The 115,343-nt window shown below is 37.6% G+C and carries 113 protein-coding genes and 2 pseudogenes (1 of these 115 only partly in view); 90 read left to right on the forward strand and 25 right to left on the reverse strand.

What is annotated here, in order from left to right:
• Positions 1 to 110: 110 nt before the first annotated feature.
• The 3 genes from Ami3637_RS17505 to Ami3637_RS10085 are packed head-to-tail and all read left to right on the forward strand — an operon-like array spanning position 111 to position 1,650.
• Positions 111 to 263, forward strand: a complete 153-nt coding sequence (locus tag Ami3637_RS17505) for a MerR family transcriptional regulator (protein ID WP_243157984.1) — start codon at positions 111 to 113, stop codon at positions 261 to 263.
• A complete protein-coding gene (locus Ami3637_RS10080) occupies positions 260 to 931 on the forward strand; it encodes a MerR family transcriptional regulator (protein ID WP_243157985.1) in 672 nt (223 codons plus the stop codon). Before Ami3637_RS17505 ends, Ami3637_RS10080 begins: the two co-directional genes overlap by 4 nt.
• A 44-nt stretch (positions 932 to 975) precedes the next feature.
• The gene (locus tag Ami3637_RS10085; protein ID WP_162362459.1) at positions 976 to 1,650 is read left to right on the forward strand and encodes a methyltransferase family protein; all 675 of its coding nucleotides are present in this window, start codon (positions 976 to 978) and stop codon (positions 1,648 to 1,650) included.
• A gap of 23 nt (positions 1,651 to 1,673) precedes the next feature.
• Here the strand turns inward: Ami3637_RS10085 and Ami3637_RS10090 are convergent, their stop codons facing one another.
• From Ami3637_RS10090 to Ami3637_RS10100, 3 genes are all read right to left on the reverse strand, one after another.
• The gene (locus Ami3637_RS10090; protein WP_162362460.1) at positions 1,674 to 2,450 is read right to left on the reverse strand and encodes a hypothetical protein; all 777 of its coding nucleotides are present in this window, start codon (positions 2,448 to 2,450) and stop codon (positions 1,674 to 1,676) included.
• A gap of 31 nt (positions 2,451 to 2,481) precedes the next feature.
• Positions 2,482 to 2,874: a hypothetical protein gene (locus tag Ami3637_RS10095; protein WP_162362461.1), complete on the reverse strand. Its 393-nt coding sequence runs from the start codon at positions 2,872 to 2,874 to the stop codon at positions 2,482 to 2,484.
• Positions 2,875 to 2,940: 66 nt separating this feature from the next.
• Positions 2,941 to 4,011, reverse strand: coding sequence for an FG-GAP repeat domain-containing protein (locus tag Ami3637_RS10100; RefSeq protein ID WP_162362462.1), 1,071 nt, complete (start codon positions 4,009 to 4,011; stop codon positions 2,941 to 2,943).
• Positions 4,012 to 4,335: 324 nt separating this feature from the next.
• Here Ami3637_RS10100 and Ami3637_RS10105 point away from each other — a divergent pair, with 324 nt between their 5' ends.
• From Ami3637_RS10105 to Ami3637_RS17910, 17 genes are all read left to right on the forward strand, one after another.
• On the forward strand, positions 4,336 to 4,509 hold the full coding sequence (locus Ami3637_RS10105) for a zinc-ribbon domain-containing protein (RefSeq protein WP_162362463.1): 174 nt from the start codon (positions 4,336 to 4,338) through the stop codon (positions 4,507 to 4,509).
• 195 nt (positions 4,510 to 4,704) lie between these two features.
• Positions 4,705 to 6,195 carry a trimethylamine methyltransferase family protein gene (locus Ami3637_RS10110; protein WP_162362464.1) on the forward strand — a complete coding sequence of 497 codons (1,491 nt, stop codon included), beginning with the start codon at positions 4,705 to 4,707 and terminating at the stop codon, positions 6,193 to 6,195.
• 58 nt (positions 6,196 to 6,253) lie between these two features.
• The gene (locus tag Ami3637_RS10115) at positions 6,254 to 7,714 is read left to right on the forward strand and encodes an amino acid permease (RefSeq protein ID WP_162362465.1); all 1,461 of its coding nucleotides are present in this window, start codon (positions 6,254 to 6,256) and stop codon (positions 7,712 to 7,714) included.
• 536 nt (positions 7,715 to 8,250) lie between these two features.
• Positions 8,251 to 9,138: a LysR family transcriptional regulator gene (locus tag Ami3637_RS10120; protein WP_162362466.1), complete on the forward strand. Its 888-nt coding sequence runs from the start codon at positions 8,251 to 8,253 to the stop codon at positions 9,136 to 9,138.
• Positions 9,139 to 9,223: 85 nt separating this feature from the next.
• Positions 9,224 to 9,919 (forward strand): 5'-methylthioadenosine/adenosylhomocysteine nucleosidase, encoded by a 696-nt coding sequence (locus Ami3637_RS10125; RefSeq protein ID WP_162362467.1) that lies wholly within the window; start codon positions 9,224 to 9,226, stop codon positions 9,917 to 9,919.
• A gap of 109 nt (positions 9,920 to 10,028) precedes the next feature.
• The gene (locus Ami3637_RS10130) at positions 10,029 to 11,288 is read left to right on the forward strand and encodes a GNAT family N-acetyltransferase (protein ID WP_162362468.1); all 1,260 of its coding nucleotides are present in this window, start codon (positions 10,029 to 10,031) and stop codon (positions 11,286 to 11,288) included.
• A gap of 150 nt (positions 11,289 to 11,438) precedes the next feature.
• Positions 11,439 to 11,591, forward strand: coding sequence for a CPC_1213 family protein (locus tag Ami3637_RS17100; RefSeq protein ID WP_202931040.1), 153 nt, complete (start codon positions 11,439 to 11,441; stop codon positions 11,589 to 11,591).
• Positions 11,592 to 11,717: 126 nt separating this feature from the next.
• Positions 11,718 to 12,788 (forward strand): diaminopropionate ammonia-lyase, encoded by a 1,071-nt coding sequence (locus Ami3637_RS10135; protein ID WP_162362469.1) that lies wholly within the window; start codon positions 11,718 to 11,720, stop codon positions 12,786 to 12,788.
• Between the two features lie 146 nt (positions 12,789 to 12,934).
• Positions 12,935 to 13,927, forward strand: a complete 993-nt coding sequence (locus Ami3637_RS10140) for a copper amine oxidase N-terminal domain-containing protein (RefSeq protein WP_162362470.1) — start codon at positions 12,935 to 12,937, stop codon at positions 13,925 to 13,927.
• 6 nt (positions 13,928 to 13,933) lie between these two features.
• Positions 13,934 to 14,812 (forward strand): patatin-like phospholipase family protein, encoded by an 879-nt coding sequence (locus Ami3637_RS10145; protein ID WP_162362471.1) that lies wholly within the window; start codon positions 13,934 to 13,936, stop codon positions 14,810 to 14,812.
• A 65-nt stretch (positions 14,813 to 14,877) separates the two neighbouring features.
• Positions 14,878 to 15,291 (forward strand): DUF3788 domain-containing protein, encoded by a 414-nt coding sequence (locus Ami3637_RS10150; RefSeq protein WP_162362472.1) that lies wholly within the window; start codon positions 14,878 to 14,880, stop codon positions 15,289 to 15,291.
• A gap of 68 nt (positions 15,292 to 15,359) precedes the next feature.
• On the forward strand, positions 15,360 to 15,980 hold the full coding sequence (locus Ami3637_RS10155; protein WP_202931041.1) for a class I SAM-dependent methyltransferase: 621 nt from the start codon (positions 15,360 to 15,362) through the stop codon (positions 15,978 to 15,980).
• A gap of 144 nt (positions 15,981 to 16,124) precedes the next feature.
• Positions 16,125 to 17,129: a C45 family autoproteolytic acyltransferase/hydolase gene (locus Ami3637_RS10160; RefSeq protein ID WP_162362473.1), complete on the forward strand. Its 1,005-nt coding sequence runs from the start codon at positions 16,125 to 16,127 to the stop codon at positions 17,127 to 17,129.
• An 81-nt stretch (positions 17,130 to 17,210) separates the two neighbouring features.
• Positions 17,211 to 18,083: an AraC family transcriptional regulator gene (locus Ami3637_RS10165; protein WP_162362474.1), complete on the forward strand. Its 873-nt coding sequence runs from the start codon at positions 17,211 to 17,213 to the stop codon at positions 18,081 to 18,083.
• Positions 18,084 to 18,257: 174 nt separating this feature from the next.
• On the forward strand, positions 18,258 to 19,160 hold the full coding sequence (locus tag Ami3637_RS10170; protein ID WP_162362475.1) for a hypothetical protein: 903 nt from the start codon (positions 18,258 to 18,260) through the stop codon (positions 19,158 to 19,160).
• A 365-nt stretch (positions 19,161 to 19,525) separates the two neighbouring features.
• Positions 19,526 to 19,729: a hypothetical protein gene (locus tag Ami3637_RS10175; protein ID WP_162362476.1), complete on the forward strand. Its 204-nt coding sequence runs from the start codon at positions 19,526 to 19,528 to the stop codon at positions 19,727 to 19,729.
• Entirely contained in the window at positions 19,729 to 19,857 is a 129-nt protein-coding gene (locus Ami3637_RS17910; protein WP_279286662.1) for a hypothetical protein, read from the forward strand. Before Ami3637_RS10175 ends, Ami3637_RS17910 begins: the two co-directional genes overlap by 1 nt.
• Positions 19,858 to 20,001: 144 nt before the next feature.
• Here Ami3637_RS17910 and Ami3637_RS10180 read toward each other — a convergent pair whose 3' ends face one another.
• Both Ami3637_RS10180 and Ami3637_RS10185 read right to left on the reverse strand, forming a co-directional pair.
• On the reverse strand, positions 20,002 to 20,283 hold the full coding sequence (locus Ami3637_RS10180) for a DUF2087 domain-containing protein (RefSeq protein ID WP_162362477.1): 282 nt from the start codon (positions 20,281 to 20,283) through the stop codon (positions 20,002 to 20,004).
• 10 nt (positions 20,284 to 20,293) lie between these two features.
• Positions 20,294 to 20,638, reverse strand: a complete 345-nt coding sequence (locus tag Ami3637_RS10185; protein ID WP_162362478.1) for a GIY-YIG nuclease family protein — start codon at positions 20,636 to 20,638, stop codon at positions 20,294 to 20,296.
• Positions 20,639 to 20,899: 261 nt separating this feature from the next.
• Here Ami3637_RS10185 and ytvI point away from each other — a divergent pair, with 261 nt between their 5' ends.
• From ytvI to Ami3637_RS10200, 3 genes are all read left to right on the forward strand, one after another.
• A complete protein-coding gene (ytvI, locus tag Ami3637_RS10190; RefSeq protein ID WP_162362479.1) occupies positions 20,900 to 21,979 on the forward strand; it encodes a sporulation integral membrane protein YtvI in 1,080 nt (359 codons plus the stop codon).
• Between the two features lie 256 nt (positions 21,980 to 22,235).
• Entirely contained in the window at positions 22,236 to 23,627 is a 1,392-nt protein-coding gene (locus Ami3637_RS10195) for a stalk domain-containing protein (protein WP_162362480.1), read from the forward strand.
• 641 nt (positions 23,628 to 24,268) lie between these two features.
• Positions 24,269 to 24,502, forward strand: coding sequence for an AbrB/MazE/SpoVT family DNA-binding domain-containing protein (locus Ami3637_RS10200; protein WP_162362481.1), 234 nt, complete (start codon positions 24,269 to 24,271; stop codon positions 24,500 to 24,502).
• Between the two features lie 80 nt (positions 24,503 to 24,582).
• On the opposite strand, the gene Ami3637_RS10205 is transcribed toward Ami3637_RS10200, so the two are convergent.
• Positions 24,583 to 24,978 carry a pyridoxamine 5'-phosphate oxidase family protein gene (locus Ami3637_RS10205; RefSeq protein WP_162362482.1) on the reverse strand — a complete coding sequence of 132 codons (396 nt, stop codon included), beginning with the start codon at positions 24,976 to 24,978 and terminating at the stop codon, positions 24,583 to 24,585.
• A gap of 142 nt (positions 24,979 to 25,120) precedes the next feature.
• On the opposite strand from Ami3637_RS10205, the gene Ami3637_RS10210 reads away from it, so the two are divergent.
• The 13 genes from Ami3637_RS10210 to Ami3637_RS10270 all read left to right on the forward strand — a co-directional run bounded on the left by Ami3637_RS10210 (position 25,121) and on the right by Ami3637_RS10270 (position 39,791).
• Entirely contained in the window at positions 25,121 to 25,459 is a 339-nt protein-coding gene (locus Ami3637_RS10210; protein ID WP_162362483.1) for a winged helix-turn-helix transcriptional regulator, read from the forward strand.
• 9 nt (positions 25,460 to 25,468) lie between these two features.
• The gene (locus tag Ami3637_RS10215; RefSeq protein WP_162362484.1) at positions 25,469 to 26,302 is read left to right on the forward strand and encodes a pentapeptide repeat-containing protein; all 834 of its coding nucleotides are present in this window, start codon (positions 25,469 to 25,471) and stop codon (positions 26,300 to 26,302) included.
• Positions 26,303 to 26,533: 231 nt separating this feature from the next.
• Positions 26,534 to 26,797 carry a metal-sensing transcriptional repressor gene (locus Ami3637_RS10220; protein ID WP_162362485.1) on the forward strand — a complete coding sequence of 88 codons (264 nt, stop codon included), beginning with the start codon at positions 26,534 to 26,536 and terminating at the stop codon, positions 26,795 to 26,797.
• A gap of 16 nt (positions 26,798 to 26,813) precedes the next feature.
• Positions 26,814 to 29,384: a heavy metal translocating P-type ATPase gene (locus Ami3637_RS10225; protein WP_162362486.1), complete on the forward strand. Its 2,571-nt coding sequence runs from the start codon at positions 26,814 to 26,816 to the stop codon at positions 29,382 to 29,384.
• Positions 29,385 to 29,687: 303 nt separating this feature from the next.
• The gene (gene panC, locus Ami3637_RS10230; protein WP_162362487.1) at positions 29,688 to 30,530 is read left to right on the forward strand and encodes a pantoate--beta-alanine ligase; all 843 of its coding nucleotides are present in this window, start codon (positions 29,688 to 29,690) and stop codon (positions 30,528 to 30,530) included.
• A 172-nt stretch (positions 30,531 to 30,702) separates the two neighbouring features.
• On the forward strand, positions 30,703 to 31,170 hold the full coding sequence (locus tag Ami3637_RS10235) for a YbaK/EbsC family protein (protein WP_162362488.1): 468 nt from the start codon (positions 30,703 to 30,705) through the stop codon (positions 31,168 to 31,170).
• Positions 31,151 to 32,548, forward strand: coding sequence for an MATE family efflux transporter (locus Ami3637_RS10240; RefSeq protein ID WP_162362489.1), 1,398 nt, complete (start codon positions 31,151 to 31,153; stop codon positions 32,546 to 32,548). Before Ami3637_RS10235 ends, Ami3637_RS10240 begins: the two co-directional genes overlap by 20 nt.
• A gap of 136 nt (positions 32,549 to 32,684) precedes the next feature.
• Positions 32,685 to 34,703 (forward strand): methyl-accepting chemotaxis protein, encoded by a 2,019-nt coding sequence (locus tag Ami3637_RS10245; RefSeq protein WP_162362490.1) that lies wholly within the window; start codon positions 32,685 to 32,687, stop codon positions 34,701 to 34,703.
• Positions 34,704 to 34,862: 159 nt separating this feature from the next.
• A complete protein-coding gene (locus tag Ami3637_RS10250; protein WP_162362491.1) occupies positions 34,863 to 36,350 on the forward strand; it encodes a PDC sensor domain-containing protein in 1,488 nt (495 codons plus the stop codon).
• Positions 36,347 to 36,871: a methyl-accepting chemotaxis protein gene (locus Ami3637_RS10255; RefSeq protein WP_162362492.1), complete on the forward strand. Its 525-nt coding sequence runs from the start codon at positions 36,347 to 36,349 to the stop codon at positions 36,869 to 36,871. Before Ami3637_RS10250 ends, Ami3637_RS10255 begins: the two co-directional genes overlap by 4 nt.
• Before the next feature lie 382 nt (positions 36,872 to 37,253).
• A complete protein-coding gene (locus Ami3637_RS10260; RefSeq protein WP_162362493.1) occupies positions 37,254 to 38,291 on the forward strand; it encodes a methionine ABC transporter ATP-binding protein in 1,038 nt (345 codons plus the stop codon).
• Entirely contained in the window at positions 38,281 to 38,940 is a 660-nt protein-coding gene (locus tag Ami3637_RS10265) for a methionine ABC transporter permease (protein WP_162362494.1), read from the forward strand. Before Ami3637_RS10260 ends, Ami3637_RS10265 begins: the two co-directional genes overlap by 11 nt.
• A gap of 59 nt (positions 38,941 to 38,999) precedes the next feature.
• Positions 39,000 to 39,791: a MetQ/NlpA family ABC transporter substrate-binding protein gene (locus Ami3637_RS10270; RefSeq protein ID WP_162362495.1), complete on the forward strand. Its 792-nt coding sequence runs from the start codon at positions 39,000 to 39,002 to the stop codon at positions 39,789 to 39,791.
• 126 nt (positions 39,792 to 39,917) lie between these two features.
• Here Ami3637_RS10270 and Ami3637_RS10275 read toward each other — a convergent pair whose 3' ends face one another.
• Positions 39,918 to 40,526, reverse strand: a complete 609-nt coding sequence (locus tag Ami3637_RS10275) for a hypothetical protein (RefSeq protein ID WP_162362496.1) — start codon at positions 40,524 to 40,526, stop codon at positions 39,918 to 39,920.
• A 258-nt stretch (positions 40,527 to 40,784) separates the two neighbouring features.
• Between Ami3637_RS10275 and murI the strand changes: the two genes are divergently transcribed.
• From murI to Ami3637_RS10310, 7 genes are all read left to right on the forward strand, one after another.
• Positions 40,785 to 41,564, forward strand: a complete 780-nt coding sequence (murI, locus tag Ami3637_RS10280; protein ID WP_202931042.1) for a glutamate racemase — start codon at positions 40,785 to 40,787, stop codon at positions 41,562 to 41,564.
• 30 nt (positions 41,565 to 41,594) lie between these two features.
• Positions 41,595 to 41,909 carry a cysteine-rich small domain-containing protein gene (locus Ami3637_RS10285; RefSeq protein ID WP_162362497.1) on the forward strand — a complete coding sequence of 105 codons (315 nt, stop codon included), beginning with the start codon at positions 41,595 to 41,597 and terminating at the stop codon, positions 41,907 to 41,909.
• 213 nt (positions 41,910 to 42,122) lie between these two features.
• The gene (rplM, locus tag Ami3637_RS10290) at positions 42,123 to 42,551 is read left to right on the forward strand and encodes a 50S ribosomal protein L13 (RefSeq protein ID WP_162362498.1); all 429 of its coding nucleotides are present in this window, start codon (positions 42,123 to 42,125) and stop codon (positions 42,549 to 42,551) included.
• Between the two features lie 18 nt (positions 42,552 to 42,569).
• A complete protein-coding gene (gene rpsI / locus Ami3637_RS10295) occupies positions 42,570 to 42,965 on the forward strand; it encodes a 30S ribosomal protein S9 (protein ID WP_162362499.1) in 396 nt (131 codons plus the stop codon).
• Between the two features lie 262 nt (positions 42,966 to 43,227).
• The gene (htpG, locus tag Ami3637_RS10300) at positions 43,228 to 45,147 is read left to right on the forward strand and encodes a molecular chaperone HtpG (RefSeq protein WP_162362500.1); all 1,920 of its coding nucleotides are present in this window, start codon (positions 43,228 to 43,230) and stop codon (positions 45,145 to 45,147) included.
• Between the two features lie 216 nt (positions 45,148 to 45,363).
• Positions 45,364 to 46,287: a stalk domain-containing protein gene (locus Ami3637_RS10305; protein ID WP_162362501.1), complete on the forward strand. Its 924-nt coding sequence runs from the start codon at positions 45,364 to 45,366 to the stop codon at positions 46,285 to 46,287.
• Between the two features lie 127 nt (positions 46,288 to 46,414).
• A complete protein-coding gene (locus Ami3637_RS10310; protein WP_162362502.1) occupies positions 46,415 to 48,052 on the forward strand; it encodes a phosphohexomutase domain-containing protein in 1,638 nt (545 codons plus the stop codon).
• 71 nt (positions 48,053 to 48,123) lie between these two features.
• On the opposite strand, the gene Ami3637_RS10315 is transcribed toward Ami3637_RS10310, so the two are convergent.
• The 8 genes from Ami3637_RS10315 to panD form a co-directional block, all read right to left on the reverse strand.
• Positions 48,124 to 49,020 (reverse strand): DMT family transporter, encoded by an 897-nt coding sequence (locus tag Ami3637_RS10315; protein WP_162362503.1) that lies wholly within the window; start codon positions 49,018 to 49,020, stop codon positions 48,124 to 48,126.
• A 116-nt stretch (positions 49,021 to 49,136) separates the two neighbouring features.
• Positions 49,137 to 49,841 (reverse strand): ABC transporter ATP-binding protein, encoded by a 705-nt coding sequence (locus tag Ami3637_RS10320; protein WP_162362504.1) that lies wholly within the window; start codon positions 49,839 to 49,841, stop codon positions 49,137 to 49,139.
• Entirely contained in the window at positions 49,841 to 50,680 is an 840-nt protein-coding gene (locus tag Ami3637_RS10325; protein ID WP_162362505.1) for an ABC transporter ATP-binding protein, read from the reverse strand. The genes Ami3637_RS10320 and Ami3637_RS10325 overlap by 1 nt, the downstream gene beginning before the upstream one ends.
• A complete protein-coding gene (locus Ami3637_RS10330; RefSeq protein ID WP_162362506.1) occupies positions 50,673 to 51,749 on the reverse strand; it encodes a branched-chain amino acid ABC transporter permease in 1,077 nt (358 codons plus the stop codon). The genes Ami3637_RS10325 and Ami3637_RS10330 overlap by 8 nt, the downstream gene beginning before the upstream one ends.
• Positions 51,750 to 51,751: 2 nt before the next feature.
• Positions 51,752 to 52,639, reverse strand: a complete 888-nt coding sequence (locus Ami3637_RS10335) for a branched-chain amino acid ABC transporter permease (protein WP_162362507.1) — start codon at positions 52,637 to 52,639, stop codon at positions 51,752 to 51,754.
• A gap of 124 nt (positions 52,640 to 52,763) precedes the next feature.
• Positions 52,764 to 54,002 carry an ABC transporter substrate-binding protein gene (locus Ami3637_RS10340; RefSeq protein WP_162362508.1) on the reverse strand — a complete coding sequence of 413 codons (1,239 nt, stop codon included), beginning with the start codon at positions 54,000 to 54,002 and terminating at the stop codon, positions 52,764 to 52,766.
• Between the two features lie 226 nt (positions 54,003 to 54,228).
• Positions 54,229 to 54,681 (reverse strand): putative ABC transporter permease, encoded by a 453-nt coding sequence (locus tag Ami3637_RS10345; RefSeq protein WP_162362509.1) that lies wholly within the window; start codon positions 54,679 to 54,681, stop codon positions 54,229 to 54,231.
• Between the two features lie 74 nt (positions 54,682 to 54,755).
• Positions 54,756 to 55,130 (reverse strand): aspartate 1-decarboxylase, encoded by a 375-nt coding sequence (panD, locus tag Ami3637_RS10350; protein WP_162362510.1) that lies wholly within the window; start codon positions 55,128 to 55,130, stop codon positions 54,756 to 54,758.
• 161 nt (positions 55,131 to 55,291) lie between these two features.
• Between panD and Ami3637_RS10355 the strand changes: the two genes are divergently transcribed.
• From Ami3637_RS10355 to Ami3637_RS10380, 6 genes are read left to right on the forward strand one after another with little or no spacing between them, the layout of a single operon-like run.
• Positions 55,292 to 55,675, forward strand: a complete 384-nt coding sequence (locus tag Ami3637_RS10355) for a VOC family protein (protein WP_162362511.1) — start codon at positions 55,292 to 55,294, stop codon at positions 55,673 to 55,675.
• On the forward strand, positions 55,672 to 56,043 hold the full coding sequence (crcB, locus tag Ami3637_RS10360) for a fluoride efflux transporter CrcB (protein ID WP_162362512.1): 372 nt from the start codon (positions 55,672 to 55,674) through the stop codon (positions 56,041 to 56,043). Before Ami3637_RS10355 ends, crcB begins: the two co-directional genes overlap by 4 nt.
• Positions 56,044 to 56,054: 11 nt before the next feature.
• A complete protein-coding gene (locus Ami3637_RS10365) occupies positions 56,055 to 56,597 on the forward strand; it encodes a hypothetical protein (RefSeq protein ID WP_162362513.1) in 543 nt (180 codons plus the stop codon).
• Between the two features lie 15 nt (positions 56,598 to 56,612).
• The gene (locus Ami3637_RS10370) at positions 56,613 to 57,824 is read left to right on the forward strand and encodes an FAD-dependent oxidoreductase (RefSeq protein ID WP_162362514.1); all 1,212 of its coding nucleotides are present in this window, start codon (positions 56,613 to 56,615) and stop codon (positions 57,822 to 57,824) included.
• Positions 57,803 to 58,306 carry a hypothetical protein gene (locus tag Ami3637_RS10375; protein WP_162362515.1) on the forward strand — a complete coding sequence of 168 codons (504 nt, stop codon included), beginning with the start codon at positions 57,803 to 57,805 and terminating at the stop codon, positions 58,304 to 58,306. The genes Ami3637_RS10370 and Ami3637_RS10375 overlap by 22 nt, the downstream gene beginning before the upstream one ends.
• Position 58,307: 1 nt before the next feature.
• Complete coding sequence (locus Ami3637_RS10380; RefSeq protein WP_162362516.1) at positions 58,308 to 59,033, forward strand: succinate dehydrogenase/fumarate reductase iron-sulfur subunit; 726 nt, start codon at positions 58,308 to 58,310, stop codon at positions 59,031 to 59,033.
• 5 nt (positions 59,034 to 59,038) lie between these two features.
• On the opposite strand, the gene Ami3637_RS10385 is transcribed toward Ami3637_RS10380, so the two are convergent.
• Positions 59,039 to 59,560: an O-acetyl-ADP-ribose deacetylase gene (locus Ami3637_RS10385; protein WP_162362517.1), complete on the reverse strand. Its 522-nt coding sequence runs from the start codon at positions 59,558 to 59,560 to the stop codon at positions 59,039 to 59,041.
• 284 nt (positions 59,561 to 59,844) lie between these two features.
• Here Ami3637_RS10385 and Ami3637_RS10390 point away from each other — a divergent pair, with 284 nt between their 5' ends.
• Positions 59,845 to 60,324 (forward strand): gamma-glutamylcyclotransferase family protein, encoded by a 480-nt coding sequence (locus tag Ami3637_RS10390; protein WP_162362518.1) that lies wholly within the window; start codon positions 59,845 to 59,847, stop codon positions 60,322 to 60,324.
• A gap of 55 nt (positions 60,325 to 60,379) precedes the next feature.
• Here the strand turns inward: Ami3637_RS10390 and Ami3637_RS10395 are convergent, their stop codons facing one another.
• Positions 60,380 to 60,523, reverse strand: coding sequence for a hypothetical protein (locus tag Ami3637_RS10395; RefSeq protein ID WP_162362519.1), 144 nt, complete (start codon positions 60,521 to 60,523; stop codon positions 60,380 to 60,382).
• Positions 60,524 to 60,662: 139 nt separating this feature from the next.
• On the opposite strand from Ami3637_RS10395, the gene Ami3637_RS17915 reads away from it, so the two are divergent.
• A complete protein-coding gene (locus Ami3637_RS17915) occupies positions 60,663 to 60,791 on the forward strand; it encodes a hypothetical protein (RefSeq protein WP_279286663.1) in 129 nt (42 codons plus the stop codon).
• Between the two features lie 50 nt (positions 60,792 to 60,841).
• Here the strand turns inward: Ami3637_RS17915 and Ami3637_RS10400 are convergent, their stop codons facing one another.
• Positions 60,842 to 61,393 (reverse strand): hypothetical protein, encoded by a 552-nt coding sequence (locus Ami3637_RS10400; RefSeq protein WP_162362520.1) that lies wholly within the window; start codon positions 61,391 to 61,393, stop codon positions 60,842 to 60,844.
• 135 nt (positions 61,394 to 61,528) lie between these two features.
• Between Ami3637_RS10400 and Ami3637_RS10405 the strand changes: the two genes are divergently transcribed.
• Positions 61,529 to 62,965, forward strand: coding sequence for an FAD-dependent oxidoreductase (locus tag Ami3637_RS10405; protein WP_162362521.1), 1,437 nt, complete (start codon positions 61,529 to 61,531; stop codon positions 62,963 to 62,965).
• Between the two features lie 54 nt (positions 62,966 to 63,019).
• Here Ami3637_RS10405 and Ami3637_RS10410 read toward each other — a convergent pair whose 3' ends face one another.
• The gene (locus tag Ami3637_RS10410) at positions 63,020 to 64,195 is read right to left on the reverse strand and encodes an amidohydrolase (protein ID WP_162362522.1); all 1,176 of its coding nucleotides are present in this window, start codon (positions 64,193 to 64,195) and stop codon (positions 63,020 to 63,022) included.
• A gap of 227 nt (positions 64,196 to 64,422) precedes the next feature.
• On the opposite strand from Ami3637_RS10410, the gene Ami3637_RS10415 reads away from it, so the two are divergent.
• Positions 64,423 to 64,614, forward strand: coding sequence for a hypothetical protein (locus Ami3637_RS10415; protein ID WP_162362523.1), 192 nt, complete (start codon positions 64,423 to 64,425; stop codon positions 64,612 to 64,614).
• 375 nt (positions 64,615 to 64,989) lie between these two features.
• On the forward strand, positions 64,990 to 67,644 hold the full coding sequence (locus tag Ami3637_RS10420) for an EAL domain-containing protein (protein WP_162362524.1): 2,655 nt from the start codon (positions 64,990 to 64,992) through the stop codon (positions 67,642 to 67,644).
• A gap of 5 nt (positions 67,645 to 67,649) precedes the next feature.
• Here Ami3637_RS10420 and Ami3637_RS10425 read toward each other — a convergent pair whose 3' ends face one another.
• Entirely contained in the window at positions 67,650 to 68,594 is a 945-nt protein-coding gene (locus tag Ami3637_RS10425) for a DMT family transporter (RefSeq protein ID WP_162362525.1), read from the reverse strand.
• A 131-nt stretch (positions 68,595 to 68,725) separates the two neighbouring features.
• Here Ami3637_RS10425 and Ami3637_RS17920 point away from each other — a divergent pair, with 131 nt between their 5' ends.
• From Ami3637_RS17920 to Ami3637_RS10455, 6 genes are all read left to right on the forward strand, one after another.
• Positions 68,726 to 69,067, forward strand: a complete 342-nt coding sequence (locus tag Ami3637_RS17920) for a bifunctional adenosylcobinamide kinase/adenosylcobinamide-phosphate guanylyltransferase (RefSeq protein WP_162362526.1) — start codon at positions 68,726 to 68,728, stop codon at positions 69,065 to 69,067.
• Positions 69,043 to 69,294 carry a hypothetical protein gene (locus Ami3637_RS17925; RefSeq protein ID WP_279286664.1) on the forward strand — a complete coding sequence of 84 codons (252 nt, stop codon included), beginning with the start codon at positions 69,043 to 69,045 and terminating at the stop codon, positions 69,292 to 69,294. Before Ami3637_RS17920 ends, Ami3637_RS17925 begins: the two co-directional genes overlap by 25 nt.
• Positions 69,295 to 70,086 carry an adenosylcobinamide-GDP ribazoletransferase gene (locus tag Ami3637_RS10440; RefSeq protein WP_162362527.1) on the forward strand — a complete coding sequence of 264 codons (792 nt, stop codon included), beginning with the start codon at positions 69,295 to 69,297 and terminating at the stop codon, positions 70,084 to 70,086.
• Between the two features lie 15 nt (positions 70,087 to 70,101).
• The gene (locus Ami3637_RS10445; protein WP_162362528.1) at positions 70,102 to 71,127 is read left to right on the forward strand and encodes a histidine phosphatase family protein; all 1,026 of its coding nucleotides are present in this window, start codon (positions 70,102 to 70,104) and stop codon (positions 71,125 to 71,127) included.
• Between the two features lie 141 nt (positions 71,128 to 71,268).
• Positions 71,269 to 72,990 (forward strand): ABC transporter ATP-binding protein, encoded by a 1,722-nt coding sequence (locus tag Ami3637_RS10450; protein WP_162362529.1) that lies wholly within the window; start codon positions 71,269 to 71,271, stop codon positions 72,988 to 72,990.
• Positions 72,991 to 74,856 (forward strand): ABC transporter ATP-binding protein, encoded by a 1,866-nt coding sequence (locus tag Ami3637_RS10455; protein ID WP_162362530.1) that lies wholly within the window; start codon positions 72,991 to 72,993, stop codon positions 74,854 to 74,856. It begins immediately after the preceding gene.
• A 39-nt stretch (positions 74,857 to 74,895) separates the two neighbouring features.
• On the opposite strand, the gene Ami3637_RS10460 is transcribed toward Ami3637_RS10455, so the two are convergent.
• Positions 74,896 to 75,882: a biotin--[acetyl-CoA-carboxylase] ligase gene (locus Ami3637_RS10460; RefSeq protein ID WP_162362531.1), complete on the reverse strand. Its 987-nt coding sequence runs from the start codon at positions 75,880 to 75,882 to the stop codon at positions 74,896 to 74,898.
• Positions 75,883 to 75,892: 10 nt separating this feature from the next.
• A complete protein-coding gene (locus Ami3637_RS10465; RefSeq protein WP_162362532.1) occupies positions 75,893 to 76,432 on the reverse strand; it encodes a biotin transporter BioY in 540 nt (179 codons plus the stop codon).
• Between the two features lie 268 nt (positions 76,433 to 76,700).
• Between Ami3637_RS10465 and Ami3637_RS17930 the strand changes: the two genes are divergently transcribed.
• From Ami3637_RS17930 to Ami3637_RS10495, 6 genes are all read left to right on the forward strand, one after another.
• Positions 76,701 to 76,949, forward strand: a complete 249-nt coding sequence (locus Ami3637_RS17930; protein WP_162362533.1) for a cytidylate kinase-like family protein — start codon at positions 76,701 to 76,703, stop codon at positions 76,947 to 76,949.
• Complete coding sequence (locus tag Ami3637_RS17935; protein ID WP_162362534.1) at positions 76,946 to 77,314, forward strand: cytidylate kinase-like family protein; 369 nt, start codon at positions 76,946 to 76,948, stop codon at positions 77,312 to 77,314. Before Ami3637_RS17930 ends, Ami3637_RS17935 begins: the two co-directional genes overlap by 4 nt.
• A 53-nt stretch (positions 77,315 to 77,367) precedes the next feature.
• A complete protein-coding gene (gene metG, locus Ami3637_RS10480; protein WP_162362535.1) occupies positions 77,368 to 79,344 on the forward strand; it encodes a methionine--tRNA ligase in 1,977 nt (658 codons plus the stop codon).
• Between the two features lie 92 nt (positions 79,345 to 79,436).
• On the forward strand, positions 79,437 to 80,660 hold the full coding sequence (locus Ami3637_RS10485) for a DEAD/DEAH box helicase (protein WP_162362536.1): 1,224 nt from the start codon (positions 79,437 to 79,439) through the stop codon (positions 80,658 to 80,660).
• Positions 80,661 to 80,739: 79 nt separating this feature from the next.
• Complete coding sequence (locus Ami3637_RS10490) at positions 80,740 to 81,315, forward strand: RNA polymerase sigma factor (protein WP_162362537.1); 576 nt, start codon at positions 80,740 to 80,742, stop codon at positions 81,313 to 81,315.
• Positions 81,305 to 82,123 (forward strand): hypothetical protein, encoded by an 819-nt coding sequence (locus Ami3637_RS10495; protein ID WP_162362538.1) that lies wholly within the window; start codon positions 81,305 to 81,307, stop codon positions 82,121 to 82,123. The genes Ami3637_RS10490 and Ami3637_RS10495 overlap by 11 nt, the downstream gene beginning before the upstream one ends.
• A gap of 107 nt (positions 82,124 to 82,230) precedes the next feature.
• On the opposite strand, the gene Ami3637_RS10500 is transcribed toward Ami3637_RS10495, so the two are convergent.
• Positions 82,231 to 83,964, reverse strand: coding sequence for a methyl-accepting chemotaxis protein (locus Ami3637_RS10500; RefSeq protein WP_162362539.1), 1,734 nt, complete (start codon positions 83,962 to 83,964; stop codon positions 82,231 to 82,233).
• A 220-nt stretch (positions 83,965 to 84,184) separates the two neighbouring features.
• The gene (locus Ami3637_RS10505) at positions 84,185 to 84,673 is read right to left on the reverse strand and encodes a flavodoxin family protein (RefSeq protein ID WP_162362540.1); all 489 of its coding nucleotides are present in this window, start codon (positions 84,671 to 84,673) and stop codon (positions 84,185 to 84,187) included.
• A 208-nt stretch (positions 84,674 to 84,881) separates the two neighbouring features.
• Here Ami3637_RS10505 and Ami3637_RS10510 point away from each other — a divergent pair, with 208 nt between their 5' ends.
• From Ami3637_RS10510 to Ami3637_RS10585, 16 genes and pseudogenes are all read left to right on the forward strand, one after another.
• Positions 84,882 to 85,949 (forward strand): bifunctional glycosyltransferase family 2/GtrA family protein, encoded by a 1,068-nt coding sequence (locus Ami3637_RS10510; RefSeq protein ID WP_162362541.1) that lies wholly within the window; start codon positions 84,882 to 84,884, stop codon positions 85,947 to 85,949.
• A gap of 13 nt (positions 85,950 to 85,962) precedes the next feature.
• Positions 85,963 to 86,874 (forward strand): phosphodiester glycosidase family protein, encoded by a 912-nt coding sequence (locus tag Ami3637_RS10515; protein WP_162362542.1) that lies wholly within the window; start codon positions 85,963 to 85,965, stop codon positions 86,872 to 86,874.
• Positions 86,864 to 87,271, forward strand: coding sequence for a hypothetical protein (locus Ami3637_RS10520; protein ID WP_162362543.1), 408 nt, complete (start codon positions 86,864 to 86,866; stop codon positions 87,269 to 87,271). Before Ami3637_RS10515 ends, Ami3637_RS10520 begins: the two co-directional genes overlap by 11 nt.
• A gap of 61 nt (positions 87,272 to 87,332) precedes the next feature.
• A complete protein-coding gene (locus tag Ami3637_RS10525; RefSeq protein WP_162362544.1) occupies positions 87,333 to 88,166 on the forward strand; it encodes a TatD family hydrolase in 834 nt (277 codons plus the stop codon).
• Between the two features lie 113 nt (positions 88,167 to 88,279).
• The gene (locus Ami3637_RS10530; RefSeq protein ID WP_162362545.1) at positions 88,280 to 90,304 is read left to right on the forward strand and encodes an S-layer homology domain-containing protein; all 2,025 of its coding nucleotides are present in this window, start codon (positions 88,280 to 88,282) and stop codon (positions 90,302 to 90,304) included.
• 205 nt (positions 90,305 to 90,509) lie between these two features.
• Complete coding sequence (locus tag Ami3637_RS10535; protein ID WP_162362546.1) at positions 90,510 to 91,184, forward strand: hypothetical protein; 675 nt, start codon at positions 90,510 to 90,512, stop codon at positions 91,182 to 91,184.
• Positions 91,085 to 92,332, forward strand: a complete 1,248-nt coding sequence (locus Ami3637_RS10540) for a SpoIIE family protein phosphatase (protein ID WP_162362547.1) — start codon at positions 91,085 to 91,087, stop codon at positions 92,330 to 92,332. Before Ami3637_RS10535 ends, Ami3637_RS10540 begins: the two co-directional genes overlap by 100 nt.
• 110 nt (positions 92,333 to 92,442) lie before the next feature.
• The gene (locus tag Ami3637_RS10545) at positions 92,443 to 94,845 is read left to right on the forward strand and encodes a M14 family zinc carboxypeptidase (RefSeq protein ID WP_162362548.1); all 2,403 of its coding nucleotides are present in this window, start codon (positions 92,443 to 92,445) and stop codon (positions 94,843 to 94,845) included.
• 285 nt (positions 94,846 to 95,130) lie between these two features.
• Positions 95,131 to 96,951 (forward strand): ABC-F family ATP-binding cassette domain-containing protein, encoded by a 1,821-nt coding sequence (locus Ami3637_RS10550; RefSeq protein ID WP_162362549.1) that lies wholly within the window; start codon positions 95,131 to 95,133, stop codon positions 96,949 to 96,951.
• Between the two features lie 65 nt (positions 96,952 to 97,016).
• Entirely contained in the window at positions 97,017 to 98,543 is a 1,527-nt protein-coding gene (gene tilS, locus Ami3637_RS10555) for a tRNA lysidine(34) synthetase TilS (protein ID WP_162362550.1), read from the forward strand.
• A gap of 111 nt (positions 98,544 to 98,654) precedes the next feature.
• Positions 98,655 to 100,712 carry an ATP-dependent zinc metalloprotease FtsH gene (gene ftsH, locus Ami3637_RS10560; protein ID WP_243157986.1) on the forward strand — a complete coding sequence of 686 codons (2,058 nt, stop codon included), beginning with the start codon at positions 98,655 to 98,657 and terminating at the stop codon, positions 100,710 to 100,712.
• A gap of 15 nt (positions 100,713 to 100,727) precedes the next feature.
• On the forward strand, positions 100,728 to 102,305 hold the full coding sequence (locus tag Ami3637_RS10565) for a PucR family transcriptional regulator (protein WP_162362551.1): 1,578 nt from the start codon (positions 100,728 to 100,730) through the stop codon (positions 102,303 to 102,305).
• A gap of 20 nt (positions 102,306 to 102,325) precedes the next feature.
• Positions 102,326 to 104,056, forward strand: coding sequence for a glycerophosphodiester phosphodiesterase family protein (locus Ami3637_RS10570; protein ID WP_162362552.1), 1,731 nt, complete (start codon positions 102,326 to 102,328; stop codon positions 104,054 to 104,056).
• Between the two features lie 146 nt (positions 104,057 to 104,202).
• Positions 104,203 to 105,697: pseudogene (locus Ami3637_RS10575) on the forward strand (acyl-CoA carboxylase subunit beta).
• 12 nt (positions 105,698 to 105,709) lie between these two features.
• Positions 105,710 to 105,907, forward strand: a complete 198-nt coding sequence (locus Ami3637_RS10580; RefSeq protein WP_162362553.1) for a hypothetical protein — start codon at positions 105,710 to 105,712, stop codon at positions 105,905 to 105,907.
• 97 nt (positions 105,908 to 106,004) lie between these two features.
• Complete coding sequence (locus Ami3637_RS10585) at positions 106,005 to 106,409, forward strand: biotin/lipoyl-containing protein (RefSeq protein ID WP_162362554.1); 405 nt, start codon at positions 106,005 to 106,007, stop codon at positions 106,407 to 106,409.
• A 79-nt stretch (positions 106,410 to 106,488) separates the two neighbouring features.
• Here Ami3637_RS10585 and Ami3637_RS10590 read toward each other — a convergent pair whose 3' ends face one another.
• On the reverse strand, positions 106,489 to 106,896 hold the full coding sequence (locus tag Ami3637_RS10590; RefSeq protein ID WP_162362555.1) for a ferritin family protein: 408 nt from the start codon (positions 106,894 to 106,896) through the stop codon (positions 106,489 to 106,491).
• Positions 106,897 to 107,142: 246 nt separating this feature from the next.
• On the opposite strand from Ami3637_RS10590, the gene Ami3637_RS10595 reads away from it, so the two are divergent.
• From Ami3637_RS10595 to Ami3637_RS10630, 8 genes and pseudogenes are all read left to right on the forward strand, one after another.
• Positions 107,143 to 107,937, forward strand: coding sequence for a type III pantothenate kinase (locus tag Ami3637_RS10595; RefSeq protein ID WP_162362556.1), 795 nt, complete (start codon positions 107,143 to 107,145; stop codon positions 107,935 to 107,937).
• Between the two features lie 97 nt (positions 107,938 to 108,034).
• A complete protein-coding gene (gene dusB, locus Ami3637_RS10600; protein WP_202931128.1) occupies positions 108,035 to 108,988 on the forward strand; it encodes a tRNA dihydrouridine synthase DusB in 954 nt (317 codons plus the stop codon).
• 77 nt (positions 108,989 to 109,065) lie between these two features.
• Positions 109,066 to 109,539: a transcription elongation factor GreA gene (greA, locus tag Ami3637_RS10605; RefSeq protein WP_162362558.1), complete on the forward strand. Its 474-nt coding sequence runs from the start codon at positions 109,066 to 109,068 to the stop codon at positions 109,537 to 109,539.
• A 52-nt stretch (positions 109,540 to 109,591) separates the two neighbouring features.
• A pseudogene (gene lysS, locus Ami3637_RS10610) lies at positions 109,592 to 111,132 on the forward strand (lysine--tRNA ligase).
• Positions 111,133 to 111,224: 92 nt separating this feature from the next.
• Positions 111,225 to 112,622, forward strand: a complete 1,398-nt coding sequence (gene asnS, locus Ami3637_RS10615; RefSeq protein WP_162362559.1) for an asparagine--tRNA ligase — start codon at positions 111,225 to 111,227, stop codon at positions 112,620 to 112,622.
• Positions 112,623 to 112,634: 12 nt separating this feature from the next.
• On the forward strand, positions 112,635 to 113,648 hold the full coding sequence (gene ansA, locus Ami3637_RS10620) for an asparaginase (RefSeq protein ID WP_243157987.1): 1,014 nt from the start codon (positions 112,635 to 112,637) through the stop codon (positions 113,646 to 113,648).
• Between the two features lie 155 nt (positions 113,649 to 113,803).
• A complete protein-coding gene (locus Ami3637_RS10625; protein WP_279286665.1) occupies positions 113,804 to 114,517 on the forward strand; it encodes an AAA family ATPase in 714 nt (237 codons plus the stop codon).
• A 174-nt stretch (positions 114,518 to 114,691) separates the two neighbouring features.
• On the forward strand, positions 114,692 to 115,343 hold the start of the coding sequence (locus Ami3637_RS10630; RefSeq protein ID WP_162362561.1) for an elongation factor G. Its footprint extends 1,307 nt past the window's final position; the window shows 652 of its 1,959 coding nt (coding positions 1-652); the start codon lies at positions 114,692 to 114,694; its stop codon lies off the right edge, out of view.

Genomic DNA, 115,343 nt, shown 5'->3' on the forward strand with positions numbered 1-115,343 from the left:
TTTTCAAGGAGTGTTTCTAATGTCAGGATTGCAAAAATAAATAAAGCTAAAATAAATGATTGACTCTGCCCTTAGGGTGGGGTTTACAATGAGCTGGAGGAGGGGATGATATGGACAATAAAGTAACGATTAGTGATTTTGCCAAATTAACTAAAAGTACATTAAAAACCATCCTGTACTACCACAAGATTGGTTTACTAAAAGAACCAAAGCGCTCTGATGGGGATATCGCCTGTATGGAGCTGAGGAACTTACACGGATGAGGTTAATCCAACGACTCAAATCACTGGGAATGGATTTAAAAAGTATCAAGGAAACATTAGGAGATTTACAAGATCCTAAAACCATGAGGGAGGTCCTGCAGTCCTTGAGAGTTGAGTTGCTAAGGGAGAAGGAAAATCTTGAAGAGCGACTGACTAGAATTGATATGCTGCTGAGTACGGATAATATACTCTTAAATGATGATAGTATTAATTCTTCCTCCTTTCAAATGATTTCAGAAGTGCTGGGCCAGAATCAAATGGAAGAATATCTGAGGGAATGTCCAGGACTCTATGATCAGCATCAGAAATTGTATGGTATACTAGATGATTTTCAATGGGGAGAGGATTACACGGAGAATTTTCAGAAACTGGCAGAATATTTCAAAACCCATCCGGAACAGTATCAAGTGGCTCTGGATTTAGGAACACGGTTAGGTAAACTGGGCACTATGTCAGAAAATGATCCTGAAGTAGAAAATCTTGCCAGAGAGTCTGCAGAATTTATTATAAAGACGCCGGAATTAAAAGAGATGTTATACAATCAATCTGGATTTACTACATCTTATGAAAGTTTATTTGATGAGATGGCTAGTGATGTACTTTCGCCAGCTCAATTGAAGCATAAGAAACTTTTTCAACAATATCTGAATTATAGACCGAAAAAATAAACCAGTATTTAAAAAATTTATTGTATGACAAAGGAGGTAATGGCATGAAAGATAACGCCAATATGACAAAAGGAAAGGCTTTTATGGTACCTTTCGTTCTTATGGTTATAATGGGTCTGGTTTTGTTTGCTCCCGCTGGTTCTTTGAAATTTTGGGAAGGGTGGGTGTTCCTGCTGGAAATATCCATATTAACCTTTTTCATTGCTGCTTATTTTATGAAGAGAAATCCTGAACTGTTAGCAAGACGAATGCAGCATGGTGAAAAACAGACCACCATAAAAACTCCGGTGATTTTAAAACTGTATTTCCTTGGCTATATAATACCGGGGATTGATTTTCATTTTCATTGGTCAATGGTTCCAGACTGGGCTATAATTGTGTCAAATATTATAGTAACGGCAAGCTATATATTCATTATTTACGTTTTTAAAGAAAATAGTTTCGCTTCTACAGTTGTACAAGTAGAGAAAGGACAGCATATTATCACAACAGGTCCTTATGCCATAGTTCGACACCCAATGTATTTAGGGTTATTATTAATGTCATTGTTTACCCCTTTGGCCCTTGGTTCATACTGGGCCATTATACCTATGCTTCTCTTCATACCCCTAATTATAATCAGGATAATAAATGAAGAAAAAGTGCTTTTATGTGAGCTCCATGGTTATAAAGATTATTGTTTAAAAACACGCTATCGATTAATCCCATTAATATGGTGAAAAAGAAACTGGGAGTACAAATTTTATAAGGTCCACTTTTTATACTCATATAGTTGTTCAAGTATACTTCTTCTCTGTGATTCACATAGTTCTGGGTTTATGATAGAAATATAGCCATAAACCTCTTGAGAACTCATTTTCAGGGGGAGAAGTCTTTCACTTGAGAATTGGTTTATGATTTTTATATCCAAGGATTCATTAAAGGATAATCCTGCCCAGTGATTATTCTGGATAAAACCTAAACAATAATAGCGTGTCATTAATTTTAGATTATTGGTCACATTGTTTACTACTGTAATCAGCGGCCATTTATTGCAGGGACTTTTTTTATAATGAATGACCAGAGACATTAGCTCCTGAGAGATATCTTCAATGATGTGCTCCCGTTCCACAGCAGATATTTTATTATAATCTGAGCCAATATCAATGTTCTTTGAAAGGTATTCAAAGGCTTTATCGTTAAATAACTGCTTAATCTGCTGGAGCTTTTCATGATTGACTTCAAAGGAAATTAAGTCATAGGACAAGCTTTCGATTATATCCTTTATTGTTACCGTCATATCTTCTATGCTGCTGTATGCCTGGATTGAATGAATGATACGGTCATAAGGCAAGCCTTCTATGGGGCCGTCTACGATATAGGTGATGATATTTTGAACCGCATGAATCTCATCTTTTCCAAATTCGTATATTAATTCCAAGGAGTTGGCGGAGCAGGTGTCCAGCAGTAAAATATCAATTTTTTTATCCATTTCATTGGCAGCCCTGTTGATGGCTCTCACCATTTCAGGAATTCCCATTATATAGGGGCCTTTCTGCTGTAATCAATCATCATACCAACACAGTCATAACTATGCCCCCTAACAGGAGCATATACCTTTTTGCAGGATAAGACGCCATCCCCCATTTAATGAAATGACAGAGTTGTTTAGGATCTGCCATATTAACTTTTTTTAGATTTCCTGTCAGGTGCAATTTCCCCTTGCTGACAAAGTAACGTCTGACTCCGCTCCAACTGTTATTATTTTTTATATCCATATCATGCCGAATAAGCTGAACAAGTTTATGTTCTGCTCTGCTTATTTGTATCACCACGTGAACATTAGGATTTGATTCTGCCTTTTCCAGGGCAAGTAAAGATTGCCGTATTTCTGGCTCCAGTTCATTATTACCATCTGCATATATCAAAATGGTCCAGTCAACTTCCTGTTGAATTTTTTCCAATTGAATCTCTCCTTGCAAAGTAGTGGCATGACTTCCATGTTTTATCCATTGAATGGTAACTATATCTTAAATATTGAAAAAAGATATCCCTCGTACCACAGGGTTAGGGGTTTTATTGATTAACACGCCAGCATCATCTGTGTAGAAATCTGCCACGGCCAGGTCCATCTTACCATCCTTATTAAAGTCTGCAGAAACAATTTTAGCAGGATAAGTGTTTACTGGGAAGAATTGTGCTCCCAGAAAAGCACCATTACCAATTCCAAGCAAAATTGCCACCCGGTTATTGGCTGTGTCTGTCACTGCCAGATCAATCTTGCCATTGCCATTAAAGTCTGCAGACACGATACCACTTGGATTGATTCCGGCAGAGAAAAACGTTGGTGCTTGGAAAGTACCATCCCCATTTCCAAGAAGAATAGCAACTTTATTGGTATCATTATTTACTACTGCCAGATCCATCTTACTATCACCGTTAAAATCATTTGCTGTTATATACGTAAGTCCTGAGCCGGCAGGGTAAGGAACTGCGGGCTTAAAGGTACCATCCCCATTTCCCAGCAAGACATTAATCTGGTTATCGCCACAGACTGCTGCCAGATCCATTTTGCCATCTCCGTTAAAGTCAGCCGCTACGATTCCATCTGCAGCAGAGCTTATGGGGTAGGTAACCATATTATTAAATGTCCCATCACCGTTTCCAAGTAGTACGCCTATTATATTGCTGGCTGCATCGGTAATAGCAAGATCTATAGGTCCGTTGCCCCTGAAATCAGCAGATATAAGGTTAATGGGGTTTGGACTTACGTTCAATGCCACAGCAGTTTTGAAAGTACCGTCCCCATTTCCGAAAAGAAAAGCAATATCACCGCCATTTGAGTCGGCCACAGCTAAATCCATATGGCCGTCCTTGTTGAAATCAGCAGCAGTTACAGCCGTTGGATTTGTGCCTACAGCATAAGTCACAGCGGGTTTAAAAGTACCGTCCCCATTTCCCATTAGTATGGAAACAGATTCGTTCTGATTGCATGCCATTGCCAAATCTATGATTCCCTTGCCGGTTAAGTCGGCGGCTGTTATACCATAAGGACCACGATTAACTTTATAAAACACAGCCGGGTCAAAAGATACACCCATATACTATCTACTCCTTCATACATTATAATTAATAATTAAAAATTTCTTGCTGATAGATTTATTACTTTAAAGTATGCAGGCTATTCCATTGGTGCTACTGTATTTGAATAGAATGGATACATGTGAAGACCAAGAGCAGAAGACGGTAAAGGATTTGTTTTTTAGCAAAAATGAAATTACATCTTGCATAACTTCGCATTTTATGGTATATTCAGATTATTAAGAAAATTAAAAAATATATCGGATTAAATCTGATTATAAGATTCCCCTGTAAGGTATATCAGAAATCAGTATTTTATCTAATAAATTAAATGGAGGGATGATATGCCAGATAAAACATTAATCTGTAAAGAGTGCGGAAAAGAATTCATATTTACTGAAGGTGAGCAGGCTTTCTACAAGGCCAAGGGATTTGAAAATGAACCCCAGAGATGCCCGGAATGCAGAAAAGCAAGGAAACATCAGAACAATAACAATAGCAATAAGAATTATAAATAATACAAGTGCAGAACTACCTGCAGGATTAAAACTCCTGCAGGTTATTTTTTTGTAAAAATTCTACAAAAATTATGACAGATTCTATGAGTTATCAATAAATGTAATTATGCAATTAGACAAGTCATATATTTAAACATTTAAAATTAAGGAGGAATGAAAAGTTAATGTTTACTGAAAAGGAACAAGGAGGGAAAAATGGAGAAATTTACATACACCAATCAACCAGCGTTGAGAATATTATCGGATGAGCAAATTTCCACAATACACGAAAAAGCCCTATATATTTTGGAAAACACCGGAGTTTATTTTCAGGATGAAAAGGCACTTGAAATACTGGATAAAGGCGGAGCCAAGGTAGATTATCAGACGAAGATTGTTAAATTCCCTTCAGAAATAGTAATGGATGCAATTAGAAAGGTACCCGCTGCATTTCAAATGTACAATCGCTATGGGGAGGCTGTGGTAACCTTAGGGGAGAATAATGTTTACTTTGACCCAGGCTCTGCCGGAATCCGTTTTCTTGAGTCGGATGGAAAGACGGCTCGGGAAGCCGCAGGTTCTGATTTGGTTAAGGTAGCCAAGGTTGGTGAATCCATGAGTCATATTGACTTACTTGCCACGGCTTTGACTCCATATGACATTCCACAGGATATTGGAGACAGCTATAGAGTCTATGTGCTGCTTAAACATTCCACAAAGCCTTTTATTACAGGGGCTTACTCGGTAGAAGGAATGTCAGCTATCAGGGAACTGCTGGCAATTGATGCAGGTGGTTATGAAGCTTTAAAAGCAAAGCCTCGTGCCATACTGGATATAACTTCCATATCCCCATTAAAGTGGACTAAGATCAGCTGTAATAACATCATTGATGCAGCCACTTACGGTCTGCCTATTGAGACCATTTCTGTTCCTTTGTTAGGGGCGGCTGCCCCGGCAACTTTAGCAGGTTCTGTATTATTGCATACGGTGGAAACTTTAAGCGGTATTGTACTGACTCAGCTGGTTAACCCTGGCAATCCTATGATATATGGCGGGGCGCCTATGCTCTTTGACATGAAGAACCTAACCACATCTTTAAATTCCATAGAAACCAACTTAATTAGCGGAGCTTACTCACAGATGGGCAAATATTATGGCATACCTGTTCATACCTATGCGTGTCTTAGTGATTCAAAGGTCAATGATTCACAGGCAGGATTAGAAAGTGCCATGAGTGGGACATTAGCATTTTTATCAGGTATCGATGTAATTTCTGGCCCCGGTATGCTGGATTTCTGCAACACATTCAGTCTGGAAAAGTTAGTAATAGATAATGAAATCTGCGGTATGGCTCAACGATTAGGAAGAGGTATAGAATTTTCTGAGGAAACATTAGCTGTGGACCTTATCTCTGAAACTGGTGCTTTTGGGGATTACCTTGCTACAAAACATACTTTAAAATGGTTCAGAAAAGAGCCATATTTGCCGTCAAAAGTAATCGACCGTACCAACATCTATAATTGGCAGGAGAAAGGCGCCAAGTCCAGCTTTGAACATGCCCGGGAAATCGTGGAGCAAATTTTAAATGATACAAAGACTACTGGACTGTCAGAGGAGGTAAGTAAAGCATTAGATGATGAATGGAAGAAAATAGCTCGTAATAATGGGGAATTAGATGAATCTTCAATAACAGATACATTGGTATAAATGTATTGATCCATCCATAAGCAGTAATCCAAATTATTAAATTAAAGGAGGAATACTTATGACAGAAAAAAAGGAAGAAGATCAATCTTTAAAAAGAGGATTAAAAACAAGACATTTGAATATGATTGGCCTGGGAGGGTCTATTGGAACCGGTTTATTTGTGGCCTTAGGGTATAATATTTCGGCAGCAGGGCCTGGGGGAGCCTTATTAGCCTATGCGGTTATGGGGGTGTTAGTTTATTTTATGATAACAAGCCTTGGAGAAATGTCTGCAGAAATACCCATTTCCGGTTCATTCTCGGCATATTGCACCAGATTTGTTGATCCGGCTCTTGGATTTGCCGTTGGTTGGAATTACTGGTTTTCCTGGGCTATTTGCGTGGCCACGGAACTTCTTGCCGGATGCATCCTGATTAAATTCTGGCTGCCAGATGGAAATAGTGTCATTTGGAGCGTACTATTTCTGGTTTTAATTTATCTGCTCAATTTCTTCTCTTCCAGGACTTATGGAGAAGGGGAATTCTGGTTCGCCAGTATTAAAGTATTTACGGTTATTGTATTTTTAATCGTGGGTGTTTTAATGATTTTGGGAATTATAGGCGGAACTTCACCAGGATTTAAAAACTGGACTGTAGGGGAGGCACCTTTTGTAGGTGGGAGCATGGCAGTATTAAGTGCCTTCCTGCTGGCAGGCTTCTCATTTCAGGGAACAGAAATAATTGGAATTGCAGCAGGAGAAACAGAAAATCCAGAAAAGGCAGTACCTAAAGCTGTCAATCGGGTTTTCTGGCGTATCTTACTATTCTATTTTGGTGCTGTAGCTATCATTGGATTCCTTATTCCTTATACAGATTCTAATTTGTTAAAGACAGGAATTGAAAATCTGGTTTATAGCCCGTTTACCTTAGTATTTGAGAGGTTGGGTTTAGCAATAGCAGCTTCTCTTATGAATGCAGTAATCCTTACATCCGTTTTATCCTGCGGAAATGCAGGGCTTTTTACTGCCACAAGGATGTTATATTCACTAGCCCTGGAGAATAAGGCACCCAAAGTGTTTACCCATGTGAATAAACGGGGAGTGCCAATCACAGCCCTGAATGTAACGACTTTGGTAGGTGCTCTTTGCTTCTTAGCCACACAGGTTGGTTTAAATACAGCATATTCCTGGTTGCTGAACATAGCGGCTTTAACAGGTTTTATTGCATGGCTTGCCATTTCTGTATCCCATTACTTCTTCAGGCGCGCTTATATAGCCCAGGGAAAAAAGGTGGAGGATTTGAAATACAGAGCTAAACTATATCCTTTCGGACCTATATTTTCCTTTATCCTTTGTGCCTGTATTATTTCGGGTCAATATTACGCTTACGGAAATTATACATTAGAAGGATTTATGGTGGCATATATAGGACTCTTTGTATTTATTGGATGTTTTGCAGGTTATAAGATAGTAAAAAAGACTAAGATGGTCAAACCATTAGAAGCAAATCTTGATTATAATGACAGTGATGATCACCAGTGAGAAATCAGGTAAAGGGATCAGGGGAGCATAATAATATATGATGTAAAAAAACATAAATTGTAAAAGGACCATAGGCATTATGCGGCTATGGTCCTTTTAGTTTAATTGAAAGACAACTGGATATTTAAGGAGAAATATTACAGTATCGTACCTTCTGTGTAACTCATCCATAGATTAAAATAAATCGTAACAGATTGAGCCGGCAAAAACTATTAATGTGACAATTTCAAGTGCCTTTCCTACTGCACTAAAATTTGATAATTCAAAATCTAAATTGCTGAACCAATACATATTCATCTTCCTTTCTTCATTTAATATTATTGAGATATAGATATTTCCTTTTAAATTTCTTACCAGAATTATTCCCAGTAAATATTTTTTCTTCTTTGAGGTTATGTCATACTGTAATTGTAGATTTTATATCCTTGCTATCTCTTTACAAGTTAACTATAATACTAAATATAAGATTAGTAAAACGCATATTTTTCATCACATTGATGAAAAAAATTCATAAAATCAAAAATGAGGTGATTATTATGAATATTTCTCAATATGAAACATTTCTAAAGACCATAGAACTGGGCAGCTTGACCAAAGCGGCTGAAGTCTTGGGCTATACTCAGTCAGGTGTAAGTCATATGCTGAATGCACTGGAAAGCGATTGTGGGCTGAAACTGATGGTGCGAGACCGTTCAGGAGTACGTATTACTGCGGATGGACAGCAGCTTTTACCCTATTTCCAAGGCATCTGCAATGGACAGCATAATTTATCTGAAAAGATAAATGAAATTCATACCCTGGAATCTGGCCTTGTGAGGGTGGGCACCTTTACCAGTGTATCTGCACAATGGCTCCCAGGTATAATCAAAAGATTTCGTGGGGATTTTCCCAATATTCAATTTGAACTGTTACACGGGACAAATGAGGAAATTGAAAATTGGGTTATAAACGGACGTGTGGATTGCGCTTTTGTGAAAATACCTACAAAGCAACAATTAGAATCCATTTTTCTCAGGAGAGACCCCTTTGTCGCTATTTTACCTGAGAATCACATACTGGCAAAAGAGCCTTTTTTATCTGCGGCAGCTCTGTCAGAGTATCCATATATTAAATTGGATGAAAGCGTGGACGATGGTATAACAGAGATATTAGAAAGTCATCACATTAAACCCAATGTCTGCTTTGTTGAAAAAGAAGACTATGCCATCATAGCCATGGTGGATAACGGATTGGGAATCAGCGTTCTGTCAGAATTAGTTCTAAAAGATACTGCCCGTAAAATAGTAATTAAAGATCTTGAATTTCCGGCAGACAGAGATTTGGGAATTGCAGTTAAAGATAAAAATATGCTTACGGCTTCCGCACAAAAATTTTTAGGATATGTACAGCTATGGATTCTGGAGGAATACGGTCCCACTCCATAAATTTTATTTAAGGACCATGATGAGATAATTTTCAGAGAAATAGGTGTTGATTAATTCACATTTATAGGTAGAAAGGACGGAAAAGATGATAAAACCAGTTGGAATAATTTGCCCTTGTGAGGGAGAGTTTAAACCTTACATCGGGGATTTTAAAGAAGAAACAAAAATGAATAAGGCAGGATTAACATTTTTACAAGGAACATTAGCAAATACGGCTGTAGTGTTTGTAATTTCAGGGGTATGCAAGGTTAATGCAGCTCTTGCAGCACAGATGCTTATAGATATGTACCAGGTAAGAATGATTATTAACTCAGGGACAGCCGGGGGAATGGCATCAGAGGTGGGACTGCTGGATACGGTGGTATCCACGGAGGTATGTTATCATGACGTGAATATTGTAAACATAGTAGAGCTTTATCCTTTTATGAATGCAGAGGATCCATATTTTAAGGCAGATGAAAATCTTCTTAAATGTGCTGAATCGGTAGTAGAAAAGGGCAATTTTCCACAGAAGATTCATTTTGGAAGGATGGCTACAGGAGAAAAATTTATAGTAGATAAAGAACGGAAAGAAATCAACGAGGCCTTTGCACCATTATGTGCGGATATGGAAACAGCCGCCATTGCACATGTCTGCTATGTTAACAAAGTTCCATTTATTGCAGTAAGATCCATTACAGATACAGAAGAACACAGCGGCGTTGATAATTGTGAAGCAAACTTCCTGGCTGCGTCTGAACTTTCAAAGAATTTTGTCCTGCAAATGCTTCAGGAAATATAAATTAAAATATTACTGGTAAAAGAATTGAAAATTATGTCCTGTGAGATTAAACTGTAAATATATTCTATTATTGTAAGCTTCACCGGTTGATTAAAACAAGGAGGACAAAATGAGAGAAATTCGTAAACTTACTAAAGATGATTTGGATCAGTACAGAGAAATTACATATAACGCCTATCCCAGCCTGCGGGATTTTAGTGAAGAGGGCATCAGGGAATATAACCAGTCGGTTTTAGACATTATTGAAAATGATTCCAAAGTTGGATTCTACGGATTATTTCATGACAGTAAAATGATTGCTGTCATGAGGCTGTTTGATTTAGAAATGAATTGCTTTGGTAAGATTTTACCTGTTTCAGGACTTGGATTTCTTGGAGTGCATGCTGCGTATAAAAAGATGGGGGCTGCCAGAGAAATGCTCACATTCTATGAAGAACTTTACAGAGAAAAGGGTGTACCTATTGGAACATTGATACCATTCAGACCGGATTTTTATAAAAGGATGGGCTATGGGATAGGAACCAAGATGAGCCGTTATCGAATAGATACGGAAAGAATACCAGCTTATTTTGGTGAAAGCCATATTGCTTTTATCGACAGGCATGAAATCACCTCTTTGCTTGAGTGCCATGGAAGAGTTGTAGCAAAGACCCATGGCATGGTGATGAAGCATCGGAAAGAAATAAGTGAGATGCAGGAGGCTGAAACTGTCCGATATCTGGGATGTTATGATGAAAGCAGAGTGTTACGGGGTTATCTTTCTTATGAATATAAGTACCCGGTTCCAGGTAACTATACACGAAATGAAATTTTTATCCGTGAGTTTGTTTTTGAGAATAAGGATGTCATGAGGCAGCTTTTGGGGTTCTTGCGAAAACAGGCAGATCAGGTACAGATAGTTGTATTTAATACAGAAGATGATAATTTCTATTATCTGTTTAATAATCCTACAAATGACGGATATACTTACATAGAACCATATGGTTATCTGGAAACAAATATGCAGGGTATCGGCGCCATGTACAAATTGTTTGATATAGCAGGAGCCTTTGCACAGTGTGCTCACAGAAATTATAACAATGCAAACCTTATTGTATGCTTTCAAGTAAAAAATGAACTCTACGGAACGGAAAGCAGAACAGCAATCACCTTCACGAATGGTATTGCTGAAGTTAGCCCAGAGACAACAGTTGCGGATGTAACTGTGACGGTTAACGGGGCTGATTTTGCGCCTATGTTCCTTGGTTCTGTTTCTCCTTTGGGTCTGTATAGGCTTGGATTATTGGAAGTAGACAATATGGATATGCTTGAAGAGGTAGACAGGATTTTCTATTGCAGTTCTAAGCCAGTGTGGTATTCAGACCTGTAAAATATTTAAACCATTAAAGCAATGAAAACTCTTGAATAGTAATAAAAACCTCTGAAATCAGAATATTATATCTTATATGAGGAAAAATATCTGATAAATAGGATATAAGACGCTTAGACGTTGAAGATTGAATGATAAGGAGAGTTTACTATGGGAGTTTTTAAGAAGAATAAAAATAAAAATGAAAAAAAGAATGATGGTAAATTTCACTCAAAGCACATCAAGCATGACCCTCAGGCCGAAAGTGCAAGAGCTGTGTTTGGGCTTAATAAGCAGGAAGCAGATGAGCAGGAAAATCAATAAAGCTAAGACAGCCTCCAATCGTTATGGTTGGGGGTTATTTTTTTTAATCGAAAATCTATCCTTAAACACTGATATGATGTATAATTTTTCCAAAGAGATAAAAACGGATAATTAGGGAGAAGTATTATGGATATTATTGAAATTTTACAAAATGTAAAACAGGATTACCAGAACAATTACGGATTAAAAAATTGTTTTGAAGATGTTTATAATTATCATAAGAGCATGGCCGACTATGAATGCACTCCTTTACATTCTCTGGATTGCATGGCAGAAAAATATAATGTAAAAAAATTATATGTGAAAGATGAATCCATGCGTTTTGGACTTAATGCATTTAAGGGGCTGGGTGTCAGCTATGCAGTACATAAAATTATGGAAAAATATCAGAAAGAGAAGTGTACATTTGTTAGCTGTACAGATGGAAATCATGGAAAAGCGTTAGCGTGGATTGCATGGAAGTCAGGTCAGAAAGCGGTTATATTCATGCCTAAGGGCAGTGAGGAACGGCGCGTTCATGCAATTCGCCAGTATCAGGCAGAAGTGTTTGTGACAGATATGAATTACGATGACACGGTTCGATACGCCGCAAAATTTGCTAAAGAAAAAGGTTTGTTTTTTGTACAGGATACAGCACTTCCAGGTTACGAAGAAGTCTCAGAGAATATTATGTATGGGTATTCCACCATGATAAGGGAGGCTCTGGAACAGATGAATGAGAAACCTACCCATATATTTTTACAGGCAGGTGTTGGTTCTATGGCGGGGGGAGTGGTCTGGTATCTATATGAGAAATATGGAATGGATTTACCATTTATCGGTATTATTGAATCAGAAGCAGTGCCCTGCATTTTTCAATCGGCTAAGGAGAACAGGCTGATCAGCATAGGAGGAGAACCTCATACTATCATGGCAGGATTAAACTGTGGAGAAGCGAATTATATTTCATTCCCATTATTGAAATCCCTGTCGGCCTGCTTTATTCAGTGTAACGACCAAATTACTTTAAAAGGTATGTACCGTGGGGAAAACCCTATAGGAGCAGATATTTCTTTTAGTTCTGGAGAATCAGGAGCTGTGGGACTGGGTCTGATTGAGGAAGTTTTACAGAATCCCAATAAGATGTGGAAAGAACAATTAAAATTGAATAAGGAATCTGTAATCTTACTATTTAGTACGGAGGGAAGGTTATCATAAAAACACACAGCCGGGGAGAAAACTTTGATTACTTTAAGATGTAATTAAAAAATTAGCAGATTATTACTGGTATTATTTACTATTTGGTGTAAAATTAAATATAAAGTATGTGTGTAGCATAAATAAAATAAAAGGAGCAGTTTAAAATGAAAAAAATAATGTCGATTATCACTATTGTTTTACTGATACTTTCATTAACGTTGTCCAATGTTTTTGCAGACCAGAAAACAGCTGCTAAAGCAATTGAATTTAGCAATATTGATTACACGAAATCAAATTATGTCAGGGTTATTTTAAATAATGAGCAAGTGAAATTTGATGTAAATCCTGTTGTTAAAGATGGAAGGACTCTGGTACCTGTGAGAAAAATCTTTGAAGCCATGGGAATGGAAGTAAAATGGGATGAGGCAACTAAAGAAATAAGTGCAGAAGGAGAAGGGGCTACAATTAAAATGAAATTAGACAGTTGTGAAGCAGCTGTTAATAATAAAGAGGTAACACTGGATGTTCCTGCACAAAGTATTAATAACAGGACCCTGGTTCCTATTCGATTTATATCAGAAAGTTTAGGATATCATGTAGTATGGATTGAAAAGTCAAATCTGATATTGATGAGTAAGGATGATATCTGGGAATGGCGTACTACCGGATATGAATCACGACCGCCATATATGGAATGTGAATATAAGTTCATTAATGGTGTACAGCAATTAACAGAGTTTAGATATACTGGTAAGGTAAAACAGGATGCATCCGTTAAAGTGTCTAACAGTAATTTAAAACCAGATAAAATCTATTTGTCGTTACCTGATTTACCTAAAACAATCAGTTCGTATTATACGTATACCGGTGACTTAATATCGGAATGTTTAATATCCCAGATACGCTGCGAATCAAAATATTACGATAGTTTAAACAGCTCTACAACTAAAGTGTATATTGCAGGAACTAAAATAGGAGGCGGAAGTGAACCCTGTGTCATCGGCTGGAAAGTATATGAAGAAGGCATTGTAGTAGACAGTGGAGATTTTTATTTTTCAGGAGTAGCTAACGGAGAGAGTTTTAAAGATCAGGTTGTTTATATAGAGGACCTAAAACCAGGGGTTCAATATAGAATGGAGATTTTTGGCGAAAGGTAAAATATTATGAAAACGGGAATCGTAGATGTAGGGGGCGGACTCAGAGGTATCTATGGAGCCGGAGTATTCGATTACTGCATAGATAAAAAAATCACCTTTGATTACTGTATAGGTGTTTCGGCGGGAAGTGCAAACATTGCTTCTTTTTTAGCAGGACAAAGGAAACGTAATTTTTTATTTTATCTTGATTACTCATTCCGTAAAAAATACATGAGCTTACATAACTTTATTAAAAGGGGCTCCTATATTGATCTGGACTATGTATATGGGGTCTTAAGCAATGCTAATGGGGAAAATCCTCTTGATTATCAGGCAGTTTCAAAGAATCCTGCTGAAATGAAAGTAGTCGCCTCTGAAGCGGTAAGCGGAAGAATAAAATATTTTGAAAAGAAAGATTTACGGGAGAATGATTATGGTATTTTGAAGGCATCCTCTTCTATTCCGGTAGTTTGCAAGCCATATGCTTTTAATAATACTCTTTATTTTGATGGGGCTTTAGGTGACCCCATACCAATCCGACAGGCTTTTTCAGATGGCTGTGACAGAGTAGTAGTGATTCTTACAAAACCCAGGGATGTGGTTCGTTCGCCAATAAAAGATGAAAAGCTTGCAAGGTTCTTGAAAAGGAAGTATCCGGAAGCAGCAAAAAACCTGGAGCTAAGAGCAAAAAGATATAACGAAAGTGTTTTTCTGACTAAAACCCTAGAAGAGCAGGGTAAGGCCTTAATTATTGCTCCGGATAATATAGCGGGAGCAGATACACTTACCAAGAATAAGGAAGTACTGCAGCGTTTATATCAAAAAGGATACAATGATGCAGAGAAGATTTCAGGGTTCTTGAATTTGCACAAGCATTTTGGTGTGGATTTAAAAGAATATGTTTAGATTATAGCAACCAGGTAACGATATGTTGATAACAGAATGGAGTAGTTTTTAAGGAGGAAAAATAAGTGTTAGACAGGATACCAACCGATAAAGATTTAATAGATTTAATGGGAGCACAGCTATATGATGTCTGGATAGGATTGTGCAACTTGATTGAGGAAAAATACGAAATGGACAGACTCTGGAACAGCGGAGGCAAAGCGTGGAAATATGAATACAAATACCGAAGAGGTGGGAAGACCCTTTGCGGCCTTTATGCAAAAGAAGAGGGCCTGGGGTTTATGGTCATAATGGGAAGAGATGAACGAGCCAAATTTGAAGAGGACAGAAGAAACTACTCAGCTGAAGTTCAAAAGCTATATGACGAAGCTACTACCTATCACGATGGTAAATGGCTGATGTTTGAGTTAAAAGACAAATCCCTGTTTTCAGACATGGAAAAGCTGCTTTTAATAAAACGAAAGCCCAACAGGAAGTAGCCAGGGAATGACTGTTTAATAGAGGGACTGGTTGAAACATAGCCGGATAGGAGTTTGAATAGGAAATAATGAATAATCCGTGGAAGAATATACAATTAGATGACTATGAAAGTCATATGAAGCTGGATAACATTATGCAGCTGCAAACAATGAATGAAATGATGGAGAGGCAGCTTTACGGCCATTCTGTTTCTTCTGTTATGATATTGGGTGTCGCAGGAGGAAATGGTTTAAACCATATAAAACCTGAAAGCTTTGAAAACGTATATGGTGTAGATATCAACGGTGACTATCTGAAAACCTGTGAAAAGCGTTACAAAAGCTTAAAAGGCATTTTTCAGCCTATAGAGGCTGACCTCACCAATCCAGACTTAATACTGCCAGAAGCTGATTTGGTTATTGCCAATTTGCTGATAGAGTATATAGGCTATGATAACTTTCGAAAGGTAATCCAAAAAATCAGGCCAGGTTATGCATCTTGTATAATTCAAATTAATACTGGAGAAAACTTTGTGTCGGACAGCCCATATCTGCATGCCTTTGATTGCTTAGAAGAATTGCATCACCAGATGTCAGAAAAAGAATTAACTCGTTCAATGGAAACTATCGGATATGGTTTTTCATGCTCTGAAGAGAAGGTCCTTCCAAATGGAAAGAAACTGGTATGTTTAGATTATGAACTTAACTGAAAAACATCCTCAAAAGCTATTTTGAGGATGTTTTTATTAGCTGACGATTAAGATTAATATAGTTCTTGACATAAAATTTTTATTCAATTACGCTTGTAATGTGAGATGGCGCCAACTCTCAATATATTAAAGGAGAGTAAACTTATGTATCATGGAAGATTTAAAGGGACACATTATGAAGTAGGATATAAATGGGGAAAGATGCTGGCCAAAGCAGGGAAAAAGCTTGATTTCTGCCCAACCTTTGAACTAACAGAAGAAAAATATGAATTTTCAAGACAATGTGCCAAAGAGTATAAAAAATACTTCCCTGAAATTATGGATGAAATCAGGGGTATTGCAGATGGAAATGAAGTATCTGTAGAAACATTGTCTGCTATTTTATTTTGTATGTATTGCTTTGAGTTTGATAACAAATGTACCTGTTTTGCCATTAGTACGGATGAAGAAATTATTTTTGGCAGAAACAGTGATTTCCTGGTAAGTCTTGAAAAGCTATATATGAATTGCATTTATCATTTAAAAGGGAGCTATTCATTTAATGCCAATACCACTGCCTATGTCCAAATGGAAGATGGTGTTAATGAGCATGGATTAGCTGTGGGACTTACTTTCATATATCCAAGAATAAGGAAGCCCGGGCTCAATTCAGGTATGCTTGTGAGATATTTACTGGAAAAATGTACGCACACAAAAGAGGCTGTTTCTGAATTAAATCGTTTACCTATAGCTTCTGCCCAGACCATTACTATAGCAGATAAAGAAGGACATATTGCTGTAGTTGAGTGCAATCCGGAAAACATTGTTGTTATTACACCGGAACATGGAACCAGTTTTGTGGCAACGGCAAACAACTTCAATTCTGAAACTATGAGACCATACCGTAATCCCGATATTGACGACTGGCGTTCTGATGAACGGTACCACACTGTATATAATGCGCTAAAAAATAGCAAGGACTTATATTCTATTTCCTTTGCACAAACTGTTTTGGCCGGAAAATACGGATTTATGTGCCAGTATGACCGTACAAAAAATGCAGACACTGTCTGGTCTGTAATATATGATTTGAAACGCAGACAAATATGGAGGTCAGAGGGCAATCCATCCCGAAAGAAGTTTAAAGAAGATGTACGAATGAAACTGTAATCACATCTGACCGCATAAAAAGTCATGAAGGTTCCTTCTGGCTTTACTATACTAAGACTACAAGGAAAGGAGAGAGAAGAATTGAACTGGATTAACAGCATGCAGAACGCAATCGATTATATTGAGGAGAACCTGACGGAAGAACTGGATTATGCAGAGATAGCAAGGAAAGCATATTCATCAAATTTTCATTTTCAAAGAGTATTCAGTATCCTTTGTGGTTATACCATGGGGGAATATATCCGTAACAGAAGGTTAACACTGGCCGGCAGTGATCTTGCATCCTCGGATATAAAAGTAATTGATGCAGCGTTAAAGTATGGATATGAAACCCCGGAAAGCTTTAGCAGAGCATTTACCCGGTTTCATGGAATAACTCCAACCCAGGCCAGAGCACACAGTGCCGGATTAAAATTGTTCTCCAGACTTTCTTTGAAATTAGTTTTAGAAGGAGGAGCGACTATGGATTATAGAATTGAAAAAAGAGATGCATTTAAAGTAATCGCACGAAAGGAACGCTTTAGCAGAGGAGGAGAAATAACACAGCAACACATTCATTCACTTTGGGAGGAAAGCATAAAGGATGGCACTATAGATAAACTTTGCAGCTATATTAATCCAAAGGATATTTTTGGAGGAGCGGTTGCAGGCATCAGCTTTGACAATCCTGATGAGGGAGACTTTGATTATGCCATCGGCGTTGTGTATGAGGACGGTCAGGTTGCGGATGGATTAACTGTAGAAGTAATACCCGCCAATACCTGGATGGTATTTAGCGGTACAGGTATCATGCCGGATGCGTTTAAAGACCTTTGGAAAAGAATTTATACGGAAGTTTTTCCAACAAGCAGTTACCAGCCATCTGGTGGTATGTGTATTGAAGTATATCCGAGTGATGAAGTTTTTTCAGATAACTTTACCTTTGAGATATGGTTATCCGTATCAGCTAAATAACGGAGATAGAAAAAGATGAAGAAGAAGAGGGCAGCTCATTACTGCCCTCTTCTTCTTCATCTTTCAATGTTTCAAAAATGTGGATGGGGTGAATAATAGAATTATGTTTATAATGCCTTAACCATATGATAAAATAATAAAAAATATAATTTGCAGGCTGAAAAGGAAAAATAAATGATATTAGATATATATGAAAAATGCAATGCAGATAAAGGTTGCCACGAAAGATGGGAAAGATGGGAAAGCCACAGGGATGAAATAAGCGCTGTATTAAATGAAAGGATATTTTCTGCTGAAAAAATAAAAAATGCCATTATTCTTGGAGCAGGACGCTGTGAAGATATAGATTTAAAATTTTTATTAAAACATGTAGAATCCTTAACTTTAGTTGACTATGATTATAACAGTATGGAAAAAGCCATAGAAAGGCAGCAGTTAGACAGAGAAGAATCAGATAAAGTTACCCTCAAGGGGAACGTTGAATTTACTGGATTTTATAAGGAAGAGTTTATAAATGAAGTCATCGATAAAATTAAAAGGGAAGAAAGTCCTGAGAGTGTGGTTCAGTTTATTACAGCTCACTTGAGTTCCATTAACAGTGGTTTAAGCCAATCGCTGGATAATAATAAATATTCTTTAGTAATTTCTGGTGCAGTTCACTCTCAGTTAATTGTGCCTTATACACAAATAGCTGCCTTAAATGAAGATTATACAGGGCAACTCATGCTTGAAGCAGGTAATATTGCAAATACGTTAGCTGAAAATTATAATAAAAACCTGTTTTCTCTGGTAGGTGAAAAAGGATGGCTGTTCTCATACTTTGATGTGATGGAGCTGTCAGAAAGCAATAATACATTGCAGTATGAAGAAATAATCAATGGATTATTAGTTCAAAATGAATATCAGAAAATCGATGAATTTTTTCTACAAAATGGAGGAGTAGCTGGGGCAAGACATGGTTACAATCATTTGTTCCAATTGGCTCGTCAGTACAATCCCTTTGAAAAATGCTGGATATGGCAATTCAGGGACAATAAAAAGTATTATATCCGCAGCTTGTGTGTTAATAAGGTATAAAAACGGCTCTGATAGTTTTTATTCAATCCACTCCTCTGGATGATTCATGCAGAATAATTATCTTTATGATAGAGTTAATACTTACCAAGAAAAAAAGATATAATATTAATTTGCTTTATTTTTGGATATGTGATATAATAAATCTATTGCAAAAGAATGTACCTGATAGGTACCAGACAGTTAATTGATAATTAATGAATAAGATATTGTTTCAACTCTTGTGATTTTTATTGCAAGAGTTTTTTAATTTTAGTTATAATAAAAAGCTCTGTGGAAATGTTAAATGAATATAAGATTGAAATTTGAGAAATTAAATATTATTTTTAAATAAGTCTCAGCTGAGTTTTATTGGGGAGGTAGATAAAATGAGAACTGCACTTGATTTGTTGAAAGAAGTGACCAACTTGGGATTTGACCAACAAAAAACTCTGATGCGAATCGATAAGATTCTAGATAAAGAGCTAGGAATTGAAAGTCGAAAACCCTTATTAGATGAAAAACTGCCTGACCATATCTATGGGAATATACTTAGTGCTTTTAGAGAAGAAGAGAAAAGGAATAGAAATTAATGAAACTAAATATTAAGGATGAAATAAAAATGGCAGAATTAAACTATTCTGAATATACAAATTCTGTAGGAGTGAGTATCAGGTTTCTTGGCAATAGAAATAATAAAGAAAGGGAAGATACTAAATGATTGAAGAGAAAAATATTGAGTTTGAGCTCACAGAAGAAGTCATTAACGAATGCTTACAATTTATGTAAGTCTATTCAGAAAAAATGCAACACCTTGGGGTAATCCAAGGTGTTTTTTTTACGCTAATTCTTTAAAATCTAGTATTCATTCACAGACCTCCTTTATAGGTTTCCAATATCGAGATCCATCAGGCTCCCGCCTTAGTAAATCATTATCTATTAATTCTCGCCGCAATACAAAGTAATCTCCAAAATCATGCCACTTACTACAGATTTCATTAACTTCACCTTCCGAATAATTACATTCAGGCTCAAATTTTTCAGCAAGATATGCTAATACTGCGTATCGGAGTTTGTGTTTTTGCGGTAGCTGGGTAATTTTTCCTGAACCGTCAAGAAACCTCTTGATATTAATTTTTTCTTCCATTTTAAGCACCTCATTTCAGATTTTGTTCCCGTTGCTTTTCAAGCCACATGTCAAGTAGGACCTCAATGTCATCTGTAAATTCCCGGTCGGTCTGTGTATCTTTCTTTTTTATTTCCTCAAGTATAATAAGAGAAAAGGAGTCTGCCCCATACTTGTTCCATTCTGTGAGCATGGCTGGCTCCATGCAAGAATTGATTGATACAGAAAAGTCAAACCTGTTTTTTTCTCCAACCATATCCTGGGTGGATTTAATCCAGGTCCGTCCATTACCATTACATTTAATATAATAAACCCCACCGGTTACCGTTCTGTTTTTATATTGTTCAAGCAATTGTTTTCTTGATTGTTTATCCATAAATACACCTCCTGTATGAATATGCTATATACTATATTAGTTGCCCAAAATAGGAGAAACAATCAACGCTCCGTAGAGTTAAAGACTTTTTTATAAAATTCTCAAAACTTTACAAAAATCAATAGAATAATTATGTTTATTAAGCTTTTATTCTATGATAGAATAAAAAAGTAGAGAGGCATAGCAATGGTTGTGTCTTTTGTTGTGTCTAATAATAATCGGATATCCTTTAACATTACTTGATTTTAACCGGAGGCATCAATGGAATCTCAATATACTAAGAAAAAATCTTTTATAATAAATGCAGTTTATGTCCTACTGATTGCATTAATTGTTTATGTTGCTTTAAAATATGTTTTTAATTTAATAAGCCCATTCCTTTTTGCTTTTGGAATTGCTTATTTATTAAAAGGCCCGGCAAAATGTATTTCATCATTACTGAAAATTCCTACCAAATGGGTATCTGTAATCTTGGTGGTGCTTTTTTACAGTACCATTGGTGTTTTAATTTCTTTGGTTGGGGTTAAACTGATTTCAACGGCTACTACTATTATCTCTGAACTGCCCACCATATATGAAAGTCAATTGGAACCATTTCTAATTAACAGCTTTCATGGGATAGAAAATGCTGTATCTGGGCTGGCACCAACCTTTATAAACATGTTTAACGAAGGCTTTGATCAGTTTGTAAATACGTTGGGAGTGAATGTTACTAATCTATCTTTATCCTTAGTAGGTGCCATATCTAATATCGCATCCTCCTTACCGGCTTTTTTTATAAAGATTCTAATAATGATTATTTCAACTTTCTTTATAGCCATGGATTACGATATTTTGTCAAAATTTATGCTGAGGCAGTTTTCGCCTAAAGGCAGGAAAATTATTTTAAGTATAAAGCAGTATATGGTTAACACGTTATTTGTAGTGATTCGTTCCTATGCTTTAATCATGTCCATTACGTTTATGGAGTTGTTTATCGGACTTTCTATCATAGGAATTAAAAATGCAATACTAATCGCATTAACCGTTGCTCTTTTCGACATCCTGCCAGTGCTTGGAACTGGAGGGATCATGATTCCCTGGACCCTTATTAACTTTTTCCAGGGGAATTTTGAGACGGGAATTGGATTGCTTATACTTTATATTTTCATTACGGTTATCCGAAATATTATTGAACCTAAAATTGTTGGAAGCCAGTTAGGCCTGCATCCGGTAGTCACCCTGTTTTGTTTATTTCTTGGGGCTAATTTGTTTGGGGTTATCGGATTATTCGGATTTCCCATTACCTTGTCTTTACTTAAACACCTGAATGATGCAGGAACTATTAGGATATTTAAATAAAAAATTATACGAAATATTACTGAATTTTTAACGGATAAAGCAGATTTGATAGCATTAAACTAGTTATCAAATCTGCTTATTTTGCTTTTAAAAAGAGTAATATTTATTTTTGAAAAAATAATGATAAATTTTTTAATACTTTAAAAATTTTGGAAAATTTTGTACGAAAAAGGTTGATTGCACTTCCAAAGAAAGCTACAATGGAAATATATTCTATATTTGGTGGGATTTTTAGAAAAATGGGAGGAAAATTCTAATGAGAAAACAATTTAAAGGTTTTATTGCCGGGTTTATTTTTGCCTGCATGCTGGTTATTCCAGGGTCAGTATTTGCGGACAACATACAGGCACTGTTTAATACAGCCAATATTGCTGTAGATGGAAAAACTGCGGTAAAACAGGGGGAAAACTATCAGTTGTCCGATGGGAGTACAGTGCCTTTTAGTATTAATTACAAAGGAACAACGTATATTCCAATCAGAAAAGTAAGTGAATTACTTGGGATAGGCATTAATTATGACAATGCAACCAAAACTGTTCAGATTACAAGCAACTCAAATAGTACGGTTGTAACACCACAGAAACCAACAGAAACAACTACTACAAGTTCTGCAGTTACAAGCAGCACTTCATATTGCGTATTTAATGAATGCAATAAAGATGCAAATAGTAGTGGTGATAAAGTTGCCCACGTTATTGGATTTAAAGATGGTGTGAAGATGGATACTTATTTAGACTATTCTTATTACACTGCCATCTCATCCAAAATGAGCTCAGCCCAGTTATGGGAAACTACAATGAAGAAGGGGAATGTAACAAAGTTAAAAGCTGTAGGTGCTTCCAAATCCGGTGAAGTTCTGGATAGTGATGGAAGAAATTCTGTTTCTTTATCTTCCGGACAGTATGAACTGAGCAAAAAAGTAGTTGTATATCAATGGACAGATGATAATGAATATAGAACTTTTACTGGCGATTTAAAAAAGAATGATTATGCAAATTTATATGATACCGACGGAGATAAGAAATATGATGTTGTCATATTTAACAGAAATGGGAAGACTCTGCCAGAAGGGGATAGCTCAACTGTAAAAGAAGCAAAGGATAGTACAGCAAATACCAATAATTCTGGTACCACAAGTGGTACTACCACTAAGACCGATACTTCCAGTAAAACCTATAAAATTGCTTCTACAGGTTATGCAGTAATAAATGAGTGCATGAAGGATGCAAATAGTGATGGAGACAAGGTTCAGCATGTGGTAGGTTTCCTAGAGGGTAGGAAACTTGATGCAGCAACTTCAGAGAGAAACACTGTAAATGGTTGGAAGGAACCTGTGTTAAGCGGTAATGGTTTCAATAATGCTGCATTATATAAGATGAGTGTTAATTCCATCGATGTCATTGCTACAGCAGAGAAGGTAAGCCCTAATGTGGACCAGGCAGCAGTAGAAAAAGCGGATAAGAGAAATTCTGTTACTATTGCTGGGAAGACGTATAACCTATCCAGTTCTGTGATAGTATATCAGGTAACGAAGGATGATGAATACAGAATATATACAGGAGATATCAAAGATAATGATATTGTACAGTTATACGAAACAGACAGTTCAAAAGATGGGTATGATATTGTAATTTGTTCAAGACCATAAATATTTAATGAATAAACTTTTACATTAAATCATATAGTCAATAAGGGATTACCACTTCGGCAATGGTGGTTAGCCCAGAACCGGTTTGAAATAGTCAGCCATCTAAATAAATGCTTGTTTAGGTGGTTGTGCTATTTTTTGTGCATTATTGAAATGCAGGTAGAAATAATTCCAAGAATTACTAGTGAGTAAGTGAAAAGACCTTCATACGTAACCATAGCCTCACCTCCCATTTGGAAAGAGGCTAACCATCAAGTGGTAATCCCATATTAAATAATTGTTGGGACAGTTTTACAAACTAATCAGGTCGGAATAGGTTAATTATTTAAGCTAAAATTAGATAGATAAATATAAGAAGACAATCAGTTAAAAATGCGGGAGATGCAGATGTAAATCTGCTAACCGATAAAGAAATATTATAATCTTTTTTTAAGAAACAGATATATAAATATATTAATTTACAGGGGCTATAAATCGCTTTAATAATATATATTCAAAGGATAAGAAATATATGTATCATTTAACAGAATATCAATAAAATCCAAAAGTATTTTTTTTACCAATATTTACTTGTATATATTTCTATGACCGGATGGTAAAATTGTGAAAAAAATATATACAAAGAGAGAAGAGATGAAAAAATGAAAGCAACAGGAATAGTAAGAAAAATAGATGAGCTTGGAAGAATTGTTTTACCAATGGAGCTAAGAAGAACTTTGGGTATAGACATTAAGGATCCCCTTGAGATTTACGTAGAGTCGGACGCGATCCTACTTAAGAAGTATAATCCTTCATGTATAATTTGCGGGAGCATGAAAGAACTTTCAGATTTCCAAGGAAAGAACATCTGTAAAAAGTGTAGGGAAGAACTATAATTAGTTAATAAGATTGTATCAGATTGTTTTAAAAGCAGCTTTCTAAAGTGTCAGAAAGCTGCTTTTATCATAAATTACATTTAGAATTTAATTACTTCAGGAGTGCCAGTAAAAGAATAAATTGTGGCAGTAGCATCCTGCAGATATAAAACTTCCATAAGGTTATCATCTGCTGAATACATCCTACTCAGTGCATCATGGTTTTCATTCATCATCTGTACACGTGCTTCCCGGCGGCTATCATGGACAAGCTTGGCTTCTATACGGATCCAGGTGCCGTCTTTATCCATGGTCGAGATTTCTACTTTTGGGTTATCTATCATCTGCCTGTAACATTTTTTCTGATTGCTAGTCACAATGTAAAGTTTACCTTCAAATTCTGCTACGGCACCAAAGGGACGCACACGAGGCTGATCTCCTTCACATGTGGCAATGTAGAATGGGTTTTCTTTTAAATATTTTATTACTCTTTGCATATTATTGTTCCTTTCGCACTTTTATAGTATAATTGTTATGGTTTAATTATATAAATTATATCTATATTGACAAGTACGATTATTTTATATACCTAGTATTAAATAGGATACTGTAAAAACAGAAAAAATGAAAGGTAGAACAATGGAAGATAGAAACGAGCTATTCGGTATTTGTCCTTTTGTAACTTCACAGAAGGTCCTGACCGGAAAATGGTCCCTGCTTATTATGTACCATTTAAGTAAGGGACCTGTAAGATTTAATGAATTACAACGAAGACTGCCCAATCTTACCCAGGCTACACTTTCAAAACAGTTAAAAGCCTTAGAAGCAGACGGGATGGTTATCCGGAAAGAATATCCTCAGATTCCACCAAAAGTAGAATATTCCATGAGTGAAATAGGTCATAAGTTTAAAATCGTTTTAGAAAGTTTAGAAGTCTGGGGAAATGAATATATTGAATACATCGAAAGAAAGAAATAGGGAAGCAAGTTGAAGAATAAAAATTTAAGTTGTTCCTATAAGGAACTATTAGACACATTATCCATAAAATGTGAGGAATGCTGCGGATTATGCTGTACAGCACTATACTATGCTAAAACAGACGGATTTCCGGAGGACAAAGCAGCAGGAAATCCCTGCATGAATTTGCAAGACGATTTTAAATGCGGAATTCATGAAAAACTAACAAAGTACAATTTAAAGGGATGCAGGTCCTATGACTGTTTTGGCGCTGGCCAGAAAGTAACACAAACTATTTATAAAGGTATGAACTGGAGGAACAATCCGCAGATTGCCAACCAGATGTATCAGGTTTATTTGACCGTGTATCAATATCAGCAGATGCTATGGTATTTAATTCAGGCAGCAGAGGCTGCTCCAGATAACAGACAAAAAGACTCTATAGATCTTTTAGTTAAAGAAAATATCATGATAACCAGGATGGAACCAGAACGAATACTGGCATCAGATGTTGAAAAATATAGAGGCAGAGTGAATTCTGTTCTTAAAGAGGTTTGTAAAGCGGTATATAAAACTCAAAAAAAGTCCTTTCCTGAATATGGTACAGATTGTATGGGAAAGAACTTCCGGAACGAAGAAACCAGAGGGAGGGATTTTAGTATGACTCTGCTGATTGCTGCAAATTTTGAGGGATGTGACCTGAAGCAAACTAATTTCCTGGGAGCCGATATGAGAGATGTAAACCTTAAAAACGCAGATTTAAGTGAAAGTCTTTTTTTAACTCAGATGCAGATTAATACAGCATTAGGAAATAAGCTTACAAAGCTGCCTGAATATATTAGCAGACCTGAAACGTGGCAATGATATTTTGATGAGGGTTGAGTAAAACAATTTTTATATCTACGGAGGGCATATTCCAGTTTTTAACTGAGATGGGATATGAATATTCGGCCATTGATTTATAAAGCAAGCTGTCTTTTTTTTGACAGCTTTTTTTTATGAAGTTAAAACAGGGTTGACACCGGTGGTTTTCTATAGTAAATTATAACTACACCCCCGGGGGGTGTTAAACCGCTGGATAAGGAGATTACTATAATGAAAGCAAATGAAAAAAAGATATTAAAGCTGCTGAAAACTGCCAGAGGCCAGATTGAGGGCATTATAAAAATGGTGGAGGATGACCGGTATTGTATCGATATCTCTCAACAGCTCATGGCAACAGCTGCTCTTTTAAATACTACAAACAGAGAAGTTTTATCTGCCCATTTAAAGTCTTGTGTAAATAATGCAGAGACCCCTCAGGAGAGAGAAGAAAAAATTGATGAATTAATAGGGATGCTGGGTAAGATAATGAAATAGACAGGAGGTGTGGGTATTGAAACAAAAGTTTAATATTACGGGAATGACCTGTTCCGCATGTTCAACGCGAGTTGAAAAAGGTGTGGCTAAACTGGAGGGGGTTTTAAATGTAAGTGTAAACTTATTGACTAACACCATGCAGGTAGAATATGAAGAAAAAAAATTGTCAGAGCAGCAGATTTTAGCTTCTGTAGAACATGCAGGATATGGTGCGGTTCTGTCCGATTCCCAAAAGGAGAAAAAGAGTGTAGGAAATAAGAAGGAAAACCAGAATGCCGCCCAGAAGAACCTTGTTCAGGAGCATGTGGGTGAAATGAAAAAGCGTTTTGTTGTTTCTTTAGCCTTTTTAGTACCCTTGATGTATATATCCATGGGGCATATGCTAAATTTTCCACTGCCAGGCATTTTTCATGGTCAGGAGAATGCGGTAACCTTCGCTTTTACTCAGTTCTTGTTTTGCCTGCCCGTTATATATGCAAACCGTAACTATTTTACCAAGGGATTTAGTACGCTGCTCCATGGAGCACCCAATATGGATAGCCTGATTGCTATAGGATCAACATCAGCTTTGGTCTATGGAATATTTGCTATCTATAGAATGAGCTATGGCCTTGGTACAGGCAATATGCAGATTGTAGAAAAATATAGCATGGATCTGTATTTTGAATCAGCAGCAATGATTCTGACCCTTATTACCCTTGGAAAGTTTTTAGAAGCAAAATCTAAAGGAAAAACCAGTGAAGCACTAACAAAATTAATGGATCTGGCTCCTAAAACTGCATTGGTGGAAAGAAACGGGCAGCAGGTGCAGGTACCGGTTGAGGAAGTGGAGACAGGGGAAATAGTACTTGTTAAACCAGGCAGCAGTGTTCCGGTTGATGGAATAATACTAGAGGGAAATACCAGTATAGATGAAGCAGCCATTACGGGAGAAAGTATGCCTGTTTATAAGGATGAAGGAATGAATGTAATAGCTGCTACCATTAATAAATCAGGCTTTATTAAAGTGAAAGCTACAAAAGTGGGTGCAGATACAACTTTTTCACAGATTATAAAACTGGTGGAAGAAGCCAGTGCCTCGAAGGCTCCGATAGCCAAACTGGCAGATAAAATATCAGGAATATTTGTTCCTGTGGTTATAGGAATTGCCTTAGTAACTGCTGCAGTATGGCTGATAATGGGTGCAAATTTTGAGTTTGCCTTATCTTCTGCTATATGTGTTCTGGTGATTTCCTGCCCCTGTGCACTGGGGCTGGCAACACCAGTAGCTATTATGGTAGGAACAGGGAAAGGGGCGGAAAACGGTATTCTGATAAAATCCGGGGAAGCCTTGGAACTGGCCCACAGCGTAGATTGTGTGGTTTTAGACAAGACTGGAACCATAACTCAGGGAAAGCCAACTGTAACGGATGTATTACCAATCAATGTGACTAAAGAACAACTAATTGAAATTGCAGGAGGGCTGGAAGCAAAAAGTGAGCATCCTTTAGCAGAGGCTATCATGCATTATACAGAAGAACAGAATGCATCCATCCTTGAAGCTGAAAATTTCCAATCCGTATCTGGAAAAGGGGTAAAAGCAACTATTGACAATAATACGTATTTTGCAGGAAACCAGAAAATGATGGAAGAAAGTGGAATAAGTACAAAAGCCTATGAAAAAGATATAGACAGACTTGCTTCAGAGGGGAAAACTCCCATGATATTTGCCAATCAAACTCAGATTCTGGGAATTATGGCTGTGGCAGATGTGATAAAACCTACAAGCAGAGCTGCTATTGAAAAGCTGAGGCAAATAGGCATCGAAGTCACTATGCTCACTGGAGATAACAAAAAAACAGCAGAAGGCATAGGGAGAGATTTACCATTAAACCACATTATTTCAGAGGTTTTGCCTCAGGATAAAGAAAAGGTACTGTCTCAATTACAGAAACTGGGTAAAAAGGTGGCCATGGTTGGAGATGGTATCAACGACGCTCCGGCACTGGTCCGAGCAGATGTTGGTATCGCCATTGGAGCGGGCACTGATGTGGCAGTGGAAAGCGCAGATATCATTCTGATGAAGAACGACTTGATGGATGTGGTCACTGCTATAAGATTAAGTAAAGCTGTAATCCGGAATATAAAGCAGAACTTATTCTGGGCATTTTTTTATAACTGTCTTGGAATACCTCTGGCAGCAGGTGTCTTTTTCCCTTTGTTTGGATGGAAATTAAGTCCCATGTTTGCAGCAGCGGCAATGAGTTTCAGCAGCGTATTTGTTGTATCCAATGCTCTGCGTTTAAAAATGTTTAAAGCAGACAGCCCTGGGGACAATAACTTGTATAAGGGCCATTTAATGGCTGAAAATAATAAATATATAAATCAGGAGGAAAAGAAAATGGTAACATTAAAAATTGATGGAATGATGTGTGAAAACTGCGTAAAGCATGTTAAAGATGCTCTGGAGTCTTTTAAGGATACCACGGTAGATGTGAACTTAGACCATAAAGAGGCTAAAGTTGAAATCCCATCTTCTGTATCAACAAAAGAGCTAAAGGCTGCTGTGGAACAGGCTGGTTATACCGTTACAGAGATAATAGAATAAAACCTTTTTACTAAATGTAAGATATATGTTATAATCCTTTCGGAGATAGTATTCTTTAAGGAAACTATACTCTTACTTGATTTTATGCATGTAAAACATAAGTTAAAATTAATGAGCTTATATTATATATTGAATAAGACTCGGATTTTATAGTAATAAAAGTATTATGCGCACTTTCCGGGACATTTTAGACTTGGAAGGTGCTTTTTATATATAAAGTCTTAATTTTGAGGAGAGGTTTAACTGCAGGAAAGTTAAATAGGAGGGCTATCTTCAAATTTATTTATGAAGAGAGGTAAACAAATGAAAGTAGCAGCAACAGTTTTAGAAACCAGAGATATGATCCGCAAATGGAAACAGGAAGGCTTAACAATCGGATTAGTTCCAACCATGGGATTTTTACATGAGGGACATGCCAGTCTTATACAAAAATGCAGGGAAGAAAATGATAAAGTAATTGTATCCGTTTTTCTAAATCCTACTCAGTTTGGAGAAAATGAGGACTTAGCAGCATATCCCAGAGACTTTGAAAGAGATATGATGCTTTGCGAAAAAATGGGGGCTGATCTGATTTTCCATCCGGAGCCAGAAGAGATGTATCAGGATTCCTGTACCTTTGTAAATATTACAGCACTTTCTGATAATTTATGTGGAAAAACAAGACCCACACATTTTAAGGGCGTTTGTACAGTGGTTTCCAAACTTTTTAATATTGTAACCCCGGACAATGCATATTTTGGGCAAAAAGATGCCCAACAGCTGGCGATAATAAAAAAGATGGTGAAAGATTTAAACTTTGACATCCGAATTGTGGGATGCCCCATTGTGAGAGAAGAAGATGGCCTGGCAAAATCCTCAAGAAATACATATTTAAATGAGGAAGAACGCAGTGCAGCATTATGCCTTTCCAAAGCAGTCAGAGAAGGACAGAGAATTATTTCAATGGGTGCTGACAGTGAAAAGGTTCTGGGCCCTATGCGTGAAATAATTGAAAAAGAGCCATTGGCTAAAATTGATTATATAAATGTAGTAGATGCATTAACCATGCATCCAGTAGAACGCATAGAAAATCCAGTATTGGTGGCAATGGCTGTTTATATTGGGAGGACACGTTTAATAGATAATTTTATATACGGAGAAGAATAAACTGTTTCTTTGTTAAATTTTCTGAGAAGTGTAAGTGAAAATCAATTAATACAAGGAAGAATAAGAAGGAACTATGGTTACAGGTAATTGTCAACTATAGTTTCTTTTTTTTGAATCCGGTGGTAAAATGAGGAAGAAACGAATATAAATATAGTAGAAATTGGAGGCAGAAATGGCTATTGAAAAATGCAGAGAATATTTTAAAGAGTTTAACATGGAAGACAGAATTTTGCAATTTGATGTATCCAGTGCAACAGTGGAGCTTGCAGCAGTAGCTGTAGGATGTGAACCTGAGCGAATCGCAAAGACCATGTCTTTTAAATTAGATGAAGAACCAATACTGATTGTCCTGGCAGGAGACGCCAGAATTGATAACAGTAAATATAAGGGACAGTTTCATACAAAAGCTAAAATGCTTAATCAGGAAGAAGTTGCTGAATTTATAGGACATGCTGTAGGTGGTGTTTGCCCATTCGGTATCAATGAGGGTGTAACGGTATATCTGGATGAATCTCTAAAGCGGTTTACCACTGTATTTCCAGCCTGTGGCAGCAGTAACAGTGCTATTGAACTGACCATACCTGAGCTTGAGCGGTATTCTAACTTTTTGGAGTGGGTAGATGTTTGCAAAAATTGGTAGTAACAATTTAACAGAGGGAAAGATTTCAAGACAGTTATTCTTATTTGCCATACCATTACTTTTAGGAAATTTATTGCAGCAAGTATATTTTATTACAGATTCTATCATTGTAGGACAATGTCTGGGAAGTACGGCTTTAGCAGCTGTCGGTACAGCATCTTCCATTACCATATTGATGGTAAACTTTTTCACAGGGATAGCAAATGGCACAGGAATTATACTGGCACAATATGCAGGAGCTGGAGATAACAAAAAACTAGGCCATACCATAAGGGCCGCAGCCATATTTACCGTAATCTTTGGCGTTATATGTTCAATAACCGGTGTGATTTTTTCACCTGACTTCCTAAACATGATGGATACCCCCAGTGATGTGTTCCCGCAGGCAAATAATTTTTTAACGTATTGTTTTGCAGGAATGCTGCCTATGTTGATTTATAATATGGGGGCTGCCAGTTTGCAGGCCATGGGAGATTCCAGAACTCCGTTATACTTTTTAAGTTCAGCATGTATAGTCAATGTTATTCTGGATCTTATTTTTATACAGGGATTTGGAATGGATGTGGAAGGGACTGCTATTGCCACATGTATTGCACAGGCATTAGCGGCTGCTTTGGTTTTCATAGCAATAAAAAAGAAAATTGCTGCAATGCAGAAACAGGATACAGAGCAGGAAGGCAGTAATGTCATGCAGTCTGAGAGTGAAGAAACGGGCACTCTGGCACAGCTGTTTAAAAGAATACTGATATTAGGACTGCCAATAGGAATGCAAAGCGTGGTTATTAATTTCTCAAATATTGTCGTTCAAAGTCATATCAACAGTCTGGGCTCAGATGTCATGGCTGCATGGAGTGCATTCTGCCGGCTGGATGGATTTATTATACTGCCTTTCATGAGCTTCAGCCTTGCAGTTATGACTTTTACCGGGCAGAACTTTGGTGCAAAGAAAACAGACCGAATTTTTCAAGGTGTTAAATCTGGATTGATTATGAGCTGTGGATTTACAGTTGTACTGGAAATTCTTATTGTGATTTTTGCGGAACCCTGCTTTGAGATTTTTACCAGGTCTGATGAGGTCATAGCCTACGCATGCAATATGGTGTATTACATGGTACCCTTTTATTTTATGATGGCAGCCGCCAGAGTGTATACTGGAGTTATATCTGGAACAGGCAATTCTATTACCCCGATGATTATAAATATCCTGTTCATGTGTGCCTTCAGAGTGGCGTTTCTGCCTTTCGGAGCACATATGTGGGGAAGAACCCTCATGGTTGTATATTATACATACTGGGTATCCTGGATCTTAAGTCTTGTGAGCATAATGGCGTATTATTACTTTAAAATGAAAAGGAAAATTATTATATTGTCAAATTAAAACAAACAATTTATAACTTTTTTTGTCAAAACCCTTTAGAAAATGTCTGAATAATGCTAATATTAGAAAATAAAGTGAATTTTACCCATGGTGAAATCAGAAATTATTATTTTTTATTTGAGAAAAGGAGTTAGCCATGAAAAGTATTAGAACAAAAATTATGGTAATGATTGGAGGCGTCGCCATACTTGCTATGATTGTCTCTGCACTTGTTACTGTAAATGCTGTGATGGATACTGTAGTTGGAGATGAAGAGCATGTTTCAGAACTCACCACTAAAACAGTAACCCAGGATATTAACGAGTATTTTACAAAGTATATTACAATGGCTCAGCAAATGGCATCAGACAGCAATGTAAAAAAGACATTGACAGAAATAACTTCAAGAGAAACCTACACGCAGTTACCTTCTTACGAGGGTACCTATAACTCATTAAGCAGGATTATGGAGCTGGACAAAAAAAACATTTTGTCAGCTTATGTAGCTTCGGCTAAAACAGATGTAGCCTTTGATGGCGGTGACTGGCTTTCAGACCCAGGCTTTGATTTAAAAACAAGAAGCTACTGGTTTGGAAATGATAAGGATTTAAAGAAAGGATACCTCATAACAGAACCTTATCAGGATTTGGACACAGGCAAAATGGTTATAACCGTTTCTGCGCCTGTTTACGATTTGACTGGAAATAATCTGGTGGGTATTGCCGGGATAGATGTAACGATAGACGATTTAAGCAACATGGTTGTTAATGTGGATACTGGATACGCAAAAGACGGATGCTATACCATGATGGTTTCAGGACAAGACCAGGTGCTTGCAGCTAAGAATACGAAAAGAATTCTGAAGGCAGCTGACAGCATCGGATTAAGCCAGAATATGGTAGACGAAATTAAAAAGCCATCAGAAAAAGTAATAAAATTCCAGGATAATGGAAAAGACTGTTTTGGAATTGTAAAGACTACCAGGGATGCGGGATGGAAAGTGATCTTTGCTGTTTATGAAGATGAATTTATGAAGCATGCAAATGCAACTGAAAGAAATCTAATTTTGATATACATTATTGCAATTATTCTTTTGTTTATTGTAATAGCCTTTGTAGCCAAAGGAATTGCTGCTCCCCTGAGGAAACTTACCAGCGTTACAGATGAACTGGCAAAGGGGAACCTGCATGCTGATATCGATATCACTTCTGCGGATGAAACCGGAAGACTGGCGGATTCCATGCGAAGTCTGGTAATACGACTAAGACAGTACATAGACTACATAGATGAAGTAGCCGCTTCACTTGATGAATTTGCTGCCGGGCATCTGGATATAAAGCTGGTACATTCCTATGATGGGGAATTCGCAAAGATTAAGCAATCACTGCTGCAGGTATCCAGAGTGTTTAAGAGTACGATAGGACAGATTATAGAAACCTCAGAAAAAGTTGCCAGTGGTTCTGGTGAAATTGCCAATGCATCCCAGATGCTGGCCCAGGGAGCTACTCATCAGGCAAGCACCACACAGCAGTTAACCGCAACCATAAATGAATTATCTGACCGGGTGACAAAGAATGCTGACCATGCCATGAATGCTTCAGAGCAGGTAAAAATTGTAGGAGGAACAGCAGACCAGAGTAACGAGCAGATGAGACAGATGATTACAGCTATTGCAGAAATCAATGATAAATCTGCAGAAATAGGAAAGATTATCAAAGTAATTGAAGATATAGCCTTCCAGACCAATATATTAGCCTTAAATGCTGCAGTAGAGGCAGCGAGAGCAGGAGAGGCTGGCAAGGGATTTGCAGTAGTGGCAGATGAAGTGAGAAATCTCGCAAGCAAGTCAGCTGAAGCAGCTAAGGATACGACTCACCTGATAGAAGAAACGGTAAAGGCCGTAGAGAATGGAACACAGATTGCAAACAAGACAGGCGAAATGCTGGGTCAGGTTATTGAAGGAGTATCCCAGACAGTAGAACTGATAAATGAAATTTCTTCTGCATCTGTAGGACAGGCAAGTGCCCTGAAGCAAACCCTGGAGGGTGTGGAACAAATTAGTTTTGTTGTACAGACAAATGCTGCAACGGCAGAAGAAAGTTCAGCAGCAAGCGATGAGCTTTCAAAGCAGGCGGGCACATTAAAAAGTGTTGCTTCACAATTTAAGATACAATAGAACAAAATAAGACAAAAAACGACAAAAGAACCCTAAAAAACTTCCAGTTTTAGGGTTCTTTTGCTGGATTTTTGGGGAGCATGGTGCTAATATTAGAAATAGCTGAAATTTTATTTATGCGGTACGACAGGTACCTGGTTGAAAGGAGCACTATAAGTAATGAGAAGCCTAAAGACAAAAATTATGGTAACTATAGGAGGCGTTGCGATTCTTGCAATGATTGTTTCCGCCTTTGTTACTATCAACACTGTAGTAAACACAGCAGTTTCAAACGAAGAGTATATTTCGAAATTATCTACGGGCGCGGTAAACTCAGAGATTAACGAATATTTTACAAAGTACATTGCTATTGCTGATCAGATAGCATCTAATAGTGAAATCAGAAATCTTCTTACTCAGGCCACTACAAGAGAGGCATTAACTTCAAGTCCCCAATTTGCAGATTGCTATAATACCTTAAAAAGAATTACGGATCAAAGTAACGGCCAGATTCTGGCTGCTTACGCTGTGACTGCAGATACCAATGTTGGGTTAGATGGTGCAGGATGGATTCCTGATTCCAGTTTTGATTTAAAAACCCGGGAGTATTGGTTTGACAGTCAGGAAAAAATCGACAAGGGATATGTTATAGCAGAGCCCTATAAAGATTCAGATACAGGAAATATGATTATCACCGTATCTGTTCCACTATATGATACCAATGATTCAAAGATTATCGGCGTTGCCGCTATTGATGTAACCATAAATGAATTAAGTGACATGGTAGTAAAATCCAAAAGTAATTATGGCAATGCATATAAAATGTTAATTTCAGCAAAGAATTCCATTTTAGCAAGTAAAGACACAAACCTTTTACTGAAAAGTGCAGACAAGGCTGGGTTTAGTGACGCAATGCTAAGTGAGATAGCAAAACCAACCAATAAAGTAATTAAATTTAAAGACAATAAAGAATCATGCTTTGGTGTTGTACAGACCACCAGAGATGCTGGATGGAAAGTAGTTTATATTATTCCGGAAAAAGACTTTATGAAAGTGACAAATACTACAAAGCGAAACATTATGATTGTTTATATAACGGCTATTATCATACTGTACCTGGTTATGACAGTTGTAGTGAGACGTATCGTTGCACCACTGAGAAAACTTACCAATGTTACAGATGAGCTGGCAAAGGGAAATCTTGATGCTGATGTAGATATAAATTCTGCGGATGAAACAGGAAGGCTGGCAGATTCCATGCGGAGCCTGGTAATAAGACTGAGACAGTACATAGACTACATAGATGAAGTATCTGCTTCCCTTGATCAGTTTGCAGCTGGACATCTTGACATACAGTTAAATCAGTCTTATGATGGAGAATTTGCAAAGCTAAAAGAATCCCTGCTCCAGGTATCTAAAGTGTTTAAGAGTACCATAGGACAGATTATAGAAACCTCAGAAAAGGTTGCCAGTGGTTCAGGACAGATAGCTAATGCAGCCCAGATGCTTGCTCAGGGAGCTACTCATCAGGCAAGCACAACAGAGGAATTAACAGCAACTATAAATGAATTATCTGACCGTGTAACAAAGAATGCTGACCACGCTATGAATGCTTCAGAGCAGGTAAGAATTGTAGGGGGACAGCAGACCAGAGTAACGAGCAGATGAGACAGATGATTACTGCTATTGCAGAAATCAATGAAAAATCTGCAGAAATAGGAAAGATTATCAAAGTAATTGAGGATATAGCCTTCCAGACCAATATATTGGCCTTAAATGCTGCAGTAGAGGCTGCAAGAGCAGGAGAGGCAGGTAAGGGATTTGCAGTAGTGGCAGATGAAGTAAGAAATCTGGCAAGCAAGTCAGCTGAAGCAGCTAAGGATACGACTCACCTGATAGAAGAAACGGTAAAGGCAGTAGAAAACGGAACCCAGATTGCTAACAAGACAGGAGAAATGCTGGGTGAGGTTATTGAAGGAGTTTCCCAGACAGTAGACCTGATAAACGAGATTTCTTCAGCATCAGTAGGACAGGCAAGTGCCCTGAAGCAAACCCTGGAGGGTGTAGAACAGATTAGTTCTGTTGTACAGACAAATGCGGCAACGGCAGAAGAAAGTTCAGCAGCAAGTGATGAACTTTCAAAGCAGGCAAATGCATTACAGAGCGTTGCTTCACAATTTAAAATCTAAATAATGGATAATAATTAATTAAGTTTTTAGATGACAGAAAAAGGCTCTTTATGATAAAATTAAAATCATAAGGAGCCTTTTTGAGGGGTAAAACACTGTTGACAACATAAAAAATCCGTGGTATATTTATTTTTAATTTCTATAGGATAAATATGAAATATAAGGAGGACAATCATGAACACTATAAATAATCACATGATTAAGACTATGTTGATGAGCTTCTGTGATTACATGTGCATGTATATGTGTGGCATCATGGATTATTTACGTGTGCGTCTGATTATGTAGTTTTATAGTCTGAGCTTATATGTATAGATTATAGAAGGCAGGTACATGCGTGTACCTGCCTTATTTTTTAGAAGATCAGAAAAGGAGGAACAGGATGAAACCTGTAATTGAAGTAAAAAATGTTTCAAAAATATTCAAATCCAAGACTAGTAATGTTGAAGCATTGAAAGACATTAATCTGGAAATCCAGAAAGGTGAAATATTTGGGATTATCGGAATGTCCGGAGCAGGTAAAAGTACATTGGTACGGTGCCTGAATTACCTGGAAAAGCCGTCAGAGGGAAGTGTACTCATAGAGGGAGAGGATTTAGGAAAATTAACGGAAAAAGAACTTAGGAAGAAAAGAACTGAAATTTCCATGATCTTTCAACATTTTAATCTGTTAATGCAAAAGAAAGTAATTGATAATATTGCTTTTCCGCTGATTATTCAGGGAGTTAAGAAACGGGAGGCCAGAAAAAGAGCAGAGCAGTTGCTGGAAACGGTAGGACTAAGTGACAAGGCAAATGCTTATCCAGTTCAACTGTCAGGGGGACAAAAACAGAGAGTTGCCATAGCCAGAGCATTGGCAGTTAATCCTAAGATTCTACTTTGTGATGAGGCAACCAGTGCCCTGGACCCGCAAACTACGGAGTCCATTTTAGAACTTCTTCAGGAGATTAACTATAAATATGGAATTACCATTGTAATTATAACCCATGAAATGGCTGTAGTTCGAAAAATCTGCACTCATGTGGCTATTGTAGAAAAAGGCAGGATTATTGAGCAGGGAACTATGGTGGATATTTTTAACCATCCAAAGTCAAAGAAAGCACGGGAATTAATAATCGGGCAAAAGGAAGAGGAAACCTGGACTGGAGAAAGACGTCTGAAAGAACGTTTGGAGCAAACAGACAAGATTCGTATTGTCTTTTCTGAGAATTCTGCCTTTGAACCTGTTATTGCAAATATGGTTTTAAAGTTTGGCACACCTGTGAACATATTAAAGGCTGACACAAAAAATGTGGGAGGGGTTGCAAAGGGGGAAATGATTTTAGGCATTCCCCAGGACAAAAATATTCAGATAAACATAAAAAATTACCTGCTGGATTGTGGGCTTGAAATAGAGGAGGTTATGGAAGATGTGGAGTAGTGAAATAACAGACATGCTTATAAAAGGCACTGGGGAAACCGTTTACATGACTTTGGTTTCTACTTTGCTGGGATATTTGTTTGGCCTGCCTATGGGAATCTTATTGGCTATTTCAGATAAAGAAGGCCTTAAGCCAAATGTAGTTATTTACAAGGTTCTGGATTTTATAGCAAATGTGGTGAGAAGTGTACCTTTTCTGATTTTATTAATCGTTATCATTCCTTTTACAAGAGTAGTTGTTGGACAAAGTTATGGTTCAACTGCTACCATTGTTCCATTAGTGGTAGCAGCAGTACCGTTTATTGCCAGAATGGTAGAATCATCCATAAAAGAAGTAGATTATGGCGTGATTGAAGCAGCTCAGTCCATGGGTGCAGGAACATTTTCAATTATTACCAGAGTGCTTTTAGTGGAAGCAAGAACATCTATTATCGTAGGGGCTACAATTGCCATTGGAACGATTCTGGGCTATTCTGCCATGGCGGGAACTGTAGGCGGAGGAGGCCTTGGGGATATTGCTGTTCGTTATGGGTACTATAGATACCAGACAGATATTATGCTGGTTACTGTTATTCTGTTAATCATACTTGTACAATTGTTTCAAACAGTAGGCATGAAAGTGTCAAACCGTTTAGATAAAAGAAAATAAGAAGGAGGATTTATTATGAAAAAAGAGTTTTAGCAGGAGTTTTATCCCTTGTTTTAGTTATGGGACTGTTAGCTGGATGTGGAAGCAAGACTGAGAAAAAGGCGTCTGAAACAACTGATTTGAAGCCAATCAAGGTTGCAGCATCCGCTACACCACATTCAGAGATACTGGAAAAGGCTAAAGAAATTCTTGCAAAAAAAGGCTGGGATCTGCAGGTTACGGTGTTTAATGATTATGTACAGCCTAATGAAGTAGTAGAAAGTGGAGCATTTGATGCCAATTATTTTCAGCATGTTCCTTACATGAACAGTTATAATGAAGAAAAAGGCACACATCTTGTAGATGCAGGAGACATTCATTATGAACCATTTGGAATTTATCCAGGCACAAAAAAGAGTTTAAAGGATTTAGCAAAGGGAGACGTAATTGCAGTACCAAATGACACTACCAATGAGGCAAGAGCATTACTATTATTGCAGGATAATGGCGTAATTACTTTAAAAGACGGGGCTGGATTGGAAGCTACAGTAAATGATATCAAAGACAATCCGTACGGTATTAAAATCGAAGAACTGGAAGCAGCACAAGTTTCACGAGTTGTTAAAGAAGTTGCATTTGTTGTATTAAATGGAAATTATGCTTTAGAAGCAGGATTCTCTGTAAAGAAAGATGCCATTGCATATGAAAAATCAGATTCTGAGGCAGCAAAAACATATGTAAACATTATTGCTGTTAAAAAGGGAAATGAAAACAGCGAAGGAATAAAGGCTTTGGTAGATGTACTGAAATCAGATGAAGTTAAGAAATTTATTAATGACAAGTATGATGGAGCAGTGATTCCTTTTCAATAGCAGGTATATAATTTAATTGAAAATAGACAGTTCAATGAGATAAGTTTAGGGCTGAATCCTGTATGGCACAGGATTCAGCCCTTTTAGCATGTACACAATTCATCATTCATATTTTACAATTATGAATTATTTTATGATAAGTATCTGTTTTGCAGTTTTACCGTCATCACTCAAACTTACGGCTATGGTTGTACCCACAGATAAGTCTGAGATGGCAGCAGAAGAAGTACTGTTTTTCATGTAACCGATTTTTGTAGAATCATTAATATTAATGGTAAGAGTTTCGTCTGTAAGGGTTATATTACTTTTTTCTGAAGGAGCTGCTTTTTCGTCTGCAGGCGGAATCTGTCCGTCAGGAGGGTTCTGACCGTCAGGCTTTTCAGGAGGCTGGCCCCCAGGTGCATTTTGGTCATCCGGTTTTCCAGGAGGATTCTCACCGTCGGAAGGATTCTGCCCATCAGAAGGAGCCTGGACGGCAGATGGAGTCTGTCCATCAGGAGCCTGTTCCTTTTTTCCCTGAGGAGGCTCGGTAGGATTTGCAGTGCCCAGAGCAAGTGTAATTTTATTATCTTTTATGGATTTAATCTGGCCATATTGAAGAGTCTGTTCATTTTCTGACTGAACCGATGCTTTACTGTTTTTACCCGTTTCCTTTACAGCAGTTGAACCGCAGGCAGTTAAACTTAATGCAGCAATTAAGAAGCCGATTAAAAAACATATTGTAATTTTTTTCATAAATATACCTCCAAATTACATTTAATTGATGAGAGTATTATATTTGGTGTATGCAATGATTTTGTGATGGAATAAAGAAGAAATGGAGAATATTGTAAATCAACTTTTAAAACAAAAGGTCCTGTAGTAAAATTTATGATGATTGAAATTTATGGTGATAAAGTATATTATGTTAATATGTTCTTTTTGCAATTCTATAATTGATAGGGTAAATGGAATAATAATTTAAAATTTAATTAGAATTCAGGGATGACTAGTATGATAGAAAAATATAACAACCCGGTTGCTTTTTTAGATTCGGGAGTTGGTGGTATCAGTGTGCTGAACGAAGCTGTTAAAATGATGCCAAATGAAGATTATATTTATTTGGGAGATTCCAGAAATGCTCCCTATGGGACGAAAACAACGGAAGAAGTACGGGACTTAACAGAAAGAAATGTTGAATTTCTATTAGAACAGGGGGCTAAGGCAGTTGTAATAGCCTGTAATACCGCAACCAGTGCAGCCGCCGACTATTTGAGAGATAAATATAAGGAGGTTCCCATTATCGGAGTGGAACCTGCACTTAAGCCAGCAGCATTAAATAATGAAGGGGAAAAAATATTAGTAATGGCTACTCCCATGACCCTTGCTGAAAGGAAGTTTAAAAATCTCATGACCAGATATGAGGAGTATGCTAAAATTGTACCTGTACCTTGTGGAGGCCTCATGGAATTTGTAGAAATGGGAAAACTGCAGGGAAAAGAGCTGGAAGAATTTTTAGGTACCCTTTTAACTAAAAGCGTATGTGAGAGCGCTAAAGCGGTTGTACTTGGATGTACTCACTATCCATTTATAAAAGACATTATATTGAAGATAATAGGTCATGATGTTCAAATTTATGATGGAGGAGAGGGTACAGCCAGACAGCTTAAGAGAAGGCTCAGCAGAGATAAAATCCTAAGCCAGAGCAAGGATCCAGGCCAGATAAAAGTGATTAATACATTGAATGACGACAGTATGATGGAATTATCAGAAAAGCTGTTAGTAAGAAAATGACAGTGGCTGATGAAAATATGGAGGTAAACGATGGAAGAAGAAAAGAAGGACTTAAAAGGGACCGGGGAGGAACAGCCTCATTGGGTCGGAAAGGAATATTCATTTTTTAACCACAGTAAGTGTGAATATTTCCCCTGCCACAAAACCAATAAACCTGAAGAGTTTAACTGCCTGTTTTGCTATTGCCCTTTATATGCATTAGGAGACAAATGCGGCGGTAATTATAAGTATAATGAAGAAGGGGTAAAGGACTGCAGCCAATGTAAACTGCCCCATGTGAGAGAGAATTATGGCTATATCATGAAGAAATTTTCTGAGCTTATCGAAGTGGCTAAAATAAAATAGAAAATTTTTATTGACTTAAATACTGAAAAAGTGTAAACTAATTTTGCATTGTGTGTAACAATGCCTGGTTGAGAATGTCAAAAACCTTTTAAGGTTTTTTTCATAAGGGTGCAGGCTGGGAAGGACCGGCCGTGGCCCGCAAAGTTATAGTAAGATTGCCGAAAGTGATTGACTGGTAAATTTGGTCAATTTTAGTAGGTGAGGAGGTAAAAAATGAAATCATTTATTGCAAAGCCTCAGGAAGTAGAGCACAAATGGTATGTGATCGATGCTGAGGGCAAAACTCTTGGTAGACTTGCATCCGAAGTTGCTGCAATCCTTAGAGGTAAGAAAAAGCCAATCTACACACCACACGTTGACTGCGGTGACTATGTAATCGTTATCAATGCAGAAAAAGTAGAAGTAACAGGTAAGAAGAGAAAAGAAAAAATCTATAAGAGACATACTGGATATCCAGGCGGCCTTAGAGAAATCACTTTTGAAAAGTTACAGGCCAAGAAGCCAGACGAAATAATCAGACATGCGGTAAAAGGCATGATGCCAAATGGAAAACTTGGCAGACAGATGTATAAAAAACTAAAGGTTTATGCTGGTGCTGAACATGATCATGCAGCGCAGAAACCTGAAGTTTGGGAATTTTAGGAAGGGGAGGAATAGACAATGGCAAAGATTCAGTATCAAGGAACAGGAAGAAGAAAGTCTTCAGTTGCTAGAGTTCGATTAATCCCTGGAAAAGGTGAAATCATCGTAAACAAGAAGCCGCTTGAAGAGTATTTTGGAATGGAAATCGTTAAAAGAGAAGTTAGAAGACCTTTTGAGGTTGCTGGATGTGAAGGAAAGTTTGACGTAATCGCTACTGTAAATGGTGGTGGATTTACTGGTCAGGCAGGAGCTTTAAGACATGGTATCTCAAGAGCACTTTGTGTAGCTGACAAGGAAGCATTCAGAGCTGTACTTAAAGCTGCAGGATTTTTAACAAGAGACCCTCGTATGAAGGAAAGAAAGAAGTACGGTTTAAAGAAGGCAAGAAGAGCATCACAGTTCTCAAAGCGTTAATTTTATACCGGTTCAGAGAAAAGATCAAAGCTCTGCAATCTTACAGGATTGCAGAGCTTTTCTTTTTACTCAGATTTCGCAAGCCAGTATCGAGAATAAGACAGTAGTAAGGAATTTTTTTGCTTTTAGGTCTTGATTTTTGTCAGCAGGCGCGGTATATTATATTTGTTAGCACTCTTTATAGATGAGTGCCAAAGAACGAACAGGGGTGTTTATATACTAACTATATAATATTACATAAGAGAGAAAGAGGGAATATTACATGGCAAAGAAACAATTTAAAGCAGAATCAAAGCGACTGCTGGACTTAATGATTAATTCTATTTATACGCATAAAGAAATCTTTCTAAGAGAGATTATTTCCAACGCAAGTGATGCTATTGATAAGTTATACTATCTTACCCTTACTGAAAATACTGGCATATCAAGAGAAGATTTTTATATCAGGCTTGCAGTAGACAAAGATGCAAGGTCATTAACCATAACCGATAATGGAATTGGTATGACTAAAGATGAGATGGAAAATAATTTAGGTACCATTGCCAGAAGTGGTTCTCTTCAGTTTAAAGAAGAGAATGCAGACAAAATGGAAGGCAAAGATGAAATTGACATTATTGGGCAGTTTGGTGTAGGCTTCTACTCTGCATTTATGGTGGCTTCAAAGATTCAGGTTATCAGCAAAGGCTATGGACAGGACCAGGCGTATATGTGGGAATCTACAGGGGTCGATGGCTACAGCATTACAGAGTGCGATAAGGATGATGTAGGTACCCAGATTATTTTATATATCAAAGAAGATACGGAAGACGAAAAGTATGGAGAATACTTACAGGAATATAAGATTAAAGGACTTATTAAGAAATATTCCGATTACATTCGATATCCAATAAAAATGAATGTTGAGAAACATAAAATGAAAGAAGCCACTGAAGAACAGAAGGCTGATAAGGATTATACACCTGAATATGAGACTTATAGGGAAGATGATACTTTAAATAGTATGGTACCAATCTGGAAAAAGAGTAAAGGCGCCATTACAGAAGAGGAGTACAACCAGTTCTACAAAGAGAAATTCTTTGATTTTGAAGATCCTGCAAAAGTTATCCACACAAATGTTGAAGGAGTGTCAACTTACAATGCATTAATGTACATTCCTGCAAGGACCCCATACAATTATTACACAAAGGAATATGAAAAGGGGCTGCAGCTTTATTCCAGCGGAGTATTAATCATGGAGAAATGTGCGGATCTTCTGCCTGATTACTTCAGCTTCGTAAAAGGCCTGGTAGATTCACAGGATTTATCCCTGAATATTTCCAGAGAAATGCTTCAGCATGACAGACAGTTAAAGGCCATTGCAGTGAGACTGGAAAAGAAGATAAAATCTGAACTGATTGAAATGCTCAATACAGACAGGGAAAAGTATGAAAAGTTCTTCGAGAATTTTGGCATGCAGCTTAAATTTGGAGCCTACAATGAATATGGCATGCACAAAGATGCCGTAAAAGAATTGCTAATGTTCTATTCTTCATCAGAAAAGAAACTGGTTACATTCTCAGAATATGTTTCAAGAATGAAGGAAGATCAGAAGTACATTTATTACGCCTGCGGTGAGAGCAGAGAAAAGCTTGATAAGCAACCGCAGACTGAAATGCTTAAAGATAAAGGATATGAAATCCTTTACTGCACAGATGAGATTGATGAATTTGCCTTTAAGACTATTGGATCCATCGAGGAAAAACAATTTAAATCGGTTTCCAGTGACGATTTAGGCATTGAAGAAACTGCTGAGGAGAAGGAAGCATTAGAAAAGCAGAAGGAAGAGAATAAAGATCTGTTTGAAGCAATGAAAGAAGCTTTAGACGGTAAAGTTTCAGAAGTCAGAGTTTCTCAGAGACTGAAGAGTCATCCTGTATGCTTAACAAGCAATGGAGAGATTTCCATTGAGATGGAAAAAGTCCTGAACTCAATTCCTGCAAACAATGATAAGGTTTCAGCGGAGAAAGTTCTTGAAATTAATGCAAATCATAAGGTATTTGAATCCCTTAAGGCTGCTTATGAAAATGATAAGGATAAAGTTAAAGACTATGCAAAACTTTTGTATAATCAGGCTCTTTTAATTGAAGGAATGCCAGTTGAAGATCCTATTGAATTTTCCAACGCAATATGCAATTTGATGTAATTGCATTACTGGCAGATTATAAAATTAGATCAAATAAATAAAAAAACAAAATATAAAACCTGCTTTAATTACAAGGCAGGTTTTATGTATTTAGTAGATAAATTCATCATATTTAAAACAATTTTAGGAATTTGTGGAACCTTTCTTTAATTTTGGCTGTCTAAAATAAAAACAAGAACATTACACTAGTGATAATGATATGAACAAGGAGAAATTATGAAGAAAAAAGCTATTATTAAAATATTGTCAGGAGTTCTTTGCTTAACTATGCTCATGTCAGCTACAGCTTTTGCAGAAACAGGAATACATAAGGATTTAGTGCCAACAGCCGATAATACGGTTTTACAGAATGTAAAACAGCAGGATGAACCATATCTCACAGAAGAAGGTATTATTACAAGCACAGAAGAAAAGGAAGAATCCTATCGGGTTCAAATAGATAATGATAAGATGGGCATGGTTTTTTATATTAGTAAGGATGCCTTTATTATTGATCAGAAATCAGGGAAAAGGTTAACAGCTAAAGATTTAAAAAATCAGATGAAGATTACAGCCATACTCCCTGCAAATGCTCCAATGACCCTAAGCCTGCCACCCCAGACTTCACAAGCTGTAGGATTTATTGTAAGAAGTGATACAGGCTCCATGGATGTATCTTTATATAATGATACGTTGGTGAATAAGGACAATACCTTAAAACTGAATCTGTCAGAATATACTCAGATTGTTGATGCCAAAGGAAATGACAAAATGTATACGGCCAAGGATATCAGGAACAAGGAGTGCGTAGTTCTCTATGCAGTATCTACAAAGAGTATTCCGGCCCAGACAGTTCCTGAGATGGTTATTATTTTGGACAAGGACAATAAACCAGAAACTTCTGAAGCAAAGTATGTATCTCTTAGAAGTGAAGCAGAGGCCAAAGGTTATAAGGTAGAATGGACGTCACATAAAAAACCAGTTGTATTGACTAAAAATGATATGAAAATTGAATTGACCATGGGAAGTGATGATTTTAAATTTACCCATCTGACAAAGGACTTAAAACCTTTGGATCAAATGGATAAAATGGATTTACCAGCAGTTCTTAAAGGAGAACAGACTGTGGTTTCCAACCATTTTATAGAAGCCTTAGAATAGATGATAAAAAACTGCTCTACCAGAGCAGTTTTTCTTATTTGGTAGACTGAAGGAAGAATTTCATGTATACTATATCCGATTAAATGTAAGAAAAAAGTACGGAACAGACCTATAAAAGGAGGCACAGATGATGAATCGTGATTATAAGAAATTACAAAATGGCAGTGATATAAGGGGCATAGCTCTGACAGGAGTAGATGGGGAGCTGCCTAATTTAGGAGAACAGGAAGCGGCCAATCTGGCAGCTGGGTTTTTATTGTGGTTATCCAGAAAAACGGAGAAAGAACCCAAGCAGCTAAAGATTGCAATTGGATCTGATCCAAGGCTTTCTGGCAGGGATTTGCTCCATGGAATTCTCCATGGAATTCTGCCTTATGGGGTCACTATTTTAAATTGCGGGCTGGCTTCCACTCCGGCAATGTTTATGTCAACTGTTTTTCCAGAGTTTAATTGTGATGGAGCAATTATGATAACTGCCAGCCATCTCCCTTTTAACAGAAACGGATTTAAGTTTTTTGACAAAAAAGGAGGACTGGATAAAAAGGATATCCAGCAGATAATTGCCTGCGCTGAATCGGATGAACAATTAAAAGAATTAGGAGAAAGAGTAAATAAGGAGAGCACTAATCTGGTACAAGATGAAAAAGTGTATTCTTCTATGAAGGCTGATTTAATGGGGGCTTACTGTGATTTCCTTAAAAATAAGATAAAGGATGGAGTGAAACACCAGAAGTGTTATGAAACACCATTGAAAGGGCTGAAGATTGTTGTGGATGCCGGCAATGGGGGCGGAGGATTCTATGCAACACAGGTACTGGAACCTTTGGGAGCAGATATTTCTGCCAGCCAGTTCCTTGACCCAGATGGAACTTTTCCCAATCATGCACCAAATCCTGAAGACAAGGATGCCATGAAGTCGGTTTCTATGCAGGTTATAGAAAGTGGGGCCGATTTAGGGCTGATTTTTGACACAGATGTGGACAGGTCCTCCGCAGTTGACCACAGGGGACGTGAAATCAGCAGGAACGGCATAGTGGCTATGGCAGCAGCATTAGTTGCAGAGGATTATCCTGGGACCACAGTGGTTACAGACAGCATTACCAGTGACCAGTTGACCGTTTTTCTTGAAAACAATCTGGGCCTCAAGCATAAGCGTTTTAAACGTGGCTATAAAAATGTAATAAATGAGGCAGTTAAACTAAATGCAGAAGGTACGGACTGTCAGCTGGCTATTGAAACTTCCGGCCATGCAGCATTAAAAGAAAATCATTTTCTGGATGATGGGGCCTATCTGGCTACTAAAATCGTTATTAAGGCGGCAAAACTGGCCCTTGAGGGTAAAACCTTGGACAGCTTGATTTCCACTCTGGAGGAGCCTGCTGAGGCCCTGGAGATAAGACTCCCTATTACCTGTGAGGACTTTGGAACTTATGGAGACAAAATTATTGAGGATTTACAACTGTGGGCATCCATGAAGGATTGTGCAAGACGTAATGAGGAAGGAAATATTGTCCCTGTTGAAGAGGAGGGCTGTTGCTTATGCCACTGTGGAATGAGTACTGCCCAGCCGAACTATGAAGGGGTACGAGTGAATTTTTCCAAAGAACATGGGGACGGATGGTGTCTTCTGCGAAAATCCCTTCATGACCCGATTATGCCGTTAAATATAGAATCTAACAAAGCAGGAGGCTGCGGACAGATTATAGAGAAACTGAGGCCTTTCCTGGCAGCCTATAAGAATCTGGATATTAGTAAATTGATTTAAGAGGAAAAAATAAGGGAGTATCATTGTACTTTTGAAAAGCATAATGATACTCTTTTAAGATTCTAGGTTATTTATTTTTTTTCATATATATAAATAGCAGCAATTACTATAGAAGATCCAAGTAACTGCACAGGGGTCAACGCGGTTCCTAAAACTATGTATGATAATAAAATAGTAAAGATGGGCTCACACAGGCTTACAAGAGAAGCCATACCAGCTTCCAGTATTTTTAAGCCTTTCATCAGGCAAAATAGCCCGATTACAGTGCACCATATGGCCAGTAAAGTTATATACAACCAATGAGTCCATTGATTCGGTATTGTAAACTCTCTCAGGCAGATGCTGTAAATCAGATATATGATACTACACGTAAAACAAACATAAGTCATTATAACCGGTGTACTTATCTCTGCAGTAAATTTTTTGTTAAATGTGAAATAGCATGAACTTGCCAGTGCAGAAAGAATCACCAGAAGAACTCCACTGATTTGGATTCCACCTCCTGGAGCATATAGAACAATGCCTATTCCTGTAACAGCAGCCAAGATACCAGATACTTTATATTTTGTGATTTTTTCCTTAAGAAATATAGCTGATAAAATGGCTACAAAGACCGGATAAATGTAAAATATTACTTCACCAACTGCTGCCGATATATATTTAAAAGCAGAAAAGAACAAAATACATTGCGCAGAATAAATGGTACCAGCTATGATTAAATAAGTAATATTTTTTCTTCCTTGAAGCAGCAGAGATTTCTGTCTTATCAGGCAGTAAATAAAAAATAAACAGGCTGCAATAAAAAAACGATAGAAGAGCAATATTCCTGGGGCTATATCAACTGAAAGCCCTAAAGTAGCCAATATGGGAATAATACTAAAACCCAATGCAGAGGCCACCATGTATAAAACGCCCTTTTTAAAACAGGGGTCTGTCTTCTCATTATTAATGACGTCTTTATTTTCCATTCAGACTTTCCTCCTTAGGATAAGATAAAAACTCTGTATCTAATTATAAAATATTTTATTAATTTAATCAAAAAAATATCTCCACCCAGATATAAAATCTGATTGGAGATATATAATTATTCACCAAGATACGCTTTTTTAACAGAATCACTGGCCAGAAGTTCTTTTCCTGTACCAGAGAGGGTAATGTTGCCTGTTTCCATAACATATGCATAGTCCGCTATTTCAAGAGCAGCCTTAGCATTTTGTTCGATGAGCAGGATATTTACACCAGCATCATTAATTTGTCTGATGATGGAAAAAATATCTTTAACAACCAATGGGGCCAGGCCCAGAGAAGGCTCATCAAGCATAAGAAGCTTAGGTTTGCTCATAATAGAACGGCCTACTGCAAGCATCTGCTGTTCACCGCCGGACAGGGTTCCTGCCAGCTGCCATTCTCTTTCCAGAAGCCTTGGAAACAGTTCATAAACCCATTTCCTGTCTTTCTTTATTTCTTCTTTGTCTTTCCTCAGATAAGCACCAAGCGTTAAATTCTCTGCTATGGTAAGATCCGGAAAAACTCTTCGGCCTTCCGGACATAAAACGATTCCATCTCCCACGATGTCTTTGGTCTGCGAAGCAGTGATATCTTTTTCATTAAATGAAATCGTACCTTCTGATTTAGGTACAAGACCCATAATGGATTTGAGAGTTGTGCTTTTTCCTGCACCATTAGCACCTATCAGAGAAATTATCTTTTTATCAGGGACCTCCAGGCTTATTCCCCGGAGGGCATGGATGCCACCATAAAATACATTCAAGTTTTCTATTTTTAACATTACTCGTCTACCCCCAAATAAGCCTCAATAACCTTAGGGTTATTCTGAATTTCTGATGGAATACCTTCTGCAATTAAAGTACCATAGTCTAAAACATAAATTCTGTCACAAATGCCCATAACAAACTGCATATGATGTTCTATGGTAAGAATTGACAGGTCAAAATCAGTACGAATCTGGGATACAAAGTTCATTAGATCATCAGATTCCTGTGGATTCATACCAGCAGCAGGTTCATCAAGAAGCAGAAGTTTAGGCTTTGTAGCAAGGGCCCTTGCTATTTCTAAGTGCCTCTGTTTTCCGTATGGAAGAGAGCTTGCTATATCATCTTTGTGCTTTTCAAGATCTAAAATCTTAAGAAGCTCCATGGTTTCTTCACGCATTTGCTGCTCTTCTTTACGGTTTAGCATAAAAGTTGCAGTAAAAACATTGGATTTAATATTTAAATGCTTTGCAATAAGAACGTTCTCGAAAACAGTAAGGTCTTTAAAAAGTCTGATGTTCTGAAATGTTCTTGCAATACCCTTCCTTGTTATTTTGTCTGGTGTTGGCACAAGAGATTTTGTATATTTACCGGCATTTTGACCGGAATAAAGGGCTTTCATTTTACCATGAGGATAATTAGAAGCAATAATTTCTTCATCAAAACTGATTTCTCCGTTAGTAGGAGAATAAACTCCAGTTATAACATTGAAAGCAGTGGTTTTGCCAGCTCCATTGGGGCCAATTAAACCAATAATCTCACCTTTATTTACTTCAAGATTTAAATTGTTCAGGGCTACAACCCCACCAAACTGCATAGTTGCATCAGATACGCGAAGCAGGTTCTGTTTACTCATTAACAGCACCTCCTTTGCGGGATTTTCTGGTAAAGAAACGATATATTCCGTCCCATGTTATTTCTTTTTGTCCCATGATACCTTTTCTCCAGAAAAGAACCACAACCATTAGTATGATAGAGAACACTACCATTCGGAAACCTGTTCGGAGGAAAGGAACATGGATTCCGGCGATAACCATAGTCTGATCAAGGAAACGCAGCCACCATTCTTTTGCAGCAGTAACAAGGAAAGCTGAGATGATGCTTCCACTGATGCTTCCAATTCCGCCTATTACAACAATAAGAAGAATGTTGTAAGTAAGCATAATAGGGAAGGTCGTTGAAGTAATTGCTCCAAGATACATGGCCAGAAGGGCACCAGCTATCCCTGCAAAGAAAGAACTGATGATAAATGACATCTGTTTATGTTTTGCAAGGTTAATACCCATAGCTTCTGCTGCGATTTCATCTTCACGGATAGCCTTAAAAGCACGGCCGTAGGAGCTTTTAATCAGTAAGCCTATAATTACTATACAGATAAATACAATAATAAAAGGTGTGTAGTATGAACTGTAAGCAGGGATTAGTTTTAGCCCAAGAGAACCATTTGTTATTTTATTAAACGGGGAACTTGCTACTAAAATACGGACAATCTCTGAAAAACCTAAAGTTGCTATGGCAAAATAGTCACTCTTCAGTCTGAGTACAGGTGCACCGATTATAGCTGCTAAAAATGCAGCCATAACCCCTGCCAGAATTAATCCGGCCCAGGAAGGCAGTTCAACATTTGCCAGTACGTCTGAAACACCATATAGATAATATACGATAGGTTTGCTGCCCACAGGAATGGTTAAAACGGCAAAGGTATAAGCACCAATGGCCATAAAACCTGCCTGACCCAATGAAAATAAACCGGTAAACCCGTTAAGGAGATTCATGGATACTGCAGCAAGAGCGTAAATAGCACCTAATTGCAATACTGTGCGGAGCATGGAAGACTGTGTAGTGAATTCGTCAACTGAAAATATAATTCCCGCCAATACAATCAATGCAATTATGGTACAAATAGTTTTTGATTTTTTTGTCATAATTACACCTTCTCCGCTAAATTCTCACCGAACAGACCCGTTGGCCTGAACATTAAAACTACAATCAATAATACAAATGTAAATACATCACTGAATTCTGAGTATCCTGCTGCTTTTATCAGAGTCTCTGAAAAACCTATGATAAAACCACCCACAACGGCACCCGGAATACTACCAATTCCCCCGAATACTGCTGCAATAAAGCATTTTAATCCTGGGAGAGAGCCTGCTAATGGAAATACAGAAGGTCTTGGCGTAAAATAAAGCATAGAACCTAAAGCAGCCAGGAAACAGCCGATTATAAATGTAAAGCTTATAACGCTGTTGATTTTAATACCCATTAGTTGTGCCGCTTCAAAGTCTTTAGATACAGCTCTCATGGCCATACCCATCTTTGTATATTTTATTAAAAGCATAAGCAGTACTACAAATACAATGGTGATAATCGGTGTGACGAAGGTTACCAGGGAAGTTGAAACATTACCAATATCGATAGTTTTATTTAAAATTGGAATGGATGGATATTGCTTCGGTAGTGCCGAAAATAAGTAAGTTGCCATATTTTGTAATAAGTAAGAAACACCAATTGCGGAAATCATAATGGACATCCTTGGTGCAGTTCGCAGTGGTTTATATGCCAGTTTCTCGATGACAACACCGAGAAGAACGGTACTGACTATCATAATGACCATGGATAAATACCATGGAATGCTGTGATCTACCATTGCAAATATCATGAAGTATGCTGCCATCATAAAAATATCTCCATGAGCGAAATTTATGAGTCTGAGGATACCATACACCATAGTATAACCAATGGCAATCAGCGCATATATACTACCTATGGACATGCCCGCTAAGCAATATGAAAAAAAAGCTGTTGCTGTCATTGTTTTTAAAGCCTCCTAATAAAGAAATAAAGCGGGGGGAGGACAATCTGCCTCCCTGCCGCATATTTTAGTGTGATTAATAATTCTATTAATGATATAACGACTGGACATTGTTAAGGTATTACTACTTTTTAACAGTCTGGGTCTTGATGAACTTAAATTCCTTGGATGTCAGGGAATCCTGATCTACTGTCTTGATATAAGCAGTGTCTTTAATAGCATCACCATTCTTATCAAAAGATATGTGACCAGTTACGCCATCGAAGCTTACACCTTTCAGAGCATCACGAATAGCAATGGAAGTGATGTCTCCCTCTTTACCATCAAGGCTCTTAAGAGCTTCATAAATAGCTGTATATGAATCATAACCTAAAGCTGATACTGCTGCAACAGTGTCTGTGTTTGCATTAAATGTAATGTTTTTAGGATCAGAATTTAAGTATCCTTTAAAACCTGTAACAAACTTAGCTGCAACAGGGTTGCTTGAATCGTTTTCATCGAAGAAAGTTGAGAAGGCAACACCAACAGCATCCTTAGAGATAATTGCTGCATTTTCCCAAGTGTCTCCAGCTAAAACCTGAGCTTTAATTCCATTTGCAGCAATCTGTGGTAAAATTAAAGTTGCAGTATTAATAGATGATGGAATAAAGATGCAATCAGGGTTAGATGATTTAATCTTTGTAAGGATAGCGTTAAAATCTGATTCATTTGTCTGATAAGTTTCATCAGCAACAATGGTTCCGCCTAACTCTTCAAATGATTTTTTGAAGTAGCCAGCAAGACCTGTTGAGTAGTCATCCCCATTCTGGCTTATAACTGCAGCAGTCTTGTAACCTGCATCTTTTGCATATGAAGCCATAACAGTTCCCTGGAATGGATCCAGGAAGCAAGCTCTGAAATAAAAATCATTGCCTAATGTAACCTGCGGATTTGTGCAGGAGCATCCAACAGCTGGAACTCCAGCGCTGGCAAATGTTGAACCAGCAGCGATAGACACGCCTGAGCCATAGGAACCGATTACTGCTGCTACGCCTTTGCTGATAAGGGACTGAGCAGCTGTTACTGCAGCAGACTTATCGGACTGGTTATCTACTTCTTCTAATTGGATTTTGTAAGTAGTACCATTAATGTCTACAGTAGGCATTAACTGGTTTGCGTAACGGGCACCAAGTACTTCCTGCATGCCGCCGCCACCGTTCTCACCAGTGGTTGGTTCAAATACTCCGATTTTAATAACGTCTCCTGTTACTTTCATTCCAGTAGGGGTCTGCGCCTTGCCGTCTTCTTTAGCCTTGTCGCCGCAACCAACAAAAACTGCTGATACTACTAAAGTTAGCACCAACAATATTGATAATTTCCTCATGATAATTTCCTCCTCAATATTCTATTCAGTTATATTCCATTTTACATTTTTTTTTATAAAAGTAAAGGGTTTTTGGATAAAATAACAAGTATACAATGTACTATTTGTTGGCTAAAATAAAATTCAGACAATTCGTTTTATTTTAGCCTTGTAAAGGCCTAAAAAGCCCCTAGACCTTAATTTAAACGTGTCTTGACATTGCTAAAGCTATAAAACAAAGTAGTTCTTAAGGCAGCAAATAGGGGCGTTTGTGGTACAAAAAATTGGAAACAGATAATAAAAAAAGGCAGAGCAGGAACCACAGAAATGTAAATAAAGGACATATCTGCCCCAAGAAATCAAGGGGCTGGTCCGAGTAGTCCCATACATTAAAATGAAATAACAAATTAACTATTATACCTACCGCAAGTTCATAAATTGTAATTACAATAGCACCTACCATAGCTTTTATGACAATAGAAACATTTATAAACTGCAGATTTAAATAGTAAAGCGTAAGAAGGCAGGCTCCGCCGGTTAAAAGCATGGACCAGTGAGTATATCCCCTGAACAGAATTTCTATAATGCCGTAACCCACAAAGCCAGTTGCAAATACAATAATTGCCTTTAATGCTTCCCCAGCAGAGAATGCACTCCCTATATGATTATTCAGTTTTTCCTTTATAAATTTACCTTCCATGGTTTATATTGTCTGCAGGAAAACGGTCTTTAACCGTGGTTAAAAATGCCACCTTAAAAAAGGTGGCATTTTGATTAGTCATTATATTCATAATTTGTTATTAGATTAATTTGATTATCTTCATTTACAAAGACAACTTTAGGCTTATATTGTTTGGCCTCTTCTTCATTCATTAAAGCATAGCAGATAATAATAATTTTGTCTCCAGGTTGAACTAACCTTGCAGCAGCACCATTCAAGCAAATAATACCAGAATCTCTTTCCCCAGGTATCACGTAGGTTTCTAATCTTGCACCATTATTGTTATTAACAATCTGGACTTTTTCATTTTCGAGAATTCCAGACGCTTCCATTAATGTTTTATCAATGGTAATGCTTCCCATGTAATTAAGTTCGGCCTGTGTTACAGTGGCTTTATGTATTTTGCCTTTTAACATCTGTAATATCATTTTTAATTCCTCCAGTAAAAAGGTGTGGTTCGATGAAGATACCACCCATCAAGAATAATAGCATTATAAGGAGAGAGATACAAGATATTTTATGTTTAAGGTTTAAGTTTAAAAGAATAAATGTTAAAATAAATAATTAATAAAATAACGGAGGGCGACATATGAAATTTTCGGCATATCATTCATGCATAACTGTTCTGAATCTGGAACAATCAATGAAATTTTATGAAGAGGCACTGGATCTTAAAGAAATAAGAAGAATAGATGCAGAAGATGGCTCTTTTACCATAGTTTTTTTAGGGTCAGAAAGCTCACAGGACCAACAGGAAGCCATGCTGCTAGAGCTAACCTGGTACAGAGACAGAAAAGAATCTTACAACCTGGGAGACAATGAAATACATATTGGTTTTAAAGTAGATGATTATGAATCTGCATATAAAAAGCATAAAGAGATGGGCGTAATCTGCTTTGAAAATTCTGACCTGGGGATTTATTTCATTTCAGATCCTGATGGCTACTGGATGGAGGTTGTACCAACAAGATGATTGGCAATATTTTAGCAGTTGGTGCTGGCGGATTTTTAGGGTCAGTTTTAAGGTATCTGTTTGGACAGCTAAGTAAATTTATTGCACCAGGACTGATGTTCCCTGTGGGTACATTTCTGGTAAATATTCTGGGTGCCTTTTTTATAGGTATAGCTTTTGAATTCTTTTCAAAACAGGGCTTAATGGGGAGTACTATGCAGCTGTTTATAATGGTAGGGATTATGGGCGGATTTACCACATTTTCTTCATTTTCTCTGGAAACAGTTAATTTAATCAGCAGCGGACGATTAGGACTTGCTTTTATTTATGCAGCAGGAAGTGTTTTCATATGCCTAGTGGGAGTTTGGCTTGGCAAGACAATAATTTAGGGGGAGTACATATGATTCGTTGTATAAATGCCTGGCTTGGAGCAGCAGCTGTTGCTCTTTTTACTATTCATGGCATAACCATGGGTCTGTTTCTGGCGGGATATTTAGATTATTCTCCTACAAGAAAATACTGGGGATATGCCCTTCTTATATGTATCATACTGCATGGGGTGATTAGCTTGATGTTAGTTATTTTTGCAGATGGTAAACGTAAATCTTTTGTCTATTTTAAAGAAAATAGGAAGACTCATTTACAAAGGATACTTGGGATAATAGGGGCTGTATTAATATGTCATCATATGGTGGCATACGGTTATGTAAATGCAGCTGGGGTTTATATATTAAAGGAGCCCTCTTTTACCACCTTTATAACAGAAGCAGCCATGGCTGTAGTCCTGGGGGCACATATTGTCCTAAGTCTGCCTAAGGCAGCTATTACTTTAGGAATGATAAAGACACAGAAGGAAATAAAGTTACAGACAAATCTGGCCTATATATTATTTTTTATGGTGGAATCAATAGTTTTATATGGCCTATGCAGTTACTTCTTATGACGGGGGTGATAAAAGATGCCTGAAATAATTGTAGTGGGAAACGGACTGGCGGGTCTGTCTGCGGCTATTTCAGCGGTGGAATCGGGATCAGAAGTTACATTAATTTCACAAAACACTGCGGAACGTTCACAATCTGTTATGGCTGCCGGAGGGATTAATGCCGCTTTGAATACAAAGGGGCAAGAGGATTCTGTAGAGCAGCATTATGAAGATACCATAAAGTCAGGATGTGGACTGGCAGATTCAGAGGCTTTAAAATGCATGATTCAGGAAGCTCCGGCAATTGTAAAGAAGTTAAGTAAAATGGGCGTAATTTTTTCAAGGGATAAAAATGGCAACCTGGACCTCAGATATTTTGGGGGTCAGAAAAAAATGCGTACGGCTTTTTCCAAGTCAGGTATAGGTAGGCAACTTATGTGCGGAATGTCTCAAGAAGTGAGAAGATTAGCTGCAAAAGAAAAAATAAAAATAAGAGAAAACCTGAAATTTCTTTCGGTTATAACGGACGGAAATACGTGTTTTGGAGGCATATTCAGGGATCAGTTCACTGGAAAGCTGATTGCTGTAACGGGAGATGCTATGATTCTGGCTACAGGTGGAATGAATGGTATATTTGGAAGGACCACCGGTTCCTTGCTATCAGATGGAAGTGCAACTGCCGCAGTATTCAGACAAGGTGTTAAATTAGCCAATTGTGAAATGATACAATATCATCCCACTACGGTAGAGGCCAATGGTAAACGTATGTTAATATCAGAAGCAACAAGAGGAGAAGGGGGCAGGCTGTTCACATATAGAGGAAAGGAAAGATGGTACTTTATGGAGGAATGGTATCCAGACAGAGGTAATTTAATGCCAAGGGATATTGTTTCAAAAAGTATCTATAAAGTTTGTAATGATTTGAAACTTGGCATTGAACAGAAAAACCAGGTATATTTAGATATCTCTTTTCTGCCTGAAGAAATAATACATGCCAAACTGAAGGAAGTATGTGACTTATGTAAGATTTATTTGAAAATTGACCCTTCAGAAGAATGTATACCTGTATATCCGGGAATACACTATTTTATGGGTGGGATTTATGTTGATAAAAATCATCAGAGTTCAATGGAAGGATTATATGCTGCAGGGGAGTGCGCCTGCCAGTATCATGGTGCAAACAGGCTGGGAGGCAATTCAACTTTAGGTGCAATTTATGGGGCAGAGTGGCAGCAGAAAGTGCAGTGAAGCTGGTTAACAGGACAGAGGAAAGTCATGATGCATCTCAGGTCGCTGCTAAACTGAAACAAGTACTTGTTAAGGCGGAAAATGAAAAACTTAAAAAAGAAAAACTGATTGCAAAGTATAAGGCAGGTAACGTACCTTCCTCTGCGGTTCTGGCTCAGCTCAGATTAATTATGAATGATGCCATGGGTATTGAGCGGAATGAGAAACAAATTTTGGAAGGAATCAGTAAGATAAATGTACTGATAGGAAAAATTCAGGATATGGGCCCTGGAGACTTAGATGAAACAGAACCTTTGATGACTGGCAATATGTTGTATCTGGCTAAGGCAATGTTACTGAGTGCATCTGAAAGAAAAGAAACCAGGGGAGCTCATATCCGCAAAGATTATCCCCACACAGATAACCAGAATTTCAGAAAAACTACAGTAGCATCTTATTTTAATGATGGAACCATAGACATAGCATTCAAAGAGGTACTGTAAAATGAAATTTATATTAAAAATAAAAAGGTATGATTCAACTCACTCAGGAAGCTACTTTCAGGCATTTGCCGTAGATGAGCCGCTGGACTCATCTGTTACCAGTGTATTGACCAGACTGAATCAACGGACATCTTTAACAGACATGGAAGGGCAGCCGGCAAGAACTGTAGAATGGGAATGCAGTTGTATGCAAAAAATGTGTGGAGCCTGCGCCATGGTTATTAATGGTATACCTCGTTTAGCCTGTGCCACCTTCTTACAGGAATTATGCAGAAAAGAGCAGGAAAATCCAGTAATCCGGTTAGAGCCCTTAAGCAAATTTCCGGTTATAAGGGATTTGAGAGTAGACCGGAGCCAGCTGCTCCAAGATATGAAAAAAATGAAGATATGGCTAAACACAGAGGCTGTAGTGGATAAAAAGGAACTGGAGCACCAATACCAATCAGCAGCCTGCCTTATGTGCGGATGTTGCCTGGAAGTATGCCCTAATTATTCACTGGAAAATGATTTTGTAGGAGCTGCGGTAATGAGCAATGCTTACAGGATAGCCACCCAGTTGCCTAAGGGAAGCAACAGAAGACAATTTGTTAAAGAAAATGTTAAAAGAGGGCAGGGGCATTGCTCTAAAGCACTTTCCTGTGAAAAGGTGTGCCCTGTGAATATTCCAGTGGGAGCATTAGCTTCTAAAATGAATCGCTTATATATAAAAGGACTATTTATAAAATAGTCCTTTTACTTTTCCATGGATTGTTTTAAAAGTGCCTCTGAGTAAATTTCTCTAACCTGATCGCTGAAACAGACCATCAGGACTTCTTTAATGGTATGTGAAGTCTTTAAATAGTTTTGTATAGTTCTTAATGCAATTGAAGCGGCTTTTTCCAGAGGAAAGTGATAAACTCCAGTACTGATTGATGGAAAAGCCACAGTCTCACAACCATATTGTTCGGCTAAACATAAGCTGTTATAATAGCAATTTTTCAATAACTGTTCCTCGTTACAGGTCCCGCCTTTCCAGATTGGACCAGGAGTGTGAATAACAAACCGGGCAGGCAGATTATAGCCTTGGGTGATTTTAGCTTCTCCTGTTTCGCATCCATTTAACTTCCTGCATTCTTCAAGTAGCTCCCTGCCTGCGGCTCTATGAATTGCGCCATCTACACCACCACCTCCTAAAAGTGTAGTATTGGCGGCATTTACGATGGCGTCTGCAGTTATTAATGTTATATCACCCTTAATAATTGTTATTGTACCCATAAGAATCCTCCTACCATAGATAATTAGTATTGAGCTTATTGTTTTATTATACGAGTATCGGGATAATATGTAAATGAAAAGGGCTTTTTAGATAAGTATTTTAAGAATGTAGTTCATGGGGGAAAGCAGGCATTATTTTGTCAGAATAACACGAAATAAAAAGAAATTTGACTTAAGAAATTAGTTTAATATTTTATAAAAAAGCCTTATAATGAAGAAAATTTAGAATTTTCAGTTAATTATTGACGGGGCGTTTTTAAGTAAAAGGAAAGGGATGGGATGGTATGGAATGTAAGAATAAAATTTATGCTGCATATGGTAATAATATGACATCGCAGCAGATGACACGGATATGTCCTTTTGCAAGATTGCTTGGAATTGGTGTTTTGGAAAATTATAAGCTTACCTTTAGAGGCAAGCGAAAAGGCGTGGCAAATATAGAAAGATGTGAAGGTGCAAGTATACCAGTTGTTCTTTGGAATATTTCTGGTATTTGTACAAAGATTCTGGGTTGTTGTGGAAGATTTTCGGGACCGTACATCAGGGACAAAGTAGAAGTTAAGTTTAACAATGAAATAATAGAAGCAATCGTTTTTGTTATGCCAGATGCGTATCAAAGTTTGCCGGCCAAACCCACTCCGTTTTACATAGAAACTTTAGAAAAAGGATATGATTCTAATGGATTGATTAAAGACGTGTTGTTTAATGCTATACAGGAATCCTATCGGGAAAGAATAATAGGAAGGTATGAAAGATTTATGTAGTAATAAGAAATCATAAAAAGCTAATTTTAAAATTAGCTTTTTATATGCAATAAGTTTATTTTCTGTTTTTTGATTCATCAGTATGAGAGTCCTGAGGATTTTCATTGCTGGTTTTATTTTCTGTACTGTCATAAGATTCTGCATAATGGGCTTTCTTATAGGCTTCAGCATTATTGTCTTTTTTCTTTAAATAATCCATATTTAATCACCTCCACATTTTTAGTATGTGCAATGATTCTACATTTATTAATTTAATAAAACCCATATTATTTCATATATAAATTAAGTAAAAACGTTAAAAATATATAGGAACATATTAAAAAAAAGGAGATGATAGTATGAAAAAAACGCAAAAAATTGTAGTTAATAAAAGTAAGCAGCCTAACGAGTGCCCTGTAAAGGACAAGGATGGCAATTGTCTGGTACCTGGTGCATATAGTGATTCTGACCCTATAGGAGGAGGCTGACACATTTAAGTATTGTTAAGAAGGCTGCCACAAAATGGCAGTTTTCTTATTTAAAAAATATATACAGATATAAGGCCTGCAATACAAGAACCAAAAATATTAAATATCATATCAAAGTCAGTATCCGTTAATCCATGCTGGCATCTGATATTTCTAGAGAAGGAATCATGAATAAATTCGATAATTTCAAAAAATACTCCAATTGATATTCCTAAAGTTGTCACTAGTAAAGGAGTATAAATCCAGCTAACATTCACTAATGGAAGATTACCATTGATGGTTGAAAAAGCTAGTAGTGAAAAGGAGAAAGAGCCAAACAGGTGTAAATACCGGTCATAATATCTGGAGGTATAGTAAATGTTCAGATAAGAGCCTATGAAGGTATGACCTATAATAGTAATAATTGAGCAGGTTACAATAAAATAGGGGATATTTAATTTAAAATAATGCTCATAAAATAAAAACGAAAGAATAGCCATATAAATTATCAGGTTTCCAAAAGCTTTCCCCGGCTTCTTCTTTCGAAGATAACTTATCATCAAATAAATTTGAAAAAAGGATATAATTAAGATATTTAATATTAAAATTTTCTGTATTGTCATAAGAACTCCTTAAACTTTTGTTTATTACTAGGATTTGATATTGCCAAAAAAAAATACATTTAATTGTTTTTTAGAAGAAAAAGACTGATGTTTATAATCTGCAGATTTGTACATAATCCTAGATGGGGTGATATTATGAAATCAATATGGAGAGAGAATGTTTTAATACCTCAAAGAGAGCCACTGAATGGAGATGTTAAGACACAGGTAGCTGTAATAGGTGGCGGATTAGCTGGAATTTTAACAGCATATTTCTTACAAAAACGGGGCAAAGAGGTAATTGTATTGGAAGCCAGCTCTATAGGAAGCGGACAGACTGAAAATACTACAGCAAAAATTACTGCACAACACAATTTAATCTATCATAGTTTAATACAGGATTTTGGACTGGAAAAAGCAAAACAGTATGCAGAGGCAAATAAAAAAGCAATTTCTGAATATAAAAGAATTATTAATGAAGAGCAAATTAATTGCCAGTTCGAAGAAAGACCGGCATACTTGTATTCAATGGAGGACACGAGCCAGCTGGAACAGGAAGCCCGTGCTGCCAGGCAGTTAGGATTTGACTGTCTATTAACCTCAGAAACGGATTTACCTTTTCAGGTTAAGAGTGCATTGAAGTTTAACGAACAGGCACAATTTCATCCATTAGAATTTTTAAAAAAGATTTCTGAGACTTTAACTATTTATGAACATACTGAAGCGAAAGAAATTGAAGAGAATTGTATTATAACAGAAAAGGGAAAGGTAACAGCGGAGCAAATTATAATAACCACTCATTATCCTTATATTAATGTACCGGGTTACTATTTTATGCGTATGCATCAAGAACGGTCCTATGTGATTGCATTGAAAAAAGCAAAAGAAGTGAATGGTATGTATCTGAATATTGACCAGGATGGCTATTCCCTGCGAAATAGCCGTGATATCTTACTTTTCGGCGGAGGGCAGCACAGAACTGGTGAAAATTCATCCGGAGGAAAGTATGAGAAGTTACGTAGTGCAGCAAAGGAATTTTTCCCTGAAAGTATAGAAATTGATCATTGGTCTGCTCAGGACTGCATGACCCTGGATGGTGTACCGTATATTGGTCATTTTTCTTCCTCTACACCAAATTGTTACGTGGCAACAGGTTTCGGCAAATGGGGCATGACAAATTCTATGGTTTCGGCTATGATAATATCTGATTTGATTGAGGGAAAAGAAAATCCTTATGCCAATGTATTTTCGCCTCAACGGTTTAAATTTTCTGCATCGGCCAAAACGTTAATTGAAGATGGAATGCAGGCAGTCAAAGGTCTTGTGACGGAAATCTTTACTTTACCAGAAGAAGAAATAAACCAGTTGCCCAATGGACATGGTGGCATAGTGGAATTTGAAGGTCATAAGGTAGGAGTGTATAAGGATGAACAAGGGAAAGCGTATATTGTTTCCACCAGGTGCACCCATCTTGGCTGCCAGTTGGAATGGAACCCGGATGAATTAAGCTGGGACTGCCCGTGCCATGGATCAAGATTTGATTATAAAGGAAATCTGATAAATAACCCGGCCATGAAAGATATAAAGGGTTAAAAAGAATAAACATCTCGGGAATTGAAAATTACTGAGATGTTTATTTTTATATGCTTAGTTATTTCTGTGGTTTTTATCATAAATGATCTGACCATCAATGATAGTATAAATGGTGTTTGTAAAGACTTCCATCGGATTGCCATCAAATATAGCTATATCTGCATCTTTTCCAGCCTGGATACTGCCCAACCGATCTGATACATTACAGATCTCAGCGGCATTCAGTGTAATGGCTTTAAAACCATCTTCCATGGGAAGTCCTTCTTTTACTGCAAAGCCTGCGCAAATAGGCAGGTATTGTATCCTTGATACAGGATGATCCGTTGTTATGGCAACCTTAACTCCTGCTTTACTTAAAATACCTGCGTTTTTAAAATCCATATTCTGGGTTTCAATTTTACTTCTGGAAGCAAAACCAGGGCCTATTATAGCAGGAAAACCCGATTCTTTAATTAATGGTGCAATTAAGTAACCTTCAGTACAGTGATCTAAAGTCAAATTCAGATCAAATTCCTTAGCGATTCTTATAGCAGTTAGGATATCATCTGTTCTGTGGGCATGAGCTTTTAATGGTATCTTTTTATCTAATATAGGAAGCCAGCACTCTCTTCTGAAATTCAGTTCAAAGGGTTCCCCATTTTTTTCACTGTCTTGTTTTTCCTTTTGATATAATTTTGCTTTAAAAAGCTCTTCACGCAATAATGCTGCTATAGTCATTCTGGTAGTTGGGACTTCTTTCAGTTCATTATAATTAGATTTAGGGTTTTCGCCAAAAGCTACTTTCATTGCAGCGGGTTGAAGGACTGCCATTTCATCAATAAACCTTCCACTGGTTTTTATAAATGCAAACTGGCCCCCAACTATATTGGAACTTCCGGGACCTGACATAACGGAAGTGATTCCGGAGCTAACTGCATTGTGAAAGGCAGAATCCATGGGGTTAATTGCATCAATAGCCCTTATATATGGTGTAATGGGATCTTTCATTTCATTACAGTCATCCCCTTCAAAGCCTTTTTTTTCTTCTGTTATACCTATATGACAGTGAGATTCTATTAAACCTGGCATTACCCAGAGTCCCTTTGCATCTATTGTCTGGGTTATTTGATATTTACTTGTATCTATGTCTTTTCCTACTTCAAATATTTTTTTACCTTCAATTAATACATATCCGCAGTCTATGGCAGGTCCGCACATAGTAAGTATTTTTCCATTTTTTATTAATATCATGATTACCTCTTAAAAGATATATCTTCATTTCATTATTGATTATTATCAACAATAAAAGTATGTACTGTTATCTTAAATATATTCTGATTTTGTTTATACTTTTAACAGATATAATCAAGTAGTTCACTATTTAACGAATTAAAATAAAATTTGGCATTTATCGGTATAATTAATGTAATTTTCAAGATAATAGTAAGTAATGAGAACTTAACTCTATGGAGGTTTATATGAAATTTAATTCAGAAGATTACCTAAAGAAGGCTTTACTAGACACACAGGAAAGAGTACGTGACTTTATGGATTTTTCTTATGAAGTGGAAAACCCTGAGGTACAAGAATTTCTTCGAGATTTTGCTAAAACAGAAGGTTTACAGGCACAAAAGCTTAAAGACTATCTTGAAAATAACAAGGTTTATTAAGCTTACCTGAAGAAATAACATTAGTTAAGCCAATAGGGGCAGTGCTGATATTTATATCAGTACAGCCCCCTATTTTTTCTTTTATGCACTGGCCCTGGGCAATTACTCTGCTGACTATAGAAAGCAATCCAGAGGCGTAAAATAGACCCCATGACCTTTAATGATACCCACTATTTGCAGAGTAATTTTATGCATAGAATTTAACTTTATTTGCACAGTTATAATGGGCAAATTAAATCAACAAAAGCTTGACTTTTCAACGTTTGGGTGCTATATTGATACTTGCATGGCACATGGAATATATTTACATAATTACCCATAATTCGACAACACTTTTTGATGCAATATAAAGAGTTAAGCAAGGAGAGATTTTGTATGGTTTTGAAAGCTGCAGAAAGGTTTTACTTAACACTTGAAGTAGATATGGACAGCATGACAGTAATCTTAATAAAAGATGGCAAAGAAGGAAGAACCTATGATGCAAGTCAATATTTCCAATACTTTGTAGAATATGGAGTAAGAAAAACAGATGTTGTTCAATTACAGGAACACTTTTGTATTGACTATTTTCAAAATATGCTGGTTACAGGAAAAAATAATGAGTCTTTTGAGTTTTGTGTGCAGTTTGCAGGTGAAGATTATAAAATTCTTAAATGTAAAATGAGACTTATGGAAAGCCGCAACAATAATGTTATAAAGATATTGCTGGAGGATATTTCACATAAAAGAGTCCAGCAGCTTGTTTACATAAGAAAACATTTCCAACAGTCTTCTCAGAAGCCTTATATAAAAACATTTGACATAAAATTTGAAGAAGAAAAAAATAATAATATAAAAAAGCTAAAAAGATACAAAATCGGGATCGTTATCATATGCTTGTTATGTACTACAATTTCAGTAGTATTCTTTCAGGATATTTACGCTAAAAGGCTTGATAAAGCAGCTGAAGATACCCTTTACAGCTGTAAAAGTACCAATCAGTTTATTGCACAGCAATTAAGCTGCATTTCTCACAATTTGTTTACTTTCAATAATTTGACCTCCTCAATAGGAACTCAACTTACAAAAAACAAAATAAAGGATTATGTGGAAGCAGAAAAAAAGGAATATGGTTATGAGACTATATTTTTTGTGGATGAAAAAGAGCATATTTTTTATACAGAAGATTCAGCGGATTCTGATGACCATCTTAACTTTAAAGACAGTTTTGATTATGGCGGGAAGGAAGGCTTTTTTGCCACAACAGATTATTTGAATGGGAGTGCCTTAATCAGCTATATAACGCCTGTAGACAATCTTATTATTGATGGGACAAAATATAAAGAAATTGTTACTATTTTTGATTTAAACAAAATTTGCAGTCCATTTTTTATTACTGCAAACTCAAATAGGTACGATACAATTATTATAGATAAAAATGGGAATATTTTATGGGGAAGAAGTTCTGAAATATTAATGCCTGCAAATCAGCAGAATTTCTTTGAATATCTAAATGGCAGTACTGTAAAAATTAAACCTGAATACTCACCATTAATTTTAAGTAGAAAATTTGAGGATAGATATTCTGGTATATTTGACTTTACTGTGGGCGGGCAGAGAAGGTTTGCTGCCTATACCCCATTAGAAATTGAAGATTTGTATCTTGTAAGTATATCTAAAGCGGGAAATCTTAGCGTAGAAGGAATAAAACTCCTGACCCTTTCCATTCTTACCTGGGGTATGTTTTTAACACTTCCGGTACTATTTTTATCCTATCAGATCAGGAGGATAAAAGAGGAAAAGGAATTGCTGGAAAGCATGGCGTACAGTGATGATGTTACCAGAGGTATGAATATTAACTACTTTGATAAAAGAGCAAAAGAGATTATTAGCCAGATGGAGTGTCAATATGCATTGATTGATACGAATCTGAGCAATTTTGGTCTGTATAATTCAAAATATGGGCATGTAAGAGGAGATGAACTTATAAGAAGTGTATTCCTTGGTATTTCCAAATATATGGATGACGATGAATTAGTGTGCAGAAATTATGCGGAACACATGATGATTCTGATGAAATATGAAGGTGAGAATCAGCTTGAGGAACGTTTAGTTAAAATAGGAAAATGCATCATTGAGACCAATTTTAAGCTGGAATTTGGAATCTATGTTATACGAGATATGACTATGGATTTAGATCTGGCAAAAGAACGGGCAGGTATGGCATTAAAAAATGAGATTAACAAGCAGAAAAATAATATTATTATATCTTACTATGACGTCAAACTTTTAGAAAAAGTGCTGTTTGAAAAAAAGCTGGAAAATACCATGTACAGGGCTTTCAGAAATGGTGAATTTAAAATCTATGTAGAGCCAAGGTATAATTTGAAAACCAGAGCCTTGTGCAATGGTGATGCATACGCAGTCTGGGACCATCCTGAAAAAGGGACCCTTGGTCCAGAACAGTACATAGGTGTTTTTGAGAGAAGAGGCCTAATCATGTGCCTGGATAGCTTTATTTTTGAGGAAATATGTAAAAAGATAAAAGCTCATCTTGACAAAGATAGAAACTGCCTGCCAATATCCATAACCTTGCACAGGAACCATTTTAATGCTACTGATTTTATAAATAAGTTTAAACGAATTAAAGAACGTTACAAAATACCAGGGGAATGTTTTTCTTTTGAAATATCAGAAGAACTTATATCAGAAAAAATAAATTTAATTGAAAGAATCGTTGGATGTATTCATGAAATGGGCTCCTTTTGTATCATAGGGCAATACACAGGACGTTATATGCCATTAGAAATCCTTTATAAAATAGGTGTTGATTTTATAAAGTTTAAGGGAACCATGTTAGATGAAAAACTTCCAGAGGAGATGATATTGGCAATCATTAAAATTGTAAAGGCTGTAAATGCAAAGGCGATTGTTACAGGAGTTTCTAAGCAGTCGCACATAGCCTATTTAACACAGATGGACTGCGATGAAGCAAAAGGAGACGTTTTTGCTAAAAACATCTCCCTTGATGAATATATTAATATTTTATGATTGGATTATGCAGAAATTTTGTTCTCTGAAGCGAGCTTGTCTTCCTTTGAAGGCAGCTGAGCCACTATAATAGCAGTAAACATTAATAAGCATCCTAAGATTTCTCTTCCGGATAATACTTCATGCAGCACAATCATACCAGAAAGAACCGCAAATACCGATTCAAGGCTTAGTAATAAGGATGCAACCGTTGGGTCGGTATCTTTTTGCGCCACAATCTGAAGAGTATAGGCTATACCTGAAGATAAAACGCCAGAATACAGTATTGGCATCCAGGAAATTAAAATATCATTGACAGTGGGCGTTTCCACTGCGAACATAACAATTCCAGAAAGTATGGAAACTATAAAAAACTGGATACAGGACATCCTCACACCATCTGTTTTAGGTGAAAAATAATCGATAATCAGAATATGTATAGAAAAGCCAAAAGCACATATCAGAATCAGCAAATCTCCTATACCAATAGTAAAACCTTCTTTGATACATAAAAGATAAAGGCCAACTGCTGCAACTGCTACACACCCCCAGATAACAGGTTTAACTTTCTTTTTCAGGAATAAACCCAAAATAGGCACAATCACAATATAAAGAGCAGTAATAAAGCCAGCTTTGCCGGCAGTAGTATACATTAAACCTACCTGCTGCAGAGATCCTGCGATAAATAACGCAATACCACAGGCAATACCTCCGGTAATTAATATCTTTCTTTCAACTTTTTTCTCTTCCTCTGTTTTTTCCGATAAAGGTCCTTTTGCATTGTTTTTTTTGTCCAGCTTATCAAGCATATAGATGACAGGAATCAGGAAAATTGCACCTACCATGTTCCTGATACATGCAAAAGAGAATGGGCCGAGGTTGTCCATCCCTTTGATTTGGGCAACGAAAGCTGAACCCCAAATGAGGGCCGTTAGCAGAAGTAAAATATTAGCTCTTATCTTTTTACTCATAATACACTTCCTTTACTAAATAAATATAATACCAACAAACAAAAATATTATATCATAGGGGTATTTGTGATACAATAAGAGTTGCTAAAAACTGGGCACAGAGAGCCCTTAGATCAGGAGTAGTAAAAAAAATGAATGTTTTTATAAGCGGTGGGTGTAAAAATGGAAAGTCCATGTTTGCTCAGACAATTGCCAGAGATATGGCTCAGGAGAAAAAAGTGGAATTATACTATCTTGCCACTATGAGACCTGTTGACGAAGAAGATCTGGCAAGAATAAAACGACATATGCAAGAAAGAGAAGGCTGGGGCTTTACCACAGTTGAACAAAGTGAAAATATATGTGAATGTTTATCTTTTTGTGAAAAAATGAAGAAGAAAGAGACGGAAAGGCGGATACAAAAGGTGTATTTTTACTGGATAGTGTCACGGCTCTTCTTTCAAATGAAATGTTTAAGCAGGATGGAAGTGTAGACTATGAGGCATCAGGTCGGGTTGCAAGAGAATTGGCGGAATTTGCCCTGAAAACTGGAAATACGGTATTCGTATCAGATTATATATATGGAGAAGCAGCAGAGTATGATGAACTGACAGAGGAATACAGACGTGGACTGGCGCTTATCGACAGGACCCTTTGTGGAATCTGCGAGAGAGTAATAGAGGTTGCGTTTGGAAATGTAATAGATTATAAGGAGTTTTAGATGAAATATTTGACAGCTTTTTTTATGGCATGGGGAAATTTCTTTGCAGTGCCCTGTCCCTGTAAATTGTGGGACAATGATTTAAGGCGTCTGCAACTGGTATTTTTCCCATTAATAGGTCTTTTAATGGGAGGACTATGGTACGGGTTATACTGGGGGATGGATTTTCTCAATACTCCATTTCCATTGCAGGCGGCAGTTCTGACAATATATCCGTTTGTTATCAGTGGATTTATACATTTAGACGGCTTCATGGACTGCAGCGATGCAATTCTATCAAGGCGTGAATTAGAAGAAAGACAGCGAATTTTAAAGGATTCCCATGTGGGAGCATTTGCTGTAATAAGTGTTGTTATATTGTTTATCATTTATTATTCGGCTATGTGGAGCGTCATAGAATCCGATTTTGTAATGAACAGTACAGGAACAAAATCATTTCAGCTGTTGGGGCTGATATTAATCCCTTTCGTATCCAGGGCCTGCTCTGCATATGGAGTACTGAATTTTGTACCAATTGGACATAGTCAATACAAGGCAAGTTATGATGAAAAAATAAACAGACATTATGGATTAGTCTTAAATCTAATGATTACAATTGCTATATTAATATTGCCTGTCATAGAACACTTTACTTATACGGTTGTGTCTATTCCTGTATTAGTAACAGTTGTTACCCATCATTTAATGATGTGGTATGGGAGGCGGCAGCTTGGCGGAATGAGTGGAGATATAGCAGGTTATGCGTTAACCATTTCTGAATGTGCCGGAGTAATCGTATTAGCAGTTTTATAAAAGAAAGGAAGAAAAATGGACTTAATATTTGGGGGAGTATATCAGGGAAAACTTGAATATGTAAAGGAACATTTTAATATAAAGGAAGAAGAAATCTTCTATTGCCACAAGGATACAATAGAAATCGATTTCTCCAAAAAAGTAATTTATGGGTTTGAACAGTTTACCTATGCCTGCACAAAACAGGAAAGGGAGGCTAAAGATTATCTTAAGAAGAACCTGTCAAAGCTAAAAGATAAAATTATAATTTGTACGGACATTTCCCAAGGGGTAGTACCGATGGATAAAGTGGTTCGCGGATGGCGTGAAATGAATGGCAGGGCCATGATTTATCTTAGCGGTGAGGCAGATTATGTTACAAGGGTTTTTTGCGGGATTCCTCAAGTGGTAAAAAGTGTAAAGCATGTAAATCACAAAAAATCTGAATCCTATATTCATTTAATCAGACATGGTACAACAGAAGGAAATATAAAAAGATGGTATTATGGCAGTACCGACCTGCCTTTGCTGGAGGAAGGCAAAGCCATGATTGCTTCATTAAAAGAAGGGAATATTTACCCCGAAATAGTGGAAGCTGATTTTTATACCTCCGGATTAATCCGGACAGAAGAGACTTTTAATGTGATTTTTGGCGACATAGACCATGAAATCCTGGAAGACTTCAAAGAGATGTCTTTTGGGGATTTTGAAAAACATAGTTATGAAGACTTGAAAGATATTCCCCATTATCAAAAATGGATTAGTGATAAAACCGGTCATACATCTCCACCAAATGGTGAAAGCCCTCAGGATTTCAGAGTAAGAGTAAGCAGAGGGTTTAATCATCTTATAGCACTGCATAAGTTAAAAGAATTTTCAGTAAGACATTCAGGGAAGGAAGCTCATTCTGTAGTTGTGTGCCACGGAGGAGTCATTTCAGCAGTGATGATGGAATGCTTTCCTGCAGAAGATAAGAATTTTTATACATGGATACCAGAACCCGGACATGGATATACCTTAAAAATTGAAGAGGGTAAACCTGTGTCATATGACACCTTTTAAGGTGATTTATTTAATACTTGCATTTCAAATTGTTTAGGCATATAATACGTAAGAAATAAACTGACCCATAGGGTCAGTTTATTATATTTTAAGTAGAAGTTTTTAATTGGGGGATTATATATTTCAAAGGAGGGATGGAAATTGAAAAAAATTCTGAAATATTATAAACCATATATACCTGTAATGATTTTAATTGTTTTGCTGCTTTTTTTCCAAGCCATGGCAGAACTTTCATTACCGGAATATATGTCAAAAATAATAGATCATGGAATTATTCAGGGAAATTTAAGTTATATCTATTCTACGGGCAGAAAGATGCTGGTTGTATCACTTCTTTTAATGATGTGTGCTATTGCAGTCAGTTTTCTGGCATCAAGAATAGCAGCAGGAACTACAAGGAAAATTAGATATGATCTTTTTTCAAAAGTTACTTCATTTTCAAAGGCAGAACTGGATGGGTTTTCTATTGCGTCTCTTATAACCAGGTCTACAAATGATATGCAGCAGATTCAGACTACATCCGTGATGGTTTTAAGATTTGCATGTTTCGCTCCCATTATGGGTATTGGAGCTTTTATAAAAGCCGTTTCTACCAGTCTGGAACTCTCATGGACAATCGGGCTGGCACTTTTAGCCATGCTTTTAGTTATTTTATTTGCTATAAAAATAACGGTGCCAAAGTTTGCAATAGTGCAAAAAATGGTAGACAAACTAAATCTAATCATGAATGAACGTTTAACTGGAATTTTAGTGATACGTGCTTTCAATGCGGAGAAGAGGGAAGAGGAAAGATTTGATACATCTAATAATGACTTAACAAAGTTAAACTTATTTGTTAACAGAGCCATTTCCTTTAATATGCCCTTAATGATGTTAATCATGAATTTTACTGCAATGCTCATCGTATGGGCCGGAGCGGATCTTGTTCAGACTGGAAGCCTTCAGATTGGTAATATACTTGCATTTATTCAGTATTCAATGCAGGTTATCATGTCTTTTTTATTTATATCCATGATTTTTATTATGATTCCAAGGGCAATGGTATCAGCCAGGAGAGTGGCAGAAGTTCTTCAGGTGGAAACACAGATAGTAGACCATGTTCAGGCAGTCTGTCCGGAAATCAATGGCACAGTAGAATTCAGAAATGTTTCTTTCAGCTATCCGGATGCGGGAGAAAATGTTCTTACAGATATTTCTTTTACAGCAAAACCTGGAGAAACCACCGCTTTTATTGGGAGTACAGGTAGCGGAAAGTCCACATTGGTTAATTTAATTCCCAGATTTTATGACGTTACAGGGGGAGCAATTTTAATTGATGGAGTAGATATAAGGACTATTGAACAGAAACATCTGAGGAATGCCATTGGTTATGTTCCTCAGAAGGGCATTCTCTTTTCAGGAACTATTGAAAGCAATCTGAAGTTTGGTTCAGACCAGGCGGAGCCCAAAGATTTGGAGCATGTGGCAGCTATCTCACAATCTCTGGATTTTATATTGGAAAAGCCGGGAAAATTTGACGAAGTGATTTCCCAAGGGGGAACCAATGTATCAGGTGGACAAAAACAGAGGATCTCCATTGCCAGAGCCCTGGCTAGAAACCCTCAAATTTATATTTTTGACGATAGCTTTTCAGCCTTGGATTTTAAAACCGATTTAGCGCTTAGAAAGGCGTTGAAAGAAAATATGGGTAACAGTACCATGCTAATAGTCGCCCAGAGAATAAATACCATAAAAGATGCGGAACAGATTATAGTTCTTAATGAAGGTCAGGTTGCAGGCATTGGTACTCACCATGAACTTATGAAAGAATGCCAGATATATAGGGAAATTGCAGAATCCCAGTTAGATAAGGGGGAGATGTAAATGAATAATGAAACAAAAGGAAATCCCCCGGTAAGACGAAGAGGCCCGGAAAGGCACGGCCCTATGGCTATGATGCCGGGAGAAAAAGCGAAAAATTTCAGGTCAACCATGAAAACTCTTATGCAGTATGTTAAGCCTTTCAGGATTCAGGTGATTCTTGTGGTTATTTTTGCAATAGCCAGTACAGTTTTTACGATTGTTTCTCCTATGATTTTAGGAGAAGCCACAGATGTGGTAGTAAAAGGAATTATGGGGACTGGTATTGATTATGGCGTATTAAAGGGAATTATGATTATTTTAATCTCTTTGTATATGGTGAGCTTTGGTTTCTCAGTATTGCAGAGTTATATTATGGCTGGTGTATCACAGACCATAACCTATAGGCTCCGCAAAGAAATATCGGAGAAACTGGATAAACTGCCCCTTACGTATTTCGATGGAAAAACACATGGTGAGATATTAAGCAGGGTCACCAATGATGTAGAGACGGTAAACCAGTCTTTGGCACAGAGTATGACACAAATTATTACCAGTGTTACCAGTATCGTCGGGGTACTGGTGATGATGATTTATATTTGTTTCACCATGACTGCTGCTGCTCTCATTGTACTTCCATTATCTCTCATATTAATAAAATTGGTGGTAAAGTTTTCTCAGGGACAATTTAAGAACCAGCAGAAGTATTTGGGAGAGATGAATGGGCACGTAGAGGAAATGTATACAGGACATATTATAGTAAAAGCATTTAATAAAGAAGAAGATTCTGTTGCTACCTTTAATTCAATTAATGAGAAATTATATGAGTCTGCATGGAAATCTCAGTTTCTATCAGGGATGATGATGCCGCTGGTAGGGTTTGCAGGAAACCTGGCCTATGTATTTGTGTGTGTTGTGGGAGGCCTGCTTGCTCTTAAGGGGGTAGTTTCTATTGGAAATATTCAGGCTTTTATGCAATATGTACGTTCCTTTAACCAGCCTATTTCCCAGATATCAAATATCGCCAATATATTGCAGTCTACGGCTGCTGCAGCTGAAAGAGTATTTGAGTTCCTTGATGAAGAAGAAGAACTCAATCCTGTAGTTACAAGTGGAGAAAATAATCCTGGCAGGCAGGACTCTGAACCGACCAGCAAGAACAAAGTAGTTGGAGCAGTCTCCTTTGACCATGTAAAGTTTGGCTATAGTGAAGAGGATTTGTTAATTCATGATTTCTCCTTTCATGTAAAGCCCGGGCAGAGGATAGCCATAGTAGGCCCAACGGGTGCAGGCAAAACAACCATTGTAAAATTACTGTTAAGATTTTACGAATTAAATGCCGGAAGGATTCTGATTGACGGTAAAAATATCAAAGATTATTCCAGACATGAATTAAGGGAGTTATTTGGCATGGTTCTTCAGGATACCTGGCTTTTTAACGGCAGTGTCATAGAGAATATAAGATATGGCAAACAGGGTGCTTCCGATGAAGAAGTGATTCAGGCCGCTAAAGCGGCTCATGTACACCATTTCATAAAGACTCAGCCGAAGGGGTATGAGATGGAAATCACAGAGGAGGCAGACAATATTTCACAAGGACAGAAACAGTTGCTTACCATTGCAAGAGCATTTCTGGCAGATGCACCAATTTTGATACTTGATGAGGCTACCAGTTCTGTAGATACAAGAACTGAGCTGCAAATTCAAAAAGCGATGGCAGCACTGATGGAGAACAGAACCAGCTTTGTTATTGCCCACAGATTGTCAACGATTAAAGACGCAGATGTTATTCTGGTCATCAATCACGGAGATATAGTGGAATTTGGTTCTCATGAAGAATTGCTTCAAAGAAACGGATTTTATGCAAATATGTATAACAGTCAGTTTTAAATGGATTAAAAAAGGGGCTATTAACAGCCCCTTTTTTTATTAAAGTTTTATACTGATTTCACCGGTATTCAGCACTTCGCGGGTATCGTCTTCGTATTCCACCAGAAGACCACCGTCATTATCAATATCCAGCGCAACCGCTGGTTGAGCATGGGGATTTTGAGAAACCTGATTGCTATAGTGCTTAATGACTTCAATGTCTTTTCCCAGCACCATAGAGCGTTTTTTATACTCACTTATGAAACTACGGCTCTGGATGTCTTCATAAATTGACATTAGCTGGTTTATGACTTCCGCAGCCAGCTGATTCCGGGAGAAAGAGGTCTGAATAGCACCAGCCTTAGTCTTTATCTCATCAGGAAACCCAGTTTCCGGGATGTGGCAATTAATGCCGATACCGGAGGCGATATACTCAATTGCACCAGATTCGAAATCTGTAATGGCTTCTGTTAAAATACCACAGATTTTTTGTCCGTTTATATATACATCATTGACCCATTTTATCTGGGCTTCTACGCCGCATACTTTTTGTATGGCTCTGCAGACGGCAACGGAAGAAGCAGTGGTTATTAATACACCTTTTGAGAGATCGAAGTTCGGTCTCAGAAGAATGGTCAGATAAATGCCAGAGGATGCCGGAGAGTAAAAATCCCTTCCAAGCCTTCCCCGTCCTTTTGTCTGCTCATTGGAGACAACCACGGTCCCATGACTGACCCCCTCCAGAGCGAGCCTTTTTGCAGCCAGATTTGTAGAATCGATGGTCTTGTAAACGTGCATTGGTAATAAACCATTTGATTCTGATAAATATAACCGGATACCCTGCTCTGATAAAAGGTCACTGGATTCCATTAATGCATAGCCTTTATTGGTGCCAGCTTCAATAGCATAGCCTTCTTTGCGAAGAACCGTAATAGCCTTCCAAACGGCAGCTCTGGAAACTCCAAGCTGGTTAGCCAGAGCTTCTCCGGAAAAGCATTCCCCTTTATTTATTTCTAACGTTTTTAATACTTCGTCTTTGACAGACATGTAAGCCTCCTTAGTTCTGTAATCTGGAGCGAAGCTTAGTGACAAGTAATGCCCCGACAACTATTTTCAGTGCATCTCCAATTAAAAATGGAAAGACACAGGAAACCAGCGCAGCCCATAATGGCGTGCCTGTAGAAACCATGAACCACAATGTACCTAAAATATAGCAGGAAGAAAGCCCCAGGGCCATAGCAGCTACATTCACATACAGATTATTTTTCTTGTTCATCTTTTCTATTATAATACCTGTAATAAAAGCAGTCAAAATATATCCAATCAGATATCCCCCAGTGGGGCCTACCAGCTTATCAAGTCCACCGGTGAATCCGTGATAAACAGGAGCGCCGAAAGCCCCTAAAAGTACGTAGACAATCATGCTGACAGAACCATATTTACTGCCTAGAAGACCCCCAGTAAGCATTACAGCTAAAGTTGCAAGAGTTATAGGAACAGGAGTAAAAGGCAGAGGAATAATAATTCCGGAGGTTACAGCCGTAAGGGCAGCAAATATTGCACAGAGTATTAAATTCATTGTTTTTGAAGTTTGCATTTTATTCACCTCATAATTTAAAATTCATATAGGATAATATAGTTAACAGTATAGAGGGTAAGAATAGCAATGTCAACCGAAATGATAGTGATAGTTTACAATATAAAATGGTATAACCCCTGGAGAAAGGGCAAAATTCTCATTTCAATGTAGTTTTTGAGTGGAATTTATGGTAAAATAAATAATTATCTAAAATATAGTAATAAACAGAACATGGAAAGCCCAAAGGGCACTATTAAAGATTACTATGTATTTGTGGAGGTGCTTAATGAAGCAGAGGATAGTTACTATAAGCCGGACCTACGGAAGTGGCGGAAGAATAATAGGACAAAAATTAGCAGAAGATATGGGTGTACCTTTTTATGACAGGGCACTGATAGACAGGATTGCAGAAGAAACCGGTTTCTCGAAAGAAATGATTGAAAATGCTGAAATGAAGGCAAAAAACAGCTTTTTATATACACTTGCAACCAGCCTGGGGGGAACGGAGATGCCGGAGTTGACGGACTCTCATTGAATGATAAATTTTTTCTGGCCCAGGTAACGGTTATCAGAAAAATTGCAGAAGAAGGGCCTTGTGTTATTGTAGGCCGCTGTGCAGATTATATTTTGAGAGATATGCACGAAGTTACAAATATATTTATCTGTGCAGAAATGCATAACAGGATTCAGCGTGCCGTTAAAGAATATGGTATGGATGAATCAATTGTTGATAGTGAAATAAAAAAAATAGATAAAGCAAGAACCAATTATTATACTCATCACACAGGCCGTAAGTGGGGAGACGTTCTTAACTACCACCTGACTTTAGACAGTGGTTATATTGGATTAGAGGATACTATTGCATTGATTGAAGAGTTCCTGGAACGCAGAAAATATTAGTTATGAATTACCGATTCTAAATCTGAGTCGGATTTAAGGAAGGAAGTTTAGATATGACAACAGAAAAAGGCACTTATTACATTACAACGCCTATTTATTACCCAAGTTCAAATCTGCATATAGGACATACTTACTGTACCGTAATGGCAGATGCTATGGCCCGTTTTAAGAGACTTCAGGGCTATGATGTAAGATTTTTAACAGGAACTGATGAGCATGGACAAAAAATCCAGACCATTGCAGATAAAGAAGGCGTAACTCCTCAGGAGTACGTAGATAAAATTGTTGGGGGCATTAAAGATTTATGGAAGACCATGGAAATTTCTTATGATGACTTCATCAGAACTACGGAGCCACGGCATGTGAAAAGAGTACAGGACGTATTCATGAAGATTTACGAAAAAGGTGATATTTATAAAGGGGAATATGAGGGACTTTATTGTACACCATGTGAATCTTTCTGGACAGAAAGCCAGCTTGTAGACGGTAAATGTCCGGACTGCGGCAGACCGGTACAGCCTGCAAAGGAAGAAGCTTATTTCTTCAGACTTTCAAAATATCAGGACAGACTTCTTGATTTATTTGAAAATAATCCTGAATTCCTGCAGCCGGATACCAGACGAAATGAAATGATTGCGTTTGTTAAGCAGGGACTTGAAGATTTATGTATTTCCCGTTCCACTTTTAACTGGGGTATACCAGTACCTATTGATGGCAAACATGTAATCTATGTATGGCTGGATGCACTTTCAAACTATATTACAGCTCTGGGATATGGCAGTGATGATACAGAACTTTATGATAAATACTGGCCTGCAAATATTCATTTAGTAGGAAAAGAAATCGTAAGGTTCCATACGGTTATATGGCCGGCTATGCTTATGTCCATGGAAATTCCTCTGCCTAAAAAAGTTTTAGGTCACGGATGGCTGCTCCTTGAAGGTGGTAAGATGTCTAAATCGAAGGGCAATGTGGTGGATCCTGTTAAACTCATTGAAAGATATGGTGTTGATGCATTAAAATATTTTCTGCTAAGAGAATATACTTTCGGGCAGGATGGTGTATTTACAAATGAAGTAATGCTGAAGAGAATGAATTATGACCTTGCAAATGACCTTGGAAATCTGGTTTCAAGAACAGTGTCCATGATTGAAAAGTATAATGATGGTGTTGTTCCAGATTCATTGTGCGGAACTTTTGATGTATGTGGCGATGAAAATTGTACTGCAGGAAAAGAAGGTCTGGCCACTGATGCAGATCTCAAGCAGATTGCAACAGGTGCAGCTAAGAAGGTTGAGGAATATATGGACAAGTTCCAGTTTAACCTTGCCCTGGAAGAAATATGGGTTGTAGTAAGAAGAGCTAATAAATACATTGATGAAAATGCTCCTTGGGTTCTGGCAAAGGATGAAGAGGCAAAGGATAGATTATGCACTGTTATGCACAATCTGGCAGAGACCATCCGAATCGTATCTGTATTGATTTATCCTTTTATGCACACAACATCAAAGGAAATCAGAAAGCAGATGGGGTTATGGTTTGCTGACCCGATTTGGGAGGATGCCTTTGAGTTCGAAATGATGAGTGGAGAGCAGGTTAAAAAAGGCAATGCTATATTCCCTAGACTGGATATAGAAAAGGAACTGGCAGAGCTTGAGGAAATGCAGAAAGCCGGCAAAGAAGAGGCTGAGAATATTCCTCTTGAATTAAAGCCTGCAATTGAGTTCGAGGATTTTGACAAGATTGACTTAAGGGTAGGAACTATTTTAGAAGCAGAAAAGCATCCTAAGGCAGATAAGCTATTGGTTTTCAAAGTTAAGATGGGAACTGAAATACGCCAGGTTATTTCAGGGGTTGCATCTTACTTTAAGCCTGAGGAATGCATTGGAAGAAAGGTTATTGTGGTAGCCAACTTAAAGCCTAGAGCGCTTAGAGGTATGGAGTCTAAAGGAATGCTGATGTTTGCCGATAATGGTGAAAAACTGGAATTTGTAAGCACAGAGGCAGAAGACGGAAATACAGTAAGTTAAAAATTTAATTAAAACAATAGAAAATAGCTTCCGGTTTTCTTTTGAAAGTCGGAAGCTATTTTTGGTAAGAACCTTAGGGTTAGGGAGAAAAGATGGAATTTAAAGAATTAAAAGTTATGCATTCAATTATGAAGGCTTTAGATGAGGAGGGATATGAATCACCTACACCAATACAGGAACAGGCAATTCCCCCAATTTTAAATGGACAGGATCTGCTTGGATGTGCACAGACGGGAACCGGTAAAACAGCAGCCTTCGCCATACCTACTCTGCAATTATTAAGCCAGAGCAAACAACAGCAGCTGGGGAAAAGAAAAATCCGGAGTCTTGTTATTACACCTACCAGAGAGCTGGCCATACAAATATATGAAAACTTTTGCCGCTATGGGAAATACACTAAATTAAAATCCTGCGTTATTTTTGGAGGCGTTTCTCAAAAACCACAGGAGGCTGATTTAAAAAAGGGCGTAGATATTTTGGTGGCAACTCCAGGGAGACTGAATGATTTGGTTGACCAGGGGATTATTGATATAAAGCATATAGAACTATTTATTTTAGATGAAGCAGACCGAATGCTGGATATGGGATTTCTCAGGGATATAAAGAAAGTAATAGCTGCCATTCCAAAGAAGAGACAGACATTGCTTTTTTCTGCAACCATGCCGCCTGACATTGCAGAAATGGCCAACTCCATATTAACAAATCCGGCAAAGGTTGAGATAACACCCGTATCTTCCACAGTGGATATGATTGAGCAAAAACTATATTACGTAGACAAGCAGAATAAAAAGGACTTGCTAAGGCATCTCTTAAAGGATAAATCTATTGTATCTGCCATTGTTTTTACAAGGACAAAATATGGGGCAGATAAAATTGCAAGGCAGTTGGGAAAGGCTAAGATTACGGCACAGTCTATTCATGGGGGTAAATCCCAGGGGGCCAGACAGATTGCATTAAATGATTTTAAAGAAGGAAAACTACGGGTGCTTGTGGCAACGGACATTGCAGCACGAGGTATTGATATAGATGAATTATCCCATGTAGTAAATTATGAACTTCCAAATGTGCCAGAGACATATGTCCATCGCATAGGAAGAACTGGAAGAGCAGGTCTTGAAGGGGTGGCCATATCCTTTTGTGATTTTGATGAGAAACCACTTCTGGCAGACATTGAAAAGCTCATTGGAAAGAGAGTACCTGTAGTTCAGGAACATCCATATCCATTAGTGAATAACTTCCCAGCGGTTAAAACAGCAAAACCCCCAAGACCTCCAAGACCCGCAAGACCCCCAAGACCTAAAAAAAATTCTAAATAAATTTAATAAATAAATGAACCTTTTTCATAAAAAAATCCCCTTTACATATGGTGCACCAAATGAAAGGAGTTATAATGCAATGGTTGATATTAACTTAGTCACTCGCTGCAAAACAGGTGACTTATCTGCATTTGAAGAACTATATGAAACCTGTTCCACTAAAGCTCTCCGGACGGCTTTTTCCATTGTAAACAGATATGATCTGGCAGAAGATGTGATTCAGGAGACTTTCTATGAGTGCTTTCGTGATATACATAAGCTAAGTAGTCCGGAAGCTTTTGGAGTCTGGTTTTACAGGATATTAGTCAGAACCAGCTGGAGAATGTTATCCAGTGAAAGAAAGTTTTCCCATGAAGAACTGGCGGTTTATGAGAGCAGAGTGAAAGATCCCCATGACTGCTTTAAAGAAATTGAAAGTAACGAGCTGATAAATGCAATTAACCGGCTTAGTTTACCAATGCGGACTACGGTGATCCTTCACTACTATAACGACCTGCCCGTCAAAGATATTGCCCGGATTATGAATTGTTTTCAGGGGACGGTAAAATCAAGACTTTATAGCAGTAGAAAAAAACTGGCTAAAGAGTTAAAGCGTCAGTCAACGGGAATTTTGGAAAGTGAATATGTTGAAAGGGGGTGCAGTTTTGAAGAATAATGAAGCGTTAAATTTAGAGATTAAGAAAGCTTTACTCAAAAGGGTGGAAAGACTTGAACCTGGTATAGGAGGATTCGAGTCAATTAGAGAAAGGTTATCAAGAAAAGAAGACACAGTGGAGGTTACAAAGAGGTATGTGGGGAAAATTTATAATGGGATGAGACGGCCAGTTGTTTCCTTGTGCTGTGTTGCTTTGATGCTAACCATAGTGTGTACTTTAAACCCATCAGTCAGGGCCTGGGGACAGGAAGGGATTACAAAACTGATTTATGATGTGGTCAAGGGGGAGGACGGTAAATATAAGACTGTGCAGGTTGAAACGGAAGTAAAAAAAGGACCTGAGGTCAGGATGCTGGAGGATAAAGATCTGTCCTTTAAATACAAAGCACCGAGAAGTATTGCAGAGGATTACACTGCAAGTGAAATGATTTCTCATGATGCAACAGGGAATTCGTGTTCACTGTTTTACCGTAACGGCGATGCTTCACTGGTTCTGTCAATGACGAATCAAGATTATCTGATTTATTGCGCTAAAACAGAAGGAGAAAACAGAAAAGAGCTGGATATCCAGGGTGTTAAAGTGTATTATGGTGAAGAAGTCTCTCCAGAATATCCTCTTGTGCAGGATTCTGATGGCCTTTGGACCTTTGACATGACTCAGCCCCCAACTGCCATTAAAACAGATCATCAGTTTACATGGGAACATAAAGATATAACCTACCAGCTGGATGATCAGGGAGCAGGTATTTCCAATGATATCATGGAGCAGGCTGTAGAAGATATTATAAAGTATCAGACTGTTAAATGAGAGAAGTAAAAGAAAACCAGTAATTCTGGTATGAAAACTAAAGTTATGAAAAAGTAGCTTGTTCAGGCGAACCAGGTTGTGAGCCCGGAACAAGCTACTTTTTATGTTTACATGGTTTCTACATATTTAAATTGGCCGATCAAATCTTTTAGCATTTGAGCCTGACCTGACAACTCTTCACTTATGGCAGCACTTTCTTCAGCTGTAGCACTATTCATCTGAATCACAGTGGAAACCTGCTGGATACTGGAATTCACATGAGTAATCGAGTCTTTTTGCTCAATAGTCTTATCCGCAATGTATTGTATGACTTCAGCGGATTTTTCTGAATCAGAAATAATATTTTCCAGGGATTCTGCAGTATCAGACACAATGTTAGAACCACTTTTAATGGCAACTTGTGAACGCTCAATTAAATCTGCTGTATTTTTTGCATAATCTGCCGATTTACTTGCCAGGTTACGCACTTCATCAGCAACCACTGCAAATCCTTTTCCTGCTGCACCAGCACGGGCTGCTTCCACAGCAGCATTTAATGCAAGTATATTAGTCTGGAAAGCAATATCATCAATATTTTTTATTATTTTACCGATTTCAATAGAGGTTTTGCTGATTTCATCCATTGCTGCAATCATTTTTTCGATTTGCTTTTGCCCCAATGTGGTAGCTTCACTGGCTTCTACGGAGATGCGTTTTGCTTTTTCAGCGTTTTCTACGGTCTGGTTTATCTGAGAAGTCATTTCTTCTACATAGTTTAAAAGTTCCTGTATAGAACCGGCCTGCTCAGAGGCGCCTTCCGCAAGCGACTGTGCACCGCTGGATACCTGTTCAGAACCCTGGGCAACCTCTGAGGATGCTGCATTAATCTGTGATAAAGTAGAGGATATCTGAACAGAAAAATTTCTAATGGAAGTATAAATTTCTGATAAATCACCAATATAATTCTCTGTAGTATCCAGTACATAATTCCCCTTGGAAAATTCCTTCATGGATGTATCAATGTTATGGATGGTAACTCCTAAGTTATCAATGGTCTGTCTTGTGGCTACCGCTAGTGTTTCCAGTTCGTCGCCTGTTTTTACTTCAGGAACAGGGGAATGAAGATCTCCCTGGCCCAGGAGCATCAGCCGGTCTGTAACTGTCTTTAAATGTCTGGATATACGTTCTGCCATTATAAGCATGCATATTACGCCCAGCCCCCCTATAAGCACAGAAGACAGTATGATGAGAAGAAGTGACTGGTTCTTAGATTTCTCATATGTACGGATTGTCTTTTCTATATCGTCATAATAATTTCCCGTGCTGATGTACCAGCCGTAAGGTTCGTATTTCTCTGTAAAGCCTCGTTTTTTAAAGCTTCCGTCTTCATTGGGCTTGGTAAAGTAAAACTCTGTGAAACCGCCTCCATTCTGGTTACCAGCTTTTATCAGATTCTGTATATAATAATTTCCTGCAAGATCTTTTTCATTTATTCGTTTTTTTCCTTCATAGGCTGGATTCATATGTACTTCGCATGTGCCATCTGCAAGATCTGCCCAGAAATAACCTTCTCCATTGTTATATCTTGCATCCCTGACTATTTCTTTGGCTTCTGCCATTTCCTGTTCATGAGTGATTTCTCCCTTTAGATATCTTTGATGGTTTACATTTAATGTACTGATTAAAGTTTCTACACTCTCCTGTATAATAGCATCAAATTTTTTCTGCTCCGCTGTTATAGATGCGTTATGCGCTTTTGTCAGTTCCACATAAGATATCAGTCCCTGAACAAAAACGGTAATCAAGAGTAGAAATCCAATAAATACTACTAATTTTGTCTTTAATTTTGATTGTTTAAACATTGGTTGATTCTCCTTGCCATTATATTATCTGATTTTTAAATTGAATAACTAAACAATTGTTAATCTTTATTTACCACTATTTGGACATAAAGTAACAGGAGAATTTCATTTATGCTGAAATTTAATAAATAAACCATGAAGAAAAAAATACGATTACTTTTCACATTTCAGAAAAAGTAATCGTACTTTAATAATTAATATAAATATTTTATTTAATCGTCTAAAAATCCTCTGTTAAACCAGAAACCCAGTCACGGACTTTGTTAAGACAACTTTTGGTGTCTTTAGTAGCCGGATTGACAAAACTGATATCTGAAATAAATAAATTACCTTCAAACAGGGATTTCATATCTGAAATACATTTTTCTGTAGGACCGCCTGCACAGCAGGTGAAAAAACACATTTTTTTATTCTCAAGACGTGCGCTGGAAGCAAAGGTCCGGATCGCAGGGGCAAAAGAACCTGCCCAGACAGGAGCCCCGATAAATATTAATTGGTAGTCGGATAGATCAGGAATGACAGTTGTTAATTCTGGAGAGGATTTTTTCATGACACTTCCTCCACCGGCTAAAAATTTCATTGGCCCTTTAACAGGTACGGGTTTCCTGAGTTTTAATTCCAGAATATCCGAATGAGCCGCTTCAGCTATGGTATTGCCGATTAATTTACAATTTCCTTCCAGAGAATAAAAAACTACAATACTTTTCATAATTCCTTCCTTTCCGTTTAAGTTGAAATCAACTGTTTCTAACTAATCAATAATAAAGTAATTCTCTTATACAGTTTATCCTTATTATGCCTTTATATCAATAATAATAAAACAAATAGTTATCATACTATTGACATAAGACTTTTATAATACCTTCACCTTCTAAGGTTAAATTAGAAAGTGAAATTAAGGATGTGGAGGTGAGTTTATGACAGATGTAAAAAAGGTAATTCTGGTAATTCCTGCATATGAACCAGACGAGAAGCTGATTCTGCTGCTCCAGGCTGTTGATTCCCAGACAGAGTTTAAAATTATTGTAGTAGATGACGGAAGTGGTAAAGTATACGAACCGATTTTTCAGGAAGCAGAAAAATATGCTTTTGTAATATCCTATAGAACAAACAAAGGAAAAGGCTACGCATTAAAAAATGCATTCTCATATATACAAAATACGTATAAAGAAGAGGCAACCATAGTGACCGCTGACTCTGATGGGCAGCATAAGGCTGAAGACATTATTGCAGTAGCAAAGGCAAACCAAAGTAAGCCAGAATATCTGACCCTCGGCTGTAGAGAATTTATCGGTAAAGTGCCTCTGAAGAGTAAAATTGGTAATGTAATTACAAGAAGGATATTTCAACTGTCTATTGGGACAAGAATACAGGATACCCAGACAGGGCTGCGGGCATTTGATAAAAATCAGCTTCCTTTCATGATGCAGATTGAGGGGAATAGATATGAATATGAAATGAATATGCTGCTTTATTGGATAAGAGATAAAAGGGGGATTGCTGAAGAACCCATCAAAACTATTTATTTAAATGATAATTCTGAGTCCCATTTCAATCCATTAAGGGATTCCTGGATGATTTACAGAGAAATCATCAAATTCAGCTTTTCTTCAGGTATCAGCTTTGTGATAGACTATGGGCTATATTCCCTGCTGATTATATTGACACAGGGGATGCCTGTAAACTTAAGCATAGGTATAAGTAATATAGCATCAAGGATTGTCAGTGCTGCAGTTAATTATTTTATTAACAGAAAGTATGTCTTTAAATATGATAGCAATGTGCTGAAAACGGTAGTCCAGTATAGCATTCTTGCAGTGATTATCCTGGTTTTGAATACATTGCTTTTGTCATTTCTAATTGCTACTTTTATACCCAACCGTTTTTTAGCTAAAATTATTGTTGAACTTACCTTATTTATTTTAAGTTGTCTGGCACAAAAAAAGATAATTTTCAGAAATAAGGTTGCACCTAATCAATGGTAGAAAGCAGAAAATCATGAAAAAGATATTTAACATTATAAGAAAATGGCCACCCTGCTGGTGGGCAGTTACATATAGCGTAGTATTGATAGGTTTTACAGTGTTGGTCCTTCTAAGTACCTTTGTTATAGAAAGTAAACAAGTATCCGGAATAGCAAATAGCGGTACAGATGTAAAAAATACTCAGCCGGCCGCTCTTATTTCAGATCAGTCCTACAAAGATTCTAACATTGACATTAAACTCTCCAAGAAACGTGTCAATAATACTTCAGTCTATATAGCTGACATTCAGGTTAGCAGTGTAGCTTATTTAAAGGCAGCCTTTGCAGATAATTCTTACGGGCGAAATATAAAACAGACCACTTCTGAAATGGCAGAAAAAAATAAGGCAATTCTTGCAATTAATGGGGATTACTATGGATTTCGAGACTATGGTTACGTACTTCGAAATGGAACCTTATATCGTAGTAATTACGGAAATTCGGAGGATGAGTCTTTTGTGGTTTATAAAGATGGCAGTTGTGGCGTAATAACAGAAAGTCAGCAGGATGCCAAGAGCCTGCTTAAAGATGGGGCGGTACAAGTATTCTCTTTTGGACCAGTGTTAATTGAAAATGGAAAAGTGTCTGTCGGTGAAAAGGAAGAAGTCGACCAGGCAAGAAACAGTAATCCCAGAACGGCAATTGGTATGATTTCTCCTCTTCATTATGTCATCGCAGTTTCGGATGGAAGAACTAAAGAGAGCCAGGGACTTACCCTTTATCAGCTGGCCCAGATAATGAAAGATCAAGGCTGCACGGAAGCGTACAATTTAGATGGAGGCGGGTCCTCCACCTTGTATTTTAATGGAAAAGTGATTAATAATCCTACAGATGGAAGGAAAAAAGGAGAACGTGAGGTGAGTGATATTGTCTATATTGGATATTAAGAATAAAAGCAGACAGAGCAGAGGGTTTTACGGGATGACAGCGGCAACCATATTTTGTATCATTTTTTCAGGAATATATAATCAGTTGGGGCATGGGGTTTCTTCTCCATATATGAACTATATGTTTCTATTCCCCTTTGTTTTAGGAACGGGATTTTATGGGATATTATCATTAATACCAACGAAAATAAATCTGCCAGGGTTTTCGTTTAATACATATAATTCAGGGGTGGCAACCCTTACAATATGGAGTATGTTAAAGGGCATTTTTGAAATTGCGGGGACTTCCTCACCCTATACTGCAGTATACGAAGTATCCGGTAGTATGATGTTGATAACCGGGGTTATTACATATTTGATATTTTTATCAAATAGAAATTCAAAGAGACATATATGAGGAAAAGTGATAATATAAAAGGCAGATTTATATGACTTATAAGGACTAACTGGAGGTAAATATGTTATTTGATTCACATACACACTTGAACAATGAAACTCTTACAGAGGAAGAAAGAGCCGCCTTAGCAGAAAAAATTGAGGCTTCAGAGGTTTCCTATATAATGGATGTGGGATTTAATCTGGAGAGCTCTGCTCTGGCTGTAAAGCATGCAGAAAAGTATCCCTGGTGCTATGCAGTAGTAGGATGTCATCCTCATGATACCAAGGATATGGATGAAATGCAGCTGATTATGATAAAAGGAATGGCTAAAAAAGATAAGGTCATGGCTATTGGAGAAATCGGACTGGACTTCCACTATGATTTTTCAGAAAGAGATGTACAGGAGGAATGGTTCAGAAGGCAAATACAGCTTGCCAACCAATTAAAGATGCCAATTGTTATCCACTCAAGAGAGGCGGATGAGCTTGTTATGAATATTCTGAGGGAAGAGGGGGCCTTTTCCAACGAAAGGTTGAGCTGGTTTCCCAAGAGACCTGGTCCTGAAGGCAAAATGTTTCCAGATGCAAGAGTTTTACTCCATTGTTTTTCAGGGAGCAAAGAACTCGGGCAGCAATATATAAAACTGGGAGCGACCTTGTCCGTAGCCGGCCCGATTACCTACAAGAATGCAAGAAAAGGAGTAGAAGTGGTAAAAACTATCCCCATAGAGTATCTGCTGGTAGAAACAGACGCACCCTATCTGACCCCAGAACCTTTCAGAGGGAAACAGAATATGTCACCTTATGTGGAGTATACAGCCAGGAAAGTGGCAGAAATAAAGGAAATGGAATATGAAGATGTAGTTAAAATTACCTGTGAAAATGCGAAAAGATTTTTTGGAATAAATAATTGAAAAATATTATTAAAATATGGAACAAAATAGAAAACAATCATGTCATAATGTATATGAATAATTTTACAGAAGGGAACACAGGAGGGAAATATGAAAAATTTTTATGTACAATTATGATATTTACTTTGCTGATATCAACCGTATCTGCGGCGGGAGCCGTATCAGCTTTTGCAGGAACATCTGACAGTAAACAATTAACAGATGCTATTGCAGCAGTGAAAAAAGTCATAGACATACCAGAGTCTATGAGCGAATTTAGTTATTACTATGATGAAGATCAGGATAGCAGCAGTCTGATACATTTAAACTGGGCAGACACTGATCACACTTCCAATGCTTCTGCAACGGTAACAAATAATGGTATGATTACTTCTTTTTATTGTTACACGCCAGAATTCCAGCCAAATGGGTTAGCTAAGACAACAGAGGCACAGGCACAAAAAGTTGCAGGAGATTATCTGCAGAAACTACTTCCTGATTCCGCAGGTAAATTTAGACCGGAAGATAATACAAACAATGCCTATGGTGGAGATTTTACATTTACTTACCGAATGTATATAAATGATATACCTTGTGATTTTATATATGCCAGCATTGGAATAAATAAATCCACAGGAAAACTTTCAACTTATAATCTGAATGCAGATCTTAAGGATTTATCTATTAAAGATTATCCTTCCAAGGATAAGGCAATTACAAAACCTGAAGCTAAAAAGGTATATCTTGCTGAGCTGGGACCTAAATTAAAGTATTTATCAGATTATAATTACACAAAAAAAGCGCTAAAGGTTTTTGCTGCTTATGAAACAGACGGACTGAACCGGGCCATAGATGCCAATACTGGGAAGATTATAAAACTTTATCAGGATTATGAAATCTATAGATACATGGATAAGGCCAAAAAAGAAACTATGAATGCCGCTGCAGGAACAGGGGAGATTAAGTTCACAGAAGAAGAGCTGAAAGAAATTCAAAGAACTCAGAACCTGCTGGACAAAAATCAGGCAGACAAGATTGCCAGAGATATGATTAGCTCTATTGGCAGTCAGAAGCTCCAGTCATCATCCCTGAGAGAGGATTGGGGACCTAATCAGGAATATATGTGGAACCTGAATTATGAAAAGGATTATGTAACCCTGGATGCAAAGACTGGAACTCTCGTGGGCTTTACTCACAGCACTGATAATGATTCAAAAAATGACATAGGGCTGGATAAGGCAAAAAATATAGCAGAAGGCTATCTGGATGCAGTATGCTCCGATAAAAAGAGTCAGGTGGTCTGGACCAATGAAAGTGCCATGGACAGCAAATATGGAGATTATAACTTTATTTATACAAGGCAGGTAAATGGTGTTGACTTTGATGATAATACCATTGCTGTTACTGTGGATAAAGCAAATGGTCAGGTTGTTTCTTATTCAAGAAACTGGTACGATAAGGTTACTTTCCCTAAATTAGATGGCGCTATGGCAAAAGAAAAGGTCTTTGATGTTGCAGATGGATTTGGCAATTTTGGACTAATATACAAAAAAGATTTAGATGGAAAGATTGTTTTAGTATATGATTTTCAAAAGAATGGAACCTATATAATAGATGCTTTTAAAGGAATTCGGCTGGATAACACAGGATCTGTTTATAAGGACTCTGATGACTCCAAAGATTATACAGATATAGCTGGAAACTGGGCAGAAAAAACTATAAAGGAACTAAAGCTTAATGGTTATTATCTGGAAGGTGACAAGTTCGCACCGAAGGCGGCCACTACACAGCTTGAATTCTTCAAGTATTTATACTCACCTGAACAAAGCTATTATAAGGATAATGAAGATTTTTATAAAATGCTTGTTGATAGTAAGATTATTACTAAGTCAGAAATCAATGCAAATGCCTGCATCACAAGACAGGAAGCAGCAAAATATATTTGCAGATATCTTGGGGTTGATAAACTGGCTAAGGAATCTTCCGTGTTTAAAAATATGTATAGCGATAAGATCAACAATTCTTATGTGGGGTATGCGTCTGCTGCTTACGCACTGGGCATTATGAAGGGCGATGCCAAAGGCAGATTTAATGGAAGTAATACCTTAACTCATGCAGAAACAGCAGTTGTTCTGTATAATACACTAAATAAAAGATAGAAAAATATATTATAAAAAAAGACTTGTTTCGAGAAAAAAATACTCGTGAACAAGTCTTTTTTTCTTTAAGTGTCAGAAAATGGGCAAAAAAATAGAACGTTTTTAGGTATTCATTACATGTTTGGACAAATTTCACTGACTCATGCAGCTATAATGTAACAATAAAGTGAATTTTGGACAAGTCATTTGAATAGGCGGGGGTGTAATGATGGAAATGGTCAGGTCAAGGGAAAAGGTGGCTACCGGGCTGGTACAAATATCCGGTTTGGTGGTGGTGTCTTTCCTTTTGTGCAGAGTAGTGGTTTTAAATAGCATATTTCCTTGTGGAATCGCACTTATTACAGTGCTGATATACAGGAACAGGCTGAATTTATATTTGATACTGCCTATGATATTGGGAAGTATTACATTTTATGGAACGAATTATCTGTTCTATGGTGATATAACCGCATTAGCACTGAGTGCTGCAGTTTTTACCCTATTTGGAAACCGCAGAATCGATCTGCCAGCCAGAGCTGTAATAGCGGCTATTATAACCATAACCTGTAACTGTTCTTATTACATATTAAAGCATATGTTTTACAGATTAAGCATTTTTATGCTTCTGGCAGAAGTGGTTTTAATCTTTGTTCTTATTTTTACATTTAACAGTTTCTTTTCATTTGTTAAGCTTGCAAAACACCGGGAAATAAAAGTAGAAAAAAGAAGCGAGCTTGGAGTGGAAAAAGCCATCGGTGCTACTGCTGCTGTGCTGGTTCTGATGCTGTGCGGCACTGGTATATGGGCCCTGGATCCGGCAAAGGCATCCCTTCCACTTATGGGGGGCTGTTTATTACCCTGCTATGCGGATATGGAGGCGGTATTGGTGCAGGTCTTATAGCAGGAACAAGTTCAGCCATATGTCTGGTCTTATGTACAGGGTATACTCCGGCTATTGTAATGGTTTTTCTTGCAGGAGGGTTTACCGCCGGTGTGTTTTCTCAGGAAAGTAAAATCATGGCAGCCATCTGTTTTAGTGGAGCCTGCCTGGTTTTAGGCATGATAACTACCTATCCCGAATTATTTATTCCTCCCTATGAGCCACTTACAGCATCCGCTGTAATGGCTCTGATTCCAAGAAAGTATTTAGTTGAGATAAAAAGAGTCTTTTCAATCATAAGAAAAGATTCAGCTTACTGCGAAATGGAAAATAAGCAACAGATTGTAAAGGCTCTGGATGAACACTACCGTACCTTCGACCGACTGGCAAATCTATATGGCAATGCAAGGAGCAACAGGTCTATTATATCCTATCAGTTCAGGGGTATGGCGCAGGTGACAGAGAGCTTGAAAAATGAAATGGAGTCAATTAATCACGGGACATCCTGGACAGATGCTCAGCCTAAATTTAATATAAACGTTGCTCATGCTGCATGCGGACAGATTGCAGGAGTTTCCGGGGATAGCTTTCAATATAAGGATATTTCACAAAATGAATATGGTATTTTAATCAGCGACGGTATGGGTAAGGGCAAAGCAGCTTCTGCTGAAAGCAGTCTTGCGGTATCCACATTAATGGATTTGATTGGTTCTGGTTTTGATGTAAAGTTGGCCTTAAAGACAGTAAATAATATTTTATTGCAGCAGGAGGGAGATGAAATCTTTTCCACTGTAGACCTGGCTTTAATAGACAGACTTGGAGGAAAACTCAGGCTGTTTAAGATAGGTGCAGCTGCTACCTTTATTAAACGTGGAGAAAAGGTGGCTGCTGTTAAGATGGCTGCTCTGCCTATGGGGATCGTAGACGGACTGCACATCGATTTCATTAATGTCCGCATGAGACCGGGAGATCAGATTATTATGATTTCTGACGGAGTGTCTGATGCAAATCGTCATGACCTTGATATGAACTGGCTTAAAGAAGCCATCAGAAGTATAAAATCAAAGGATCCTCAGACTATTTCTGACTTAATTATGAACAGAGCAATTGAGGCATACGGAATCAGGGAAAAGGATGATATGACTGTAATCACTGCGGTGTTAGAATAAAAAAGATTAAATATTTAGAAAACTTTGACAAAGTCTTCTTGCTATGGCAGAATAAAGGCATACTTAACAGAATATTGTATACGGATACAATAAAAAGGAGTGTGAATTTAATGAAGAAAAGAAGACTTTCCAAATTATTTGCTGTAGCCATAGCCGTGACTCTTATTATGGGGACCATAAGCTTTGGCTATGGGGATTCATCTACCATAACAACTAACCAGGGTGATTCTTATGAAAAGCCATTACCAAGAAATCAGATACTTTATTCTGAAATAGGTTCAAAGCTCAAAGAGATAAAAGAAAAAAATCCCAATATTATGGACTATCAGGTAATCGGACAGACTCATCAGGGGAGAAATCTTTATTTAGTCACATTAACAGACTCTGAAGGAATGCAGAATCTGGAGAAGTACAAATCATTTATGAAGAATGCGGTCAATAATCCAACGACTGCTTTGGAGTACTTAAGCAAGAATACTGATTACAAGGTTCCAGTATTTTTCAATGCATCTATTCATGGAAATGAAACTCCTGGAGTTGATGGGGCCATGGAGCTCATTGAGAAGCTTACTACAGATAAAAGCCCAGACACTCAGAATATTTTAAGGAACTGCGTAGTTCTTATCAACGTAGTTCAGAATCCTGACGGAAGAGCTTCTGGGGTCCGTGAGAATGCTGCTGGTGTGGATATGAACAGAGATTACATAACTCAGAGCCAGCCTGAAACTCAGGCTGTCGTAAAAAATGTTGCGACTACATGGTATCCAACGACAATGCTTGATTTACACGGATTTATGTCCACAGAAAATATTCTCCTGGAGCCGTGTACGATACCTCACAACCCTAATTATGAATATGACCTGCTATCTAAGAGCCTGCTTCCACATGCCAAGTATATGGCTGCCGCCATGAAAGAAAAAACAGGATGGGATGTGGATATACCACTTGAAATCTGGGATGATGGCTGGGATGACTATCCGCCAATCTTCACTCCCCAGTATTTTATGTATTTTGGAACAATCAGTCATACTCTGGAAATCAAGTACGCAGATCAGGATAGCATTGATGCAGATTTTGCAGCCTGCTATGCAGCGCTGCAGTACGCTTCAAAAAATAAAGCCACTTTAATGAAGAATCAGTTTGATATTTATAGCAGAGGGGGTCAGGGACTTAACGTGGAAAAAGATATGAATTTCCCATATGCTTATATCATTCCTGTAAATAAAGAACAACAGAAAGACGTATATGAAGCATATAAAATGGTTCAACATCTGTTGGATAATGGAATCGTTGTTCAGCAGGCTTCAGCAGAATTTACTGCAGATCGTATCAAGTATCCTTCCGGAACTTTTATTGTACCTATGCATCAGGGACTCAGGGGCCTTGTGAATACCATGCTGTGGAAAGGGGAAGATGTTACTAAAAAGGCAGATAAAATGTACGATATCTCGGCCTATTCATTCCCGCTTCTAAATGGATTTGATGCACCTTCTGTGCAAAATGAATTTAAAGCAGAGGTCAAAACAATTGCAGAGTTAAAGGAACCAGTAGGAAACTTTAATGAAGGTGCTGGTGTTAATTATGTCATGCCAGTTGAAAATGATTCTGCCTATTTAGTGGCCAATACTCTGGTAAAAGAAGGTTTTAAAGTTTACAGAACCAAAGATATGGTCTCTAAATATCCTTCTGGTACTTTTGTGATTCCTGCTCAGACAGGTGTAGCAGAAAGATTGAAAGCTCTGGCTGAAGGAAATATGACTAATATTGTGGGAATTGGTGAAACAAAAGCAACGCTTCAGCCAGTACTGCTTAAAAAGATTGCAGTGGTTGAAGAAGATGGTGGAACATTTACAGCTATGAGTGAACTGGGCTTTAATGTGACAGCAATTTCTTACAATGCTGTAAATCATGGATACGATTTTGAAAAGAATGGATTTGAAGCATTAATCCTTTCAGGAAGTCAGGGATTATGGGAAGACAGTTATGATGCCACAGGAACTACCTGGTCATTAGATTCAAGAGGAATTAAGAATCTGACGGGCTTTGCAAAAAACCATGACTTCATCGGAGCAGGCTATGCTGGAGCCATGTTAAATAAAGAGATTGATAAGCTGGGCGTCGTAATGGGTTATATTGGAGAGCAAGAGGAATCTCAAACGGCGGAAAACGGTATATGTACATTTAATGCTAAGAAAACAGACCCCATTACTTATGGTTATGGTAATAATGAAATCATATTTGCATACAAACCTATATGGGTTTCAGGCATTGACCACTTACATAAGGGAGGAACTGTTGTAAGTGGAAGTTATGGAATGGGTAAAGACATGTATAAGGCAGGATTCTGGGCAGATCCTCAGCAGATCGCCGGTGCATATGCAATTGTCCATGACAATACCCCTGACTATGATGCAGTTCTGTTTGGGATTGTGCCTACTTTCAGAGATTACAACCATTCTACCAATGGTATGATGGCCAATGCAATATATTATCTGGGATATGATGGTAAATAGCCATTAAATAAGGAGATTTACCACAACTTAGTATACCTGTAAAAGAAACCAACTGTGAATTTACAATGAACGGCGGATTGCAATAATAATATTACTGTTAATGCAATCTGCTGTTTTAGTTATTAAATATTAAAAATATTATCATTTTACGTATGTTCCGTACTCTTGCAAAATTTATAGCATTCCTGTAAACTAGGAAAAGTAATAAGAGTGCTGCCAGATATTTTGCAGCAACAGGAAAATATTTTAAAAAGTAAATTGAATTATTATATAATGAGGGAAAAAATGATACTACTTAACGCTGCAAACATTTCAAAGTCATACACAGAGAATCCGCTTTTAACGGATTTATCATTTAGCATTCATGAAGGAGATAAAATTGGCTTTATAGGTGTTAATGGAACCGGAAAATCAACGTTACTCAGAATAGCTGCAGGAATTGAGAATGCAGATGAAGGTACGGTTACCATGACAAAAGGGGTAAGAATTGGATACTTACCGCAAATGCCCGTTTTTGACTCTGGCAATACAATTCTGGAGCAGATGATGGAAATATTAAAAGAAAATAAACGTGAAGCTTCAGAATATGAATGCAAAGCTATGCTTATGGATTTAGGTATTACTGCCTTTGATGCATCAGTGAAAAACCTTTCCGGAGGAGAAAAGAAAAGAGTAGCCATGGCTGGGGTTTTAGTTGCGGATATGGAATTGTTAATCCTGGATGAGCCTACTAATCACCTGGATAGTGACACCATTGAATGGCTGGAAAAATATCTGAAGAATTTTAAGGGAGCTATTTTTATGGTTACCCACGACAGGTACTTTTTAGACAGAGTATCTAACCGTATATTGGAATTAAACGATGGGAAACTTTACAGGCATGAGGGAAATTATCTGGCATATTTGGAAAACAAGGCTGCCAGGGAAGAAATGGCCCTGGCCACGGAACGAAAAAGGAAAACTTTATATAAACGTGAACTGGAATGGATCAGGAGAGGGGCCCAGGCCAGAACTACTAAAGCAAAGGGCCGCGTTGAGAGATTTGAAGAACTGGCAAAAAACAGAATGGCTATTGATGAATCCAAGATACAAATGAGCTCTTTATCAAGCAGGCTGGGGAAAAAGGTAATTGAGATAAAAGATATTACAAAGGCATATGGGAGTAAATTACTAATTAAGGATTTTACCTATACAGTGCTGAGAAATGACAGAATTGCCATAATCGGAGAAAATGGCACTGGAAAATCTACTCTCCTGAGAATGATCATGGGTCAGGAAGTTCCAGACACCGGAACCATAGAAATAGGGGAAACTGTAAGGTTTGGTTATTTTTCACAGGAAAGTGAAGATATGGATTTATCTATGAGAATAATAGATTATGTTCAAAGTATTGCTTACAATGTAGAGACAACGGAGGGGACTATAACAGCAGCCCAGATGCTTGAAAGATTCTTGTTTCCCAGACATATCCATTCTGTAAGAATCAATAAACTTTCAGGAGGAGAGAAACGAAGACTTTATCTTCTGGGAATACTGATGATGGCACCTAACGTTCTGCTGCTGGACGAACCTACGAATGACCTTGATATTGATACACTAACTATTTTGGAGGACTATCTGGACAATTTCCCCGGAGTAGTAATCGTTGTATCTCATGACAGGTATTTTGTAGACCGTATTGCCATAAGGACCTTTGTTTATGAAGAGAATGGCAACATAGGCCATTATCCTGGTGGATATACAGATTATATGGAGATTAGAAAGCTGGAAAAAACACAGCTTAAAGACCAGGAAAAAACTTTGTCAAATACAGAAAAGGACCATAAAAAAGATGATTCCAGTCAAAAAGATAATGACAGGAATATTTCAAAAAAACTAAAATTTACTTATAATGAACAGCGTGAATTTACCGTTATTGATGAAGTAATTGCAGAGCTTGAACAGAAAATCAGTGAAGTAGAAGAAAGAATTTCAAAAGAGACCAGCAATTATACCAGACTCCAGGAATTAATGGCAGATAAAGCAGCTCTTGAAGAGCAACTGACTGAAAAAATGGAACGATGGGTGTATTTAAATGATTTAGCAGAGCAGATTGCTAATCAGTAGACACTTGTGATATACTAAAGTTTATGATGGAGAATAAAATAAGAAAAACAATTTTAGATAAAAATTTGATAGAAAAAAATGAGCACATCATCATTGGACTTTCAGGAGGCCCTGATTCGGTGTGCCTTTTTAATGCGTTAATGAATTTGTCTGATGAATTACAGTTCACCCTTTCAGCAGTTCATGTGAATCACAAATTTAGACCTGGTGCAGCAGAGGAGGACCAGGCATATGTTGAAGAATTGTGCAGACAAAGAGGTATAGCGTGTCAGAGTTTTATATATGACTGCAATGCCATAGCAGAAGAAAAGGGTATAAGCAGTGAGGAAGCAGGAAGGTTTGTGAGATATAAAGCATTTTATGACACTGCAAAACAATTAATCGACGATAAACGATATAAGCCATCTCAAATTAAAGTGGCAGTAGCCCATAACCTGAATGACCAGGCAGAAACATTACTTATGAGAGTCATCAGAGGCACTGGAACGGATGGCCTTGCAGGTATTGAATACTCCAGAGCAGGAGAATATGGAACAACTATAATCAGGCCGCTTCTGGACGTGGCAAGAAAAGATATAGAGGATTATTGCCGGGAAAATAACCTCAACCCAAGAATTGACCATACAAACAGTGAGCCAATTTATACGAGAAATAAGATTCGCTTAAATCTCATCCCACAACTGGAGAAAGATTTTAATATCAATGTAGTTGAGAGTCTGAACCGTTTAAGCAGAATTGCCAAAGATGATAAAGATTATTTTGATATGCAGGTGGAGGAGGCTATGGAGCAGGGGGCTGTTGTAGTCAATGACAAAGTCGGGGGGCCTCAGGAAGAAATCCAGGGGATTTCCTTTAGTCTGACACAGCTAAAAGAAATGCACCCGGCTATCCGGCACAGAGTAGTAAAAAAAGCTTTTGAGACCATTGGTCTGGACCAGGGAATCACCTCAGCACATCTGGAGTCCGCGGATAAAATTATTGACGGAGATAATGATTCTGCCAGTGCGGATTTTCCAAAAGGATACGGGGTTGCTGTATCTTATGGGGAAGTAAGATTCTTTAAAAATGATCCAGTGACTTTGGGATATGTTTCAAATACTGAATTAAAATCAAGACTGATGATAAGAATAGTAAAGAATGAGGGAAATTTAAAAGATATCTCTAAAAATGGCACAAGGAGATTTGCAGCCTTAGACTTAAGTAAACTTCTGGAAAAAATATGGAACAGAAATACGCCTTATTTTGATGATATTGAAGATCAGGACGAGAAAAATAAAGACTTTGACCAGCAACTGACTGATGAAATACAGGTAATGCTCCAGATAAGGACAAGAAGACAGGGTGACTGGATGATTCCTCTTGGCATGAACGGAAGAAAAAAACTTCAGGATATGTTTGTAGATGAGAAGGTATATAAAGAATGTCGTGACCAGGTTCCTATGGTTTGTATTGGCGATGAGGTCATATGGATTATAGGCGATGACGTAAGTGGCTTTAAAACTGGCATGAAAAGAGGAAGGATTAGCGAAAATTACAAGCTGGACAACGATACAAAGGATATAGTTCTGCTTGAATATTTAGAGAAATTATGATAAAATAATTAAACTATCTTGTGAAAATACATTAAAATTGGTTGTATCACACAATTTAGGGATTGTATTAATTGCAAATAAACAAAAGATATATAGGGGGAATTTAGACCGTTGAAAAAATTAGCAAAAAATATGGGGATTTATGTAGCTATTTTCGCTATTGTGCTGGTGATGGCATGGGCCTACCAGGGAGTTCCTCAGGAGAAAGAAGTAAAGACAGTGGCCTTTTCAAACTTTGTTACTCAGCTCCAAAAGGAAAATGTGAAAGAGGTAAACCTTACCAATTACACTGTTAAAGCTACCCTGAAAAATGGTGACAAAATCATATCTTATGCACCATCTATTGCGGATATCAGTATCGTCAGTGATCAGTATATTTACCCGCAGATGGAAAAAGGAATCATCTACAGTAGTGATAAACCAAAGGAAACCCCTTGGTATATCTCCATGCTTCCTACATTAATCATGATTCTTGCATTGGTTTTCTTCTGGTTCATTATGATGAATCAGGGTGGCGGCGGAGGAAAGGTGATGTCTTTCGGTAAGAGCAGAGCCAGAATGCACAAAGATGATGAATTGAAGAAAGTAACCTACAAAGAGGTTGCAGGTCTTGATGAAGAAAAGGAAGAACTGGCAGAGGTTGTTGACTTTCTTAGAAATCCTAAGAAATATCGTGACCTGGGAGCCAGAATTCCTAAGGGTATATTACTTGTAGGACCTCCGGGAACTGGTAAAACTTATTTATCAAAAGCTACAGCAGGAGAAGCAGGGGTACCATTTTTCAGCATCAGTGGATCTGATTTTGTTGAAATGTTTGTTGGTGTTGGTGCTTCCAGAGTAAGAGACTTATTTGAGCAGGCAAAAAAGAATGCACCTTGCATTATATTTATAGACGAAATTGATGCTGTTGGCAGAAAAAGAGGAGCTGGAATTGGCGGAGGCCATGATGAAAGAGAACAGACTCTGAACCAGTTGCTGGTAGAAATGGACGGATTTGGAGAAAATACTGGAATCATTATTCTGGCGGCAACTAACAGACCTGATATCCTTGATCCAGCCCTGCTTCGACCAGGAAGGTTTGACAGGCAGGTTGTTATCGGCGTTCCTGATATAAAGGGAAGAGAAGCTATATTTGAAGTTCATTCCAGAAATAAGCCTCTGGATGAATCCGTTAATCCAAAAGTACTGGCCAGAAGAACACCGGGTTTTACTCCTGCGGATATCGAAAATCTGCTAAATGAAGCAGCATTACTGGCAGCAAGGAGAAATGGAAGAAAAATCCGTATGGATGAAATTGAAGAGGCTATTACAAAGGTTATTGCCGGACCGGAAAAGAAGAGCAGGGTTATTAATGAGAATGAAAGAAGGCTTACTGCGTATCATGAAGCAGGGCATGCTATTGTAGCAAGAGCACTGCCTAAGACAGATCCGGTTCATCAGATTACCATTATCCCAAGAGGACGGGCTGGTGGATTTACCATGATTCTGCCTAAAGAAGACCGATCCTATGGCACAAAGATAACTATGAGAGAACAGATTATTCATCTCCTTGGTGGGCGTGTTGCTGAAAAACTGACACTGGATGATATAAGTACAGGTGCCAGCAATGATATCATGAGAGCAACTGAAATTGCCAGGGATATGGTAACCAAATATGGATTTAGTGAAAAACTGGGACCTATTAACTATAGTTCCACTGACGAAGTATTTTTGGGAAATGACTATCAGACCAGAAAAAATTATTCGGAAGAAATCGCCAGAGAAATTGATGATGAAATCCGAAAAATTATTGAGGATGCTTTTGAAGAGGCCGAACGGATTTTGACAGAAAACATGGATAAACTTCATGTGGTAGCAAAAACTTTACTTGAAATTGAAACACTGGATGGAGAACAGTTCGAAGCACTTTACACAGGGAAATTCACATCTGAAGAATTGTTAAATCATGTAAGGGAAAGAGAAGAAGTAAAGAAGCAGGCAAATGCAGAGGAAGCTGCTGAAACAGAAAGACTGCTGAAGGAAGCTGAAGACAGAGAAAAAGCTTTACTTGAAGCATTTGATACAGACTATATGAATGATGATGTATCTGAGGAAGAATCACTATCCAAATCTGAAACAGATAAGGACAAAGAAAAAGATGATCAATCCGATGACGAAGAAAAGAAATAGGTATAGGTAAATATTATGAAGGTTACAGTAAAAGATTGTCTTGCCTTAGAAATCTTTAAAAATGCAAGAATAGTAGCAGGAACCAAGAAAATTGAGGGCAGAGTAAGAACTGTTTCGGTTTTGGAAACAACTGAAATCGATGAAGTCAGAAGTTATTTTGCCCATGACAGTGAAATGGTTCTGTCTGGATTTTTCAATTCAAAAGCTGATGAGAACAAGCAGATTGAAATAATCAGAACTCTGTCAGAAGCAGGAACAGCAGCATTAGTGTTGTTTTATGTTGAATCACCTGAACTTGACCTGAAGAAGGAAGTGCTTGCTACTGCTGACAGAGTGGGTCTTCCTATTATAGTAATGCCAAATGATAAAGATATCCGATATGCAGACGTTATAAAACAGGTGATGGAAGATATTCTGTATGGAGATAATTTTGGAAACAGACTTATCAGTAATACTATTTTCCACTTGCTGAATTTTGAAAAACACAGCAACTTCCAGTCTGCAGTAAGAGAAGCTGCAATTAATAACGATTTTCAGCTAATTTTATTAAGCGAGGATTTTAATCCGATTCTGTCTATAGAAACAAGACATAAAGCTACCATACAGGACGCAATTAACCTGGGCAGGGAAAGAGATGTTGAGAGATCTGCCGTATATACCATGATAGATGTAAATGGTGTCCTGACTTACTGGGGACCAGTTATGATTAACGGCGAAAAATACTTTATGTTTATTGTAGATAATGAAGATTCTTATTCTGCAGGAGAGATTACAAAGTTAGCAGAAATCATTGAACTGGCTATGGGTATGTGGAAATATACCCCGGAGAGAGATGCCCGGGCAGAATTCATAAAAGCATTACGACGTGGAAACAAGAGCCTTGCTTATACTCTTAAGGAGGAAGCAGGCATAGACAGCGAGGATATATTAAGTGTTTTCTTTGCAAGAGGTATAGAAAACGAAGAAGGCTACAGAGTCCTGCTCAATTTTGAAAAAGAAGAAGAGTTAGGAATCATGAAGATTACCGAAGGTGAAGAAACTTACGGCATGATTTTAAACAGAAAAGTACAGGCCGAAGATGCAAAATCCGTGAAAAGAGCTTGCTGTATCAGTTTATTTAATAAGCTAAAAGAAGAAAAAACCGTGAGAATTTTTCATGTAACAGGATTAGACGGCATTGAAGGTGCAGCAGATGCATATCGGCTGATTAGTGAATCATGGGGATTTGTTCAAAACGTATTCCCATACAAGAGAGTATTTACCAAGTATGAACTTGCACTGGTAAGCAATTGCATTAATATACAGCTTCAGGGAGGATACGTTAAAAAGAATTATATTGAGCTACTGGAACCTTTTAAAGAAGCAAAGGAAAATAAGGGCAGGCAATTATTAGAAACACTGGAGACCTTTGTACTTGATGCGGGTATGAACAGTGCTAAAACCTCAGAGTTTATGGGCATACATACCAATACAGTTCAGTATAGACTGAAGAAAATCAATGAAGTTCTTGATGTAGAAATAACAGGCAACCGTGTAATACCTGGGCTGACCATCGCATTAGCCCTGAAGAGACTGGAACGGGTTGTCCATTAGCAGGGAATGAATATAGTAAAATGAACAGTATAGTTTTAGATGAAATAAGAAAATATTTAACCAGAATTATTGTAGTAGCTGTTGCCGTGGCAATGGCTACTACTTTATCGTTTGGACAGTCTGCTGAAAAGGGCAAAGCGGAATCTCTAGATAAGGAAAATCACCCCAGAATTTACGAGAAGATGATTGCACATGGGGGCGGAACCGTAGATGGATTTGATACCTCCAGTTCAGTGGACGCAGTGATGCAGGCAATAAACAATGGCTTTAAAGTAATCGAACTGGATATGGAATTTTCTTCTGATAATAAAATCATTATGCTTCATGACTGGGATAGAACAGTCACAACTTATCTGGGCAGGAAATTTGATAATAAACTGACTTTGAATCAATTCAGCAATCAGCTGATATGCGGCAGGTTCCAGGCATTGACCTTTGACAAGCTTACCAAAATACTGGATCAATATCCCCAGGTAAGGATTGTAACAGATACTAAAGAAGATAATATAAAGCTGCTTACAGCGATTTCGGAAAAATATCCGGATTATGTAAATCGCATGATTCCTCAGATTTATGACTACAGCCAGTTTCAAGCAGTGTCTTCTCTTGGATATAAGGATATTATATTTACATTATATATGCAGGATAAAATTGATTACAGTAAACTTTTAGATTTTGTAAAAAAGAATAATATTTATGCAGTTACCATTGGAAAAGATTATTGGGTAAAGGGACTCCCTGAAAAACTGTCAAAAGATGGTATTATAGTTTACACACATCCTGTTGATACAGTGGAAGAGGCCCGGGAACAATTTGTAAAGGGAGCATATGGAATATATTCCAGCGTTTTGACACCTTCTGAAATTGAGGGATACGGGGCAGAATATTATTTGATGCAGGCAAATGGGACTGGAAGGAAAGTAAAACTTACAGATGCAATACTGCTGCAAAATGCAGTCCGGGCGGTAAAAGTTCATGGAAACCTGAGCCATATGGCTTTTAGTTATAAACTTGATGGAAAAAATCTTGAAGACAGACTGGCAGAAATCAAGGATTCATCTTCAGAACCACATGACCTCACAATAGAACTTTGGGATGCATCAAACAAGTCCGGTCAGGAAGCCTCCCTGCCAATATATACAATGGAATATACACTTACAAAAAATAGTGGGCAGGTTAGAATTCTGGACAAGAAATATGATTACAGATTAAAGGTTTTGAAAAAGTACCCAGACTTCATGGCGGTAATGTCCCAGGCTGATAAAAATAAGTATTTCCAGGATGCAATTAAAATTCTGTCAGAGTCCTTTATAGCCAAATCCGGTAACTACTATTTCTATAATAATGGAGTAAGCGGAAGCTATACCGTAGGAGATGAACTGATATCTCCGCAGAAATCTATCAGCGGAAATGTAATTGTTCCACTGTCACAAACATTAAAACAGCTTGGTGCAGTTAATATTATTATGGATTCAGCAAGATATGTTTACATTGATATGAATGGAGTGAAAACAGTCAGTCAGGTTTACAGCAATTATGTGAGAAAAGATGTATTCAATAATAAAATATCCGTACCAATCTCTTTATATCGGGGTAAAACCATGGGAGGCGGGGAAATCATTTCCGCCGCTTCAAGCAGAGATTTTATAGAACAAAATGGAATTCTTATCATTCTGCCAGAGAATTGTAAGGTTTCTGAAAAGACAGCAGGAGAATTAACAGAATTTGCTGACTTGCTTTATAAAAACTAAAGCCTATTGCAAAAACGCAGAAGATGAGATATATTTATTCTGATGTATACTGCGTTACTATTTATAAAAAAGCCTACTTTTATTGTTAGGAGGAAGTATATATGAATAAGCTTGATGAACTTTTACAGTTCAAAGCAGAAATCGCTATGGGCGGGGGACAGAAAAAAATAGATACCCAGCACGCAAGCGGAAAATTGACAGCCAGAGAAAGACTGGATATTTTATTTGATGAAAAAAGTTTTGTGGAAATGGACGTTTTTGTTTCCCATAGATGCCACAATTTTGATATGGATGGTAAAAAAGCTCCTGGAGATGGCGTAGTAACAGGTTATGGTATGGTAGATGGCAGACTTGTATTTGCTTATGCTCAGGATTTTACTGTGCTCGGTGGTTCACTGGGAGAATATCATGCAGAAAAGATTGTTAAGGTGCAGAATATGGCCCTTAAAATGGGAGCACCTATTGTTGGCTTAAACGATTCGGGAGGAGCAAGAATTCAGGAAGGAGTAAATGCACTTTCAGGATTTGGAAAGATTTTTTACAATAATACCATCTCTTCCGGAGTTATTCCCCAGATATCAGTGATTATGGGGCCTTGCGCGGGGGAGCCGTTTATTCTCCTGCAATTACAGATTTTATTTTTATGGTTGACCAGACAAGCCAGATGTTTATAACCGGGCCTCAGGTTATTAAAACTGTAACTGGTGAAGACATTACCTCTGAAACTTTAGGGGAGCAATGACTCACAACTCCATCAGCGGTGTTGCTCACTTTATTGGACAAGATGATACGGAAACTTTGCTGCAGGTTAGGGAACTGCTTTCTTATATGCCATCCAACAACCTGGAAAAAGCACCAGAATATGCAACAGATGATAGCCCTAACAGACTGATTCCAGAGTTTAACGATATAATTCCGGAAAATCTCAATAAAGCTTATGACATGTATGAAATCATCGCAAAGCTTGCTGATGAGGGGAAGCTTTATGATGTTATGCCTCTTTATGCAAAGAATATCATTACCTGTTTCATCAGAATGGACGGTAAGACGGTGGGGGTTATCGCTAATCAGCCTAATGTTGGCGCAGGATGCCTTGATATCAATGCCTCTGACAAGGCTGCAAGATTCATAAGACGATGCGATGCCTTTAATATTCCGGTTCTTACCATTGAGGACGTACCGGGCTTCCTGCCGGGAAAAGATCAGGAATTTGGTGGAATTATCAGGCACGGAGCAAAAATGCTTTATGCATACTGTGAAGCTACGGTTCCTAAAATAACCATGATATTGAGAAAAGCCTATGGAGGAGCTTATATTGGAATGTGCAATAAAGAATTAGGTTCGGACTTAGTTCTTGCCTGGCCTTCTGCTCAGATTGCTGTAATGGGTGCTGCAGGTGCTGCAAATATTGTCTTTAAGAAAGAGATAAAAAGTGCTGAAGACCCTATGGCAAAAAGAGAGGAAAAGATTTCTGAATATGAAGAAATATTTAATAATCCATATAGAGCCGCCGAGATGGGATATGTTGATGATATTATTGAACCTGCCACAGCAAGGCAGAGAATCATCAGCGGTTTTGACATGCTAAGCTCTAAGAGGCAGTCATTACCGGCTAAGAAGCACGGAAATATTCCACTTTAGGAGGGTAGCTTAATGAAATCATCATTAAATGCAGTGAAAAATGATGCTGAACTTGCAGCAGTAATTTCAGCAGCTATTACAGCATATGAACAGGATTCGGGAATTTCACCCAACACTAAACTTGTGGTACGAAGGATTACAAGAATTGGGGGCGATTCATGGGGAAATGCAGCCATAGCTGAATGCCTGAAAAGTAGAATAGGTTATTAAATATAAAATCTATAAAAATGACTTTGTGATTTTTAGAGTGTGACCTTTCAGCAATTTGTTGCACAAACTGGACGGGTCATAAAAGGAGATTATAAAAATGAAAAAATATAATATAAAAGTTAATGGAAACACCTATGAGGTAGAGGTTGAGGAAGTAGGACAAAATGCTGCACCTGCTGTATCACCAGTGGTGAAACCGGCAGCAGCCCGTGTTTCTAAAGCCACAGCGGCTCCAAAAACCACTCCGGCTCCAGTTCCAGCTCAAACCCCAGCTCCTATGGCAGCCGGTGCACAGACGATAACTGCACCAATGCCTGGAACAGTGCTGAACGTTAAAGTGACACCTGGGCAGGAAGTAAAAGCAGGTGATATTCTTGTGATATTAGAAGCGATGAAGATGGAAAATGAGATTTTAGCACCTACAAATGGACTTATTGACACAATTCAGGTTGCTAAAGGTGCTTCCGTCAAAGCAAATGACGTATTGGTTACCATTAAATAGTTTAACTAAGGCAAAAAATAAAAACAAGTGAATCATTTTTGAAGTGCTTCACTTGTTTTTTTCTTATATCAGGGCAAGATTACTCCGGACTGTTGATAAAATTTAACAGTCTTACAGCATGGACATTTTCGTCTATTCCCGCTCTGAAAAACGCTTCTCTTAAAGTTTCATCGGCAAAATATTCCTGGTGGTCGTGCATGTATTTTCTGAAATCCCCGGTTTCATCGATGACACGATCCCGAAGTATGTCAGTATAAGGCATATTCAGGTTACTAGGCGGTATCGGCGGCCGATAAACTTCTCCTGTTAAGTCCTTGTAAATAATTTTAAAATCATCTGCATGGCTTTGCTCATCTGCAGCCATATCCATAAGCAAATTCATCTGCATTTCATTGGGAGCCATCTTGGCTAACTCCCGGTATAAAGCGGCATCTCCCAGTTCAGCCTTTATATAAGTCTGTAATTTTTCTATTAATTTTGAGTCCAAAGAAATCCCTCCTTTTTATCTGACCATAAACATATAGTACAATATATGAAGTAAAAGTGTTTTAATGCAAAGCACATTTTTGTGAAAATTTATTGAAATTTTGTATGTTTAAATGTATACTAATCTAGTTAAATTTTTACCAAAGAAAAGCCGTGGTTATCCTGGAGCATGTCAGAACATTATAACCCATGACATTGAAACCTGTGGAAACCGGACTAATTAACCCATGAGCAAAGGAGAAAAACCATGCTACTAGCATTTGATGTAGGGAACACAAACATAGTTTTAGGTGTATTTAAAGAAGGAAAGTTGATTCAGTACTGGAGGCTGGAAACAGACAACAATAAAAGTGCTGATGAATATGGTATGGTAATCAACCAATTATTTACCTATGAAGGGCTTGACACCCAGGAAGTAAAGGATGTAATCATATCAACTGTAGTTCCTTCCGTACTGTATACGCTACAACACCTGTCCATGAAATATTTTAATAAAAGGGCTATAGTAATTGGCCCGGGAATAAAGACAGGCTTAATAATCAAATATGATAATCCAAAACAGGTGGGAGCAGATAGAATAGTAAATGCTGTGGCAGCATATGCTAAGTATGGCGGCCCTCTGGTAGTTATAGATTTTGGAACTGCTACAACTTTCTGCGCAATAACGGAGAATGCAGAATATTTGGGAGGCACCATAGCACCGGGTGTGAAAATAGCTTCGGATGCACTATTCGAAAAGACAGCGAAGCTGCCTAAGGTTGAATTGGAAGAGCCTGGACATGTGATATGCAAGAATACCATAGAAAGTATGCAGTCAGGCCTTGTATATGGTCACATGGGAATGGTTGATTATATTACGAAAAAAATGAAAAGGGAACTAACTGCCATATCCAAAAGCAATAAAGAAGCCACTGTTGTTGCTACAGGAGGTCTTGCCACATTAATTGAAAAGGGCATTGACTGCATTGATCATGTAGATAAGATGCTTACTCTTGAAGGACTGCAGTTAATATATGAAAAAAACAAAGGTCATAAAAAATAATCCGATATATATGTAATACAGAAGCTGTCTTAATGTGGTTTGTAGCAATCATCTTAAGTCAGCTTTCTTTTAAATAGAGAGGTAGCAATTGAAAAATATCATTATTGGAAAAGTAAAACTGGAAAATCCATTCCTGCTTGCCCCATTGGCAGGAGTAACAGATTCCTCGTTCAGAAGAATCTGCAGGCAGATGGGGGCCGCAATGGTATATTCGGAAATGGTCAGCGGTAAAGGACTTTACTATAAAGATAAAAATACAGATGGCCTGTTAAGGACCTATCAAGACGAACTCCCTGTAGCGTATCAGATATTTGGATGTGAACCGGATATACTGGCTTATACGGCAAGAACATTAGCAGACAGGCCCAATGCAGTGCTGGATATAAATATGGGGTGTCCCGTTCCTAAAATTGTAAAAAATGGTGAGGGTTCTGCCCTATTGAAGAACCCAGATTTAATCTATAAGTTGGTGCAGGTTACGGCAGCAGAAGCAAAGAAGCCTGTAACTGTTAAAATCAGAATTGGATTTGACAGTGATTCCATAAATGCGGTTGAAGTAGCAAGGGCTGCTGAAGCGGCTGGAGCGGCCGCCGTTGCCGTTCATGGAAGAACCAGGGAACAGTATTATACAGGAAGAGCGGACTGGTCAATGATTGCAAAAGTCAAACAGGCTGTTCAGATACCTGTTATCGGGAATGGTGATATATTTTCAGGAGAAGACGCACTCCGGATGCTCGACCAGACTGGATGTGACATGGTGATGATTGCCCGTGGCGCTCAGGGAAATCCATGGATTTTCAGAGATGCACTGGCACTCTTCAAGGGGGAGGAAAAGCCGCCTGCTCCCACAGTAGAAGAAAAACTTGCTGTTATCAAAAAACAATGTGAATATGTACTGGCAGAAAAGGGAGAATATGTGGGTGTACGTGAAATGAGAAAACATATTGCCTGGTACCTCAAAGGCATAAAAGGGTCTGCTCATCTGCGGGCAGAGGTAAACCAGAAGAAGTCTTTTGAAGAAATAAATGAACTATTAAATCAATTGGTTTAATATGGTTATTCTTGACTTTCAGTAGTCTGAAGAGTATAATATTACGATACGACAGTAGTCGAAAGGAGAATGGAAATATGGCAGAAGAAATATTACTAACCAAAGATGGCTACGATAAAATTGTAGCAGAACATGAAGAGTTAGTTTCTGTAAGACGTAAAGAGGTTTCAGAAAGATTAAAGGAAGCCATTTCCTATGGTGACTTATCTGAGAACGCTGAATATGATGCTGCGAAAAATGAACAGGCAGAACTGGAAGAAAGAATCCATAAGCTTGAAACAATGATTCGTAAAGCAAAAATTATAGATGAAAATGAAATGCCCAAAGACCATGTTAATGTTGGGCTTAAAGTCAAAATTAAGGTCCAGGAGACTGGCCTCGAGGCTGAGTACACAATAGTTGGTTCCACAGAAGCAGATCCTTTCGAGGGGAAAATTTCAAACGAATCTGCTGTAGGCGGTGCGCTTATGGGACAAAAACTTGGCTCAGTAGTTGAAATTCAGGTTCCTGATGGCCTTATGCATTATGAGATTTTAGATATTTACAAGTAAGACAGCCTGAGTACCAGGCATCACAATATAGAGAAGATGTAAGAGGTATACTATGAGTACAGAAGAAAACAGAAATGTAAATCCGGAAGTTGAAGAAGAGCTTTCAGAAGAGAAGCTTAACGAACAAAGACTGATAAGAAGAGAGAAACTTAAGAAACTTCAGGAAATGGGAAAAAATCCGTTTTTGATTGAAAACTGGAAGGTAACTGCTTATAGCATGGATATCAAGGATAACTTTGAAGAGACAGAAGGCAAGAGCGTATCCTGTGCGGGCAGAATGATGGCAAACAGACATATGGGAAAGGCTTCCTTTATTGATATTCAGGATAAACAGGGAAGAATTCAGGGTTATGTAAGACAGGATGCTATTACACCAGAGGAATATGAAATATTTCTAACCTATGATATTGGTGATATCGTGGGGTAGAAGGTGAAGTTTTCAAAACAAGACATGGTGAAATTTCTATTAAAATACACAAAATAGTATTACTTTCAAAATCATTACAGGTACTTCCAAATAAATTCCATGGATTAAAAGATCAGGATCAGAGATATCGTCAAAGGTATGTGGATCTTATTGTAAATCCTGAGGTGAAAAATACTTTTATACAGCGATCAAAGATTATCCATTCCATTAAAGATGTTCTTGAAAACAAATATGGATATCTGGAAGTGGATACACCTATTTTAACAACCATTGCAGGTGGTGCTAATGCAAGACCATTCGCAACTCATCACAATACACTTGATTTAGATATGAAACTTCGTATCTCCAATGAATTATTCCTGAAGAGATTGATTGTAGGTGGTCTGGACAGAGTATACGAAATGGGTAAAATGTTCAGAAATGAAGGAATGGACAGAAATCACAATCCGGAATTTACTTCTATGGAATGCTATATGGCTTACGCGGATATGGATACCATGATGGAGGTTACGGAACAGGTTGTTTCACAGGCAGCTTTGGCAGCTACAGGAAGTATGGTTATTGAGTATCAGGGAAAGAAATTTGACCTTACACCTCCTTGGAGAAGATTAAATATGGCAGATGCCATTAAAGAAATTACCGGAGTGGATTTTGCTGCTATCGTAACCGATGAAGAAGCAAGGGCTGCTGCAATTAAACAGGGTATGGACAAAGATGAAGTAAAAGGCATGACAAGAGGTAAGATTCTGGCAGAAATGTTTGAAGAATTCTGTGAAGATGTACCGGGATATCTTGACGGACCTGTCTTTGTAACAGGACATCCTGTTGAAATTTCTCCTCTTGCTAAGAGGGATCCACAAGACCCAAGAATCACAAGAAGATTTGAAGCTTATGTGAACTGCTGGGAAATTGCCAATGCATTCTCAGAATTAAATGATCCAATTGACCAGTATGAAAGATTTAAAGAACAACAGGCACAGTTGGATGATGGCACTGATGATGAAGCACATCCAATGGATGAAGATTTTGTAAATGCACTTGAAGTGGGACTTCCTCCAACAGGAGGTTTGGGAATCGGTATTGACAGAGTGATTATGCTTATAACAAATGCCCCGTCAATCAGAGATATTATTTTGTTCCCTACAATGAAACCGATTGATAAATAATGGATGATAGCCCTTGCATAAGGGGCTTATTTCATATACAATAGATTTATATGGCCTTTCAGGCCCAGAAAAAGGACGAGGAGTTTAGAAAAATGGGAAAAGATATACAGATAAGAGAGCTTTACAGAAATACAGCTGCTCATGCCGAAAAAGAAGTTATGATAAGAGGCTGGGTGAGAACCAACAGAAGTTCAAATAAATTTGGATTTATAGAGCTGAATGACGGTTCGTTTTTTAAATCTGTCCAGATTGTTTATGAGCAGGATATGATTGAAAACTTCGAAAAAATAGCAAAAGCACCAATTTCGGCAGCCCTTATGGTCAGAGGAACTCTGGTATTGACTCCGGATGCAAAGCAGCCGTTTGAAGTAAAAGCTAAAGAAATTGAAATAGAAGCTGGAGCAGATGCAGATTATCCCCTTCAGAAAAAAAGGCACAGCCTTGAATTCCTGAGAGAAATTGCACATCTAAGACCTAGAAGCAATACTTTCTCAGCTGTTTTCAGAGTCAGGTCTTTAGTTGCATATGCAATTCATCAGTTCTTTCAGGATCAGAATTTCGTGTATGTGCATACTCCTATTGTAACCGGAAGTGATTGCGAAGGCGCAGGAGAAATGTTCAGGATTACAACCCTGGATATGGAAAATCCACCGAAGAATGAGAACGGAAAGGTTGATTATGACCAGGATTTCTTTGGAAAAGAAACAAGCTTAACTGTAAGTGGACAGTTAGAAGCAGAAACGTTTGCATTGGCATTTAGAAATGTATATACTTTTGGGCCAACATTCAGGGCTGAAAACTCTAATACAGCCAGACATGCATCAGAATTCTGGATGATTGAGCCGGAAGTAGCTTTTGCAGATTTAACAGACAATATGGACCTGGCTGAATCTATGATTAAGTATATCATTAACTATGTTCTTGAACATGCACCTGAAGAAATGGACTTTTTTAACAGTTTTGTTGACAAGGGACTGACAGACAGACTGAATAACATTGTAAGCAATGACTTTGCACGCATTTCTTATACAGAAGCTGTGGATTTACTTCTTAAGTCTGGTAAAGAATTCCAGTATCCTGTAGAATGGGGCATTGATTTGCAGACAGAGCATGAGAGATATATTACCGAGGAAATCTTTAAGAAACCTGTGTTTGTTACGGACTATCCCAAAGAAATAAAGGCCTTCTATATGAGATTAAATGATGATAACAAGACTGTGGCTGCGTGTGATCTTTTAGTGCCAGGAGTTGGAGAAATCATAGGAGGAAGCCAGAGAGAAGAACGATATGACGTACTATCTTCCCGCATGAAGGAACTTGGACTAAATGAAGAAGATTACTGGTGGTACATGGATCTCAGAAAATACGGTGGTGTTAAACATGCAGGATATGGTCTGGGATTTGAAAGAATTATTATGTATGTGACAGGTATGAGCAATATCAGAGATGTACTGCCATTCCCAAGAACTCCAAAGACAGCTGAATTCTAAAGGAGAAAAGTTGTGAAAAAGAAAATCTGTATTATTTATACCGGCGGTACTATCGGAATGAAAGAGACAGAGTATGGGTATGCTCCCGTTCCCGGATATATGGAGAAGACCTTAAGGGGAATGCAGGAATTTAGAGAGCCTGAGATACCAGACTATGATTTTATTGAATATACACCGCTTTTAGATTCATCTAATATTACCGTTGAAAACTGGAATCAGATTGGGAAAGATATAAGAGAACGGTATTGTGATTATAATGGCTTTGTGGTTATGCACGGAACAGATACCATGGCTTACACCGCATCGGCTTTATCCTTTATGCTGCAGGGATTGTCAAAACCTGTTATTCTCACGGGCTCACAAATCCCTTTATGTAAAGTGAGAAGTGATGCAAGAGAAAATCTGATAACTTCCATGATTATTGCGGCCGAATATAATATACCGGAAGTATGTATTTATTTTGGCGGAAAACTCATAAGAGGAAATCGGTCAACAAAGGTTAGTTCGGATATGCTGATTGCTTTTGATTCTCCTAATTATGGGCCTTTAGCAGAGGCTGGGGTAAATATCACTTTAAATCAAAAAAGAATCAGATTGGAAAGCAAAGAATTGAGCTTTTGCCCCTTTGAAAATAATCAGATTGCAGTATTAAAGATTTTCCCTGGCATACAATTTGAAATCTTTGAAAACATCATGACTGAAAAACTAAAAGGGATTGTTATTGAGGCTTTTGGCGCAGGAAATATACCACAGAATGACGATTCAATGATCCGGATGCTGCAAAATGCCAAGTCCAATGGGACGTATATCATCGTTTGTACTCAGTGCCATAGGGGTTCTGCTACCATTGGACAGTATGAGACTAGTAAGCCTCTTGCTGAAGCCGGAGCCATAAGCGGATTTGATATGACTGTAGAGGCTGCAGTTACAAAGTTATATTATTTGCTGAGCAAGCACTATGAGCCAAGAGAAATCAGACTTCTTATGGAAAGCGATCTCCGGGGAGAACTGACACGTGATGTATAGAAAAAACGCAGATTAATAGCTAATAAGAAAAGGCTTATTAAAATAATGGTGCAGGTGTCACTGGGTTATTTTAGCAGGCCTTTTTTAATTAAAGATAATTTTTCATTTTACTTTATTATAATAATTTAACTGGTGGTGATGTTTACATGGATAGAATGTATATTAATAGTGCCATTCTCAATGAAGAAATCCCAAGAGACTCTTACCTTTGTCATGTGCCTGCTATTAAATATCTCATAAATAATAAGTCTATTTCATTTTCAAGCAATGTAACATTTTTTGTTGGAGAAAATGGCACAGGAAAATCTACTTTGCTGGAAGCTATTGCTGTTGCGTATGGATTTAATGCAGAGGGGGGGACAAAGAATTTTAATTTTTCAACCAACAAAACCCATTCAGAACTGTGTGAGTATTTAACTATCTCTAAATCCAGATATGCAAAGGATGGTTTCTTCCTAAGGGCAGAAAGTTTCTACAATTTTGCTACCAATGTGGATGAGTTAGATCTTTCCGGAAACTATGGAGGGAAATCCCTGCATAATCAATCCCATGGGGAAAGTTTTCTTTCTTTAGTGCAGAACAGATTTGGTGGAAAAGGAATGTATATTCTTGATGAACCAGAAGCTGCTCTTTCACCAACCAGGCTTCTGTCCCTGATAGCGGAGATTGATGCATTAGTGAAACAAGATTCCCAATTTATTATAGCCACTCATTCACCGATTCTCATGACTTTTCCTCGTTCCACAATCTATCAGTTTACGGAGTCAGGTATAGAAATGGTAGATTATAAACAGACGGAACACTATCAGCTGTCCAGAAGTTTTTTGGAGAATCCAGAAAAAATGTTACACTATTTACTGGGAGACTAAAGGGTTAAAAGAGTGCGATTACAGATTGAAAAACTAACGATGAATCGTCAGATAAATCAAATATTCTGACGATTTTGTTTGCCATATATAAACTCCAATGTTATAATGAGGGTGTAATGATCCGTGTATACATGATGATTCATTATCAAAAAATAATTTTGGGAGGGCTTATTTATGAAGGGCTATACGAGCGATACTATTAGAAACGTTGCACTTGTTGGACATGGCGGATGTGGTAAGACTACATTTTTGGAATCAGCTTTATTGGCAACAGGCGTGATTAACCGACTTGGCAGAGTTGAAGACGGAAATACAGTATCTGACTACGACAAGATGGAAATTGAAAAGGGATATTCAATTAACACTTCTGTTGTTCCTATTGAATGGAAAGATAGCAAGATTAACTTTATTGATACCCCAGGATATTTCGATTTTATCGGTGAAGTGAATGCAGCACTGAGAGCTGCCGAAGCTGCAGTGATTCTTGTGGATGCAGGTGCAGGTATTCAGGTAGGAACTGAACAGGCTTGGAAGGCTTGTGAGAGATATAAGAAACCAAGATTTATTGTTATAAATAAGAGAGATAAAGATGAATTTGATTTTTATAAGACTTTTGACGAATTAAAAGCAAAGTTTGGAGATACACTTATTCCGTTTAGCTGGCCCCTTTCAGCAGAAATAGATGAAGGTCTGAAAGAAGCCATTGCCATGACAGATGAAGAACTTATGGACAAGTATTTTAATGGAGATGACTTTACAGATGATGAAATCAGAAGTGGATTAAGACACGGAATAGCTGATGGGGTTATTGTTCCTGTGTGCTCTT

The sequence above is a fragment of the Aminipila terrae genome (genome assembly GCF_010120715.1).
Classification (GTDB): domain Bacteria; phylum Bacillota; class Clostridia; order Peptostreptococcales; family Anaerovoracaceae; genus Aminipila; species Aminipila terrae.

Excerpts from the sequence above, each read along its gene's own strand:
- Ami3637_RS10155 (WP_202931041.1), top strand. The coding sequence starts at position 15,360 with ATGAATAATCCGTGGAAGAATATACAATTAGATGACTATGAAAGTCAT.
- Ami3637_RS10305 (WP_162362501.1), top strand. The coding sequence starts at position 45,364 with ATGAAGAAAAAAGCTATTATTAAAATATTGTCAGGAGTTCTTTGCTTA.
- crcB (WP_162362512.1), top strand. The coding sequence starts at position 55,672 with ATGATTGGCAATATTTTAGCAGTTGGTGCTGGCGGATTTTTAGGGTCA.
- Ami3637_RS10565 (WP_162362551.1), top strand. The coding sequence starts at position 100,728 with ATGAAGGTTACAGTAAAAGATTGTCTTGCCTTAGAAATCTTTAAAAAT.
- Ami3637_RS10115 (WP_162362465.1), top strand. The coding sequence starts at position 6,254 with ATGACAGAAAAAAAGGAAGAAGATCAATCTTTAAAAAGAGGATTAAAA.
- Ami3637_RS10340 (WP_162362508.1), bottom strand. The coding sequence starts at position 54,002 with ATGAGGAAATTATCAATATTGTTGGTGCTAACTTTAGTAGTATCAGCA.
- Ami3637_RS17930 (WP_162362533.1), top strand. The coding sequence starts at position 76,701 with ATGAAGCAGAGGATAGTTACTATAAGCCGGACCTACGGAAGTGGCGGA.
- Ami3637_RS10160 (WP_162362473.1), top strand. The coding sequence starts at position 16,125 with ATGTATCATGGAAGATTTAAAGGGACACATTATGAAGTAGGATATAAA.
- Ami3637_RS17920 (WP_162362526.1), top strand. The coding sequence starts at position 68,726 with ATGAATGTTTTTATAAGCGGTGGGTGTAAAAATGGAAAGTCCATGTTT.
- Ami3637_RS10175 (WP_162362476.1), top strand. The coding sequence starts at position 19,526 with ATGAGAACTGCACTTGATTTGTTGAAAGAAGTGACCAACTTGGGATTT.
- panD (WP_162362510.1), bottom strand. The coding sequence starts at position 55,130 with ATGATATTACAGATGTTAAAAGGCAAAATACATAAAGCCACTGTAACA.
- Ami3637_RS10355 (WP_162362511.1), top strand. The coding sequence starts at position 55,292 with ATGAAATTTTCGGCATATCATTCATGCATAACTGTTCTGAATCTGGAA.
- Ami3637_RS10545 (WP_162362548.1), top strand. The coding sequence starts at position 92,443 with ATGAAGAAAAGAAGACTTTCCAAATTATTTGCTGTAGCCATAGCCGTG.
- Ami3637_RS10270 (WP_162362495.1), top strand. The coding sequence starts at position 39,000 with ATGGGACTGTTAGCTGGATGTGGAAGCAAGACTGAGAAAAAGGCGTCT.
- Ami3637_RS10240 (WP_162362489.1), top strand. The coding sequence starts at position 31,151 with ATGTTTGCAAAAATTGGTAGTAACAATTTAACAGAGGGAAAGATTTCA.
- Ami3637_RS10510 (WP_162362541.1), top strand. The coding sequence starts at position 84,882 with ATGACAGATGTAAAAAAGGTAATTCTGGTAATTCCTGCATATGAACCA.
- Ami3637_RS10570 (WP_162362552.1), top strand. The coding sequence starts at position 102,326 with ATGAACAGTATAGTTTTAGATGAAATAAGAAAATATTTAACCAGAATT.
- Ami3637_RS10195 (WP_162362480.1), top strand. The coding sequence starts at position 22,236 with ATGAGAAAACAATTTAAAGGTTTTATTGCCGGGTTTATTTTTGCCTGC.
- Ami3637_RS10325 (WP_162362505.1), bottom strand. The coding sequence starts at position 50,680 with ATGAGTAAACAGAACCTGCTTCGCGTATCTGATGCAACTATGCAGTTT.
- Ami3637_RS10085 (WP_162362459.1), top strand. The coding sequence starts at position 976 with ATGAAAGATAACGCCAATATGACAAAAGGAAAGGCTTTTATGGTACCT.
- Ami3637_RS10250 (WP_162362491.1), top strand. The coding sequence starts at position 34,863 with ATGAGAAGCCTAAAGACAAAAATTATGGTAACTATAGGAGGCGTTGCG.
- rpsI (WP_162362499.1), top strand. The coding sequence starts at position 42,570 with ATGGCAAAGATTCAGTATCAAGGAACAGGAAGAAGAAAGTCTTCAGTT.
- Ami3637_RS10425 (WP_162362525.1), bottom strand. The coding sequence starts at position 68,594 with ATGAGTAAAAAGATAAGAGCTAATATTTTACTTCTGCTAACGGCCCTC.
- Ami3637_RS10530 (WP_162362545.1), top strand. The coding sequence starts at position 88,280 with ATGATATTTACTTTGCTGATATCAACCGTATCTGCGGCGGGAGCCGTA.
- ytvI (WP_162362479.1), top strand. The coding sequence starts at position 20,900 with ATGGAATCTCAATATACTAAGAAAAAATCTTTTATAATAAATGCAGTT.
- Ami3637_RS10330 (WP_162362506.1), bottom strand. The coding sequence starts at position 51,749 with ATGACAAAAAAATCAAAAACTATTTGTACCATAATTGCATTGATTGTA.
- asnS (WP_162362559.1), top strand. The coding sequence starts at position 111,225 with ATGGGAAAAGATATACAGATAAGAGAGCTTTACAGAAATACAGCTGCT.
- Ami3637_RS10080 (WP_243157985.1), top strand. The coding sequence starts at position 260 with ATGAGGTTAATCCAACGACTCAAATCACTGGGAATGGATTTAAAAAGT.
- Ami3637_RS10345 (WP_162362509.1), bottom strand. The coding sequence starts at position 54,681 with ATGGAAGGTAAATTTATAAAGGAAAAACTGAATAATCATATAGGGAGT.
- Ami3637_RS10580 (WP_162362553.1), top strand. The coding sequence starts at position 105,710 with ATGAAATCATCATTAAATGCAGTGAAAAATGATGCTGAACTTGCAGCA.
- murI (WP_202931042.1), top strand. The coding sequence starts at position 40,785 with ATGATAGAAAAATATAACAACCCGGTTGCTTTTTTAGATTCGGGAGTT.
- Ami3637_RS10380 (WP_162362516.1), top strand. The coding sequence starts at position 58,308 with ATGAAATTTATATTAAAAATAAAAAGGTATGATTCAACTCACTCAGGA.
- Ami3637_RS10465 (WP_162362532.1), bottom strand. The coding sequence starts at position 76,432 with ATGCAAACTTCAAAAACAATGAATTTAATACTCTGTGCAATATTTGCT.
- Ami3637_RS10400 (WP_162362520.1), bottom strand. The coding sequence starts at position 61,393 with ATGACAATACAGAAAATTTTAATATTAAATATCTTAATTATATCCTTT.
- Ami3637_RS10535 (WP_162362546.1), top strand. The coding sequence starts at position 90,510 with ATGATGGAAATGGTCAGGTCAAGGGAAAAGGTGGCTACCGGGCTGGTA.
- Ami3637_RS10395 (WP_162362519.1), bottom strand. The coding sequence starts at position 60,523 with ATGGATTATTTAAAGAAAAAAGACAATAATGCTGAAGCCTATAAGAAA.
- Ami3637_RS10625 (WP_279286665.1), top strand. The coding sequence starts at position 113,804 with ATGTATATTAATAGTGCCATTCTCAATGAAGAAATCCCAAGAGACTCT.
- Ami3637_RS10505 (WP_162362540.1), bottom strand. The coding sequence starts at position 84,673 with ATGAAAAGTATTGTAGTTTTTTATTCTCTGGAAGGAAATTGTAAATTA.
- Ami3637_RS10185 (WP_162362478.1), bottom strand. The coding sequence starts at position 20,638 with ATGGATAAACAATCAAGAAAACAATTGCTTGAACAATATAAAAACAGA.
- Ami3637_RS10120 (WP_162362466.1), top strand. The coding sequence starts at position 8,251 with ATGAATATTTCTCAATATGAAACATTTCTAAAGACCATAGAACTGGGC.
- Ami3637_RS10385 (WP_162362517.1), bottom strand. The coding sequence starts at position 59,560 with ATGGGTACAATAACAATTATTAAGGGTGATATAACATTAATAACTGCA.
- Ami3637_RS10170 (WP_162362475.1), top strand. The coding sequence starts at position 18,258 with ATGATATTAGATATATATGAAAAATGCAATGCAGATAAAGGTTGCCAC.
- Ami3637_RS10275 (WP_162362496.1), bottom strand. The coding sequence starts at position 40,526 with ATGAAAAAAATTACAATATGTTTTTTAATCGGCTTCTTAATTGCTGCA.
- Ami3637_RS10585 (WP_162362554.1), top strand. The coding sequence starts at position 106,005 with ATGAAAAAATATAATATAAAAGTTAATGGAAACACCTATGAGGTAGAG.
- Ami3637_RS10100 (WP_162362462.1), bottom strand. The coding sequence starts at position 4,011 with ATGGGTGTATCTTTTGACCCGGCTGTGTTTTATAAAGTTAATCGTGGT.
- Ami3637_RS10490 (WP_162362537.1), top strand. The coding sequence starts at position 80,740 with ATGGTTGATATTAACTTAGTCACTCGCTGCAAAACAGGTGACTTATCT.
- Ami3637_RS10310 (WP_162362502.1), top strand. The coding sequence starts at position 46,415 with ATGATGAATCGTGATTATAAGAAATTACAAAATGGCAGTGATATAAGG.
- Ami3637_RS10410 (WP_162362522.1), bottom strand. The coding sequence starts at position 64,195 with ATGATATTAATAAAAAATGGAAAAATACTTACTATGTGCGGACCTGCC.
- Ami3637_RS10145 (WP_162362471.1), top strand. The coding sequence starts at position 13,934 with ATGAAAACGGGAATCGTAGATGTAGGGGGCGGACTCAGAGGTATCTAT.
- Ami3637_RS10540 (WP_162362547.1), top strand. The coding sequence starts at position 91,085 with ATGGGCCCTGGATCCGGCAAAGGCATCCCTTCCACTTATGGGGGGCTG.
- Ami3637_RS10370 (WP_162362514.1), top strand. The coding sequence starts at position 56,613 with ATGCCTGAAATAATTGTAGTGGGAAACGGACTGGCGGGTCTGTCTGCG.
- Ami3637_RS10090 (WP_162362460.1), bottom strand. The coding sequence starts at position 2,450 with ATGGGAATTCCTGAAATGGTGAGAGCCATCAACAGGGCTGCCAATGAA.
- Ami3637_RS10200 (WP_162362481.1), top strand. The coding sequence starts at position 24,269 with ATGAAAGCAACAGGAATAGTAAGAAAAATAGATGAGCTTGGAAGAATT.
- Ami3637_RS17910 (WP_279286662.1), top strand. The coding sequence starts at position 19,729 with ATGAAACTAAATATTAAGGATGAAATAAAAATGGCAGAATTAAACTAT.
- Ami3637_RS10500 (WP_162362539.1), bottom strand. The coding sequence starts at position 83,964 with ATGTTTAAACAATCAAAATTAAAGACAAAATTAGTAGTATTTATTGGA.
- Ami3637_RS10455 (WP_162362530.1), top strand. The coding sequence starts at position 72,991 with ATGAATAATGAAACAAAAGGAAATCCCCCGGTAAGACGAAGAGGCCCG.
- Ami3637_RS10405 (WP_162362521.1), top strand. The coding sequence starts at position 61,529 with ATGAAATCAATATGGAGAGAGAATGTTTTAATACCTCAAAGAGAGCCA.
- Ami3637_RS17100 (WP_202931040.1), top strand. The coding sequence starts at position 11,439 with ATGGGAGTTTTTAAGAAGAATAAAAATAAAAATGAAAAAAAGAATGAT.
- panC (WP_162362487.1), top strand. The coding sequence starts at position 29,688 with ATGAAAGTAGCAGCAACAGTTTTAGAAACCAGAGATATGATCCGCAAA.
- Ami3637_RS10440 (WP_162362527.1), top strand. The coding sequence starts at position 69,295 with ATGAAATATTTGACAGCTTTTTTTATGGCATGGGGAAATTTCTTTGCA.
- Ami3637_RS10110 (WP_162362464.1), top strand. The coding sequence starts at position 4,705 with ATGGAGAAATTTACATACACCAATCAACCAGCGTTGAGAATATTATCG.
- Ami3637_RS10205 (WP_162362482.1), bottom strand. The coding sequence starts at position 24,978 with ATGCAAAGAGTAATAAAATATTTAAAAGAAAACCCATTCTACATTGCC.
- rplM (WP_162362498.1), top strand. The coding sequence starts at position 42,123 with ATGAAATCATTTATTGCAAAGCCTCAGGAAGTAGAGCACAAATGGTAT.
- Ami3637_RS10245 (WP_162362490.1), top strand. The coding sequence starts at position 32,685 with ATGAAAAGTATTAGAACAAAAATTATGGTAATGATTGGAGGCGTCGCC.
- Ami3637_RS10445 (WP_162362528.1), top strand. The coding sequence starts at position 70,102 with ATGGACTTAATATTTGGGGGAGTATATCAGGGAAAACTTGAATATGTA.
- Ami3637_RS10550 (WP_162362549.1), top strand. The coding sequence starts at position 95,131 with ATGATACTACTTAACGCTGCAAACATTTCAAAGTCATACACAGAGAAT.
- Ami3637_RS10210 (WP_162362483.1), top strand. The coding sequence starts at position 25,121 with ATGGAAGATAGAAACGAGCTATTCGGTATTTGTCCTTTTGTAACTTCA.
- Ami3637_RS10460 (WP_162362531.1), bottom strand. The coding sequence starts at position 75,882 with ATGTCTGTCAAAGACGAAGTATTAAAAACGTTAGAAATAAATAAAGGG.
- Ami3637_RS10335 (WP_162362507.1), bottom strand. The coding sequence starts at position 52,639 with ATGACAGCAACAGCTTTTTTTTCATATTGCTTAGCGGGCATGTCCATA.
- Ami3637_RS10525 (WP_162362544.1), top strand. The coding sequence starts at position 87,333 with ATGTTATTTGATTCACATACACACTTGAACAATGAAACTCTTACAGAG.
- Ami3637_RS10180 (WP_162362477.1), bottom strand. The coding sequence starts at position 20,283 with ATGGAAGAAAAAATTAATATCAAGAGGTTTCTTGACGGTTCAGGAAAA.
- Ami3637_RS10390 (WP_162362518.1), top strand. The coding sequence starts at position 59,845 with ATGGAATGTAAGAATAAAATTTATGCTGCATATGGTAATAATATGACA.
- Ami3637_RS10415 (WP_162362523.1), top strand. The coding sequence starts at position 64,423 with ATGAAATTTAATTCAGAAGATTACCTAAAGAAGGCTTTACTAGACACA.
- Ami3637_RS10420 (WP_162362524.1), top strand. The coding sequence starts at position 64,990 with ATGGTTTTGAAAGCTGCAGAAAGGTTTTACTTAACACTTGAAGTAGAT.
- Ami3637_RS10235 (WP_162362488.1), top strand. The coding sequence starts at position 30,703 with ATGGCTATTGAAAAATGCAGAGAATATTTTAAAGAGTTTAACATGGAA.
- Ami3637_RS10125 (WP_162362467.1), top strand. The coding sequence starts at position 9,224 with ATGATAAAACCAGTTGGAATAATTTGCCCTTGTGAGGGAGAGTTTAAA.
- Ami3637_RS10365 (WP_162362513.1), top strand. The coding sequence starts at position 56,055 with ATGATTCGTTGTATAAATGCCTGGCTTGGAGCAGCAGCTGTTGCTCTT.
- Ami3637_RS10260 (WP_162362493.1), top strand. The coding sequence starts at position 37,254 with ATGAAACCTGTAATTGAAGTAAAAAATGTTTCAAAAATATTCAAATCC.
- Ami3637_RS17915 (WP_279286663.1), top strand. The coding sequence starts at position 60,663 with ATGAAAAAAACGCAAAAAATTGTAGTTAATAAAAGTAAGCAGCCTAAC.
- Ami3637_RS10595 (WP_162362556.1), top strand. The coding sequence starts at position 107,143 with ATGCTACTAGCATTTGATGTAGGGAACACAAACATAGTTTTAGGTGTA.
- greA (WP_162362558.1), top strand. The coding sequence starts at position 109,066 with ATGGCAGAAGAAATATTACTAACCAAAGATGGCTACGATAAAATTGTA.
- metG (WP_162362535.1), top strand. The coding sequence starts at position 77,368 with ATGACAACAGAAAAAGGCACTTATTACATTACAACGCCTATTTATTAC.
- Ami3637_RS10105 (WP_162362463.1), top strand. The coding sequence starts at position 4,336 with ATGCCAGATAAAACATTAATCTGTAAAGAGTGCGGAAAAGAATTCATA.
- Ami3637_RS17925 (WP_279286664.1), top strand. The coding sequence starts at position 69,043 with ATGTTTAAGCAGGATGGAAGTGTAGACTATGAGGCATCAGGTCGGGTT.
- Ami3637_RS10220 (WP_162362485.1), top strand. The coding sequence starts at position 26,534 with ATGAAAGCAAATGAAAAAAAGATATTAAAGCTGCTGAAAACTGCCAGA.
- Ami3637_RS17505 (WP_243157984.1), top strand. The coding sequence starts at position 111 with ATGGACAATAAAGTAACGATTAGTGATTTTGCCAAATTAACTAAAAGT.
- Ami3637_RS10135 (WP_162362469.1), top strand. The coding sequence starts at position 11,718 with ATGGATATTATTGAAATTTTACAAAATGTAAAACAGGATTACCAGAAC.
- Ami3637_RS10265 (WP_162362494.1), top strand. The coding sequence starts at position 38,281 with ATGTGGAGTAGTGAAATAACAGACATGCTTATAAAAGGCACTGGGGAA.
- htpG (WP_162362500.1), top strand. The coding sequence starts at position 43,228 with ATGGCAAAGAAACAATTTAAAGCAGAATCAAAGCGACTGCTGGACTTA.
- Ami3637_RS10255 (WP_162362492.1), top strand. The coding sequence starts at position 36,347 with ATGAGACAGATGATTACTGCTATTGCAGAAATCAATGAAAAATCTGCA.
- Ami3637_RS10285 (WP_162362497.1), top strand. The coding sequence starts at position 41,595 with ATGGAAGAAGAAAAGAAGGACTTAAAAGGGACCGGGGAGGAACAGCCT.
- Ami3637_RS10515 (WP_162362542.1), top strand. The coding sequence starts at position 85,963 with ATGAAAAAGATATTTAACATTATAAGAAAATGGCCACCCTGCTGGTGG.
- Ami3637_RS10320 (WP_162362504.1), bottom strand. The coding sequence starts at position 49,841 with ATGTTAAAAATAGAAAACTTGAATGTATTTTATGGTGGCATCCATGCC.
- Ami3637_RS10485 (WP_162362536.1), top strand. The coding sequence starts at position 79,437 with ATGGAATTTAAAGAATTAAAAGTTATGCATTCAATTATGAAGGCTTTA.
- Ami3637_RS10130 (WP_162362468.1), top strand. The coding sequence starts at position 10,029 with ATGAGAGAAATTCGTAAACTTACTAAAGATGATTTGGATCAGTACAGA.
- Ami3637_RS10315 (WP_162362503.1), bottom strand. The coding sequence starts at position 49,020 with ATGGAAAATAAAGACGTCATTAATAATGAGAAGACAGACCCCTGTTTT.
- Ami3637_RS10140 (WP_162362470.1), top strand. The coding sequence starts at position 12,935 with ATGAAAAAAATAATGTCGATTATCACTATTGTTTTACTGATACTTTCA.